This is a genomic window from Luteimonas sp. A534, assembly GCF_054072805.1.
The window spans coordinates 1-110979 of record NZ_JBSVRR010000005.1; the positions used below are offsets into that span (position 1 = coordinate 1).

107 protein-coding genes and 1 pseudogene (1 of these 108 only partly in view) are annotated in these 110979 nt (G+C 69.2%); 53 read left to right on the plus strand and 55 right to left on the minus strand.

Translation table 11 applies throughout. From position 1 onward, the window contains the following. Nucleotides 1-152: 152 nt before the first annotated feature. Nucleotides 153-446: a hypothetical protein gene (locus ACW5F0_RS11805; protein ID WP_456966202.1), complete on the plus strand. Its 294-nt coding sequence runs from the start codon at nt 153-155 to the stop codon at nt 444-446. A 95-nt stretch (nt 447-541) separates the two neighbouring features. Here ACW5F0_RS11805 and ACW5F0_RS11810 read toward each other — a convergent pair whose 3' ends face one another. Further along, entirely contained in the window at nt 542-1276 is a 735-nt protein-coding gene (locus ACW5F0_RS11810) for a transposase (protein WP_456999798.1), read from the minus strand. Nucleotides 1277-1822: 546 nt separating this feature from the next. Here ACW5F0_RS11810 and ACW5F0_RS11815 point away from each other — a divergent pair. Both ACW5F0_RS11815 and ACW5F0_RS11820 read left to right on the plus strand, forming a co-directional pair. After that, a complete protein-coding gene (locus ACW5F0_RS11815) occupies nt 1823-2095 on the plus strand; it encodes a DUF4844 domain-containing protein (protein WP_456999799.1) in 273 nt (90 codons plus the stop codon). A 76-nt stretch (nt 2096-2171) separates the two neighbouring features. Beyond that, nucleotides 2172-2594: an HIT family protein gene (locus tag ACW5F0_RS11820; protein ID WP_456999800.1), complete on the plus strand. Its 423-nt coding sequence runs from the start codon at nt 2172-2174 to the stop codon at nt 2592-2594. Between the two features lie 71 nt (nt 2595-2665). Here ACW5F0_RS11820 and ACW5F0_RS11825 read toward each other — a convergent pair whose 3' ends face one another. Beyond that, nucleotides 2666-3166, minus strand: coding sequence for a lactoylglutathione lyase family protein (locus tag ACW5F0_RS11825; RefSeq protein WP_456966196.1), 501 nt, complete (start codon nt 3164-3166; stop codon nt 2666-2668). Between the two features lie 94 nt (nt 3167-3260). Here ACW5F0_RS11825 and ACW5F0_RS11830 point away from each other — a divergent pair, with 94 nt between their 5' ends. The 6 genes from ACW5F0_RS11830 to ACW5F0_RS11855 all read left to right on the plus strand — a co-directional run bounded on the left by ACW5F0_RS11830 (nt 3261) and on the right by ACW5F0_RS11855 (nt 7985). Continuing rightward, complete coding sequence (locus ACW5F0_RS11830; protein ID WP_456966195.1) at nt 3261-4130, plus strand: LysR family transcriptional regulator; 870 nt, start codon at nt 3261-3263, stop codon at nt 4128-4130. 75 nt (nt 4131-4205) lie between these two features. Next, nucleotides 4206-4748 (plus strand): hypothetical protein, encoded by a 543-nt coding sequence (locus ACW5F0_RS11835; RefSeq protein WP_456999801.1) that lies wholly within the window; start codon nt 4206-4208, stop codon nt 4746-4748. 368 nt (nt 4749-5116) lie between these two features. Continuing rightward, the gene (locus tag ACW5F0_RS11840; protein WP_456999868.1) at nt 5117-5455 is read left to right on the plus strand and encodes a cell envelope integrity protein TolA; all 339 of its coding nucleotides are present in this window, start codon (nt 5117-5119) and stop codon (nt 5453-5455) included. Between the two features lie 845 nt (nt 5456-6300). Then, nucleotides 6301-6747, plus strand: a complete 447-nt coding sequence (locus tag ACW5F0_RS11845) for a hypothetical protein (protein ID WP_456966193.1) — start codon at nt 6301-6303, stop codon at nt 6745-6747. A gap of 352 nt (nt 6748-7099) precedes the next feature. Continuing rightward, nucleotides 7100-7447, plus strand: a complete 348-nt coding sequence (locus ACW5F0_RS11850) for a GFA family protein (protein ID WP_456999802.1) — start codon at nt 7100-7102, stop codon at nt 7445-7447. A 76-nt stretch (nt 7448-7523) separates the two neighbouring features. Further along, nucleotides 7524-7985, plus strand: a complete 462-nt coding sequence (locus tag ACW5F0_RS11855; protein ID WP_456966191.1) for a hypothetical protein — start codon at nt 7524-7526, stop codon at nt 7983-7985. A 118-nt stretch (nt 7986-8103) separates the two neighbouring features. On the opposite strand, the gene ACW5F0_RS11860 is transcribed toward ACW5F0_RS11855, so the two are convergent. Then, a complete protein-coding gene (locus ACW5F0_RS11860; protein ID WP_456966190.1) occupies nt 8104-10968 on the minus strand; it encodes a TonB-dependent receptor plug domain-containing protein in 2865 nt (954 codons plus the stop codon). A 111-nt stretch (nt 10969-11079) separates the two neighbouring features. Next, complete coding sequence (locus ACW5F0_RS11865) at nt 11080-11877, minus strand: sulfite exporter TauE/SafE family protein (protein ID WP_456999803.1); 798 nt, start codon at nt 11875-11877, stop codon at nt 11080-11082. A 49-nt stretch (nt 11878-11926) separates the two neighbouring features. Here ACW5F0_RS11865 and ACW5F0_RS11870 point away from each other — a divergent pair, with 49 nt between their 5' ends. Next, complete coding sequence (locus ACW5F0_RS11870; RefSeq protein WP_456966188.1) at nt 11927-13990, plus strand: transglycosylase SLT domain-containing protein; 2064 nt, start codon at nt 11927-11929, stop codon at nt 13988-13990. Between the two features lie 10 nt (nt 13991-14000). Next, entirely contained in the window at nt 14001-15281 is a 1281-nt protein-coding gene (locus ACW5F0_RS11875; RefSeq protein WP_456966187.1) for a multifunctional CCA addition/repair protein, read from the plus strand. Here ACW5F0_RS11875 and ACW5F0_RS11880 read toward each other — a convergent pair. Both ACW5F0_RS11880 and ACW5F0_RS11885 read right to left on the minus strand, forming a co-directional pair. Beyond that, nucleotides 15241-15663, minus strand: a complete 423-nt coding sequence (locus ACW5F0_RS11880; protein WP_456966186.1) for a VanZ family protein — start codon at nt 15661-15663, stop codon at nt 15241-15243. The two genes, ACW5F0_RS11875 and ACW5F0_RS11880, sit on opposite strands and share 41 nt — an antisense overlap. Then, nucleotides 15660-16844 (minus strand): class I SAM-dependent methyltransferase, encoded by a 1185-nt coding sequence (locus ACW5F0_RS11885; RefSeq protein ID WP_456999804.1) that lies wholly within the window; start codon nt 16842-16844, stop codon nt 15660-15662. The genes ACW5F0_RS11880 and ACW5F0_RS11885 overlap by 4 nt, the downstream gene beginning before the upstream one ends. A gap of 69 nt (nt 16845-16913) precedes the next feature. Between ACW5F0_RS11885 and ACW5F0_RS11890 the strand changes: the two genes are divergently transcribed. Further along, nucleotides 16914-17669 carry a pteridine reductase gene (locus ACW5F0_RS11890; RefSeq protein ID WP_456999805.1) on the plus strand — a complete coding sequence of 252 codons (756 nt, stop codon included), beginning with the start codon at nt 16914-16916 and terminating at the stop codon, nt 17667-17669. Nucleotides 17670-17688: 19 nt separating this feature from the next. On the opposite strand, the gene ACW5F0_RS11895 is transcribed toward ACW5F0_RS11890, so the two are convergent. The 5 genes from ACW5F0_RS11895 to tsaD form a co-directional block, all read right to left on the minus strand. Then, entirely contained in the window at nt 17689-18522 is an 834-nt protein-coding gene (locus ACW5F0_RS11895) for a DUF6159 family protein (protein ID WP_456966183.1), read from the minus strand. A gap of 127 nt (nt 18523-18649) precedes the next feature. Next, nucleotides 18650-19165 (minus strand): 2-amino-4-hydroxy-6-hydroxymethyldihydropteridine diphosphokinase, encoded by a 516-nt coding sequence (gene folK, locus ACW5F0_RS11900; RefSeq protein WP_456999806.1) that lies wholly within the window; start codon nt 19163-19165, stop codon nt 18650-18652. After that, nucleotides 19165-20454 (minus strand): mechanosensitive ion channel family protein, encoded by a 1290-nt coding sequence (locus ACW5F0_RS11905; RefSeq protein WP_456999807.1) that lies wholly within the window; start codon nt 20452-20454, stop codon nt 19165-19167. Before ACW5F0_RS11905 ends, folK begins: the two co-directional genes overlap by 1 nt. A 21-nt stretch (nt 20455-20475) precedes the next feature. Beyond that, the gene (gene folB, locus ACW5F0_RS11910) at nt 20476-20832 is read right to left on the minus strand and encodes a dihydroneopterin aldolase (protein ID WP_456966180.1); all 357 of its coding nucleotides are present in this window, start codon (nt 20830-20832) and stop codon (nt 20476-20478) included. A gap of 28 nt (nt 20833-20860) precedes the next feature. Then, complete coding sequence (tsaD, locus tag ACW5F0_RS11915) at nt 20861-21919, minus strand: tRNA (adenosine(37)-N6)-threonylcarbamoyltransferase complex transferase subunit TsaD (RefSeq protein ID WP_456999808.1); 1059 nt, start codon at nt 21917-21919, stop codon at nt 20861-20863. 146 nt (nt 21920-22065) lie between these two features. Here tsaD and rpsU point away from each other — a divergent pair, with 146 nt between their 5' ends. The 6 genes from rpsU to ACW5F0_RS11945 all read left to right on the plus strand — a co-directional run bounded on the left by rpsU (nt 22066) and on the right by ACW5F0_RS11945 (nt 27416). After that, a complete protein-coding gene (rpsU, locus tag ACW5F0_RS11920; RefSeq protein WP_132987039.1) occupies nt 22066-22281 on the plus strand; it encodes a 30S ribosomal protein S21 in 216 nt (71 codons plus the stop codon). Between the two features lie 105 nt (nt 22282-22386). Then, on the plus strand, nt 22387-22833 hold the full coding sequence (locus ACW5F0_RS11925) for a GatB/YqeY domain-containing protein (RefSeq protein WP_456966178.1): 447 nt from the start codon (nt 22387-22389) through the stop codon (nt 22831-22833). 102 nt (nt 22834-22935) lie between these two features. After that, nucleotides 22936-23874 (plus strand): YihY/virulence factor BrkB family protein, encoded by a 939-nt coding sequence (locus ACW5F0_RS11930; protein WP_456966177.1) that lies wholly within the window; start codon nt 22936-22938, stop codon nt 23872-23874. A 52-nt stretch (nt 23875-23926) separates the two neighbouring features. Next, a complete protein-coding gene (gene dnaG, locus ACW5F0_RS11935) occupies nt 23927-25666 on the plus strand; it encodes a DNA primase (RefSeq protein ID WP_456999809.1) in 1740 nt (579 codons plus the stop codon). Between the two features lie 84 nt (nt 25667-25750). Further along, nucleotides 25751-26998 (plus strand): DNA/RNA non-specific endonuclease, encoded by a 1248-nt coding sequence (locus ACW5F0_RS11940; protein WP_456999810.1) that lies wholly within the window; start codon nt 25751-25753, stop codon nt 26996-26998. 16 nt (nt 26999-27014) lie between these two features. Next, complete coding sequence (locus tag ACW5F0_RS11945; RefSeq protein ID WP_456966174.1) at nt 27015-27416, plus strand: hypothetical protein; 402 nt, start codon at nt 27015-27017, stop codon at nt 27414-27416. Between the two features lie 241 nt (nt 27417-27657). Here ACW5F0_RS11945 and cyoE read toward each other — a convergent pair whose 3' ends face one another. From cyoE to ACW5F0_RS11965, 4 genes are read right to left on the minus strand one after another with little or no spacing between them, the layout of a single operon-like run. Beyond that, nucleotides 27658-28578 (minus strand): heme o synthase, encoded by a 921-nt coding sequence (gene cyoE / locus ACW5F0_RS11950; protein WP_456966173.1) that lies wholly within the window; start codon nt 28576-28578, stop codon nt 27658-27660. Beyond that, nucleotides 28579-29757 (minus strand): COX15/CtaA family protein, encoded by a 1179-nt coding sequence (locus ACW5F0_RS11955; protein WP_456966171.1) that lies wholly within the window; start codon nt 29755-29757, stop codon nt 28579-28581. After that, nucleotides 29757-30344, minus strand: coding sequence for a hypothetical protein (locus ACW5F0_RS11960; protein ID WP_456966170.1), 588 nt, complete (start codon nt 30342-30344; stop codon nt 29757-29759). Before ACW5F0_RS11960 ends, ACW5F0_RS11955 begins: the two co-directional genes overlap by 1 nt. Continuing rightward, entirely contained in the window at nt 30341-31060 is a 720-nt protein-coding gene (locus tag ACW5F0_RS11965) for an SURF1 family protein (protein ID WP_456999869.1), read from the minus strand. Before ACW5F0_RS11965 ends, ACW5F0_RS11960 begins: the two co-directional genes overlap by 4 nt. A gap of 62 nt (nt 31061-31122) precedes the next feature. Here ACW5F0_RS11965 and ACW5F0_RS11970 point away from each other — a divergent pair, with 62 nt between their 5' ends. Then, nucleotides 31123-31341, plus strand: coding sequence for a twin transmembrane helix small protein (locus ACW5F0_RS11970; protein ID WP_456966169.1), 219 nt, complete (start codon nt 31123-31125; stop codon nt 31339-31341). 107 nt (nt 31342-31448) lie between these two features. On the opposite strand, the gene ACW5F0_RS11975 is transcribed toward ACW5F0_RS11970, so the two are convergent. The 5 genes from ACW5F0_RS11975 to coxB are packed head-to-tail and all read right to left on the minus strand — an operon-like array spanning nt 31449 to nt 35621. Continuing rightward, the gene (locus tag ACW5F0_RS11975) at nt 31449-32333 is read right to left on the minus strand and encodes a cytochrome c oxidase subunit 3 (protein WP_456966168.1); all 885 of its coding nucleotides are present in this window, start codon (nt 32331-32333) and stop codon (nt 31449-31451) included. 19 nt (nt 32334-32352) lie between these two features. Continuing rightward, complete coding sequence (locus tag ACW5F0_RS11980) at nt 32353-32946, minus strand: cytochrome c oxidase assembly protein (protein WP_456966167.1); 594 nt, start codon at nt 32944-32946, stop codon at nt 32353-32355. Continuing rightward, on the minus strand, nt 32943-33083 hold the full coding sequence (locus tag ACW5F0_RS11985) for a hypothetical protein (RefSeq protein WP_456966166.1): 141 nt from the start codon (nt 33081-33083) through the stop codon (nt 32943-32945). Before ACW5F0_RS11985 ends, ACW5F0_RS11980 begins: the two co-directional genes overlap by 4 nt. Beyond that, on the minus strand, nt 33067-34728 hold the full coding sequence (gene ctaD, locus ACW5F0_RS11990) for a cytochrome c oxidase subunit I (protein WP_456966165.1): 1662 nt from the start codon (nt 34726-34728) through the stop codon (nt 33067-33069). Before ctaD ends, ACW5F0_RS11985 begins: the two co-directional genes overlap by 17 nt. A gap of 29 nt (nt 34729-34757) precedes the next feature. Next, complete coding sequence (gene coxB / locus ACW5F0_RS11995; protein ID WP_456966164.1) at nt 34758-35621, minus strand: cytochrome c oxidase subunit II; 864 nt, start codon at nt 35619-35621, stop codon at nt 34758-34760. A 220-nt stretch (nt 35622-35841) separates the two neighbouring features. On the opposite strand from coxB, the gene putA reads away from it, so the two are divergent. Then, nucleotides 35842-39024 (plus strand): bifunctional proline dehydrogenase/L-glutamate gamma-semialdehyde dehydrogenase PutA, encoded by a 3183-nt coding sequence (gene putA, locus ACW5F0_RS12000; protein ID WP_456999870.1) that lies wholly within the window; start codon nt 35842-35844, stop codon nt 39022-39024. Between the two features lie 563 nt (nt 39025-39587). On the opposite strand, the gene ACW5F0_RS12005 is transcribed toward putA, so the two are convergent. Next, nucleotides 39588-40937, minus strand: a complete 1350-nt coding sequence (locus ACW5F0_RS12005; RefSeq protein ID WP_456966162.1) for an OmpP1/FadL family transporter — start codon at nt 40935-40937, stop codon at nt 39588-39590. A gap of 203 nt (nt 40938-41140) precedes the next feature. On the opposite strand from ACW5F0_RS12005, the gene ACW5F0_RS12010 reads away from it, so the two are divergent. Next, on the plus strand, nt 41141-41833 hold the full coding sequence (locus ACW5F0_RS12010; RefSeq protein WP_456966161.1) for a rhomboid family intramembrane serine protease: 693 nt from the start codon (nt 41141-41143) through the stop codon (nt 41831-41833). A 7-nt stretch (nt 41834-41840) separates the two neighbouring features. Here ACW5F0_RS12010 and ACW5F0_RS12015 read toward each other — a convergent pair whose 3' ends face one another. From ACW5F0_RS12015 to gpmI, 3 genes are all read right to left on the minus strand, one after another. Beyond that, the gene (locus tag ACW5F0_RS12015) at nt 41841-43313 is read right to left on the minus strand and encodes a S41 family peptidase (RefSeq protein WP_456966160.1); all 1473 of its coding nucleotides are present in this window, start codon (nt 43311-43313) and stop codon (nt 41841-41843) included. Between the two features lie 82 nt (nt 43314-43395). Then, nucleotides 43396-44655: a murein hydrolase activator EnvC family protein gene (locus ACW5F0_RS12020; RefSeq protein WP_456999811.1), complete on the minus strand. Its 1260-nt coding sequence runs from the start codon at nt 44653-44655 to the stop codon at nt 43396-43398. A 35-nt stretch (nt 44656-44690) separates the two neighbouring features. Next, nucleotides 44691-46235 (minus strand): 2,3-bisphosphoglycerate-independent phosphoglycerate mutase, encoded by a 1545-nt coding sequence (gpmI, locus tag ACW5F0_RS12025; protein ID WP_456999812.1) that lies wholly within the window; start codon nt 46233-46235, stop codon nt 44691-44693. 62 nt (nt 46236-46297) lie between these two features. Between gpmI and ACW5F0_RS12030 the strand changes: the two genes are divergently transcribed. The 3 genes from ACW5F0_RS12030 to ACW5F0_RS12040 all read left to right on the plus strand — a co-directional run bounded on the left by ACW5F0_RS12030 (nt 46298) and on the right by ACW5F0_RS12040 (nt 49324). Further along, nucleotides 46298-46984, plus strand: a complete 687-nt coding sequence (locus ACW5F0_RS12030) for a hypothetical protein (protein WP_456999813.1) — start codon at nt 46298-46300, stop codon at nt 46982-46984. A gap of 72 nt (nt 46985-47056) precedes the next feature. Further along, nucleotides 47057-48745: a M28 family metallopeptidase gene (locus ACW5F0_RS12035; protein WP_456999814.1), complete on the plus strand. Its 1689-nt coding sequence runs from the start codon at nt 47057-47059 to the stop codon at nt 48743-48745. Between the two features lie 183 nt (nt 48746-48928). Continuing rightward, nucleotides 48929-49324, plus strand: a complete 396-nt coding sequence (locus ACW5F0_RS12040; protein WP_456999815.1) for an MAPEG family protein — start codon at nt 48929-48931, stop codon at nt 49322-49324. 86 nt (nt 49325-49410) lie between these two features. On the opposite strand, the gene tyrS is transcribed toward ACW5F0_RS12040, so the two are convergent. Further along, nucleotides 49411-50640: a tyrosine--tRNA ligase gene (tyrS, locus tag ACW5F0_RS12045; protein WP_456999816.1), complete on the minus strand. Its 1230-nt coding sequence runs from the start codon at nt 50638-50640 to the stop codon at nt 49411-49413. Between the two features lie 198 nt (nt 50641-50838). Here tyrS and ACW5F0_RS12050 point away from each other — a divergent pair, with 198 nt between their 5' ends. Beyond that, a complete protein-coding gene (locus ACW5F0_RS12050) occupies nt 50839-52335 on the plus strand; it encodes a M23 family metallopeptidase (protein ID WP_456966153.1) in 1497 nt (498 codons plus the stop codon). Between the two features lie 41 nt (nt 52336-52376). After that, a complete protein-coding gene (locus ACW5F0_RS12055) occupies nt 52377-53507 on the plus strand; it encodes an anhydro-N-acetylmuramic acid kinase (protein ID WP_456999817.1) in 1131 nt (376 codons plus the stop codon). A gap of 4 nt (nt 53508-53511) precedes the next feature. On the opposite strand, the gene ACW5F0_RS12060 is transcribed toward ACW5F0_RS12055, so the two are convergent. The 4 genes from ACW5F0_RS12060 to ACW5F0_RS12075 form a co-directional block, all read right to left on the minus strand. After that, a complete protein-coding gene (locus tag ACW5F0_RS12060) occupies nt 53512-53772 on the minus strand; it encodes a hypothetical protein (protein WP_456966151.1) in 261 nt (86 codons plus the stop codon). Between the two features lie 85 nt (nt 53773-53857). After that, nucleotides 53858-55186 carry an AmpG family muropeptide MFS transporter gene (locus ACW5F0_RS12065; RefSeq protein ID WP_456966150.1) on the minus strand — a complete coding sequence of 443 codons (1329 nt, stop codon included), beginning with the start codon at nt 55184-55186 and terminating at the stop codon, nt 53858-53860. A gap of 31 nt (nt 55187-55217) precedes the next feature. Continuing rightward, complete coding sequence (locus ACW5F0_RS12070) at nt 55218-56045, minus strand: exodeoxyribonuclease III (protein WP_456966149.1); 828 nt, start codon at nt 56043-56045, stop codon at nt 55218-55220. Nucleotides 56046-56145: 100 nt separating this feature from the next. Then, complete coding sequence (locus ACW5F0_RS12075; RefSeq protein WP_456999818.1) at nt 56146-57333, minus strand: cytochrome-c peroxidase; 1188 nt, start codon at nt 57331-57333, stop codon at nt 56146-56148. A 152-nt stretch (nt 57334-57485) separates the two neighbouring features. Between ACW5F0_RS12075 and pyrE the strand changes: the two genes are divergently transcribed. Continuing rightward, complete coding sequence (pyrE, locus tag ACW5F0_RS12080; protein ID WP_456966147.1) at nt 57486-58148, plus strand: orotate phosphoribosyltransferase; 663 nt, start codon at nt 57486-57488, stop codon at nt 58146-58148. Nucleotides 58149-58183: 35 nt separating this feature from the next. Then, entirely contained in the window at nt 58184-58804 is a 621-nt protein-coding gene (locus tag ACW5F0_RS12085) for a hypothetical protein (RefSeq protein ID WP_456966146.1), read from the plus strand. Nucleotides 58805-58903: 99 nt separating this feature from the next. Here the strand turns inward: ACW5F0_RS12085 and ACW5F0_RS12090 are convergent, their stop codons facing one another. The 3 genes and pseudogenes from ACW5F0_RS12090 to coaBC all read right to left on the minus strand — a co-directional run bounded on the left by ACW5F0_RS12090 (nt 58904) and on the right by coaBC (nt 62946). Then, nucleotides 58904-61108 carry a phosphomannomutase/phosphoglucomutase gene (locus ACW5F0_RS12090; RefSeq protein WP_456966207.1) on the minus strand — a complete coding sequence of 735 codons (2205 nt, stop codon included), beginning with the start codon at nt 61106-61108 and terminating at the stop codon, nt 58904-58906. A 137-nt stretch (nt 61109-61245) separates the two neighbouring features. Next, the gene (gene dut / locus ACW5F0_RS12095; RefSeq protein WP_456966145.1) at nt 61246-61704 is read right to left on the minus strand and encodes a dUTP diphosphatase; all 459 of its coding nucleotides are present in this window, start codon (nt 61702-61704) and stop codon (nt 61246-61248) included. 25 nt (nt 61705-61729) lie between these two features. Then, nucleotides 61730-62946 (minus strand): annotated as a pseudogene (coaBC, locus tag ACW5F0_RS12100) (bifunctional phosphopantothenoylcysteine decarboxylase/phosphopantothenate--cysteine ligase CoaBC). 206 nt (nt 62947-63152) lie between these two features. On the opposite strand from coaBC, the gene radC reads away from it, so the two are divergent. The 6 genes from radC to ACW5F0_RS12130 all read left to right on the plus strand — a co-directional run bounded on the left by radC (nt 63153) and on the right by ACW5F0_RS12130 (nt 68152). Next, nucleotides 63153-63827: a RadC family protein gene (radC, locus tag ACW5F0_RS12105; RefSeq protein WP_456966144.1), complete on the plus strand. Its 675-nt coding sequence runs from the start codon at nt 63153-63155 to the stop codon at nt 63825-63827. 90 nt (nt 63828-63917) lie between these two features. After that, nucleotides 63918-65606 (plus strand): arginine--tRNA ligase, encoded by a 1689-nt coding sequence (gene argS, locus ACW5F0_RS12110; protein ID WP_456966143.1) that lies wholly within the window; start codon nt 63918-63920, stop codon nt 65604-65606. After that, on the plus strand, nt 65607-66392 hold the full coding sequence (locus tag ACW5F0_RS12115) for an SPOR domain-containing protein (RefSeq protein WP_456966142.1): 786 nt from the start codon (nt 65607-65609) through the stop codon (nt 66390-66392). 75 nt (nt 66393-66467) lie between these two features. Beyond that, nucleotides 66468-66869 (plus strand): hypothetical protein, encoded by a 402-nt coding sequence (locus ACW5F0_RS12120; RefSeq protein ID WP_456966141.1) that lies wholly within the window; start codon nt 66468-66470, stop codon nt 66867-66869. Nucleotides 66870-66876: 7 nt separating this feature from the next. Beyond that, nucleotides 66877-67635, plus strand: coding sequence for an SDR family NAD(P)-dependent oxidoreductase (locus ACW5F0_RS12125; protein ID WP_456999871.1), 759 nt, complete (start codon nt 66877-66879; stop codon nt 67633-67635). Between the two features lie 58 nt (nt 67636-67693). Further along, nucleotides 67694-68152, plus strand: a complete 459-nt coding sequence (locus tag ACW5F0_RS12130; RefSeq protein ID WP_456966139.1) for a DMT family transporter — start codon at nt 67694-67696, stop codon at nt 68150-68152. 65 nt (nt 68153-68217) lie between these two features. Here ACW5F0_RS12130 and ACW5F0_RS12135 read toward each other — a convergent pair whose 3' ends face one another. The 3 genes from ACW5F0_RS12135 to ACW5F0_RS12145 form a co-directional block, all read right to left on the minus strand. Beyond that, nucleotides 68218-68904 carry a MarC family NAAT transporter gene (locus ACW5F0_RS12135; protein ID WP_456966138.1) on the minus strand — a complete coding sequence of 229 codons (687 nt, stop codon included), beginning with the start codon at nt 68902-68904 and terminating at the stop codon, nt 68218-68220. A 79-nt stretch (nt 68905-68983) separates the two neighbouring features. Next, nucleotides 68984-70873, minus strand: coding sequence for an arginine decarboxylase (gene speA, locus ACW5F0_RS12140; protein WP_456966137.1), 1890 nt, complete (start codon nt 70871-70873; stop codon nt 68984-68986). A gap of 76 nt (nt 70874-70949) precedes the next feature. After that, on the minus strand, nt 70950-72803 hold the full coding sequence (locus ACW5F0_RS12145) for a M48 family metallopeptidase (protein ID WP_456966136.1): 1854 nt from the start codon (nt 72801-72803) through the stop codon (nt 70950-70952). Nucleotides 72804-72914: 111 nt separating this feature from the next. Here ACW5F0_RS12145 and speE point away from each other — a divergent pair, with 111 nt between their 5' ends. Then, nucleotides 72915-73763 (plus strand): polyamine aminopropyltransferase, encoded by an 849-nt coding sequence (speE, locus tag ACW5F0_RS12150; protein WP_456966135.1) that lies wholly within the window; start codon nt 72915-72917, stop codon nt 73761-73763. A 132-nt stretch (nt 73764-73895) separates the two neighbouring features. Here the strand turns inward: speE and ACW5F0_RS12155 are convergent, their stop codons facing one another. Beyond that, nucleotides 73896-74234, minus strand: a complete 339-nt coding sequence (locus ACW5F0_RS12155) for a P-II family nitrogen regulator (protein WP_132998728.1) — start codon at nt 74232-74234, stop codon at nt 73896-73898. A gap of 144 nt (nt 74235-74378) precedes the next feature. On the opposite strand from ACW5F0_RS12155, the gene ubiK reads away from it, so the two are divergent. From ubiK to ACW5F0_RS12175, 4 genes are all read left to right on the plus strand, one after another. Beyond that, nucleotides 74379-74675, plus strand: coding sequence for a ubiquinone biosynthesis accessory factor UbiK (gene ubiK / locus ACW5F0_RS12160; RefSeq protein ID WP_456999819.1), 297 nt, complete (start codon nt 74379-74381; stop codon nt 74673-74675). Between the two features lie 10 nt (nt 74676-74685). Continuing rightward, nucleotides 74686-76209, plus strand: a complete 1524-nt coding sequence (locus ACW5F0_RS12165; protein WP_456966133.1) for a YifB family Mg chelatase-like AAA ATPase — start codon at nt 74686-74688, stop codon at nt 76207-76209. 89 nt (nt 76210-76298) lie between these two features. Then, nucleotides 76299-76697: an MbcA/ParS/Xre antitoxin family protein gene (locus ACW5F0_RS12170; protein WP_456966132.1), complete on the plus strand. Its 399-nt coding sequence runs from the start codon at nt 76299-76301 to the stop codon at nt 76695-76697. Then, a complete protein-coding gene (locus tag ACW5F0_RS12175; RefSeq protein ID WP_456966131.1) occupies nt 76697-77371 on the plus strand; it encodes an RES family NAD+ phosphorylase in 675 nt (224 codons plus the stop codon). The genes ACW5F0_RS12170 and ACW5F0_RS12175 overlap by 1 nt, the downstream gene beginning before the upstream one ends. Before the next feature lie 36 nt (nt 77372-77407). Here the strand turns inward: ACW5F0_RS12175 and ACW5F0_RS12180 are convergent, their stop codons facing one another. The 3 genes from ACW5F0_RS12180 to aceB form a co-directional block, all read right to left on the minus strand. Continuing rightward, on the minus strand, nt 77408-78118 hold the full coding sequence (locus ACW5F0_RS12180) for a hypothetical protein (RefSeq protein ID WP_456966130.1): 711 nt from the start codon (nt 78116-78118) through the stop codon (nt 77408-77410). Nucleotides 78119-78450: 332 nt separating this feature from the next. After that, complete coding sequence (gene aceA / locus ACW5F0_RS12185; protein WP_456966129.1) at nt 78451-79743, minus strand: isocitrate lyase; 1293 nt, start codon at nt 79741-79743, stop codon at nt 78451-78453. 74 nt (nt 79744-79817) lie between these two features. Further along, nucleotides 79818-81431, minus strand: coding sequence for a malate synthase A (gene aceB / locus ACW5F0_RS12190; RefSeq protein ID WP_456966128.1), 1614 nt, complete (start codon nt 81429-81431; stop codon nt 79818-79820). Nucleotides 81432-81528: 97 nt separating this feature from the next. Between aceB and ACW5F0_RS12195 the strand changes: the two genes are divergently transcribed. Beyond that, nucleotides 81529-82509: a LysR family transcriptional regulator gene (locus tag ACW5F0_RS12195; protein WP_456966127.1), complete on the plus strand. Its 981-nt coding sequence runs from the start codon at nt 81529-81531 to the stop codon at nt 82507-82509. Nucleotides 82510-82542: 33 nt separating this feature from the next. On the opposite strand, the gene ACW5F0_RS12200 is transcribed toward ACW5F0_RS12195, so the two are convergent. Continuing rightward, the gene (locus ACW5F0_RS12200) at nt 82543-83583 is read right to left on the minus strand and encodes a LysR substrate-binding domain-containing protein (RefSeq protein WP_456966126.1); all 1041 of its coding nucleotides are present in this window, start codon (nt 83581-83583) and stop codon (nt 82543-82545) included. A 124-nt stretch (nt 83584-83707) separates the two neighbouring features. On the opposite strand from ACW5F0_RS12200, the gene ACW5F0_RS12205 reads away from it, so the two are divergent. From ACW5F0_RS12205 to ACW5F0_RS12225, 5 genes are all read left to right on the plus strand, one after another. Next, nucleotides 83708-83977, plus strand: a complete 270-nt coding sequence (locus ACW5F0_RS12205; RefSeq protein WP_456999820.1) for a hypothetical protein — start codon at nt 83708-83710, stop codon at nt 83975-83977. A gap of 54 nt (nt 83978-84031) precedes the next feature. Continuing rightward, nucleotides 84032-85240 carry an efflux RND transporter periplasmic adaptor subunit gene (locus tag ACW5F0_RS12210; RefSeq protein ID WP_456999821.1) on the plus strand — a complete coding sequence of 403 codons (1209 nt, stop codon included), beginning with the start codon at nt 84032-84034 and terminating at the stop codon, nt 85238-85240. A 169-nt stretch (nt 85241-85409) separates the two neighbouring features. Beyond that, complete coding sequence (locus ACW5F0_RS12215) at nt 85410-88586, plus strand: efflux RND transporter permease subunit (protein WP_456999822.1); 3177 nt, start codon at nt 85410-85412, stop codon at nt 88584-88586. Further along, on the plus strand, nt 88579-88713 hold the full coding sequence (locus ACW5F0_RS12220; protein ID WP_456966122.1) for a hypothetical protein: 135 nt from the start codon (nt 88579-88581) through the stop codon (nt 88711-88713). The genes ACW5F0_RS12215 and ACW5F0_RS12220 overlap by 8 nt, the downstream gene beginning before the upstream one ends. After that, complete coding sequence (locus ACW5F0_RS12225) at nt 88706-90217, plus strand: efflux transporter outer membrane subunit (protein WP_456999823.1); 1512 nt, start codon at nt 88706-88708, stop codon at nt 90215-90217. Before ACW5F0_RS12220 ends, ACW5F0_RS12225 begins: the two co-directional genes overlap by 8 nt. Nucleotides 90218-90229: 12 nt before the next feature. Here ACW5F0_RS12225 and ACW5F0_RS12230 read toward each other — a convergent pair whose 3' ends face one another. From ACW5F0_RS12230 to oleC, 9 genes are all read right to left on the minus strand, one after another. Further along, complete coding sequence (locus ACW5F0_RS12230; protein WP_456966120.1) at nt 90230-91342, minus strand: isoaspartyl peptidase/L-asparaginase family protein; 1113 nt, start codon at nt 91340-91342, stop codon at nt 90230-90232. Between the two features lie 37 nt (nt 91343-91379). Beyond that, nucleotides 91380-91985 (minus strand): lysophospholipid acyltransferase family protein, encoded by a 606-nt coding sequence (locus ACW5F0_RS12235; protein WP_456966119.1) that lies wholly within the window; start codon nt 91983-91985, stop codon nt 91380-91382. A 12-nt stretch (nt 91986-91997) separates the two neighbouring features. Then, a complete protein-coding gene (arfB, locus tag ACW5F0_RS12240) occupies nt 91998-92414 on the minus strand; it encodes an alternative ribosome rescue aminoacyl-tRNA hydrolase ArfB (protein WP_456999824.1) in 417 nt (138 codons plus the stop codon). 34 nt (nt 92415-92448) lie between these two features. Beyond that, complete coding sequence (locus ACW5F0_RS12245) at nt 92449-93132, minus strand: pseudouridine synthase (protein ID WP_456999872.1); 684 nt, start codon at nt 93130-93132, stop codon at nt 92449-92451. 227 nt (nt 93133-93359) lie between these two features. Further along, on the minus strand, nt 93360-95030 hold the full coding sequence (gene ubiB / locus ACW5F0_RS12250; RefSeq protein ID WP_456966117.1) for a ubiquinone biosynthesis regulatory protein kinase UbiB: 1671 nt from the start codon (nt 95028-95030) through the stop codon (nt 93360-93362). Next, on the minus strand, nt 95027-95683 hold the full coding sequence (locus ACW5F0_RS12255; protein WP_456999825.1) for a ubiquinone biosynthesis accessory factor UbiJ: 657 nt from the start codon (nt 95681-95683) through the stop codon (nt 95027-95029). The genes ubiB and ACW5F0_RS12255 overlap by 4 nt, the downstream gene beginning before the upstream one ends. Before the next feature lie 67 nt (nt 95684-95750). Beyond that, nucleotides 95751-95909, minus strand: a complete 159-nt coding sequence (locus tag ACW5F0_RS12260; RefSeq protein ID WP_456966115.1) for a DUF1328 domain-containing protein — start codon at nt 95907-95909, stop codon at nt 95751-95753. Between the two features lie 62 nt (nt 95910-95971). Then, nucleotides 95972-96976 (minus strand): 2-alkyl-3-oxoalkanoate reductase, encoded by a 1005-nt coding sequence (gene oleD / locus ACW5F0_RS12265; RefSeq protein WP_456966114.1) that lies wholly within the window; start codon nt 96974-96976, stop codon nt 95972-95974. A gap of 17 nt (nt 96977-96993) precedes the next feature. Then, nucleotides 96994-98685, minus strand: coding sequence for an olefin beta-lactone synthetase (oleC, locus tag ACW5F0_RS12270; RefSeq protein ID WP_456999826.1), 1692 nt, complete (start codon nt 98683-98685; stop codon nt 96994-96996). Between the two features lie 118 nt (nt 98686-98803). Here oleC and ACW5F0_RS12275 point away from each other — a divergent pair, with 118 nt between their 5' ends. Both ACW5F0_RS12275 and ACW5F0_RS12280 read left to right on the plus strand, forming a co-directional pair. Next, nucleotides 98804-99472 (plus strand): TenA family protein, encoded by a 669-nt coding sequence (locus ACW5F0_RS12275; protein WP_456999827.1) that lies wholly within the window; start codon nt 98804-98806, stop codon nt 99470-99472. An 84-nt stretch (nt 99473-99556) separates the two neighbouring features. Continuing rightward, entirely contained in the window at nt 99557-100012 is a 456-nt protein-coding gene (locus ACW5F0_RS12280; RefSeq protein ID WP_456966111.1) for a YkgJ family cysteine cluster protein, read from the plus strand. A gap of 99 nt (nt 100013-100111) precedes the next feature. On the opposite strand, the gene ACW5F0_RS12285 is transcribed toward ACW5F0_RS12280, so the two are convergent. After that, on the minus strand, nt 100112-101029 hold the full coding sequence (locus tag ACW5F0_RS12285; RefSeq protein ID WP_456966110.1) for an alpha/beta fold hydrolase: 918 nt from the start codon (nt 101027-101029) through the stop codon (nt 100112-100114). 154 nt (nt 101030-101183) lie between these two features. Between ACW5F0_RS12285 and ACW5F0_RS12290 the strand changes: the two genes are divergently transcribed. The 3 genes from ACW5F0_RS12290 to ACW5F0_RS12300 all read left to right on the plus strand — a co-directional run bounded on the left by ACW5F0_RS12290 (nt 101184) and on the right by ACW5F0_RS12300 (nt 102692). After that, on the plus strand, nt 101184-101510 hold the full coding sequence (locus ACW5F0_RS12290) for a hypothetical protein (RefSeq protein ID WP_456966211.1): 327 nt from the start codon (nt 101184-101186) through the stop codon (nt 101508-101510). A 108-nt stretch (nt 101511-101618) separates the two neighbouring features. Beyond that, the gene (locus ACW5F0_RS12295) at nt 101619-101888 is read left to right on the plus strand and encodes a hypothetical protein (protein ID WP_456966109.1); all 270 of its coding nucleotides are present in this window, start codon (nt 101619-101621) and stop codon (nt 101886-101888) included. 156 nt (nt 101889-102044) lie between these two features. Then, the gene (locus ACW5F0_RS12300) at nt 102045-102692 is read left to right on the plus strand and encodes a hypothetical protein (protein ID WP_456966205.1); all 648 of its coding nucleotides are present in this window, start codon (nt 102045-102047) and stop codon (nt 102690-102692) included. Here the strand turns inward: ACW5F0_RS12300 and ACW5F0_RS12305 are convergent. From ACW5F0_RS12305 to ACW5F0_RS12320, 4 genes are all read right to left on the minus strand, one after another. After that, complete coding sequence (locus tag ACW5F0_RS12305) at nt 102676-103464, minus strand: TSUP family transporter (protein ID WP_456966108.1); 789 nt, start codon at nt 103462-103464, stop codon at nt 102676-102678. The two genes, ACW5F0_RS12300 and ACW5F0_RS12305, sit on opposite strands and share 17 nt — an antisense overlap. Nucleotides 103465-103574: 110 nt before the next feature. Next, nucleotides 103575-104591: a 3-oxoacyl-ACP synthase III gene (locus ACW5F0_RS12310; protein WP_456966107.1), complete on the minus strand. Its 1017-nt coding sequence runs from the start codon at nt 104589-104591 to the stop codon at nt 103575-103577. Nucleotides 104592-104692: 101 nt separating this feature from the next. Beyond that, nucleotides 104693-105001, minus strand: coding sequence for a DUF4156 domain-containing protein (locus tag ACW5F0_RS12315; protein WP_456999828.1), 309 nt, complete (start codon nt 104999-105001; stop codon nt 104693-104695). 182 nt (nt 105002-105183) lie between these two features. Further along, a complete protein-coding gene (locus ACW5F0_RS12320) occupies nt 105184-108048 on the minus strand; it encodes a M16 family metallopeptidase (RefSeq protein WP_456999829.1) in 2865 nt (954 codons plus the stop codon). A 114-nt stretch (nt 108049-108162) separates the two neighbouring features. Here ACW5F0_RS12320 and ACW5F0_RS12325 point away from each other — a divergent pair, with 114 nt between their 5' ends. From ACW5F0_RS12325 to ACW5F0_RS12335, 3 genes are all read left to right on the plus strand, one after another. Then, entirely contained in the window at nt 108163-108876 is a 714-nt protein-coding gene (locus tag ACW5F0_RS12325; RefSeq protein WP_456999830.1) for an SDR family oxidoreductase, read from the plus strand. A gap of 60 nt (nt 108877-108936) precedes the next feature. Continuing rightward, on the plus strand, nt 108937-109401 hold the full coding sequence (locus ACW5F0_RS12330) for a tRNA (cytidine(34)-2'-O)-methyltransferase (RefSeq protein WP_456966103.1): 465 nt from the start codon (nt 108937-108939) through the stop codon (nt 109399-109401). 633 nt (nt 109402-110034) lie between these two features. Continuing rightward, complete coding sequence (locus tag ACW5F0_RS12335) at nt 110035-110601, plus strand: porin (RefSeq protein WP_456966102.1); 567 nt, start codon at nt 110035-110037, stop codon at nt 110599-110601. Between the two features lie 102 nt (nt 110602-110703). Here the strand turns inward: ACW5F0_RS12335 and ACW5F0_RS12340 are convergent, their stop codons facing one another. Beyond that, nucleotides 110704-110979, minus strand: partial view of a DUF481 domain-containing protein gene (locus tag ACW5F0_RS12340; RefSeq protein WP_456999831.1) — the 3' portion only. 513 nt of this gene lie beyond the right edge of the window; only the last 276 of its 789 coding nucleotides appear in the window; its start codon lies off the right edge, out of view — the gene reads right to left on this strand; it ends in the stop codon at nt 110704-110706.

Consider the following 110979-nt stretch of genomic DNA (forward strand, 5'->3'; position numbering starts at 1 on the left):
GCCGGATAAGAGTCCCTTCCAGTCTGCCAGCTCACCTCTCCTTTTCGGGGCGCTGGATTTGTCGCACTTAGTCTGGCAATTTCTGTTGCCTAACAATTCATTCAAGCCGATGCCGCTTCGCGGCACGGCTTAACTCAGGCGTTAGGGCGCACATGAAGTTCACTCTGGCTTACGCATCTGTTGCACTTGCCGTTGCCTCGCCCCTGACCTTCTTTGCGGGCGCGTCCGCTTTGGTCGTCACTTACGTACCGCAAGTTCCGGCTGAAGCAATTGCTAAAGCACGTGATCGTGGCTATCTGCTGATCCTTATCGGCATTCTTGGTTTTGTGGCCTCTTCTACATTGGCCGGCCACAATTTTCGCCAATCTCCAACGCCTGCAATTCTTGCCTTGTCAGCCATCGTGCTCAGTCTGCTGTTCCCGCTCGCCTTGGTGTTGTTTGCATGACTCAAAGGGTGCTAGAAGTGCGCCCTAACAATTCATTCAAGCCGACGCCGCTTCGCGGCGCGGCTTAATTCAGCAACTGTCTTGAAACGTGCCGTTCAAGCCAGTGCCAGGCCCTCGGCCCGCAGCTCGTCACGCCGCCTGGCATTGATGATCCCAAGCAGCTTGCGCATGCACGCCACCAGAGCCACCTTGCCCAGCTTCCCGCGCGCCCGAAGCTGCTGGTAGTGCGCCTTCATCGTGGGATCCCAACGCACGGCCGAGAGCGTGGCCATGTAGAGCGCAACACGAACGGGGGCACGACCGCCACGGATCCGTCGTTTGCCTTGGCCTTGTCCGCTGTCGCGGTTCATCGGGGCAACTCCGGTGAGCTTGGCGATCTGTCTGCGGTCGAGGTGTCCAAGCTCGGGCAGCAGCGCGAGGACGGTGGCCTGGAGCACGGGCCCCAGACCCTTGCTTGATCGCAACGCCGGGGTGGAGTGTTCGTTGATCAGGGCCTTCATCGTCTTCTCGACCGCGGCAAGCTCCCGGACCAGGGCGGCAATGGTGCGGGCTGCAAGCTTGCGGACGGAAGCAGGCGCCATCGCCGCCTGCTGCTTCTGGGCCTGGAGCAGGACCACCACCTGGCCGCGGCGGCGCAGCCAATCGCGCAGCTCGCGCTGCCAGGGCGGCGGTGCGACGTAGGGCCGCAGGCGGTCGGCGAACAGTCGGGCCATGAGCGCCAGGATACGGGCGTCGATGTCGTCGGTCTTGGCCAGCTCGCCGGCGGCATTGGCAAAGGCGCGAGCCTGCCGCGGGTTGACCCGGGCGATCCACAGGCCGCATCGCAGCATGCCTCGAGCAGTGGCTCTTCGTAGCCGCCGGTGGCTTCGACCACGATCCGCGTGGCCCCGAGTGCCCGCAGGCGCTTGACCAGCTTGGCAATGCCGGCACGGTTGTTGGTGAATCCAACCACGCTTGGCTTCCCGTCCACGGCCAGATCCAGACTGGCCTTGCATACATCGATCCCCGCTGCCGTCATCTCGGTTCTCCGCTACAGTTGGTTGGCCGAGAGCATCGCGCCTGAGGCCCACGCTTATCAGTTCGAGGGAAGCCTCGATCAACTGTTCGGGCGCAGGGCGCGAGATCCGGCGTGCGGCCCCTGCTGAATTACGGTGGTCTGACACCGAGGCGTTATCGGGCGCGCACGTCGGGCTCTCGGCACCTACGGTAGGGCAAACTCAAGACATAAGGCGTTAGGCCTCATGGAACTATCACGAGCTAGCAAGCTTCTCTTTGGCACCTTCCTCTTGTTCCTCACTGTGGGATGTATGGACGTGGTCGCTGGTTCATCTGATTCACTCCGCGATATGGTCGGGCGAGATCACTTGGCGGGAGGCTTGGGCACGACCGAGCCAGCGCTGAGGGCGAGGCTGAACTCCGATATCGATGCAGCGGCTGGGGCATTGGCGAGCATGGCCGCCAACGGCGCTAGCGACGCGGAGGTTCTTGAAGAGATCGGCACTCGAATCAACGCGATAGACCGCGATTCTCTGGATACGGAAGATGCGGAAAAGGTGGCATCAGCCTTCGAGGCTATGCTGGAGCCATTGGGCCTCCACAGCTCTGAGGGCATTCTCAATGCTTGGATGTATGGCTTTGATCCGGGGTAAGGCCTAACAATGCATTCAAGCCGACACCGCTTCGCGGCGCGGCTTAATTCAGGCGTTAGATCTGCGGGAGAGTTCTATGGCGGCCGGATGCATCTTCTGCGCCATTGCACAGGGCAAGGCGCCAGCCAGCGTCATCTGCGAGAACGAGTTGGCGTTGGCCATCGTAGATTTGCGGCAGTTCCATCCTGGCCACACGCTAGTCATTCCGCGGCAGCATCTTCAAGATGTGCGTGAGCTAGATGACGCTACAGGCGCTTCCCTCATGGCTATGGTGTCCCGTATCACTCGTGCAGTTGGTCGCGCCTTCCCGAATCAAGGGTTGAGCCTTTGGCACTCCATTGGCGAAGCGGCGTTCCAAGAGGTTCCGCACTTGCACATACATATCCATCCGCGCCTCATCGGAGATGATGTATTGCGTGTCTACCCGCAACTTCCAGCCAGTACGGAGCGCTCCACCCTTGACTCGTACGCCGAGGCTCTGCGTTCGCACTTGGACTAAGGTCGTGCGCATGTTAAATCCAGCGGGCTTCCCAACTTCGAGCGCCCGCTGGAACTCCACTTGCCAATGGCTCAATAGGCTCCCTCGCTATATACAAGCTCATAGCTATGGCTGTAGATCTCTACGATGTTTCCGAATGGATCTTCCATATAAATCATGCGGTAGGGTTTCTTGCCCGGATAGTAGTAGCGCGGTTTCTCCATGCGCCGTTTACCACCAGCAGCCACAATACGCTCGGCGAGCTCTTCAACATTTGGGTCTTGCACGCAGAAGTGGAAGACGCCAGTTTTCCAGTATTCAAAATTGTCTGCCGGGTTTGTTTGATTCTTGAACTGAAACAGCTCCACACCAATCCGGTCACCGGTGGATAGATGAGCGATTCGGAAGCTTCCCCACCCTGCTCCGAAGACTTCCGTGCACATCTCTCCGATTGCGCTGTCGTCCTCTTCGATCTCAGTTGGTTCCATGATCAGATACCAGCCCATTACCTCTGTGTAGAACTGGACGGCCTGCCCAAGGTCCGGTACGGAAATACCGATATGTGAGAAATTTCTTGGGTAAACGTTGCTCATTGCGTGTCCTCCTCTCCTAACATTGAGAATAGGTTACCCAGCACCTACAATTATGTGAAATTATCATTTGACGTCAGGGTGATCATCTACCGTAATGATAAATACTGTCTGGTTACGCAGCTTTTGTGCCCTCGTTGAAATTGGTCATTTCACCCGCACGGCCGAGCGCCTGCATATGACGCAGTCGGGGGTGAGTCAGCATGTGCGCAAGTTGGAAGAGCAACTCGGCACCGAGTTGCTCGTAAGGGAGGGCAAGAAATTCTTGCTCTCGGATGCAGGCGGAAGGCTGTACGCCGAAGCTCAGGACATTCTATTGGCATTGGCGAATCTCGAGCAAAAAGTCGGAGAAGATCCTCCTTATGAAGGAGTGGTTCGGGTGATGTCTCCGGGGAGCGTTGGGCTCAAGCTATACCCACATTTATTGGCGTTGCAGAGCAGGCACCCAAAACTCATCATCGATTATCGCTTTGCACCCAATTCCGACGTAGAGAGCGCAATCGCTGAATCCACCATGGATATCGGATTCATGACGTCGAAATCCGCCCTGCCGGACGTCAGTTGCACTCCTGTTGCGGAAGAGTCGCTATTGTTGGTGACGCCTTCGATGGTCGAAGACCCGGATTGGAAAACCTTGATGGCCCTAGGCTTTATTGACCACCCTGACGGAAGTCATCACGCCAACCTGTTGCTTGGCGCCAACTATCCGGAGTTCCAGCACAGCAACCTGTTTCCTAAAAGGGGATTCTCAAACCAGATCGGATTGATTTTGGAACCGGTCAGTATGGGGATGGGTTTTACAGTGTTACCGGCCTTTGCGGTTGAGGCGTTCAACAAGCCCGAGCAAATCAAAGTTCATGGGCTTTCCAATCCGGCAAGTGAAACGCTATACCTTTGCTACCGGCGTCACAGGGCGCTGCAGAAGAGACTGAAAACCGTCATTGTGGAAGCCAGGCGATGGCTCTGAACTCGATCGAGACTTAACAAATCATTTCAGCGGACAAGCCGTTGAATTTGGCGTTAGGCCTTTCAGGAGATCCTTGTGGCCAACTCGAAGGCAGTCTTTCCCGCCCGTTTCTATGCGCTGTTGTTCGTCACCGGCATTGCAAGCTTCCTCGTCCATGAACTCGCGCATTGGGCTACCGGCATCGCGCTCGGACACGAAATGGTCGCAACGCTTAATTCGGTATCGCCGAAAGGTGCGGTCAGCCTTAATGATCAGGTGCTTATCGTGGCTGCCGGCCCCATCCTTACCCTAGCCCAAGGCTTAGGTGGGTTCTGGTTAGTAAAGCAACGTAGCGCCCCGCTCGGCTTCGCGCTCCTATACATCGCATTCTTCATGCGCCTGCTAGCGGCCGGAATTGGTGCCTTCAACCCGAATGACGAAGCAAAAGTTGGCCAACTACTCGGTCTGGGTACTTGGACGCTTCCAGTGGCAGTTGTGGGCATCCTCCTCACGCTGGTTGTACTGGCAAGCCGTAAGCTAGAGCTACGGGTGCTGGACCAGTTGCTCTGCTATGCGGTTTCATCAGCCGTCATCACGCTTATCGTTGGCGCCGATATGGCTCTCTGGCCAAAGGCCTAACAATTCGTTCAAGCCGAACCTGCTTCGCTACACCAACAACATGGCGGGTAAAGCTTGCCATGTTGCCGGCTCCGCTACGCAGGTCGGCTTAGCTCAAGCGTTGGGCCTCATTCCAGAGACTCGCAACTGTGAAACCCGCAATCACTTTTCTCGCACTTGGGCTCTTGCTTATCTGCGGCACGTCAATCGCCAGCCAAAAGGATGGCGCCGCGCCAGCAAGCATCAAGACAGACGAGGCACTGCTGCACGAGCGCGCGCAGCTTCTAGAACAAATCAGACAAGCCCGGATTGACGCACTAGTACAAAAGAGAGACGCGGAACGGCGCCTCGCAGCCATACGTGCGGAGAGAGGAATCCAAGGCGAGGAAATGGCGCAGCCTTGGCCCAGGCAGATCATGATGGCGATAGAGGGCAATTGGATCCGCCCACCAATCGAGGAGACAGGCAGCACTGGCTGCACTGCTTCGATTGAACTTGCTGAAACAGGGGACGTTATGTCAATTCACGTCAAATCGCCATGTGCGCCAGAAAGACTTAGGGCCTCAATCGAGGCTGCCATCATAAAATCATCGCCGCTGCCGTTACCTCGCGACCCTGCAGTTTTTAGAAGCCGCATCATCCTTCACTTCACACCTAGAGATGAGGGGGGTGAATTAACACGCGAAGTGCAACACCCCGGGTTCGAGCAGAGAAGATGTCAGGGATGATTCAAGCGGAACCGATGCCAGGTGACAGGGCAGCAGAAGCAGGGGTCCAGAACTACACGCCTGGTACACCCCGTCGGCACGGCAATGGCTGGACGCGCTGGGGCGAGACCTGACCGACGCGGACTACGCGAACACGCACAGCGCGAATTTCCTGTTGCTGTCCTCCCTGCCGGAACGCACGGCAGCCCTGGTGCTGCGCAGCTGCGAGCAGGCATTGCGCGCCGTTCGCGGCAGGCTGGGAGCACTGGCTGCGGACGGGGGCTACGGCCCCTATGTTGTGATCGTGTTCGCCTCGCAGGACAGCTACTACGACTACCTGTCGCACTACCACGACGACGGCGGCGAGTACGCGATGTCCAGCGGCGTGTTCCTCAATGCCGGCTACGGCCACTTTGCCAGCTGGCACGACGCGCTGGATGACCTGGAGCCGGTGGTGGTGCACGAGTTGACGCATGCCCTGTTGACCCACCTGTCCCTGCCGGTGTGGCTCAACGAGGGGATCGCGGTGAACGTCGAGCGGGCCCTGCTGCCCCGGTTGGCCGACCCGCGCCTGCAGTTGCACAGCCCGGTCGAGATGCATGCCCGGCACTGCGGCTGGTGGACTGCCGAGACCATCCAGGCCTTCTGGTCGGGCGAGGCCTTCCATGTCGGCGAGGGTGTGGAGCTGGCCTACGACCTCGCCCGCACCATCACCGCGCTGGCGGCGCCTTCGCCTCCGCTTGAGGACGTAGTTGCGGATAAGGTCGTGGCCATTCGCGACGCCAAAGTCAACCGACTGAAGCATTGGGCGCCATACTCAGCCTGCTTTCGGCTAGCGGCCCCTCCTTGGGCCGCCAAGGAGCTACATGGCCAGTTCAACCAACAAGCTTCTGGCAGTCGGCGCCGCCCTCAGCGGGTTCGCGGCGCTGATGCATCTAGCGTGCCTGGTGGTGGGCGCTCCGCTGTTTCGTCTATTGGGGGCGGGAGAGCAGATGGCGCAGCTGCATCTTTCCGGTCATTGGTATCCCACCGTCGCCACTTTGGTCATTGCCAGCGTCCTCACCGTGTGGAGCGCCTACGCGCTCTCTGGAGCAGGCCTGATCCGCAAGCTGCCGTTGCTGCGTACGGTTCTGTCGGCGATCACAGCTGTCTACATTCTTCGCGGCGTCGCCTTCGTACCGGTCATGGCGTACTTTCCCGGCAACAGCATGACGTTCTGGGTTGTGAGCTCATCAATCTGCCTGCTCTTGGGTATCGTGCACCTGGCGGGGCTTCGCCAGTCATGGAGCCGGCTGTCGGGTGGCGCGGCTTGACTTGGGTGCCAGGCGCGCATGGAGCCAATCGCACTCGTGAAGATGCTTTCCGACGCCAATCGCCTACCGACCGTTGAGGCTACGCGGGACGAGCCGAGATCGGATTCGCACTCGCCCGGTCCGCCTTGGGCAAAGGATATTGGGCTTCGTGTATTCCCTCGTTACTCAAACGACGGGCTGCACGCGGGACAAAAGGTGCTCTACACATGCTGGTGATGGGCTGGTCACTGGCCCGCGATCCGGCGGCAAGGACAGGCCCACGGATCGCTTCGTTCGTGCTCGGGTTGGGTTGTCTCGTGGCCGCCCTTGCCGTCATTCTTGTCACTGCACACTAGCCCGGAGTACTGCGACGATGAAGTACAAAGGCAGCTGCCACTGCGGCCGGGTGGCGTTCGAAGTGGAAGGCACGCTTGACGACGCGATGGAGTGCAACTGTTCGCACTGCAGCCGCAAGGGTTACCTGCTGTGGTTCCTGCCGCGCTCGGCGCTGACGCTGAACTCCGGAGAAGCCGAGCTCGGCACGTATACGTTCAACAGGCACGTCATCAAGCATCACTTCTGCCGGACCTGCGGCTGCGCGCCCTTCGGGTTCGGGGAGGACGGCAAGGGCGTGGCCACGGCCGCGGTCAACGTGCGCTGCCTGGAAGGCGTGGACCTCGCGGCGCTGACGAAGGTGCAGGTGGACGGGCGGTCGTTCTAGCCGCCTCCACGAAGTACCATCCACACCGCGTCGCAACGCGGCCTGACCACAGCGGCAGGCCATCCAGGGGAAGTCCATGCATTTCGCAAAGCCTGTTTCCATCATCGTCCTGCTGCTCGCGAGCAATTTCGCGAACGCCGGGGAGTATTCCGATCGCCTGTCGCAGTGCCTGGTGGCATCCGTGACGGCGGAGGACAAGACCGCGCTGGTGCGGTGGATCTTTGGCGCCGTTGCCAGTCACCCGGAGGTGGCTGACATCGCGCAGCTGACGCCCGAATCCTGGCTTGAGATCTCGAAGAACAGCGCTTCGGTATTCGAGAAGCTGATTGCCGACAAGTGCGCGGGCGAGTCGCGCGAGGCGATCATCAACGAGGGCATGGCCGGGTACAAGAGTGCGTTCGAGACCTTGGGAGCCACCGCGGTGGGCGGGCTGATGGCGGACCCCTCGGTGACGGCGGCCATCGCTGGCCTGGACGCGCACCTGAGCGAAGAGAAGCTGATGAAGGCGCTGATGACCGGTGCACCCCAGGGTGAGTAAGGCCTGACGCTGGCTGCTGTCCCCGGCCCGGCTGTGGCAGCGGAACCCGGGCATCCTCGGCTAGAAAGCGGGCGCCCGGGGAAGCGCCAGGCCCGGGTCGGCCTGGCGCCGTTTTTGCTCAGAACTTCACGCCCACGCGCGCGTAGAAGAACCGCCCCGGCAGGTCGTAGGTGGACGCGTCATAGCCGTTGAGCGAGCAGCTCAGGCAGATCGGCGGATCCTCCCCCGTCAGGTTGTTCACGCCCAGCGACACCCGCATTCCGCGCATCCATGCATCACTGTTCCAGGAGAGCTGCAGGTCGTGGTAGGTGATGTCATCGAGCCTGTTGACGTCGTTGTCGCTGTCGTCGCAGATGTCGAAGCCGATGGCACCGCCGCAGGACTCGCGGAGCTCGTCGATGTAGCGCATCGTCCAGGCCACGGCCCAGGGGCCCCTGGTCCACTGCGTGGCCAGCGTCGAGCTCCACTCGGGGATCGCGCTGTTGTTGATCTGGACGCCGGGCGCCCGCGGCTCGGCTTGGCCCGACTCGTTGATCAGCTCGTACTTGCCCACGAAGGTGGCCTTCGCATCGAAGCGCAGCTGGCCCCAGCCCTGCTCGGGCAGCAGCCAGCCCATGCTCAGGTCCCAGCCGTCGGTGCGGATGGTGCCGAGGTTGTCGAGGATGTCGTCGAAGCGGATGATCTGGCCGCGTTCGCTGCGGTCGTACGACGCGCAGGAGAAGGGATCGGCGTCGAACACGCAGCGGTTGAGGATGGCCTGGGCATCGGGTGCCTGGATGGCGTCCTCGATGGTGTGCTTGTAGAAGGTCAGGCCGAGATCCATGCGCTCGGACCATGTGGCGTTGGACGCGAACAAGGGGCTCCACACCGCACCCAGCATCAGGCTGCGGCTGGTCTCGGGCTGCAGGTCGGCGTTGCCCGAGGTCACCACCGAGATCTGCGAGTTGGTCTGCACGTAGTCCGGCGGCACGCCCTGGGCCACGCACTCCGGGCGCACGGCGTTGGCCGCGCCCGAGCAGGGATCGACCAGGGTGGCGTCGAAGCGCGCCAGCGTGCCGTAGAGCTCGCCGATGGACGGCGCGCGGAAGCCCTGTGCGAACGAGCCGCGCAGCACGAACTCTTCCGCCACCTGCCAGCGCAGGCCGAGCTTGCCGGTGCTTTCGCCACCGAAGGTGGAGTAGTCGGAGTAGCGGCCGGCCAGGCTCATGTCGAGCGCGCTGCCGCGCTCGGGGTTGGACATCAGCGGGATCGCGACCTCCGCGTAGATCTCGTTGACGTTGTAGTCGCCGGCGGTGGGACCGGAGGGCACGCCGTTGTATTCACCGGCGACGGTGATCGGGTCGGGCTGGTAGCGGCCTTCGTACTTGCGGTACTCGTAGCCGGCGGCAAAGCCGAGCGGACCCGCAGGCAGCTGGGCGATCGCACCGGTGATGTTGGCCGAGGCCAGGGTCAGGTTGTTCTCGCTCTCGTCGCGCACCACCGGCTGGATGAAGCCGAGCATCTCCGGAGTGATGGTGCCGGCGCCGCCGAACACGTTGAGCGGCACGCAGCCGGCGATGGCGGCGCAGGCGGCAGGGTCGCCCAGGGCCTCGTTGATGCGGCGCAGGTTGTAGCTGCCGTAGTTGGTCTGCTCGGCGCTGCTCTCGCTGCGGACCAGGTTGACGTCCCAGCTCCAGGGGTTGTCGCGGAAGTCGAAGCCGCCATCCAGGCCCGCGGCCACGTACCAGGTCTCGACGTCCTGCTCGTAGCGGCGCGGCCCGCCCTCGACCGGGCGGCGGCCAAGCAGGAACAGGTTCGGGTTGGCGCCCATCGTGGTGAGGTCGAAGCCGAAGGGGTTGTAGGGGTTGGCCGCTGAAATCACCAGCCGGCTCTCGGCCCATTCGTTGTAGACGCCGGCGTCGGTGCCGAGGAAGAAGGGTTCGGGCGCGGCCTGGTTGGCCGACTGCCGATCGTTGTACAGCGCGCGGATGTAACCGCCGACGTTGTCGCTGAAGGCGAAGCGCGCCGAGGCGAACACGGTCTTGCGTTCGGATGGCGTCAGCAACAGGTTGTAGGGAGCGAAGTTGAAGCGGTCGGCACGCGCGAAGCAGTGGAAATCGTCGGTCCGCTCACAGCCTTGGCCCGGGATGAACGCCGGGTCGGTGACGCCGGTGTTCGTGGTGATGTCGTGCGTGGTGCCGGTGTTGGGATCCAGGAAGATGAAGCGGCCCTGCGGCGTCGCCGAACTGCCGTTGGCGAGCCCGGTGCCGGGCACCGGCACGCTGGCCGGCCCGTACTCGAGCGACGACACTTCCTCCTGCTTGAAGTACGACGCGCCCACGAACCACTGCAAACGGTCGGTGCCGCCGCCGTAGCCCATGTCGGCGCCCCAGGTGTCGCCGCCGAGGTCGTCGTAGGTGCCGTAGTGCAGTTCGATGTCGCCGCCCTGCACGTTCTTGCGGGTGATGATGTTGACCACGCCGGCGATGGCATCGGAGCCGTAGATCGACGAGGCGCCGTCTTCGAGCACTTCGATGCGTTCGACCAGCGCCAGCGGGATGGTGTTGAGGTCGACGGCGGAACCCACGCCCGAACCCGACGATTCGTTGACCCAGCGGATGCCGTCCACCAGCACCAGCACGCGCTTGGGACCCAGGTGCCGCAGGTCGACCGTGGCCGCGCCCGCGCCCACGCCGCCGCCATCAGGCGGGAAGCCGAAGTTGCCGCTGGAGTTGAACTTGGTGTTGAGCCCGGCGCCGCTGGCGGTCAGGTTCTGGACGATGTCGGCTACCGACCTCAGGCCGGTGCGGTCGATGTCCTCGCGGGTGAGGACCTGCACCGGCACGTGGGTCTCAAGCTCGGACTGCCTGATGCGCGAACCGGTGACGGTGACTGAATCGAGGGTGGTGGCGTCGGCGTCCTGCGCGGAGGCGGCGACCGGAAGGAGCAGGGGCAACGCGGCGCAGATGGCGACCGCGAGCAGGCGAGGCTGGGGGATGGCCATGGATCTCTCCTGGTGGCGTTGGCGCCGACCCGTTGCCCCCGTGCCGTCGGCAGCCCACTTGTAAACAAAACGTAAAACGTCGGCAAGCCCTAGGGTCGACCCTTGGTCGGCTCAACCGCCCAAGACGAGGCTCAGCCCCACGGCCACGAGGAACACCGCGAACACCCGCTTGAGCGCCGGGCCGCTGATCGCGTGCGCCAGGCGAGTGCCCCAGGGCGCGGCCAGCACCGAGGTCAGGGCGACGCCGATCGCGGCGGGAAGGTAGACGTAGCCGATCGCGCCTTCGGGCAGCCCGCCCGGCGGCGCATTCAGGGCGTAGCCCAGCACGCTGCCGATGGCGATCGCCACGCCACAGGCGGACGAGGTGCCGACCGCGCGCACCGGGCGCACGCCGCGCCACACCAGCAGCGGCACGGTCATGCTGCCGCCGCCAATGCCGACCACGGCCGAGAGCGCGCCGATGCCGCTGCCCGCCGCGGTCATCGGCAAGCCCGTGGGCACCACGTCGCTGCCTCCGTCCGGGCGGGTGCGGCCAAACGCCATCTGCGCGCCGGCGAGCAGGCAGTACCCGGCGACGATCCAGCGCAGCACGACACCGTCGATCCCCACCGCGAACCGGCTGCCCAGCCAGCCGCCCACCAGCAGGCCGGGCAGCATCCACCACACGGTGGGCCACAGCACGCCGCCGCGGCGGTGGTGCGCGCGCGCCGAGGACAGCGCGGTGAACACGATGCTGGCCATCGAGCTGGCCAGCGCCGCGTGCATCGCCATGTCCGCGGGCACGCCGTGCAACGGCAGCAGCCAGGCCAGCGCCGCCACCAGCACCAGGCCGCCGCCAATGCCCAGCAGGCCGGCCGAGACGCCGACCACGATGCCCAGCAGCGGAAACATCCAGAACCCTTCGATCACGTCGATTCCTTCAAGATGGGCGGCCGACCCATTCGCCATGGTTGCCTGCATGACGCCAGGAAAGCTCGCCATCCTACTGAGCGCGGTGCTCGCGCTGCCAGCCGCCCTGCTCCCGCAGGCGCGGGCGCAGGCGCTTCCCGACGACGAGCTCGCGCGGCGCGCGCTCACGGCCGCCGAGATCGGCCAGCCGATCCCGCCGCTGCGAGCGGACCACCCGCTGCAGGGCTGGATCGCGCATGCGCGCCTGAACCGTGACCGCGCCACCCTGACCCAGGCGCAGGCGCTGGACTTCCTGGACCGTCATCGCGGCCAGGCCGTGGCGTCCACCTTCCGCGCTGCCTGGCTGGGCGAACTGGCGCGCCGCAAGGACTGGGCGGGGTTCCGCGCCGCCTGGGAACCGGGCACCGGCTCCGCCACCCTGGCCTGCAATGCGCTCGAGGCGCGGCTGCGTACCGGCGCCGCGGATGCCAAGTGGACCGCCGAAGTGCAGGACCTGTGGCGCAAGGCCGGGCGCTCGCAGCCCGATGCCTGCGATCCCGTGTTCGAGGCGCTGGCCGCGCGCGGCGGCCTGGACGATGCGCTGCGCTGGGCACGCATCGAGGCCGCGATCGCCGAGGGCCAGCCCGGCGTGGTGCGCAGTGCGGCCCGCGGGCTGCCGGCCGATGCCCGCCGCCAGGCCGAGGCCTATGCCGCCTACCTGGGCGCTGCCGACGGCAGTGCCACCGCATGGCCGAAGACCGCGCGCAGCCGGCTCGCGGCATCGCACGGCCTGGCGACCCTCGCACGCTCCAACCCCGACGCGGCCGAAGCGCTGCTGCCGCAGGTGGCGCAGGCGCTGCAGTTCACCGATGCCGATCGCAGCCGCGTGCTGTACCAGGTCGCGCTGTGGACGGTGGCGTCCTACCACGATGGCGGCGCGCGGCGCCTGGCCGCGGTGCCCGATGCGGCCTATGACGAACGCCTGCACGAATGGCGCGTGCGCGAGGCGATGTCGCGATCGGACTGGCGCGCGGCGCTGGCGGCGATCGAACGCATGCCGCCGGCGCAGAGCAGTCAGTCGCGCTGGACCTACTTCGCCGCGCGCCTGCGCGAGCTCACCGGCGACCGCGCCGGCGCGCGCCCGCTGTACGCTGCCGCTGCACGCGATGCCGATTTCCACGGTTTCCTGGCCGCGGACCGCATCGACCAGCCCTATGCGCTGTGCCCGCTGGAGCACGGCGGCAGCGCCGCGGAGAAAGCCGCGGTGGCGGCGGACCCGGCGATGCAGCGCGCGATGGCACTGTTCCGGATCGGGCGTGCCGCCTGGGCCACGCGCGAATGGAGCGATGCGCTGTCGCGCTTCAGCGACCGCCAGCGCCAGATCGCAGTGGAGGTGGCGCAGGCCAACGGCTGGTTCGACCGCGGCGTGTTCGGCCTGGTCAACGCCGGTGGCGAGCGCAAACCCGATGAGCTGCGCCTCTACACGCTGCGCTTCCCGCTGCACCACGACGCCCTGATCCGCGCCGAAAGCGCGCGCAACAACCTGGACGCGGCCTGGGTGGCGGCGGAGATCCGCGCCGAGAGCGTGTTCAATCCGCGCGCGCGCTCGCCGGCCAACGCCCGTGGCCTGATGCAGGTGCTGCCCGAGACCGGTGCCGGCGTGGCGCGCCGCCTGGGCCTGCCCTGGTCGGGTGCGGAATCGCTGTTCGACCCGGCCACCAACATCCGCATCGGCACCGCCTACCTGCGCGAGATGAAGGACAAGTACACCCTGCCCTACGTCGCCATCGCCGCCTACAACGCCGGCCCCACGCCGACCGCGCGCTGGCAGTCGCAGCGCCCGGGCATGGATGCCGACTTCTGGATCGAGACCATCAGCTACAAGGAAACCCGCGACTACGTCGCCCGCGTGCTCGCCTTCAGCGTGATCTACGACTGGCGCCTGGGCAGCCAGGCGGTGCCGGTAAGCGATCGCATGCACGGCCGCGTGGGCGCGGCGCGGAAAACGTTCGCGTGCCCCGCGGCAGGAGTTCCCGTGGGAGTCCGGAATCCTGTGGGAGCGGCTATAGCCGCGATCGGTCCTGGCATAGCCATCGCGGCCATGGCCGCTCCCACAGTGGCTATCGAAGGCTGAGGGCGCGGACTTGGAGATCTATCTGGTCGGGGGGGCGGTACGAGACCGGCTGCTGGGACAGGCAGCAGGCGATCGTGACTGGGTGGTCGTGGGCTCCACGCCCGAGGCGATGCTGGCCGCCGGCTTCCGCGCGGTGGGCCGCGACTTCCCGGTGTTCCTGCATCCCGACACCGGCGAAGAGCACGCGCTGGCGCGCACCGAACGCAAATCGGCGCGCGGCCACCGCGGCTTCGTGGTCGACGCGGCGCCGACGGTGACGCTGGAAGAAGACCTCGGCCGCCGCGACTTCACCATCAACGCCATCGCCGAGCGCGATGACGGCCGCCTGGTCGATCCGTACGACGGGCAGCGCGACATCCAGGCGCGCGTGCTGCGCCATGTCGGGCCGGCCTTCGCCGAGGATCCGCTGCGCGTGCTGCGCGCGGCGCGCTTCATGGCGCGCTTCGCGCCGCTGGGGTTTTCCGTGGCGGACGAAACCAACGCGCTGATGCGCGACATGGTCGCCGGCGGCGAGCTTGCCGAGCTGGTGCCCGAACGCGTGTGGCAGGAGCTGGTGCGCGCGCTGCGATCGAAGAAGCCATCGGCCTTCCTGCGCACGCTCCGCGACTGCGGCGCGCTGGCGGCGGTGCTGCCCGAGGTCGATGCGCTCTACGGCGTGCCGCAGCGCCCCGAATACCATCCGGAAGTCGATACCGGCGTGCACATCGAACTGGTCTGCGACATGGCCGCGCAGCTGGCGCCGGGCGATGACGAGATCGGCTTCGCGGCGCTGGTGCACGACCTTGGCAAGGCGCTGACGCCGGCCGACGAACTGCCGCGCCACATCCAGCACGAACAGCGCGGCTTGGCCCCGGTGCGCGCGCTGTGCGAACGCCTGCGGGTGCCGGCCGCGAACCGCGACCTGGCCCTGGTCGCCTGCCGCGAGCACATCAACGTGCACCGGTTGGCGGAACTGCGCGACCAGACCGTGCACGACCTGCTCGCGCGCTGCGACGGCTTTCGCAAGCCCGAGCGCATCCGACGCCTGGCCACCGTGTGCGAGGCCGACAAGCGCGGCCGCGCCGGCCTGGGCGACGTGCCCTATCCGCAGGCCGATGAACTCGTGCACCTGCGCGATGCGGCCTCCGCGGTCACGGGTGCTGACATCGCCGGCGAAGGTCTTGAAGGGCCCGCCTTCGGCGCCGCGTTGCGCGATGCGCGTATCGCCGCGATCGCCTCTGCGCGCACGCTGCGCAGGGCCGGCGGCGCGGTCAGTCCTGAGTCCGGGGAAACAGGCGCGCCTCGACCCTGAGCAGCAGGTCGCCGAGCGGCGTCAGCCGCGTGGCCAGCCCCGCGATCACGCCCAGCGTATTGGCCAGCGCATCCATGCGATCGGCGAAGCGCGTGCCGGTCAGCGCGCCCTGCGCGTGCTCCAGGCCGATGCCCAGCAGCACCAGGCCCAGCGCGGCGCCCAGCAGCGCCGGCCAGCGTGCGAACAGCTGCACCGCCGACGCCGCGAGCAGGAAATACGCCAGGAAGTGATGCAGTTTGTCGCTGCCCGGCGGCGATGGCAGGTCGGGCGCCGGCATCATCGAACCCACCACCAGCGCGGCGATCCCCAGGCACCACAGCGTGCACCAGGCCAGTGGATAGCGCAGCGGCTTGAGCGAGCGCCCCGGCCTCAGTCGGCTCACAGACGGAAGCTCAGGTCGCCGCCCAGGAACGCGGCCTCGAAGGGCACGTCGCGCTCGAAGCCCATGGCCTGGAAGCGCTCGCCCATGCCGGTGGGCAGGGTCAGCTGCTGCACCTCCCGGCGCAGGGCGTAGCGCGCGGTGTCGTTCGCCGCGGCGGCTTCCTGCGCGGCCAGCCGCTGCTCCAGTCCGTTGCCGATCAGGAACATCGCCTGGTTGCAGTAGCCGGCGAAGTCGAAGCCTGCGCCGGTACCGGCCTCGGCCAGCGCGGTGAAGTCCACCGAGGCGGTGATGTCCTGCAGGCCCAGGCGCGCGAACACATCGTCGACCACGTGGTGGCGATGGAAGGCGCGCAGGGTGCCGCGGTCGCGCGTGGCGGAGTAGTACTCGCGGCGTGGGTAGCCGTAATCGATGAACAGCATCGCGCCGGCCTGCATGCGGCCCATCACCGCCTGCACCCAATAGGGCAGCTGCGGCAGCAGTTCGGAACGGTAGCCGTCGGGGAAGGTGCCTTCTTCGCGCTGGCGCTCGACGTGGCGCACGGCAGCAGTCATCAGCGCATCGGCCGGCACCTCGACGATGGTGAAGCCCCCATCACGCGCGCTGGCCACGCCCTCCTCCAGCACCTCGCCCTTGCGGATCACGAAGCGCGGCGTGGGCAGGGCGTCGATCACTTCGTTGGCGAACAGCGCGCCCTGCCAGGGTTCGTCGAGCGGACGGTCGAGCCACTCCACGCGCGCGGACAGCGCTTCGGGCAGGTGCTCCAGCAGCCGCTCGCGCTGGCGCTCGCGCAGGTCGGCGCTGGGCTCGAGGATGGCGTAGCGCGCGGGCATCGCATCGATCACCGCGAGGTGCCTGATCGCGGCTTCGGCGAAGGCGCCGCTGCCGCCGCCGATCTCGAGGAAGGTAGCGTCGTCGCCCAGCTGGCGCAGTGACGGCGCGAAGGCCTCGGCCACGCATTCGGCGAACAGGCTGCCCAGCTCCGGCGCGGTGACGAAATCGCCGGCGCGGCCGAACTTGGTGCTGCCGGCGCTGTAATAGCCCAGGCCGGGCGCGTACAGCGCCAGCTCCATGAAGCGGGAAAAGGGGATCGCGCCGCCGGCATCGGCGATCACGGCGTGCATCAGCTGGCGCAAGCGGTCGCTGTGCGCCTGTGCGTCGGGATCGAGCGGGGGAAGTGACATGGGGAATTCCGTTGCGTACGCGCGACAGGATACGGAAACGCACGCCGGCGGACGTTATGGTGTCGTCTGATGATCACGGAGCCAGCCATGCCGGGAGGCCATCCCGCCGCACTCGTCACCGGCGCCGCGCGCCGCCTGGGCGCGGCCATCGCGCGCCGCTTGCACGCCGCCGGCTACGACCTGGCGCTGCATTACCGCGGCTCCGCGGGCGAGGCCGCGGCACTGGCCGTGGAGCTGGAGGCGGCGCGCGCCGGCAGCGTGCTGCTGCTGCAGGCGGAGCTGTCCGAGTTCGACCGCCTGCCGGAGCTGGTGGCGCGAACGGTGGGCCGATTCGGCCGACTGGATGCGCTGGTCAACAACGCATCCGAATTCGTTCCCGACGCGTTCGGCGCCATTCATCCCGATCATTGGGACCGGATGATGGCGGTGAACGCGAAGGCGCCGTTTTTCCTCGCCCAGGCGGCCGCGCCGCACCTGCGCGCAGCGCGCGGCGCAGTCGTGAACCTCTCTGACATCTACGCCCGTGAGCCGCGCGAAGACCTGGTCGCCTATGCGATCAGCAAGGGCGCGCTGGAAGCCGCGACCCGCGCCCTGGCCGTGGCCATGGCGCCGGAGGTCCGCGTGAACGCGGTGGCTCCGGGCGCCATCCTCTGGCCCGACGAGGGCATCGATCCCACACTGCAGGCGCGGCTGCTGGCGATGACGCCACTCGGCAGGACCGGTACGCCGGAGGAGATCGCCGCCGCCGTGCTGTGGCTGCTGCGCGATGCCGGCTACACCACCGGCACCGTGCTGGCCGTGGACGGCGGCCGCGGGGCGCGCTGAGCCCGCGCCCCGCGCACCTTCAGCGCTTGGGCAGGAACGCGGTGGCGATGTCGGTGCCGCGGAACGCCTCGGGCACTTCATGCGAGACCGCATAGCGGTACAGCACCGCGGAGTAGATCCCGGTCAGCGCCGCCTGGTACACGCCCAGCAACAGCAGCCCCACCACGCACACCGCGCCGATCGCGATCGCCAGCGCCATCGAGGCCTGCGCGGCCAGAAGCACCAGGCCAACAGAGACCAGCACCGCAGCGCCGGTCAGCAAGCCGAACGCGGCGCCGATGCCGACCTGGCCCACGGCGTTCTCGCCCCAGGTGCGCTTGAGCAGGGTGACGCTCTGCTTGAGCGCATCCACCGGCCCGATGTCGCGACTGACCAGCACCGGCACCACCAGGAAGGTCGCCAGCGTCCAGGCCATCCCAAGGCCGCTGCCGACCAGGCGCACGATGAAGTTGTTGTCCTTGCCCTTCAGCGCCTGCAGCAGCACGCCGACGGTGGCGGCGATGGCGGCGTAGCCGAAGATCGCGCCAAGCCGCGAACGCGCAGCCGTGAACCCGTCCGACAGCGTCGGGTCACCACCCTCCAGGCGGATCATCGCCGCGCCGACCAGGGCGCAGTTGAAGAAGATCATCACGCTGTAAGTGCAGAAGTAGAAAGCAAAGCCGAGCAGCGCGCCGCCCACGCCGAAGCCGTTGCTGAACAGCTTGAGTGCGAGCGTCGGCAGCGCGAAGGTCGCCAGCACCAGCAGCGTGGCCAGGCCGGACAGCACCGGGAACAGCATCAGCTCGCGGTCCGAGCGCAGCACCGCGGCGCTCGCCTTCACCATGTCCCAGCTGCGCGAGAATTTATCGAACATCCCCTCTCCCTCCATCGTCACCGCGCCCCGCCGCGGCCGGTCGGCCACGTCGTCCAGCACATGGTTCCATGACGGCGCCGGCATCCCGAATGTGACCGGCGGTCCCGGCCGCGCAGCACCGTTGTCGTCAGCGGCGCCCGTCCGGGGCGGCGGACACGGCCGGAAGCGCGACTTCATGCATGGCCACGCCGCGCTCGCCCGAGGCCGCCCACAGCTCGACCAGCGTGCGTCCGCTGGACGGCTCCACGATGTCGGGCGCGATCTCTGCCAGCGGGCGCAGCACGAAGGCGTGGCGCAGTTCGCCGCGTGGCAGGCGCAGGTTGCCGGGGCCGCTGCAGACCAGGTCGTCGTACAGGACGATGTCGATGTCGAGCGTGCGGTCGCCGTAGCGCGGGCCGCTGCGGTCGCGGCCGTGCGCATCCTCGAGCGCGTGCAGCCAGTCGTTGAGCGCCTGTGGATCGAGGTCGCTGTCGATGACCGCGGCGGCGTTGACGAAGTCCGCGCCCTCGAAGCCCACCGCCGGCGTGCGATAGGCCACGGAGGCGAGGATGTCGCCGAAGCGCGCACGCAGCGCCGCGAATGCGATCACGATGTGCCGCTCGGGATCGACGTTGCTGCCCAGGCTGAGGCAGGCGCGGCCCATCAGGCGGGCTCCGTTCCCAGGCTGCCCTGCTCCGGCGCACGTTCGTCGCGGAGCCGCACTTCCACCGGCGCGTCGCTGTGCGCCTGGAACACGCGCAGGCCGAACTCGGGCAGGATCGCCAGCAGGTGGTCGAAGATGTCGGCCTGGATGCCTTCGTAGACGGCCCAGCGCACGTCGTTGGTGAAGCAGTAGATCTCCAGCGGCAGGCCGGCATCGGTCGGCTGCAGCTGGCGCACCATCAGGCTCATGTCCTGATGCACGCCCGGGTGGCTGCGCAGGTACTGCTCGACGTAGGCGCGGAAGGTGCCAAGGTTGGTGACGCGGCGGCGGTTGACGGGTTCGGCGCCGCGCTCGGCGAGTTTCGCGTTCCAGTCCTGCAGCTCGCTGGACTTGCCGTCGAGGTAGGCATCGAGCAGGCGGAAGCGACGGAAGCGCGCCACTTCATCGGCGTCGAGGAAGCGGGTCGAATGCTGGTCCAGGTAGATCGCGCGCTTGATGCGGCGGCCGCCGGACTCGGTCATGCCACGCCAGTTCTTGAACGAATCGCTGATCAGCTTGCGCGTGGGGACCGTGGTGATGGTCTTGTCCCAGTTCTGCACGGTGACCGTGTGCAGGGCGATGTCCATGACGTCGCCGTCGGCGTTCTGGCTGGGCATCTCGATCCAGTCGCCGATGCGCACGCGGCCGTCGCCGCTGATCTGCAGGCTGGCCGCGAACGACAGGATCGTGTCCTGGAAGATCAGCATCAACACGGCGCTGGCCGCGCCCAGGCCGGTGAGCACGTGCACCAGGTCGACGCCTGCCAGCAGCGCCACCGAGCCCAGCGCCGCCATCACCAGGACGATGATCTTGGCGACCTGCAGGTAGCCCTTGATCGGCTTGTTGCGCGCATCGGGACGGCGCTCGTAGACCTCGTTGGCGACGTCGAGCGCGTGGCCCACCACGAGCGCCACGGTGAAGATCACGAACACCTGGCACAGGCCGGAGACCAGCACCACCAGCCGCGGTGGCAGGTCGGGCACCAGCGCAATGCCCGAACCGATCACCAGCGCCGGCACCACGTTGGCCAGGCGCGAGACCACGCGCATGCGACTGATGGAGCCGCCGGCGTGGTGGCCGGTGAGCTCGGCGACGCGCGCGAGCACGTGGCGCAGGCCGCGCAACAGGACGCGCTTGGTAATGAAGTTGGCCAGCCACGCCACCAGCAGCAGCGCGGCGAGCATCAGCAGGGTGTAGGCCCAGGGATATGGCGCCAGCATTTCGCGCAGCGCCTCGAGTCGGACTTGCATGGAATCTCCGGTAGTTCGGGGTCAGTCGGCCCGGCCGCGTTCGATGACCACGCCCACGGCGCGCGCACCGCGCACGGCGCCGGGCTTGCTGAGCTTCAAGCGTAGCCGCTGCACGTTGAACTCCTGCAGCACGATCTCCGCGCAGCGCTCGGCCAGCGTCTCCACCAGGCCGAAGTCCGACTGCGAGACGTACTCGACCAGGCGCTTGCTGACCGCCTTGTAGTTGAGCGTGTCGCCGATGTCGTCGCTGGCCGCGGGCACGCGGTTGTCGAAGCCCATTTCAAGGTCGAACACCAGCGTCTGGCGGATGCGGCGCTCCCAGTCGTAGATGCCGATCAGGGCGTCGATCTCGAGCCCTTCGATGAAGACGTGGTCCATGGCGCGCGGTCCGGGCGGGCGGACCAGCTTAACGCGGCGCCGCGGGGGGTCCGTGCGCAGGCAGGACTTCGGGCAGGGTCGCCATGTCCCAGCGCGGGGTGACGTGCACGGCGTCAGGCGCGCGCTGGCCGGCCTCCAGGCGCAGCGCACCGGCGAAGGCGATCATCGCGCCGTTGTCGGTGCACAGCTCCGGGCGCGGGAAGCAGGCGCGGCCGCCGCGCTTTGCGGCCATGTCGTGCAGCCGCGCGCGCAGGCGCCGGTTGGCACCGACGCCGCCGGCCACCACCAGGGTGTCGCAGCCGGCCGCGTCCAGCGCGCGTTCGCACTTGATGGCCAGGGTGTCGACCACCGCGTCCTCGAAGGCACGGGCGATGTCGGCACGGGTGGTGTCGGACTGGTCGCTGTCGCGCCAGGCCAGCATCACCTGGGTCTTGAGGCCGCTGAAGCTGAAGTCCAGGCCGGGGCGGTTGGTCATCGGCCGCGGGAAGCGGAACCGACCCGGCGTGCCGGCCTCGGCCAGCGCCGCCAGCTGCGGCCCGCCCGGATAGGGCAGGCCCATGAGCTTGGCGGTCTTGTCGAAGGCTTCGCCGGCGGCGTCGTCCAGGGTCTCGCCGAGCAGGCGGTAGCGGCCGATGGCGTCCACCGCCACCAGCTGGGTGTGGCCGCCGGAGACCAGCAGGGCCACGAAGGGCGGCTCGGGCGGGTCGTCTTCCATGAGCGGCGCCAGCAGGTGGCCCTCCATGTGGTGCACGGCCACGGCTGGGAGCTCCAGCGCCCAGGCCAGCGAGCGCGCCACCCCGGCGCCGACCAGAAGCGCGCCGACCAGGCCCGGGCCGGCGGTGTAGGCCACGCCGTCGAGGTCGCCCACGCCCAGCCCGGCCTCGGCCAGGGTCTGGCGGATCAGGGGCAGCAGCTTGCGGACATGGTCGCGGCTGGCCAGCTCCGGCACCACGCCGCCGTATTCGGCGTGCAGGGCGATCTGGCTGTACACGGCGTGGGCGCGCAGCCCGGCCGCGCCGGTGCGGCCGGTGTCGTACACGGCGACGCCGGTCTCATCGCAGCTGGTTTCGATTCCGAGGACGATCATGGGGGGCCTGGGGGCGGGTCGGGGCGGCCGCGGCGGGCCGCCAGCCGGGGCCCGGTCCGGGCGGCATTTGCACCCGGCGGGGATCTGTCGGTATCATACGCGGCTCGCCGGCAGGATACCGGCGCATTCCCAGACCAGAGATTCCAATGCCCAGCGTCAAAGTCCGCGAAAACGAGCCTTTCGAGTTTGCCCTCCGCCGCTTCAAGCGCACCTGCGAAAAGGCCGGTGTCCTGGCCGAAACCCGCAAGCGCGAGTACTACGAGAAGCCGACCCAGGAGCGCAAGCGCAAGGCCGCCGCGGCGGTGAAGCGCCAGGCTCGCCGCACCTCGCGCGACGTCACCAAGCGCCAGCGCATGTACTGATCCGGCTTGCCGGCGCCCCGTGCGCCGCAGTCGGTATCGTCCCTTGAAGCCGGCACGCGCAAGCGTCGCCGGCTTCTCGTGTTTCATGCAACCGGAGAATACCCGATGAGCCTCAAGCAGCGCCTGACCGATGACATGAAGACCGCCATGAAGGCCGGCGACAAGGCCAGCCTGGGCGTGGTCCGCCTGATGCTCGCCGCGATCAAGCAGCGCGAGGTCGACGAGCGCGTCGAGCTCGACGATGCCCAGGTGCTGGCCGCGTTGGAGAAGATGGTCAAGCAGCGCAAGGATTCGGTCACCCAGTTCGAGGCCGCCAGCCGCGAGGACCTGGCTGCGATCGAGCGCGCCGAGATCGAGGTCATCCAGCGCTACCTGCCCGAGAAGATGGGCGAGGCCGAGGTCCAGGCCGCGATCGCCGCCGCCATCGCCGAGACCGGCGCCGCCGGCCCGGCCGACATCGGCAAGCTCATGGGCGTGCTCAAGCCGAAGCTGGCGGGACAGGCCGACATGGGCCAGGTCTCGGCGCTGGTGAAGAGGGCGCTGGCCGGCTGAGCCCGCGTTGCCCTTGCGCGAACCGCCCTTGTGGGAGCCGCTATAGCCGCACCCACACACACAGCACATCGCGTGCACGGGGCGGCCCGCATCCTCCGGGGCATGGCTGAACTCATCACCCGGCGCCTGAAGGCGCGCTTCGACCGGCTCCAGCAGTCGCTGCCCTACGCCATCGCGCAGCGCTTCGTCGAAGTCGACATCCTCACCCACGCGGCGTCGCTGACCTTCTTCGCACTGCTGTCGCTGGCACCGCTGCTGGTGCTGCTGCTGTGGCTCACGGCTTCGCTGTATCCGGAGGCGCAGGACGCGCTGCTGTTGCAGGTGCAGGGGATCGCCGGCAGCGGCGCCGGCCAGGTCGCCAGCACCGTGCTCCAGAACGCCCGCGCCGAGCCCGACGTCGGCTCGCTGGCCGGCCTGTGGAGCACCCTGCTGCTGTTCTTCGGCGCGACCGCGGTGTTCGCGCGCCTGCAGGGCACGCTCAACGCGATCTTCCACACCGACGGCGCGAAGCTCCGTGGCGGCCTGCGCGCCTGGCTGCGCAAGCGCGTGTTCTCGCTGGGCGTGGTGATCGCGCTTGGCTTCCTGCTGCTGGTGTCCGCTGCGCTGACCACGGCGCTCGAAATCGCCTTTGGCGGCTCGCCCACCCTGCCCGTGCTGGGTAACGTCGCGGCGCTGGCGCTGTATGCACTCGCGTTCGCGCTGATGTACCACTACCTGCCCGACCGTCGCGTGCGCTGGCGGCAGGCCTTCCTTGGCGGGCTGCTGACGGCGCTGCTGTTCGTGGTCGGGCGCTGGGGCATCGGCCTGTACATCGCCGAGGCCGCGCCCGGCAGCGCCTACGGCTCGATGGGCACCCTGGTGGTGCTGCTGGTGTGGCTGTACTACGCGGCGGTGGTGTTCTTCGTCGGCGCGATGATCACCGCGGTGATCGACGAGCGCTGGCGGCTGTCGGACGTGAGCCGGAGGCTGGAGGAGCGGGCCGCGCGGCGGCGTGAATCATCGCCCACCCGGGAACCGCTGCTGCGGCGATCGCGGCTGTAGCCGCTCCCACAGGGGTCGGGATCGGGGTACGCATGCGATCATGGCGGGAGCCATGGCACGCCTCTCAGACGCCTTCATCGACGACCTGCTCGCCCGGACGGACATCGTCGAGGTGATCGCCGCGCGCGTGCCGCTGAAGCGCCAGGGCCGCGAGTATTCGGCGCGCTGCCCCTTCCACGACGAACGCTCGCCCTCGTTCACGGTGTCGCCGAACAAGCAGTTCTACCACTGCTTCGGCTGCGGGGCGCACGGCACCGCGATCTCGTTCCTGATGAACTTCGACCGCCTCGAATTCCTCGACGCGGTGGACGAGCTTGCGCGCCGCGCCGGCATCGAGGTGCCGCGCGAAACGCGCCAGCACAACGAGAATCCCGACACCCGCGACATGTACACGGTGCTCGACGATGCCGCGCGCTTCTACCGCGGCGCGCTCGCGCCTGGCAGCGAGGCCGCGGCGTACCTCGACCGCCGCGGCGTGGACGCGTCGATCCGCGAGCAGTTCGGCATCGGCTACGCACCCGGCGGGTTCTCCGCGCTGCGCGACGCGCTCGGCACCGATCCGCGCCGGCTGTCGCTGCTCGAGCGCACCGGCATGCTGTCCAAGAACGACCGCGGCCATGTCTACGACAAGTTCCGCGACCGGGTGATGTTCCCGATCCACGACCGCCGCGGCCGCGCCATCGCCTTCGGTGGCCGCGTGCTGAAGGCCGAGGATTCGCCCAAGTACCTCAACTCGCCCGAGACGCCGCTGTTCCACAAGGGCCGCGAGCTCTACGGCCTGTGGCAGGTGCGCCAGGCGAACCAGAAGATCGAGCGCCTGGTCGTGGTCGAGGGCTACATGGACGTGGTGGCGCTGTTCCAGCACGGCATCACCCAGGCCGTGGCGACGCTGGGCACCGCGACCACGCCCGACCACGCCGAGCTGCTGTTCCGTAACGCACCCGATGTCTACTTCTGCTTCGACGGCGACGCCGCCGGCCGACGCGCCGCCACGCGCGCGATGGAATCGGTGCTGCCGCGAATGAAGGACGGCCGCCAGGCCTTCTTCCTGTTCCTGCCCGACGGCGAGGATCCGGACACGATCGTCCGCAACGAGGGCGCACCGGGCTTCGATGCGCGCCTTGCGGACGCGACGCCGCTGTCGCAGTTCCTGTTCGACAGCCTGGTCGAAGACGGCATCAACCTGGCCACGCTCGACGGCAAGGCGCGCCTGGCCGAGCACGCCAAGCCGATGCTTGCCCAGCTGCCCGACGGCGCCTTCGCCGACCTGATGCAGCAGCGGCTGACCGAACTGACCGGCGTCGGCGCACGCGGGTCCGCGCCCAACGTGCACGTGCCGGCCGCCCGCGCCCGCCGCGCACCCGCGGGCAACGCGCCCAAGCGCAGCATGGTCCGCGGTGCGATCACCCTGCTGCTGCAGCGCCCGCAGCTGGCGCTGGAACTGCAGCCGCCCTACCGCTTCGTGGCCCTGCGCCAGCCGGGCATCGACCTGCTGACCGAACTCGTGGCGATCGTCAGCGCGCGCCCCGACATCGGCACCGGCGCCCTGCTCGCCCAGTTCGAGGGCCGCGAGGAAGCCGGCGCGCTGCAGAAGCTGGCCAGCCTCGACGTGCCTGGCGACGAGGCCGGCTGGCGCCTGGAATTCATCGACGCCATCGGCCAGCTGGATCGCCAGACCCTGGGCCAGCGCGTGGACGAACTGCTGGCCAAGCAGCGCGACGGCGGCCTGGACGCGGTCGACAAGGCCGAGCTGCGCGAGCTGCTGCAGGCACGCGGCAACGCGGTGGGCTGACGCCACAGGGTTTTCCCCAATGGTGGTGCCAGCATGTGCCGGGTACTGTCGCCGGGACGGTGAATGCCGATTCCGACTGGCGCCATGTCGTTCGAAGCCCACAGCCTGCTCGCCCCGCTGCCGCCGCCCCAGCCCTGGCGCGATTTCGGCCATTTGCTGCGTTTGGACGCCGGCAAGGTGCCGGAACTCGATCCGACGCTGCTCGATGCGCCACCCGGCGACGTCGCCTTCGTGCTCGACCCATCCAGCGTGCGCACCAGCGACGAGAAGACCGGGCCGCACAACACCACCTACGAAGCCCGCGGCGATATGACCGTGCGCGGCCCCGACGGCGCCGCCACCGGCGTCCCGGTGCGCTACGAGGTCTCGCTGCGCAACGCCGAAGCCACGCCGGAGGCGATGCGCGCGGTCAATCCGTTCGACCCGGCGACCATCCCGCCACGCACGCGCATCGAGGTGCACGGCGCGGACTACGCCGGCACCGCGCTCGAACCCGCCTTCCGCGCGCTGGCCGACGCCAACGACCTTGCCTCCATCGCCGACCTGCGCCTCTCGCTGGAGATGACCGAGAAGAAGGGCCTGCGGGTGATGACCGGCTCCGAAGAGCTGTTCGACGCTCCGCGCGACGGCGGTCCGGGCTCTCCCGCGCTCGAGCGCGAAGACTTCACCCGCCACACCACCATGCTGTCCGATCCCGCGGGCGCCGACCTGCCGGCGTACAACCGCATGCTGCTCACCGGCCACGTGCCCGACGGCACCGTGGTGCTGGTCGAGGACGTGGAACCGGGCGAAGTGCGCGGCAGCGTGACCGAGGCGGGCTCCGGCGAAGTCAACGACATCACCTGGACGCTGGACGCCGAAGGCCGCCCCACCGGCGCCGAGGCCGTGCTGACCTGGGAGCCCTCGAGCCGCGGCCGCGACTCCGACCGCATCGAAGCCAACGCACAGAGCCGCTTCCGCACCGACAACGACATGAAGGGCAGCGGCGACGACGTCGGCCACCTCATGGCCTACCGCTTCGCGCAGGGACACGGCGAAGTAAACATGTTCCCGCAGTTCAGCAGCTTCAACCAGGGCGCCTACGCGAAGATGGAGCAGGAGTGGAGCGACTGGGTGGGCGCAGGCATGGAGGTCCGGATCGACATCGACCTCGTACGCCACGACTCGCACCGGCCCGACGAAGTGCACGTCGACTACGAAGTCACCGACCCGGTCACCGGCAACGTCGTCTACGATCCTTCGCTGATCGCGTTCGGCAACAGCGCGGGCCAGACCTTCGACGCCATCGCCTCGAAGCAGATGCCCGACATGATCGACAGGGCCGCCGCCTGACGGCAGACTGCCCCGCATGCACGCAGGCCCCGCGTCGGACAGGAATGAACTGATCGCCCGCATCGGCAAGCTGCTGGTCGCAGACCCCGCCGTGTCCGACGGCCTCTGGCACGGCTACGCGCTGATCGTCCGCTACAGCGACGGCGCCATCGCGCGTCGCATGACCGGCTTCCGCTACGACGCCGACGGCGGCCACCAGGGCGCGACGCCGTCCGACGACGCACTCGGCCCTGCCTTCGACGCGCTGCGCGACGCCACCCGCGTCCACGGCAAGGAACCCTGGGGCGCCTGCATCCTGCGACTGTGGCGCGACACCGGCCGCATGGCGGTGGACTTCGACTACGACACCCCGCAGCAGTGGGACATCACGCCTGCCACGCTCGCGGATGTCGCGGCGCGGGCGCGGCCGGGCGGGTAGCAGGAGGCAAGAGCTTTTTTTGCCACGGATTTACGCGGATTACGCGGATCTGACCGGGGCAAGATTGTTGCCGCGAAGCTATCAAGAAGAAATTTTGATATGCAGGGCGTGCTGTTCGCGCTCGCCTCGCACTGATCCGCGTAATCCGCGTAAATCCGTGGCCGAAAGCACTTCAGCTCTTTCTCTTCGCTCTATCCGTGTAAATCCGCGCCGTTTCCGCGTAATCCGTGGCAAATGCTCTTCAACCCACCCGCTGCAGCTCAAACAGCGGCCCCGGCTGCAGGTACGGCAGCAGCCAGTGGTCGACCAGCAGGAAGGCGAAGAGCGCCATCAGGTACACGACCGAATAGTTGAACACCCGCATCGCGAAGAACTCGTCCGGCGGGTCCATCAGCTTCCACGCGTACCAGAGGAACACGATCCCCAGCACCAGCGCGCCGCCCAGGTAGAACAGGCCGCTCATGCCTGCCACCCACGGCAGGACGGTCACCGCCACCAGCAGCACCGTGTACAGCAGGATCTGCCAGCGCGTGTACTGCACGCCGTGGGTCACCGGCAGCATCGGCACCAGCGCGCGGGCGTAGTCTTCGCGGCGGAAGATCGCCAGCGCCCAGAAGTGCGGCGGCGTCCACACGAAGATGATCAGCACGAGCAGCAGCGCGTGCGCCCAGTCCCACTCGTTCTGCATGCCGGTCACCGCCGACCAGCCCAGCAGCGGCGGCGCGGCGCCGGCGATGCCGCCGATGACGATGTTCTGCGGCGTCGCGCGCTTGAGGAAGCCGGTGTAGACCACGGCGTAGCCGATCAGCGAGGCGAAGGTCAGCAGCGCGGTGATCGGGTTCACCAGGGCGATCAGGATCGTCATCGACGCCGCGCCCAGGAACACCGCGAACGCCAGCACCTGCGCAGGCGCCAAAGTCCCGGTGGCCAGCGGGCGGTTGGCGGTGCGCACCATGACCTTGTCGATGCGCTGGTCGATGAGGTGGTTGATCGCCGCCGCCGAAGCCGCCGCCAGCCAGATGCCGATGAAGCCGGCCACGGCCTGGCGCAGCGGCGGCAGGCCCGGCACCGCCAGGAACATGCCCACCAGCGCGGTGAAGACGATCAGCGCCACCACCCGCGGCTTGGTCAGTTCCCAGTACTGGTCAAGTTGTGCGCGCACTCAGTCGACTCCCCGCAGGCGCGCCAGCAGCGACACCAGTACGAACACCAGCAGCGCGGCGCCGCCGTTGTGCAGCACCGCCACCGGCAGCGGCAACGACAGCTTCACGTTGAGGATGCCGAGCGTGACCTGGGCGACGGTGAGCAGCGCCAGCGTCCCGCCCCAGCCGCGCAGTCCGGGCGTGCGCAGCATGCGCACGGAAGCCCATAGCAACATCGCCGTCGCGGCCACCGCGCCGATGCGGTGCGCCATCTGGATCGCGATGCGCGCGGCGCCATCGAGCACGCCGCCCTCGTAGTCGACGCCGATGCCGCGCCAGAGCACGAAGCCTTCGCGGAAGTCGGTCGGCGGCAGCCACAGGCCGGCGCACTGCGGGAAGTTCTCGATCGACCAGCTGCCGGCGCCGCAGGACAGCGCGGCGTAGTTGGCGCTGACCCAGCCGCCCAGCGCGACCTGCAGTCCAAGCACCGCCAGCGCCGCCCAGAGCAGGCCGCGGAGCCGATCGGCATAGGCCAGCACGATCGGCCGGTGGGTCGCGCGCCAGGCCATCCATGTGATCAGCGAAAACGTCAGCAGGCCGCCCAGCAGGTGGGCCATCACCACCACAGGTTTCAGCAGCCAGGTCACCGTCCACATGCCCAGCAGGGCCTGGAAGATGATCACCGCGAGCGTGAGCGCGGATTCCCGCCCGAGGTCGGCCCCGCGCCAGCGCAGGGCCGCGGCCAGCAGGATGGCTTCGCCGGCCACGGCCAGCGCCGAGGCCGCGACGTGCGCCCCGGACATATAGGTCGGGATGGCGATCGCCACCAGCCCGGACGCGACCAACACCTGGGCGATGCCTTGGCGGCGCCGACGCGCGGCCAGGAGCGCCATGCCGAGCACCAGCAGCCCGAGGATCGCCGCGACGTGGCGGTGCACCTGCTCGCGCCAGGCCTTGTGGTCCTCGAACGGACGGATGGCGCTGGCGGCGTGGTCGACCGCGTGCTCGACGGCCTTCGGCCAGGTGGCGCGGCCGTAGCAGGTCGGCCAGTCCGGACAGCTCAGCCCGGCGTGCGACAGGCGCACGAAGGCGCCGAACACGATCACGCCCAGCGCCAGCGCGACCGCCAGCCAGGCGAGGCGGCGGAAGTGGCGGTGGATGTGGTGGACTCCGTGCTGGGAGGCGTGGCTGTGGGTCATCACTTCAGTTTCAGGAGGCGCGCCATGTCGGTGCGCAGGTGGCCCGCGTCGAAGCCGGGCGCATAGCGCAGGATGACGAAGCCGTTCGGGTCGACAACATACACCGGAGCGCCAGCGGGGCCACCTGCATCCAGGCCCGGGAACTGCGCCGTGAACTCCGCCGAGGGTTCGACGATGTTCCAGACGCGGTTCTGCAGCGCGCCCTCCGGCGGCGTGCCGACCCACAGGATGTGGACGTGATCGGCGTTGTGGCCGAACAGTCGCCAGACCTTGTCCAGGTCATGCGTCAGGGCCACGCAGGCGTCGGTGCAGTCGGCCGGCGGCGCGACCACGATCCGCCAGGTCCGTTCGACAGGATTCCACTCGTAGTCACCGCCTTCGACCAGTCGCGGCACCACGCCGCGCAGGTCACCGGGCGGCTGCAGCAACTCGCCGTGGTTTTTCATGCCCGCCGGGCGCCAGCCGGAGAAGCGCAGCGCGCCGGCGACCAGGGCGCTGCCGAAGAACACGACGACGATCAGGATCAGCAGGCCGCGGTTGCGGTTGCGCTGCTGCACGGGAATGGTCGGAACGGGGGATTCAGTCATGGACGGGGCCTGCGGAAAGTGAGGACCAGGGCAGTGGCAAGCACGGCGAGGGCCAGCGCGAACCACTGCACGGCATAGCCGAGGTGGCGCTCGGGCGGCAGTGTGTTGGGAAGCACGTCGAGGTCGCGGGCGTAGCCGATGCCGTCCTCCGGATCGAGCTTGAGCACGCGCGGGGCGAGCCCGGGCAGGCGCAGCGTGGCGGCCAGTGCCGCCGGATCCAGGCCGATGGCGAGGAGCGTGCCGTCGTCCTGCGCGGCGCTGCCGGCTGGACCGATGCCGTGCGACGGCGGCGGCGCCAGCAGCCCGGCCACCTCGCGCTGGCCGGGCGGACGTTCCACCACCGGAAGCGTGCGGTCGCCGGGCAGCGGCAGCCAGCCGAGTTCGACCAGCAGCGGTTGCCCCGCGGCACCCGGCACGAAGACGCGATAGGCCCGGACACCCGCGCGGCCACCGCGCTGCTGGTTGTCGAGCAGCACCGCCGGCGCCTCCGCGAAGTGGCCCGCACCGGCGGCCCAGTCGTAGCCGCGCAGCCGCGCCGGGTCGGCGGCGGCGGCCAGCGGAACGGGCACACGCACGGCAATGGTGCTTGCGACCGCGTCGAGCATGGCCTGCTTTTCATCCTGCCGGCCCAGCTGCCAGGAGCCGAGCGCACAGAAGGCGGCGACCAGTGCCAGGGCCGCGGCCCAGCCGACCAGCAGGGTGGCATTGCGGCCCATCTCAGCCACGCACGCAGGTGCGATAATCGCGCGATCGCACCGGCCTTGTGGAGGCCAACCGCATGAGTGATTCGCTCAAAACCCTGCTCATCATCGCGTTCCTGATCCTGATCGTATGGAACCTCGGTGCCGGCCTGTATTACATGCTGGTCGACAAGGGCACCACCAAGCGCACCGTGAATGCGCTCACCCGGCGCATCGCGCTGTCCGTGGTCCTGATCCTGATCGTGCTCCTGTCGATCTGGATGGGCTGGATCACGCCCCACGGCGTCCAGGGCTGACCGCTCTCGCACGGAGCGGCCGGCACATGGCGCTCCGCAGACACGAAGGCCGGCAATCGCCGGCCTTCGTCATTCCATGACGGTCGCCCTCTGACGGGCGCCCTGCCTCAGACCACGTAGACGAACAGGAACAACATCAGCCACACCACGTCCACGAAATGCCAGTACCAGGCCACGGCTTCGAACGCGAAGTGGTTGTCGCGGGTGAAGTGGCCCTTGAAGCAGCGCAGCCAGATGATCGCCAGCATGATCGTGCCCAGCGTCACGTGCGCGCCGTGGAAGCCGGTGAGCATGAAGAAGGTCGAACCGTAGATACCCGAACCCATGGTCAGGTTGAGGTCGCGGTAGGCGTGGATGTATTCCTCGACCTGGAAGAACAGGAACAGGCAGCCCAGCAGCACCGTCAGGCCCAGCCAGACCAGCAGCTGGCGGCGATTGTCGGCCTTCAGCGCGTGGTGGGCGATGGTGAGCGTCACACCCGAGGTCAGCAGGATCAGGGTGTTGAGGAGCGGCAGGCCCCAGGCCGGAATGGTCTGGAAGACGCCGCCCACTTCGCCGGGGCCGGCCGACGGCCAGGCCGTGCTGTAGCCCTCCCACAGCAGCGCGTTGGTCATCACGCCGTCGCCGGTACCGCCCAGCCACGGCAGCGAGAGCTGGCGTGCGTAGAACAGCGCGCCGAAGAAGGCAGCGAAGAACATCACTTCCGAGAAGATGAACCACACCATGCCCATCCGGAAGGAGCCGTCGACCTGGCGGTTGTGGTAGCCCGAGACCGACTCCAGGATCACGTCGGCAAACCACTTGAACAGGATCAGGATCAGGCCCGCGGCGCCGACGAAGAACATCGGCCGGCCCCAGGACACCTCGTTGAACCAGGTCGCCAGCCCGAAGAAGAGGACGAACAGCGCCACCGACGCGAACAGCGGCCACTTGCTGTCGTGGGGGACGAAGTAGACGTTCGGGTCTCGGTGATCGGCTTGGGCCTGTGCCATGTCGGTATCCGTTGCTGGGTCAGGGTGCCGCGTGCGGCACGGTCGACGGCGCCGCGACCAGTGCGGCGGCTTGCTCGCGCTCGGTCAGGACGTCGTTCTTGAAGAAAGTGTAGGACAGGGTGATCGTCTTTACGTCCGCGGGCAGGGACGGATCGATGATGAAGCGCACCGGCATGTCGCGGGTCTCGCCCGCGGTCAGGGTCTGCGCGGTGAAGCAGAAGCATTCGGTCTTGGCGAAGTAGCCCGACGCGCGCGCCGGCGCCACCGAGGGTGTTGCCGTGCCAACGATCGGCTGGTCACTATCGTTGTGCGCGTAATAGGTGGTTTCGTACTGTTCGCCCACGCGCACCTGCATGCGCGCCTGGTTCGGCCGGAACGACCACGGCAACGACGAGTTGACGCCGCCGTCGAACTCCACCGTGACCATGCGCGCCTCGGCCGACGCGCCCGACAGCGTGCTGGCGTCGACCGCGGTGTTGTCCAGGCGGATGCCGAAGACCTTCTCGCAGGCGATCCGGTACAGCGGCACCAGCGAGAAGGTGAACGCGAACGCGACCGCCGCGGCGAGCACCATCTTGCCGATGCCGGCGGTGTTGGAGACCTTGCCACTCACGACGCGAGCACTCCCGACAGGATGAAGGCGACATAGATCGCCAGCGCCACGGCGCCCAGGATCAGCGCAAGGCGCAGCGCGCGCCGCCGCTGCGCGGCAACGCGATCAGGATCGTGCTGGTCAGGCGCGGCTGGCATCGCTGGCAGGCTCGAACTCATGGCCTTCCGGATCCAGGTCGCCATGGGCGAGGTCGCCCGGGCCGATCACCGGCGGCGTGGTGAAGGTGTGGTGCGGCGCCGGCGAGGGCACGGTCCACTCCAGGCCACGCGCGCCTTCCCACGGACGCTGCGGCGCCAGGGCGCCCTTCTTCAGCGAGTGGTACAGGATGCCGAACATCATGAAGGGCGTGACGAACATGCCGAACGCGCCGATCGAGCTGATCAGGTTCCAGTCGGCAAACACCACGTTGTAGTCCGGGATGCGGCGCGGCATGCCGGCCAGGCCCAGGAAGTGCTGCGGGAAGAACAGCAGGTTGACGAAGACCATCGTCCACCAGAACTGGAACTTGCCCCAGGCCTCGTTGTACATGCGGCCGGTCCACTTGGGCCACCAGTAGTAGACCGCGGCGATCAGCGCCAGCACCGAGCCCGTCACCAGCACGTAGTGGAAGTGCGCCACCACGAAGTAGGTGTCGTGGTACTGGAAGTCGGCGGGCACGATCGCGAGCATCAGGCCGGAGAAACCGCCGATCGAGAACAGGATCACGAAGGCGATCGAGAACAGCATGGGCGTCTCGAACGTCAGCGAGCCGCGCCACATCGTGCTGACCCAGTTGAAGATCTTCACGCCCGTGGGCACGGAGATCAGCATGGTCGCGTACATGAAGTAGATTTCGCCGCCCAGGGGCATGCCCGCCGTGAACATGTGGTGCGCCCACACGATGAACGACAGGAAGGCGATCGCGGCGGTCGCGTACACCATGGCCTGGTAGCCGAACAGCGGCTTGCGGCTGAAGGTCGGGATGATCTCCGAGACCACGCCGAAGGCCGGCAGGATCATGATGTAGACCTCCGGGTGCCCGAAGAACCAGAAGATGTGCTGGTACATCACCGGGTCGCCGCCGCCGGCGGCATTGAAGAAGCTGGTGCCGAAGAACTTGTCGGTCAGCAGCATCGTCACCGCACCCGCCAGCACCGGCATCACCGCGATCAGCAGGAACGCGGTGATAAGCCAGGTCCACGGGAAGATCGGCATCTTCAGCAGGTCGACGCCCGGCGCGCGCATGTTGAGCACGGTGGCGATGACGTTGATCGCGCCCATGATCGAGCTGATGCCCATCATGTGGATGGCGAAGATCGCGAAGGCCATGCTGGAGCCGCCCTGCAGCGACAGCGGCGGGTACATCGTCCAGCCGCCGGCTGGCGCGCCACCCGGGAGGAACAGGGTCAGCAACAGCATCGCGAAGGCGAACGGCAGGATCCAGAACGACCAGTTGTTCATGCGCGGCAGCGCCATGTCCGGCGCGCCGATCTGCAGCGGGATCAGCCAGTTGGCCAGGCCCACGAAAGCGGGCATGACGCCGCCGAAGATCATCACCAGCGCGTGCATCGACGTCATCTGGTTGAAGAAGTGCGGGCTGACGTGCTGCAGGCCCGGCACGGCCAGCTCGAGGCGGATGATCACGCTCATCGCCGCGCCGATGATGAACATCGTGAAGCTGAAGAGCAGGTACAGCGTGCCGATGTCCTTGTGGTTCGTGGAGAAGAACCAGCGTTCGACGAAGCCCTGCTTGTGGGCGTGGTGGTCGTCGTGGACGGCGACGGTAGCGGTATCGGTGGCCATGGAGATGCCTTGCCTCTTGGTTCGTTCGATCAGCCGGCCGCGGGCGCGGCGACGGCGGAAGCGGCCTGCGCGGCCACGGGTGCTGCCTTGGCCTTCTCGGCCTGCAACCACTGTTCGTATTCGGGGATCGGCAGCGCGCGTATCACGATCGGCATGAACGCGTGGTCCTTGCCGCAGAGTTCGGCGCACTGGCCACGGTAGACGCCCGGCTCGCGGATCTCGGTCCAGTGCTCGTTGACGATGCCCGGCACCGCGTCCTGCTTCCAGCCCAGCGCCGGCACCCACCAGGAGTGGATGACGTCGTCGGCGGTGATCACGAAGCGGATCTTGGTATCGACCGGCAGCACCAGTTCGTTGTCGACATCAAGCAGGTAGTGGGGATTGGCGGCCAGGCTGGGGCGCTCGCCGGACTGGCGGATGCGGTCGCTCTCGCGGTCCATGCGGCTGACGATGGAGACGTCTTCGCCGAGGTAGTCGTACTTCCACATCCACTGGTAGCCGGTGACCTTGACGGTCATGGCGGACTCGCGGGTGTCGTACATCGCGATCAGCTTGGTGGTGGCCGGCCAGGCCATGATCACCAGCAGGATCACGGGGATCACCGTCCAGGCGATCTCGGCGTTGAGGTTGTGGCTCCACTTCGCCGCCACCGCGCCCTTGGACTTGCGGAAGGCGAAGATCGCATAGGCCATCGCGCCGAACACGATCACGCTGATGCCGACGCAGATCCACAGCACCAGCATGTGCGCGTCGTAGGCGTTCTGCGACGAGGAGGTCACGCCGGGCGTCATGTTCAGCTGCCATCGCACCGGGTCGGCGGACTGCGCCATGGCCGCCACGGGCACCGCGGCGATGGCCGCCAGAATCCACCGCAAGAATCGCGCCTGCATCATGCTGCAACCCCAAATGTCGTCGATCGCGGCCGGCTGGCCGCTTGCTGGAACGGTTGTGGGCGAGCCTTTCCGGTTGGCGCTCGCCCCTGGAAAGACCGACCGCACCCCACCTGGGGCGCTCGATCCACGTGATGGTAGCGGTCCCGCCACCGCACCGGCAAGCACGCGCGACGCGTGACCGCTCGCGCAGAGCGCCCTTTCGCCCGGTCCGGCGGCTAGAATTTGCGCTCCCCTCTCCGTTGCGAAGACCGTGACCGACCTGTCCCTTGGCGAACCGACATCGCCCGATCCGCTGCGCGCGGCCATCACCCGACACTGGCTCGCGGACGAGACGACCCGGGTCGGCGCCCTGCTTGGCGAAGCCCGCCAGACGCCTGCCGACGCCGCCCCGATCGCCGCCACCGCCAGCGACCTGGTGCGCCGGGTGCGCGCACGGGCGCGCGACCAGGGCGTGGTGGAGTCCTTCATGCGCCAGTACGACCTCGGCAGCGAGGAAGGCGTGCTGCTGATGTGCGTGGCCGAGGCGCTGCTGCGCATCCCGGACGCGGACACCACCGACAAACTGATTCGCGACAAGCTCGGCGATGCCGACTGGAAGCGGCACATGGGCCAGTCGGAGTCGGTGCTCGTGAATGCGTCCACCTGGGGACTGATGCTCACCGGCCAGCTGGTCGATCTTGCCGACGACACCAGGCGCGATGCCCACGGCGCATTCAAGCGGCTGGCCGGCCGCGTGGGCGAGCCCGTGATCCGGCTGGCGGTGCGCCAGGCGATGAAGATCATGGGCCACCAGTTCGTGATGGGCCGGACCATCGCCGAAGCCCTGTCGCGCGCGCGCAAGGGCCGCAACGCCCACTACCGCTACTCCTACGACATGCTCGGCGAGGCCGCGCTCACGCAGCAGGATGCCGACCGTTACCTGGAGGCCTACCGCAGCGCGATCGACGCCATCGGCCGCGGCGCCGGCCAGTCCGCCGACGAGATCGTCGCGCCGTCGATCTCGGTCAAGCTGTCCGCGCTGCACCCGCGCTACGAACACGCCAAGCGCCAGCGGGTGCTCGCCGAGCTGGCGCCGCGCGTGCTGGACCTGGCGCAGCGTGCAAAGAGCCACGGCATCGGCCTGACCGTCGACGCCGAGGAAGCCGACCGCCTGGAACTGTCGCTGGACGTGATCGAGGCTGCGTGGTCGGACCCGTCGCTGGCCGGGTGGGACGGCTTCGGGATCGTGGTCCAGGCCTACCAGAAGCGTGCGCCGTTCGTGATCGACTGGATCGCCAGCCTCGCCCGTCGCGGCGGCCGCCAGATCCCGGTGCGCCTGGTCAAGGGCGCCTACTGGGACGCCGAGATCAAGCGCGCCCAGGTGGATGGTTACCCGGGCTACCCGGTATTCACGCGCAAGCCCAACACCGACGTCAGCTACCTCGCCTGCGCCCGCCGCCTGCTCGATGCCGGCACCGCGGTGTACCCGATGTTCGCCACCCACAACGCACAGACCATCGCCGCCGTGCACCGCCTGGCCGATGGCCGGCCGTTCGAGTTCCAGAAGCTGCACGGCATGGGCGACGACCTCTACGACGAAGTGATCCCGGCCGACCGCCTGGGCGTGCCTTGCCGCGTGTATGCGCCGGTGGGCAGCCACGAGGACCTGCTGCCCTACCTGGTGCGCCGCCTGCTCGAGAACGGCGCCAACTCCAGCTTCGTCAACCGCATCACCGACGAAGACGTACCGATCGACGACCTGGTCCGCGACCCGGTCGAGGTCGTGGCCGCGTTCGATCCGATCCCGCACCCCCGCATTCCGCTGCCGGCCGACATGCTCCGCAGCCAAGGCACCGACAGGACCAATTCCATGGGCATCAACCTCGCCAACGACGACGACCTGCGCACCCTGGCCGCGGCAATGGCCGCCGAACCCGGCGAATGGCAGGCCGTGCCGCTGGTGCCGGGCGCGACGAACACCGGCGCGTGGATCGATGTCACCAGCCCCGCCGATCGCCGCCGGCGCGTCGGCCGCTGGCAGGCCGCCGATGCCGCCACCGTCGAGCGCGCGATGACGAATGCCGTCGCAGCGCAGCCGGCCTGGGACGCCACGCCCGTCGCCAGCCGTGCCGCCTTGCTCGAACATGCCGCCGACCTGCTGGAGCAGCGGATGCCGCGCTTCATGGCGCTGTGCACGCTCGAGGCCGGCAAGACCATCCCCGATGGCGTGGCCGAAGTGCGCGAGGCGGTCGACTTCCTCCGCTACTACGCCGGCCAGGCACGCAACCTGTCGGCCTCCGAAGCGCTGCCCGGCCCGACCGGCGAAACCAACACCCTGCAGCTCGCCGGGCGCGGCGTGTTCGCCTGCATTTCGCCATGGAACTTCCCGCTGGCGATCTTCCTCGGCCAGGTCGCCGCGGCGCTCGTCACCGGCAACAGCGTGCTGGCCAAGCCCGCCGAGCAGACGACACTGGTCGGCTTCGAGGCCGTGAAGCTGCTCCACGAGGCCGGCGTGCCGGAGATGGTGCTGCAACTCGTGCCCGGCGATGGCGCCAGCGTGGGCGCGGCGCTGACCGGCGACCCGCGCATCGCCGGCGTGGTGTTTACCGGCTCCAACGGCACCGCGCTCGCGATCAACCGCGCGCTGGCCGCGCGCGACGGCGCGATCGGCACCCTGATCGCCGAGACCGGCGGCCAGAACGCCCTCATCGCCGACTCCTCCGCGCTGCCCGAGCAGCTGGTCAAGGACGTGATGGCCTCGGCCTTCACCTCCGCCGGCCAGCGCTGCTCGGCCGCGCGCGTGCTGTTCGTGCAGGACGACATCGCCGACAAGGTCATCGCCATGCTCGCCGGCGCCATGGCCGAGCTGAAGGTCGGGGATCCGGGCCTGCTGTCGACCGACGTCGGCCCGGTGATCGACGCCGATGCGCTGGGGATGCTCGACCGCCATGCGGAGCGCATGCAGGACGAGGCCCGGCTGATCGCGCAGGTCGCCCTGGGCGAGGACACGGCGCACGGCACGTTCTTCGCGCCGCACGCCTGGGAGCTGAAGTCGCTCTCGCAGCTCGACCGCGAGAACTTCGGGCCGGCGCTGCACGTGATCCGCTGGAAGGGCAGCGAGCTCGACCAGGTGATCGACGCCATCAACACCACCGGCTACGGCCTCACCTTGGGCATCCATTCGCGGATCGACGACACCGTCGAATTGATCGCCGCGCGGGCCAAGGTCGGCAACGTCTACGTCAACCGCAACCAGGTCGGAGCGGTGGTCGGGACGCAGCCCTTCGGCGGGCAGCGGCTGTCCGGCACCGGCCCCAAGGCCGGCGGCCCGCACTACCTGCCGCGCTTCACCACCGAGAAGGTGGTCACCATCAACACCACCGCCGCCGGCGGCAATGCCTCGCTGCTGACGCTGGACGATTGAAGGCGGTCCCCGCCACAGCGGAGGCTGCCTGGTGGGCTGGCAGATGGCCGCCCTGCTGGCGTCACCGCAGGTCTCGGCACGAGGGGACCACCTGAAACACGAAAGGGCCCCTCAAAGGGGCCCTTCGTGCGTCACATGAACGCTGCGATCAGATGCCGACAGGTTGGCGTCTCCGTCGTCTGGACCCGTGACGGTGCTGCCATCGCTGCTGTAGGCGGCCTTAGGGTCCGCGCCATCTGCGTGCCAAGTGGCACCGATTCAACGGCGAGCAAATCTACCTGGTGAAATCCACCACCATGGCGGCGGGACAAGAGTCGCAGATATGGTGGGACAACAGCGGCACCCAACCCACCGGCGACTTCATCTACTTGAGCTGCAGCCTGCCCCCGGGCACGGGCACGGGCATAGGCAAAATCATCACCTATGGCGCGTCCGTAACGCTGAGACCGGAGATGTAGCGGCTGCCCCGGCATGAAAAAGCCCCGCTTACGCGGGGCTTTTTCTGGACCCGGAACGCCGGGCCTGGACAGCCGGAGCCCCTGGGGCGGGCCCCCGGCGACTGGTCAGAAGCGGTACTGCGCCGAGACGCCGAACAGGTTGGCGTCGCCGTCGTACGGACCGGTGATGGTGCTGCCGCCCGAGCTGAAGTCGACCTTCGGATCCTTCGGCTTCAGGTGGGTGAACGCGAAGTCCACGTCCATCGCGTCGCTGACCTTCCAGGTGGCGCCGATCGAGTACCAGCGACGGTCGTCGTCGGGCAGGCGCGGGGTGCGGTGCTCGATGCTGGTCGGGGTCTCGTCGTGCGCGACGCCGCCGCGCAGGGTCCAGGTTTCGTTGAGCTTGTACTCGGCGCCCAGCGACACGAAGGTGGAGTCCTCCCACTCGAAGGGCTCGACCGAGTCCGGATCCGGACGGTCGAACTCGACGCGCACTTCGCGCAGCGACGACCAGCCGGTCTCGGTCCAGTTCGCCATCATCGCGAAGCGGTCGGTGAAGTCGTAGCGCGCGACGACGGCCAGCGTGGACGGCGTGGTCAGCTTCGCGCCAACAGCGCCGTTGACGAACAGTTGGCTGGTCACGGCGCTGTTGGGGTTGTTGTCGAAGAACGCGCGCACGTCGCCCGGCACGGTCCACTCGGCGGTGCCGCGCAGCTCGTAATCGATCTCGGACTGGTAGCTCAGGCCGACCGTGAGGCTGTCAGTCGGACGCACGGTCACGCCGGCGATCCAGCCGAAGCCGGTGTCGTCGCCCTCGATCTCGGCGTGGCCGTCACGCGCCTGCGGGATCGCGAAGGGCAGCGGACGGGTGGCCGGGTTCGAGTACAGCAGGGTGCCGAAGTCGACCGCCTTCGACAGGGTCACGTCGGCCTTGGAATACACCGCGCCGATGCCGACCGACACGTGGTCGTTGATGTCCAGCGCCGCCGACAGGGTCAGGTTCACGATCTGCATGTCGGAGGTGTCGGCGAAATAGCGACCCTGCCAGTCGGGCTCGTATTCGGTCTTCAGGCCGAACGGCGCGCTGACCATGGCGCCCAGCGCCAGGCCGTTGTCGAGCTTGTGGATCACGGAGAACGCCGGGATCGGGGTCACGTCACCGGCATCGCCGCCGTTGCCACCGGTGAGGGGGCGGCCGAAGGCGTCGGTGCCCGAGCCTTCGAAGGTGTAGCTCAGGTCGATGACCGACAGGTCGGCCTGGACCGTGGTGCCTTCGAAGCGGGTCATCGAGGCCGGGTTGTTCACGACGACCGAAGCATCGCCTTCATTGACGCCCGAGCCGGCAAACGCCGCGCCGAGGCCCTTGACGCTGTTTTCCTTGAGCTGGAAGCCCGACGCGTGGGCCGGGGCCAGGGCCAGCGCGCCGGCGATGCCGAGCGCAAGGACCGAAGCCTGGAGAAGAGGGGAGGTACGCATTGCTGGTGAACTCCTGACAAGTGGCTTGCTGTGGATGCGCCTGGCCGGGCGGTGTTTCCCGCCCTGGCCCCACGTGCCGGAAGACTCCCTCCCGACCCTGGCGCCGGCGCACTATACCGTGGCGGATGGTGATGCACAGGTGCCCCGCGTCACGGTCGGCACCGGTTATCTTGGGGTTCCGCCACCCAGGCCCGACGCCACGCATGTTCGTCTCCATCCCGACGCGCTCACGCCCGGCGCTGCGCTGGGCCACCCCGTTGCTGTGCGCGACCCTGTGGGCGGTGTACCTGTGGGCGAGCACGCGTCCGGAGACCGTCGAGCAGGCCTTGATGGCGCGCTGGGGCGCATTGACCGGAGGCCTCGCGCCGGGTGACCTGCTGGCTTCGTGGGCGGATGGCGAACGCGGCCTGCGCCTTCTCACCGCCCTGTTCGTGCATGCCGACTGGGCGCACCTGCTCGGCAACCTGGTGTTCCTGCTGATCTTCGGCCTGCCGGCGGAGCGCGTGATGGGGCCGCTGCGGCTGCTGACCCTGTTCATGGTCGGCGGCGCGGTCGCCAACCTCGCCACCGTGCTCGTGATCGACACGCCCGACCGCCTGGTGATCGGTGCCAGCGGCGCGGTGTCGGCGCTGATCGGCGCCTATCTCGCGCTGTTCCCCCGCGCCCACCTGGGCGTGGTGCTGCCGTTGGGCCTGTTCCTCGAATTCGTGCGCGCGCCGGCCTCGCTGCTGATCGGGATCTGGGCCCTGCTGCAGGTGGTGTTCGCCTATATCGGCCCGGCCTTCGGGGCCGTGGCGTGGTCGGCGCACGCGGTGGGCTTCGCCTTCGGCGCTCTGTTCGCCCTGCTTTCGCGGCGCGCCATCGCGCGCCGCCTGCGCCGCCAGAAGGGTTACTGAGTCAGGCTCACGACACGGGCTCCGGTTCCGGCTGCGGTTGCGGCACCGGCCCCGTCGCCGGTGGGGCGCATGAGCCGCCTTCGGCGAGTCTGCGCAGCACGGCCATGGCCGCCTTGATCGGCTCCTCGCCGTCGAGCACCTCGCCTGGACCACTGTCCTCGCCACCGTCCGCCGCGAGGTGTCCGGGCAGCGCGGCTTCGCCGAAAACGCCGACAGCTTCGCCCTTGCCATCGATCACCACGTCGGGCTCGATGCCGCGGGCCTGGATGGAGGTGCCATCGGGCGTGTAGTAGCGCGCGGTGGTGAGCTTGACCGCATCGCCGTTGTCGAGCGGCATCACCGTCTGCACGGAACCCTTGCCGAAGGTGCGGCTGCCGACGATGCAGGCGCGGCCGTTGTCGCCCAGCGCCCCGGCCAGGACCTCGGAGGCGCTGGCGGAACCGGCATCGACCAGGACCACCACCGGGCGCCCACCCATGCGGTCGCCCGGGGTGGCGCTGAACGCGGTATCGCCAATCTGGATGCGGCCGCGGGTGCTGACGATGTCGCCGGTCTCGAGCAGGTCGTCGGCAATCTGCACCGCCGACGTGAGCAGCCCGCCCGGGTTGCTGCGCAAGTCGACCAGGAGCCCGCGCAGGCCGGCGCCACCGGCCTCGCCGTTGAGCCTGTCCACGGTCTCGCCGAAGTCCGAGGCGGTATCGACCTGGAACCCGGCAATGCGGATGTAGCCGAAACCCGGCTCGCGGATGCTGCCGCGCACGCTGGGCGTGCGGATCACCGCGCGCGCCACCCGCAGCTCCAGCGGCTCGGCCTCGCCTTCGCGGACGATGGTGACTCCGACCTCGGTGCCCGGCGGCCCCCGCAGCGGCCCGCTGCCCTCGTGGCTCTCGAGCGACAGCGCTTCGCCGTCCACGGCGATGATCAGGTCGCCGGAACGGATGCCGGCGCGCTGGGCCGGGCTGTCGTCCATCGCCGCCACCACGCGCATGCGGCCGTCGGGAAGCTGCATCACCTCCACACCGATGCCTTCGTAGGCACCGCTGGCGCCCTCCTCGAAGGCCTCGGCGTCGCTGCGCTGCAGGTAGGCGCTGTGCGGGTCGAGATCCAGCAGCAGGCCACGGATTGCCGCCTGCATCAGCTCGTGGTCGTCGACCTTGTCGACGTGGCCGGCACGCACGGCGTTGAACACCAGCACGAAGCGGCTGATCTCATCCAGCGGCACCGTGCTGGCGGGGGATGCCTCGGACTCCCGGCGGACCGCTTCGCTCGGGTCGCCTGGATCGGCGGCTTCGGCCGGATCAGCCGGATCGGCGTCATCCGCGGGCTCGTCGGGGTCGGCCGGAGCGGCGTCATCCACCGACTCCCCGGCATCCTGCGTGGCGGGTGGCGCTTCGCGCGGCGGCTCGGATGGCAGCTCCTGCGCAATGGCGGGCAGGGCCAGCAGGCTGGCGAGGGCGAGCGTCAACAGGCTGGCACGCATGCGGAACTCCGGTCGGGACAGGGATGGGACAGCGCGCCGGGGCGCGCGTTCCGATTATGCCGCCGGCGCGCGATGGCGCCGTTCAGCGCTTCTGCAGCCAGGCCCCGGGATCGACCGGCTTGCCGTCGCGGCGCAGCTCGAAGTACAGGGCCGCGCGGCCCTGGCCACCCGATGTGCCGACGGTGGACACGGCATCGCCCCGGCGGACGCGATCGCCGGGACCCTTGAGCAGGCTGTCGTTGTGCGCGTACAGGCTCATGTAGCCGTTGCCGTGGTCGATGATCAGGATCAGGCCGTAGCCGGTCATCCATTCCGCGAACACCACCGTGCCCTCGGCCACGGCGGTGACCGGGCTGCCCGCCGCGGCGCCGACCAGCACGCCCGAACTGCGGCGGCCGTCGGGCATGCGTGCGCCATAGCCCGCCAGCAGGCTGCCGGTGAGCGGCCACGAGAGTCCACCGACCTGCACCGGTGCCGTGCGCGCCACGGCGACGCGCGGCGCATCGGGCACCGGGCTGCCCGGTGACGTACCGGTGCCCGCGGTCGGCGTACCGGTGTCGCGGCGGGCCGCGGCCGCGCGGCGGGCCGCCTCGGCCCTGCGCTCGGCCTCGGCCTTGCGCGCCGCTTCGCGCAGGCGCGCGAGCAGCGATTCAAGCGATTTCGCGTCGGCGCCCAGTGCCTTTTCGCGGTCGCTGCGATCCTTGTAGCGGGCATCGAGCGCCGCCACCGCCTTGGCACGCTCGCCGCGCTCGCGCTCCAGCGCCGCGGCCTGCGCACGCTGGCGCGCGCCGGCTTCGGCCAGTGCCGCGCGCTCGTCGGCGATGGACTGCTCCATCGCCTCCAGTCCGGCCAGTTCGTTCGACAGCTCGGTGATGCGGGCGCTGCGTCCGCGCTGCAGATAGCCGTGGTAGGCCAGGCTGCGGTTGGCGCCGGCGACGTCGTCCTGCGCCAGCAGCAGCTTCAGGGGCGCGGCGCCGCCGACGGTATAGGCCGCGCGCAGCAGCGCCGCGAGTTCGGCGCGCTGCGCCGACATGCTGTCGGCCAGGACGTCGCGCCGGGCCTGCAGCTCGGCCAGCGCCTGCTGCTGGCGCGCGATCGCGGCCTCGGTATCGGCCAGCTCGCGCGCGTTGCGGGCCACGCGCTCGTCGGCATCGCGCAGCGCGCGGCTGGCGTCGCCGCGCTGGCCTTCGATGCGGCGGCGCTCGCGACCGACCTGGTTGAGTTCGCGCTTGACGGTGTCGAGCCGGCGCTGCGCGTCGCGGCTGTCCTGCGCCGCCAGCGGACCGGCCGGAAACAGCAGCAGCGCCAGCAGCAGGGCGGACGCCGCGGACGCCACCTGCATGCGGAAAGAGCGGCTCGCGCTAGCCGCTTCGATGCTCACGCCAGCAGGCTGCTGCCGGTCATCTCCGCCGGCTTCGCCACGCCCAGCAGGTCGAGCATGGTCGGCGCGAGGTCACGCAGGGCGCCGCCCTCGCGCACCCGCACGCCGGCGCGGTTGCCGACGTAGATCAGGTCCACCGGGCCGACGGTGTGCGAGGTGTGCGGCTGGCCGGTGACCGGGTCGCGCATCATCTCGACGTTGCCGTGGTCGGCGGTGACCAGCAGCTCGCCGCCCCGTGCGGCCACCGCGGCGGCGACCTCGCCCAGGGCCTCGTCCACCGCTTCCACGGCCTTGATCGCGGCCTGCAGGTCGCCGGTGTGGCCGACCATGTCGGGATTGGCGAAGTTGCAGACCACGGCGTCGAAGCGACCGGAGTCGATCGCGGCCACCAGCTTCGCGGTGACTTCGGGACAGCTCATTTCAGGCTGCAGGTCGTAGGTGGCGACCTTCGGGCTCGGCACCAGGATGCGCTCCTCGCCGGCGAACGGCGCTTCGCGGCCGCCGTTGAAGAAGAAGGTGACGTGCGCGTACTTCTCGGTCTCGGCGATGCGCAGCTGGGTGAGGCCGTTTGCGCCCAGCACTTCGCCGAGCGTGTTGCGAAGGTCGTCGGGCGGGAATGCCAGCGGCGCCGGCAGCGTGGCGTCGTATTCGGTCAGGCAGGTGAAGCGCGCCAACGCCGGACGGCGTGTCTGGAAACCGTCGAAATCCGGCGCCACGAACGCGGCGGTGAGCTGGCGCGCGCGGTCGGCACGGAAATTCATGAACACCACGACGTCGCCATCGCGCACCGGGCCGGCGCCTGCGATGGCGGTAGGCGCGACGAACTCGTCGTTCTCGCCGCGCGCGTAGGCGGCTTCGAGCGCGGCCATGGCGTCGGGCGCGTGCTGGCCGGACGTCGCTTCCACGATCGCGTTCCAGGCGCGCTGCACCCGGTCCCAGCGCCTGTCGCGGTCCATGGCGTAGTAGCGTCCGCTGACGCTTGCGATGCGCGCGTTGCCCGCGGTGGCGCAGGCCTCGGCCAGCGCGCGCAGGCTGGGCGCGGCCGAACGCGGCGGCATGTCGCGGCCGTCGGTGAAGGCGTGGACGGCCACGCGCGCCACGCCCTCGCGCTTCGCCAGTTCGAGCATCGCGAACAGGTGCGCCTCGTGGCTGTGCACGCCGCCCGGCGACAGCAGGCCCATCACGTGCAGGGTGCCGCCGCTGGCATTCACCGCGGCGCAGGCCGCACGCAGTTCGTCGTTGCCGAAGAAGCTGGCGTCGGCGATCGCAGCGTCGATGCGCGTGAGGTCCTGGTAGACCACGCGCCCGGCACCGATGTTCATGTGCCCGACCTCGGAGTTGCCCATCTGGCCGTCGGGCAGGCCGACGTGCGTGCCCTCGGTGTGCACCAGGGCGTGCGGATGGGCGGCGAACAGGCGGCGCCAGTTGGGGATGTCGGCGAGCGCCAGGGCGTTGTCGCGGGGATCGTCGCGGTGCCCCCAGCCGTCGAGGATCAGCAGCACCACCGGCGTCTGGCGGCGGACGGAGACAGGTTCAGGCACGACGTTCGACCCTGTGACGATGGACAGATGCATTGTACCGCCGGCGGGTCCAGACTCGCCGCATGACCAGCATCCGCACCTCCTGTTTCGTCCTCGCGCTCACCGCCTTCGTGACTGCCGGATCGGCGTGGGCGGCGGAAGATATCGTGCGCACCAACGGCGCCGTCGCCACTACTGCCGGCGGCGAGTACGGCCGCCTGGCGACCACCAACGGCAGCATCCGCATGGCCGACGGCGTCACCGCCGGGCCGGCGTCGACCACCAACGGCAGCATCAGCACCGGCAACGACGTCACCGCGGAAAGCCTGTCCACGGTCAACGGCAGCATCCGCGTCGGCGAACGCGCGCGTATCACCGAGAGCGTCGAAACCGTGAACGGCAGCGTGCTGATCGATCGCGGCAGCAAGGTCGGCGGCAACGTCGGCAACGCCAACGGCGCCATCGGCCTGATCGCGACCGAGGTCCGTGGCGACGTCGAGATGTCCAACGGCGACCTCACCATCGGCATCGGCTCGCACGTCCACGGCGGCGTGCGCGTGCGCAAGGCGGGCAGCAACTGGATGCCGATCCGCGTCAGCACGCGGCGCCAGCGCGTGATCATCGGCCCGGGCGCGGTGGTCGATGGTCCGCTGGAATTCGAGCGCGAGGTGGTGCTGTACGTGCACGACACCGCGCGCATCGGCGCGGTCACCGGCGCCGAACCCGTCCGCTACTCCACGCCCACCGCCCCGCCCCGCGGCGACGACTGAAACGGCCCCCCGCCCCCCCGCGGGCGCCGAGCGCATAGAATCGGGGGTTCCTTACACGCAGGACCCGAACGAATGCGACCAACCCACCTCGTGCTCAGCCTCGCCGTCACCGCGGTGCTGGCCGCATGCAGCGGCGAGCCCGCTCCCGCCACCGGAGACACCGCGGCCACGGCTGCCTCCAGCCACGCGTTCAACCCCGAACTGGACAAGGGCGACTTCGCCGAGATGGTGCGGACGATGTCCTCCGACGCCTTCGAGGGCCGCGCGCCGGGTTCCGCCGGCGGCGAGATGACCGTCGAGTACATCAAGGCGCAGTACGAGCGCATCGGCCTCGAGCCCGGCGGCGACGACGGCACCTTCTTCCAGACCGTGCCCATGGTCGAGACCACCGCCGACGAATCCACCGTCCTGCGCATGGACGTGGCGGGCAAGGCCGGAGAGCTCAAGTTCGGCACCGACATGGTGATCGGCACCCGCACCGGCGAAGCCGAGATCAAGGTGGCCGACAGCGAACTGGTGTTCGTCGGCTACGGCGTGGACGCGCCGGAGCTGGGCTGGAACGACTACGCCGGCATCGACGTAAAGGGCAAGACCGTGGTCATCCTGGTCAACGACCCCGGCTTCCACGCCAACGACGAGACGCTGTTCGAAGGCGAGCGCATGACCTATTACGGGCGCTGGACCTACAAGTTCGAAGAGGCCGCGCGCAAGGGTGCCGCCGCCGCGCTGATCATCCACGACACCGCCGGCGCCTCCTACGGCTGGGACGTGGTGAAGAACTCCTGGTCCGGGCCGCAGTTCGACCTGCGCGCATCCGACGATCCGGAACCGCGCCTGCCGGCACAGGGCTGGCTGAGCGCCGACGCCGCGAAGCAGCTCTTCGCCGACGCCGGACAGGACCTGGACGCGTTGTACACCGCCGCCAACACCCGCGGCTTCACCGCCGTTCCGCTCGATGCGCGCGTCTCGTTCGACCTCGCCAGCACCACCCGCGAGAGCTCCTCGCGCAACGTGGTCGGCATCCTGCGGGGCAGCGAGGCGCCTGACGAAGCGATCGCCTACATCGCCCACTGGGACCACCTCGGCAAGCACGAGGGCGAGGGCGACACGATCTACAACGGCGCCATCGACAACGCCACCGGCGTCGCCGGCATCATCGAGATCGCGGAGAAGTTCAAGGCCGACGGCCAGCCGAAGCGCTCGATCGCCTTCATCGCCGTGACCCTTGAGGAGTCGGGCCTGCTCGGCTCGAAGTACCAGGTCGCGCACCCGGCGTTCCCGCTCGACAAGACCGTGGCGGTGGTGAACCTCGACGCCATGAGCGTGGCCGGTCCGTCGCGCGACATGGTCGTGGTCGGCCAGGGCAACTCGGAGCTCGAGGACGTGCTCAAGACCTTCACCGATGCCCAGGACCGCACCATCGTGGCCGAAGGCAATCCGGCGGGCGGCTTCTTCTTCCGCTCCGACCACTTCAACTACGCCAAGGCCGGCGTGCCTGCGCTGTACGCGAAGGGCGGCGACGACCTGCTCGAGGGCGGTCCGGAAGCCGGTGCCGAGTACGCGCGCGCCTACACCGAAGTTGCGTACCACAAGCCTGCGGACGAGTTCGACCCGGCCTGGAACCTCGACGGCGTAGTCCAGGATCTTGAAGTGCTCTACGGCGTGGGCCGCACCCTGGCCGACGACGGCAGCTGGCCGAACTGGTACGACGGCAACGCCTTCAAGGCCGCGCGCGACGCGATGCGGGCCGACGCCGAGTAACCACGCGACCCGAGGCCAGGCATGGCCACACGGAACGGCGCCGAAAGGCGCCGTTTCCGTTTCTGTTTCTGTTTCTGTTTCCGCCACCGCGATCCCGGACCCGGATGCGCGACGGCCGGCGCGGCCATGGCGTCCGGCCCCCGCAAGCTGCTCTACTCCAGGGACCTTCCGGGAGACCTCGCCATGACCCTCGCCATCGCCTACTGGTGCATCCTGATCGCCGCGCTGCTTCCCTATGCCTTGGCCATCATCGCCAAGACCTCCGCGCCCGGTTTCAACAACCGCAATCCGGGCGCCTGGCTGGCGAAGCAGGACAACTACCGGGTGCAGCGCGCAAACGCTGCCCACCTCAACGCCTTCGAAGCCTTCGCACCGTTCGCGGCCGCGGTGCTGATGGCGCAGCTGGCCGGGGTCGACCATGGCCGCATCGCGCTGCTCGCGCTCGTCTTCGTGGCCATGCGCATCGCGCACGGCGTGTTCTACGTCGCCGACGTGCAGCTGGTGCGCAGCCTGTCCTGGCTGGTCGGCTTTGCCTGCGTGGCGGCGCTGATGGTGATGGCGGCGCTAAGCGCCGCCTGAGTGATGCGTCCGGGCCTCGACCGGGCGCAGATCCCCTCTCTGTATCGCCGACCGGCAGGTAGGGGCGGCCATGTGTCCGTGGGCCGTTACAGGCCCGCCACCACCAGACGCACACGCGCGAAGTTGCGCTTGCCCACCTGCAATACGCCCTCAAAGCCGGGCCCCAACGCGGCACCGGGATCCTCGACCACGTTGCCATCCACTTTGACGGCGCGCTCCTTCAGCTTGCGGTTCGCCTCCGAATTGGACGGCGTGATCCCGGCCGCGGTGAGCAGCGCGGCGATGCGCAGGCCTTCCGCCGGCACCACCACGTCCTGCAGCGGCAGCAGCGAGGTGTCGCCCTGCCCGGTCACCGCCGCGCGCCAGCCGGCGATCGCGGTCTCGGCCGCGGCGGCATCGTGGAAGCGCGTGGCCAGTTCGCGCGCAAGGCGCAGCTTCACTTCGCGCGGGTTGAGCGTGCCTGCGGCGACGTCGGCCTTGAGCTTCGACGCCTCCGCGATGCCGATCTCGAAGCTCAGCAAGTCGATCCAGTCCCACATCAGGTCGTCGCCGACCTTCATGGTCTTGTTGACGAAGTCGATCGCCGGATCGGTCACGCCGATGTAGTTGCCCAGCGACTTGGACATCTTGTTGACGCCGTCCAGCCCCACCAGCAGCGGCATGGTCAGCACCACCTGGGGCTTCTGCCCGTGATGCTCCTGCAGGCCGCGACCCATCAGCAGGTTGAACTTCTGGTCGGTGCCACCGAGCTCGACGTCGGCCTCGAGCGCGACCGAGTCATAGCCCTGCACCAGCGGGTAGAGGAATTCGTGGATCGCGATCGACTGCTGCGCGGCGTAGCGTTTTGCAAAGTCGTCGCGCTCGAGCATGCGCGCCACCGTGAGCTGGCCGGCGAGGCGGATCATGTCGGCCGCGCCCATCTTCCCGAACCACTCCGAGTTGAAGCGGACCTCGGTGCGCTCGCGGTCGAGCACCTTGAACACCTGGTCCTCGTAGGTCTTCGCGTTGGCGAGCACGTCGTCGCGGGTCAGCGGCTTGCGGGTGGCGCTCTTGCCCGAGGGGTCGCCGATCATCCCGGTGAAGTCGCCGATCAGGAACACCACGGTGTGCCCGAGGTCCTGGAACTGCCGCATCTTGTTGAGCAGCACCGTGTGGCCCAGGTGCAGGTCGGGCGCCGTGGGGTCGAAACCGGCCTTGACCCGGAGCGGGCGCCCGGACGCCAGGCGGGCCTCGAGCTCTTCGCGCTTGAGGAGCTCGTCGGCACCACGGGCGATGAGTTCGATGGCGGCGGACGCGGGGGCGGGCGGGGGAGACATCTGTGACAAGGCCTTGAATCCTGTGTGCACCGCAACACGGAAAGTGTGACGCGGTTCTAAGTGGTTGTTATCACGAAGTTAAAATATTAACCCGGCGGAAACTTCATTGGCGTCAATCGTTTGACGCATGATCTTCGCGTGATTATGGTGGCGTCGTGACGTGCCCGTCACGCACGGGCCGGGAGTCCGATCCACACCATGACGACGCCTGAATCGCCCCAGTCACCGGACGCGCAGCACACCAGCCGCGCCCGCCTCGACAACCTGCGCGAACTCGAGCGCCAGGCCGCCGCCAACCAGCAACACGTCGACACCGCGGACCTAACCGCCGGCAACCGCCGCTGGTCGCGGCGACAGTGGGCCCATGCCAGCCTCGCGGCCACCGCAGGCGCGCTGTTGCTCGCCATCGTGCCCGGTTTCAATACCGCCGTCGACGTTCCGCACAGCAGCCGCCTGACCACGCTGTCGCTGTCGCTGCCTGCGCAGCCAGTGGTGGCCGCGCAGGCGCTTCCGGCCAACGAGTGGATGCCGGTGACGGTGGAGAAGGGCCAGACGCTGGGGGCGATCTTCGCCGACCTGGACATCCCCGCCAGCACCATGCACACCCTGCTCGCGCACCCCGGCGCGCGCGACGCCCTGACCCGGCTACGCCCCGGCGTCCAGCTCGGCTTCGCGTTCGACCCGCCGGCGGCCGACGACAAGCGTGCCGGCCTGCGCGCGCTGCGCTACGACCGCAACGAGACCCAGCGCGTGGAACTCGCACTGGCCGGCGACGACGTCGTTGAAACCGTAATCGAGCGCCCCATCGAGATCCGCACCACCGTGGTCAGCGGCAAGGTCGGCCGCTCGCTGTTCCACTCCGCGCGCAAGCTCGGCCTGTCGGGATCCAGCATCAACATGCTGACCGACGAGATCTTCCAGTACGACATCGACTTCAACACCGACGTCACCCAGAACGACCGCTTCAGCGTGGTCGTCGAGCAGGTCTACCGCGAGGGTGAGCTGCTGCGGACCGGCAACGTGCTGGCGGCGGTGTTCACCGCCAAGAACAAGCCCTTCACCGCCTTCCGCTTCGAGCACGAGGGCAAGGCCCAGTACTACAACGAAGAAGGCCGGCCGCTGAAGAAGAGCTTCATCCGCATGCCGATCCAGTACGCACGCCTGAGCTCGCGCTTCGGCTCGCGCCGGCACCCGGTGAGCGGCAACGTGCGCCAGCACAAGGGCGTGGACTACGCCGCGCGCACCGGCACCCCGATCATGGCCGCCGGCGACGCCCGCGTGCAGTTCAAGGGCTGGCGCGGCGGCTACGGCAACACCGTGATCCTCGACCACGGGCGCGGCTACACCACGCTGTACGCGCACATGTCCGGCTTCGGCAACATCCGCCAGGGCCAGCGCGTCAGCCAGGGCACGGTGATCGGCCGCGTCGGCACCACCGGCCTGTCCACCGGCCCGCACCTGCACTACGAGTTCCGCATCAACGGCGTGCACCGCAACCCGCTGCAGCACACGATGCCCGAGCCCGAGCCGCTCAAGGGCACCGCGCTGATCGCGTTCAAGGCCCAGACCGGGCCGGCGCTGGCGCGCATCCGCACGGTCGAAGACGTCATCTACGCCCAGGTGCCGGCCGCGGACGACGACACGCGCGTCGCCGCCGCCGACCGCGACACCACCGCGGCCCGCGGCCGGGGCTGATCGCCCCTGCGCCGCGCCAAGCCATCGACGGGCTTGCACGCATGGCCGGTCCGCGCCGCTTCCTTGGACTGATCTCCGGTACCAGCGCCGACGGCATCGACGCCGCGCTGGTCGACTTCGACGGCGACGATGCAGCTGCCCGGCCGTCGCTCCGCTTCGCCCGCACCTATCCCTGGGATCCCGCGCTGCGCGCACGACTGGTCGCGCTCGGCCAGCAGGGCGCATCTCTCACCCTGGACGACGTCGGCGAACTCGACGTGGCCATCGGCCGCGCCTTTGCGGCGGCCGCGCTGGCAGCGCTCGACGACGCCGGCACCGCGGCGGCGGACATCACCGCGATCGGCTCCCACGGCCAGACCCTGCGCCACCGCCCGCATGGCGTCCTGCCCTTCAGCCTGCAGCTGGGATGCGCGGCGAGCATCGCCGAACGTACCGGCATCACCACCGTCGCCGGATTCCGTGCCCGTGACGTCGCCGCCGGTGGCCATGGCGCACCGCTGGTGCCGGCGCTGCACGCCGCCCTGCTGCACGAACCGGGCGAGTCGCGCGCCGTGCTCAACCTCGGCGGCATCGCCAACTTCACCCTGCTGCCGGCCGAAGGCCCGGTGCGCGGCTTCGACACCGGTCCGGCCAACGGCCTGATGGATGCGTGGTGCCTGCACCACCGCGGCGAAGCCTATGACCGCGGCGGCGCCTTCGCGGCCAGCGGCCACGTGGACAAAACGCTGCTGGCGCGCCTGCTGGACGAACCGTGGTTCGCGCTGCCGCCCCCGAAATCCACCGGCCGCGACCAGTTCCACCTCGGCTGGGTGGAGTCGCGGCTGGCCGGCACGGAGTCGCCCGCCGATGTTCAGGCCACGCTGCTGGCGCTGACCGCCCATACCGTGGCCGACGCGCTGCGCGCCACCCAGCCCGGCACCGCGCGCGTGATCGCCTGCGGCGGCGGCGTGCACAACGCGGCGCTGATGGCGGCGCTGGCCGGTGAACTGCCGGGCATGGTGGTGGAATCCAGCGCAGCGCATGGCCTGGATCCGGACGCGATCGAGGCGATGGCCTTTGCCTGGCTGGCGCGGGAAACGCTGGCGGGCCGGCCGGGCAACCTGGCCACGGTCACCGGCGCAGCCGGGCCACGCGTGCTCGGCGCCATCCACCCCGCAACCCCGCTCTTGTAGGCGGTCAGGGCGTCTTGTCGTCGGGAACCTGGCCGATCATCGAAAAGACGCCGTCCGGGACGCCTTCCAGCGCGGCGATCGCCGCCTGCAGCACGTCGGCCTCGGAGTTGTCGAAGCCGAGCTTGCCGTCGCCCTCGATCGCGTACAGGCCCTGCTCCAGCAAGTGCAGCAGGGCGTGCGACAGCGCCCAGCCGCGGCGCTCGGCCACGCGCTTGATGCGCTCGAGCAGCACTTCGTCGATGTCCTTGAGAACGATGTCGGTCACGGCCGGCGTCCAGTGGGCGCTCACGAGCGGGGCACCCTGTCATTGATACGACGACGCGGCCCCGGCGGCAAGCACCTCCCCCTGCTCACGCGCCATCCCCGGTCGTCGCGGGGACCACGTCATCCCCGCCGGCGCGCACCCGCGGCTTCAGCCAGAAGAACAGCAGCACCGCCGGCACCGCCACCACCGCGGTGATCAGGAAGTAGGTGGCATAGCCGCCGGTACTGGTCTCGACGATGGCACCCGAGAAGAAGCCCAGCACCTTGCCCGGCAGCATGATCAGCGATGAGAACAGCGCGTACTGCGTGGCCGTGTAGCGCGTGTTGACCAGTGCCGACAGGTACGCGACCGCGGTGGTGCCGAGGAAGCCCTGGGCCAGGTTCTCGCCCGAGATCACCAGGGTCAGCAGGCCGATGTCGCCGTTGGCGCCGATCAGGACCAGGTACAGCAGGTTGCTCGCCGCGCCCAGGATGATCGCCGCCAGCAGCGGCCAGTGGATGCCCCAGCGCGCCACCGCCACGCCGCCGAGGAAGACCCCGGCGATGCCGACCCAGATGCCGTAGACCTTGGTCACCGCGGCGATCTCGGTCTTGCTGAAGCCCTGGTCGAGATAGAACGGGCCGATGATGCCGCCGACCAGCGCCTGGTCGGAGATCTTGATCGACAGGATGAAGAGCAGCACCACCAGGCCGACGCCGCCGCCGAAGCGGCGGAAGAAGTCGGCGAACGGCTCGACCACGCCCTCGCGCAGGCCCGCCGCCCAGCCCGCGGTGCGCACGCGCATTACTTCGGGCTCGGTCGCCACCAGGCAGGCCACCAGCGGCACCAGCATGCAGGCGGCCATCAGGCGGTACACGTTCGGCCAGGCGGCGTGGTCGGCCAGCACCAGGGCCAGCGCGCCGGACACGATCAGCGCGATCCGGTAACCCAGCGAGTAGGTCGCCACCAGTGCGCCCTGTGCGGACGGCGGCGCGATTTCGACGCGATAGGCGTCCACGGCGATATCGAGCGTGGCGCCGGAGAAGGCCACGAACAGCGTCAGCGCGACGAAGACCGTCAGCCGCTCCGGCGTCAGCGCCGACATCGCCAGCAGGCCGACCATCACGCAGGCCATCGCCAGCAGCAGCCAGCCGCGACGCTGCCCGAAGCGGCCCAGCAGCGGCAGCCGCCAGCGGTCCACCAGCGGCGCCCACACGAACTTGAAGGAGTACGCCATGCCCGCGCTCGCGATCATGGTGATTTCCCGGAGCTCGATCCCGCCCTCGCGCAGCCAGTACGCCAGCGTGCCGGCCACCAGCAGGAACGGCAGCCCCGAGGCGAAGCCGAAGAAGAACATCGTCCACGCCGCGGGCTGCGCGAACGCACGCCACGCGGAGGGCTTCGGCGGCGCATCGGCGCCGGCGGCGGTACTCATGCGCGGGGACCTGCGAACCGCTTGCCGGCGCTCATTCGCGGTAATCCACGATCAAAGGCGCGTGGTCGGAGAAGCGCGGCTCGCCGTGCACGGCGCAGGCGTCCACGCGCCCGGCCAGCGCCGGGGTCACGAACTGGTAGTCGATGCGCCAGCCCACGTTCTTCGCGCGCGCGGCGCCGCGATTGCTCCACCAGGTGTATTCGTCGGCGACGTCCGGACGCAGCACGCGCAGCGCGTCGCTCCAGCCGTGCGTCGGCGCGTCGCACAGGCCGTCGCCGCAGGCGTCGGCGATCATGCCGTTGAGCCAGGCGCGCTCGGGCGGCAGGCAGCCGGAGTTCTTCTGGTTGCCGGTCCAGTTCTTGATGTCGTTGCGCGACCGCACGATGTTCCAGTCGCCGCACAGCACGTAGTCGCGACCGCTGGCGAGCCAGCCGTCGAGGATGGGCTTGAGCCAGTCCATGACCTCGAACTTGAAGCCCTGGCGCAGGTCGCCCGACGAGCCCGAAGGGATGTAGAACGACACCACGGACAGGTTGCCGAAGCGCGCCTCGATATAGCGGCCTTCGTCGTCGAACGGCGCCCAGCCCAGCGCCGTGCGCACCTCGTCGGGCTCGCGGCGGCTGTAGATCGCCACGCCGCTGTAGCCCTTCTTGGTCGTGGCATCGCGGAACCAGGCCTTGTAGCCCTCGGGCAGGTAGTCCGGATGCAGCCCTTCACCGTCTGCCGCGACGAGCTGGTGTTCCTGGGCCTTGGTTTCCTGGACGCAGAGGATGTCGACGTCCTGGGCCCGGAACCAGTCGAAGAAGCCTTTTTTGGCGGCCGAACGGATGCCGTTGGCGTTGAAGCTGATGATGCGCATGGAGTGCCGGTGCAATGACGGAAGCGGCGGGCACAGGCCCGCCGCTGTCCAAGGTTAACGCACCGCCGACCCTGTTGCCGACGGCCGCTCCGGCCCTGCGTTACAGCGTCGGCTTGGGCGTGCGCTCGGTGCTCGGCGGCAGGATCGGATACTCCACCGTCGGCTGGCGCCCGGTCAGGGTGCGCAGGAAGGCGGCGATCGCGCTGGCTTCCTCCGCATTCAGCTCGCGCCCCAGCTGGGCGTTGCCCATGATCGCCACCGCCTGCTCGAGGTCCCAGACCTGGCCGCTATGGAAATACGGCGCGGTCAGCTCGACGTTGCGCAGCGGCGAGGCGCGGAACACGTACTCGTCGGTGGCGGTGGCGGTGACCTCGAAGCGACCCTTGTCGCCCTCGGGCAGGATGTCCGCGCCCGGGCGCTCGATCACGCCGAAGGGGAAATAGGCCTGGCCGCCGAAGTTGCGGCCGTTGTGGCAGGACGCGCAGCCGCTGGACACGAACAGCTCCAGGCCCTTGCGCTCGGTGGCGTCGATGGCGGCGTCATCGCCCAGCACCCAGCGATCGAAGCGCGAGTGCGGCGTCACCAGGGTGGCTTCGAAGGCCTCCAGCGCCAGCGCCATGTTGTCGAAGCTCACCGCGTCCGCCTGGCCCGGGAACGCGGTGCCGAACCGCTCGACGTACTGCGGGATGCTCTGCAGCGTCTCGACCACGAGCTCCGGGGTGCTGTTCATTTCGACGCTGGCCTGCACCGGGCCCTTGGCCTGTTCGGCGAGGTCGGCGGCGCGACCGTCCCAGAACTGGGCGGCGTTGAACACGGCGTTGAGCACGGTCGGCGAGTTGCGCGGGCCGCGCTGCCAGCCGTGGCCGATCGACGCCGGCACGTTGTCGGCGCCGCCGGTGCCCATGCTGTGGCAGGTGTTGCAGGTGATCAGGTGGCTGCGCGAGAGGCGCGGGTCGAAGAACAGCATGCGGCCGAGTTCGACCTGGTCGTCGGACAGCGGCTGTCCGCGAAGTTCCTCGACGACCTCGGGGATGGTCCCGAACATCGCCGCCGCGGTGGTCCGCAGCGTATCGGCAGACGCGCCCGCGGCATCGGTCGGGTCGGCCGCCTCGGCGGTCTGCGCCGTGCCGGGCACGCCGGAGGTCGCCACCGGTGCATCGGCCGCCGGGGCTGCGGTCGCGGCCGCCGCATCTGCCGGAGCGGTTCCGTCTGCAGGCACGCCCGCGCGGTCGGGCGCGTTGTTTCCGCAGCCGGCGGCAAGCGCCACGGCCATCGCCAGCGTCGTCACGATTCCAAGCCTCGTCCGCATCCGCATCACCCGTCTCCAACCGGCGCCAGTCCACGTTCACCATAAGCCGGGGACGGTGGTCATGGCCTTGACCCCGGTCAATGCCGTCGGATTGCTACCATGGCGCCCCCGCCGCGGCCGCACTGCAACCCATGCCCGACCACCGCTCACGTTTCCTGCAGCTGGCGCTCGAGGCCGAGGCCCTGCGCTTCGGCGGGTTCACGCTGAAGTCCGGCCGCACCAGCCCGTATTTCTTCAACGCCGGGCGCTTCGACTCCGGCGCCGCGCTCGCCACGCTGGCCGCCTGCTACGCCGACGCCATCGATGCCGCCGGACTGGTGTTCGACCTGCTGTTCGGCCCGGCCTACAAGGGCATCCCGCTGGCCACAGCGCTCGCCTGCGAGTACGCGCGCCGCGGCCGCGACCTGCCGCTGGCCTACAACCGCAAGGAAGCCAAGGCCCACGGCGAAGGCGGCACGCTGGTCGGCGCGGCGCTGGTGGGCCGCCGCGTGCTGGTGGTCGACGACGTGCTCACCGCGGGTACCGCCGTGCGCGAAGCCCTGGGCCTGATTCGCGCCGGCGGTGGCATTCCCGCCGGCGTGGTGATCGCGCTGGACCGCCAGGAGATCCTCGACGAGGCATCCGGCGACCGCCGATCGGCCGCGGCACAAGTGGCGGCCAACGAAGGCGTGCCTGTGGTGGCCATTGCCGGTTTCGACGACCTGCTTGCGTTCACCGATGGAAACGCGACACTGTCAGCCGAGCGCGAGCACCTGCTCGCGTACCGCGCGCGCTTCGGCAGCGCGGCCACCTGATTCGGCCGACCGGGGGGACGGATACGATGAAGACCATGAACTGCATAGCCGGCATCGTGCTTGCCGCGCTGCCGCTGGCGGCCGTGGCGCAGAAGGCGCCGACCGACAAGAAACTTTATTGCTGGGATGAGAACGGCGTCCAGGTCTGCGGCGATACGCTGCCGGCCAGCGCGCTTGACCGCGCCCGCACCGAGATCAGCGCCCAGAGCGGCGCGCGCACCGGACAGGTGCCGCGCGCACTCACCGACGACGAACGCGGCGCCGCGGCCATCGCCGCCCGCGCCGCGGCCGATGCCGAACTGGCCGAGGCCGAGCGCTACCGCCGCGACCTGGCCATGGTCGAGTCATACGCCACCGAAGACGACCTGCGCCGTGCCTACGGCGAGCGCATCACCCTGGTGGAAGAGTCGCTGAAGACCTCCGAGCTCAGCCTCGCCAACCTGCGCCAGAGCCTGCTGTCACTGCTGCGCCAAGCGGCCGAGCGTGAGCTGCTCGAGCAGCCCGTGGGCAAGACCCTGGCCGAGGGCATCCAGTCGCAGCATGGCGACCTGGTCCGCCAGCAGGCGATCATGCAGCGGCAGCTGGCGGATCATGCGTCGCTGGGTAGCGATCTGGAGGGGGCGCTGGAGCGCTATCGGAACATGAAGTCCGGCTAGGGGCGGTCGGCCTGCAGCTATAGCTGTGGGAGCCGCCATGGCCGCAATCGCGGCTATCGCCGCTCCCACAGCTATTGGCTGCTCCCACAACAGTCGGGGCTAGAACGGGAGCGGCAGATCCGGGTCGATCGCCAGCAGCTGCTCGCGGAACTGGCCGCGGATGCGGTCCAGGGCCTCTTCGCTGTCGGCGTCGAAGCGCAGCACCAGCACCGGCGTGGTGTTGGAGGCACGCACCAGGCCCCAGCCGTCCGGGAAGTCCACGCGCAGGCCGTCGATGGTCGAGGGGCGCGCATTGCCTTCGAACGTCGCCTGCGCAACGAAGCGTTCGACGAAGGCGTGCGGATCGCCACCCGGGGCATCGACCTTGATCTCGGGCGTAGCGATGCCGGTGGGCAGCGCGGACAGCACCTCGCTGGGTGATTCCGGGCGCGACGCCAGGATTTCCAGGAGGCGGGCGGCGGCATAGATGCCGTCGTCGAAGCCGTACCAGCGCTCGCCGAAGAAGAAGTGGCCGCTCATCTCGCCGGCAAGCTCGGCCTCGGTCTCGCGCATCTTCGCCTTGATCAGCGAATGCCCGGTCTTCCACATCAGCGGGCTGCCGCCGTGGCGCAGGATGTGGCCCTGCAGGCGGCCGGTGCACTTCACGTCGTAGACAATCACGGCACCCGGGTTGCGCTCCAGCACGTCGGCCGCGAACAGCATCAGCAGGCGGTCGGGATAGATGTTCTCGCCGTCCTTCGTGACCACGCCCAGGCGGTCGCCGTCGCCGTCGAAGGCGATGCCGAGGTCGGCGTCGAAGCGCTTCACCATGTCGATCAGGTCGACCAGGTTGTGCGGCTCGCTCGGATCCGGATGGTGGTTGGGGAAGGTGCCGTCGATCTCGCAGAACAGCGGCTCGACGTTGGCGCCGATCGCGGCCAGCACGCGCGGGCCGATCTCGCCGGCCACGCCGTTGCCGGCATCCACCACGACCTTCAGCGCGCGGTCGACCTGGACGTCGGAGGCGATGCGCTCGACATAGTCGTCGGCGATGTCGCGCTCGGTCACGCCGCCCGGCGTGGGCGCGATGTGGAGCCGATCCTCGGCGATGCGCGCGTACAGGTCGGTCACCGCGGCACCCGACAGCGTCTCGCCGCCGACCACGATCTTGAAGCCGTTGTAGTCGGGCGGATTGTGGCTGCCAGTCACCGACACGCAGCAACCCGTGCGCAGGTGGTAGGCGCCGAAATACACCACCGGGGTCGGGACCATGCCGATGTCGATGACGTCGCGGCCGGCCTTGCGCAGGCCGGCGGTGAGGCCGGCGACCATGTCCGGACCGGAGAGGCGGCCGTCGCGGCCGATCACGATGTCCTTCAGCCCCTGTTCGTGCATCAGCGAGCCGATGGCGTGGCCGATCAGCTCGGCGACGCCGATGTCCAGCGTCTGCCCCACGATGCCGCGGATGTCGTAGGCGCGGAAGATGCCCGGGTCGATCGCCACCGCTGCCTTGACTGCCTCCGCGCGCACCGGTGCGGCTGCGGACCCGTCGGTTCCGTCCACGCCGTCTTCGGGTTCCAGCTCCAGCGCCTGCTCGAGCGTGGGCGCGTCACCGGTCTCCTCGTGCTCCGGCTTGCCGACAAGCGACGGCAGGCGTGACAGCAGGTAGCCGAGCAGCAGCAGGATGGCGGCCACCACGAACGACGGCATCGCACCAAGTCCGAACAGCGCCGCCGGCCGCGGCGGCAGGCCGGCCGCCACGCGCAGGCCGGTCCCGGCCACGGGCACGGCCATGCGCTCGGCGGACACGGCGTATTTTTCGTCGCCGCGCGCGGCCAGGGTGAAGCCGCCCTGGCGCAGCGCCAGGTAGGTGGAACCCGGCACGTCGACGGCGTCCAGGCTCGAGGTCGCGCGCGCAAGCGGCAGGCGTACGTAGGCCACGCCGACAAGGGCGCCGTCGACGCGCGCCGGCGCCGCCAGGGCCAGGCGCGGGCCGCCGCCGTCGCGCACCACGCCCATTACCGGCTTGCCCTCGATGATCGCGGCCTCGGCCACGGCGATGCGGCCATAGCCGGCCTCCTCGACCGCGCCGTAGGCCTCGGCCAGGTCCAGGGCGTGGATCGCCGCATGCTCGATGTTCGGCCAGTCCAGGGCCAGCGCCTTTGCCGCGGCGTCAAAGTCCCCCGCAGCCAGGGCCTCGCGCACCGGGGCCGAGTCCACGCGCTCGGCCATCCGCTCGAGTTCGTTGCCCAGCGAACGCGCGGCCGACTGTGCCAGCGCGTCGCGATTGACCGACAGCTGGTCACGCCGGGTGCCGTCCTGCATCTGCCGCCAGCCGGTCCAGGCCAGCCAGAGCGCCAGCAGCACCGCGGCCGCGGCAAGCAGCAGCAGCCAGGGCCGCCCGTGCACAACGAGTTGCCGGGTCGTGTTCGAAGCCTTCAGATCCATCCGGTGTATCCCCCTCAGCGCGTGCCGGTGTGGCCAAAGCCACCCGCGCCCCGCGTGCTTTGTTCGAAAGTATCCACTACCCGCAGCCCCGCGCGCACGACCGGCGTGAGCACCAGCTGCGCGATGCGGTCGCCCGGCTGGACCACGTAGGCCTCGCGCGAGCGGTTCCAGAGGCTGACCATGAGCGGGCCCTGGTAGTCGGCGTCGATCAGGCCGGTGCCGTTGCCCAGCACCAGGCCATGGCGGTGCCCGAGTCCCGAGCGCGGCAGCACCATTGCACACAGGCCCGGATCGGCGATGTGGATCGCGATGCCGCTGGGCACCAGCGCGGTGTCGCCGCCGGCGAGTTCCAGCGGCGCGTCGATCGCGGCGCGCAGGTCCAGGCCGGCGCTGCCATCGGTGGCATAGGCAGGAAGTGGCCACTCAGCGCCGATGCGCGGATCGAGGATCTTCAGGTCGAGCGTGTGCTGCATGGGCGGCTGGCGTCCTGGTGCGGGTTCATTGCAACTGTGCGGCGACGAGATCGAGCAGCGCCTCGGCAAGTTCGGTCTTGGGCGACGGGCCAAGCACCTGCCCGCGGTCGGCGCTGAAGACATGGAGCGTATTGTCATCGGACTCGAAGCCGCTGCCCGGGACACCCACCCGGTTGGCAGCGATCAGGTCGATGCGCTTGCGGCGCAGCTTGTCGCGCGCATTGTCCTCGAGGTCACCGGTTTCGGCGGCGAAGCCGACCACCAGCCGCGGACGCAGTGCGTGCGATGCGACCCCGGCGAGGATGTCGGCGGTACGCACCAGTTCCAGCACCAGGCCATCGCCGCCTGGCTGCTTCTTGATCTTGCCTTCGGCCACGGCGGCCGGGGTGAAGTCGGCGACCGCGGCGGCGCCGATGTAGATGTCGGCCGGCAGCGCGGCGAGCACGGCGGCGTGCATCTGCGCGGCCGAGCGTACATCCCGGCGGTCGACGCCTGCGGGCGTGTCGAGCGCCACCGGACCGGCGACCAGCACCGTGTCCGCGCCGCGGCGCGCAGCGGCCGCGGCGATCGCGAAACCCATTTTGCCGCTGCTGCGGTTGCCGATGAAGCGCACCGGATCGATGTCCTCGTAGGTCGGGCCGGCGCTGACCAGCACGCGCAGGCCGGCCAGCGTGCCGCGGCTCATGGCGTCGCGGCCGCCAGCGCGGCGACGATGTCCAGCGGCTCGGCCATGCGCCCGGGCCCGGACTCGCCCTCGGCCAGCGGACCGTCGACCGGCCCCGTGACCAGGGCGCCACGTGCGCGCAGCAGCGCCATGTTGGCCTGAGTGGCCGGGTGCAGCCACATGCGGTGGTTCATCGCCGGCGCCAGCGCCAGCGGCGCGGTGGTGGCCAGGCACAGCGTGGTGACCAGGTTGTCCGCAAAGCCGTGGGCGAGCTTGGCCAAGGTGTTGGCGGTGGCCGGCGCGACCAGCACGCAGGTCGCCCAGCGCGCGAGTTCGATATGGCCCATCGCGGCCTCGGCGGCCGGATCCCAGAGCGACGTGCGCACGGTCTCGCCCGACAGCGCCTGGAAGGTGGTGGCGCCGACGAAGTGCGTCGCACCCTCGGTCATCGCCACTTTCACCTGCGCACCAGCGTCGCGCAGGCGGCGCACGAGGTCGGCGGACTTGTACGCGGCGATGCCGCCGCACACGCACAGCAGGATGCGCTCGCCTTCGAGTTGGCTGTCGGTCTTGGCCATGTGCGCTCGGAGTGTCCTGACCCGGCAGGGGTCGGACAGCTTACCCGAACGTCCATGACCGCCCGGCGGCGCCGCGACGCCTGATCGCGTGCAATGGCCCCACGTCGGCTGCCGGCGCAGGCACCCCCCTTTCAGACCCGCCGCGCGGTTCCATCCCCTGCCGCGATGCGTCGGCGGCCGACGACCACCCACTCCGAGGATCGCCCATGCACATCCGCGACTGGCCCACCGGCGAACGCCCGCGCGAGAAGCTGCTCGCCCGCGGCGCGGCCGTCCTGTCGGACGCGGAGCTGCTGGCCCTGTTCCTGGGTTCCGGCGTACGCGGGCTCGACGCGGTCGCCACGGCACGCCGTTTGCTGGCCGACCACGGCCCGCTGCGGCGCCTGCTCGATCGCCCCCCCGCCGAGCTGGTGACGCTGCCGGGCCTCGGACCGGCCAGCGCCTGCCAGCTGTCCGCAGCGCTGGAGCTCGCCAGCCGCCACCTGGCGGCCGCCCTGGAGCGCGGCGAAGCCCTGACCGATCCGCACGCCGCCGGACGCTATTTCTCCCAGCGCCTGCGCGGGCATCCCAGCGAGGTCTTCGCCGCGCTGTTCCTCGACACCCGCCACCGTGCGCTGGCCTTCGAAGAGTTGTTCCGGGGCACCGTCGACGGCGCCGAAGTGCACCCGCGGGAGGTGGTGCGCCGGGCGCTGGGGCACAACGCGGCGGCGGTGATCGTCGGCCACAACCACCCCAGCGGCAGCAGCGAACCCAGCGCGGCCGACCGCGCGGTCACCGCCAGGCTCAAACAGGCCCTGCACCTGGTCGACGTCCGCCTGCTCGACCATTTCGTGGTCGGCGACGGTGCGCCGGTGTCGCTCGCCGCGCGCGGCTGGGTCTAAGCCGGACGCCGCAGGGCCGGTTCAGGCGCCAGCCCGGGCGCGGGCGGGCGCTCGCGTACAATGGGCAGCCGTGTTCCTGCGCGAATCCCCGTGAAATCAACGCTCAAGGCCCTGGTCGAACAGGGCATCGCCACGCTCCGCGACCAAGGCACCCTGCCCTCCGACCTCGTGACGCCCGATTTCGTGATCGAGCGCCCGAAGGAGCGCGCGCACGGTGACTTCTCCAGCAACGCAGCGTTGCTGCTGGCGAAGCCGGCGCGCAGCAATCCGCGCGTGGTGGCGCAGGCGCTGGCCGCGGCGATTTCGGTCGGCGGCGACATCGCCGCGGTCGAGATCGCCGGCCCGGGCTTCCTGAATTTCCGCCTGTCGCCCGCCGCATGGCAGCGCCAGCTGCGCGACGTGCACGCGCAGGGCCCGGCCTATGGCCGCAACGCCAGCGGCGCCGGGCGCGTGGCCGGCGTCGAGTACGTCTCGGCCAATCCCACCGGTCCGCTGCACGTCGGCCATGGTCGCGCGGCCGTGATCGGCGACTGCATCGCGCGCGTGCTCGATGCCAACGGCTGGGACGTGAAGCGCGAGTACTACTACAACGACGCCGGGGTGCAGATCGAGAACCTGGCGAAGTCGGTGCAGGCGCGCGCGCGCGGCATCCGCCCCGACGACGCCGGCTGGCCCGAGGACGGCTACCGCGGCGACTACATCGCCGACGTGGCCCGCGCCTTCCTCGACCGCGGCAGCGTCGAGGTGGAAGGCCAGGTGGTGACCGGCAACGGCGACGCCGACGACATCGATGCGATCCGCCGCTTCGCGGTGGCCTGGCTGCGCAACGAGCAGAACGGCGACCTCGCCGCCTTCGGCGTGTCCTTCGACGTGTATTTCCTCGAGTCCTCGCTGTACAGCGAGGGCAAGGTGGAGGACACCGTGCGCCAGCTCGACGAACGCGGCCACGCCTATGAAGAGGGCGGCGCGTTGTGGCTGCGCACCACCGACTTCGGCGACGACAAGGACCGCGTGATGCGCAAGTCCGACGGCACCTACACCTATTTCGTGCCCGACGTCGCCTATCACCTGTCGAAGTGGGAGCGCGGCTATGAGCGCGCGATCACCGAACTCGGCGCCGACCACCACGGCTCGCTGGCGCGGGTGAAGGCCGGCCTGCAGGCGCTCGACAAGGGCATTCCGCAGGGCTATCCCGAGTACGTGCTGCACCAGATGGTCACCGTGATGCGCGGCGGCGAGGAAGTGAAGCTCAGCAAGCGCGCAGGCAGCTACCTCACCCTGCGCGACCTGATCGACGAAGCCGGCCGCGACGCCACCCGCTGGTTCCTGGTTGCGCGCAAACCCGACTCGCAGCTGGTGTTCGACATCGACCTGGCGCGCAGCCAGTCGCTCGACAACCCGGTCTACTACGTGCAGCTCTCGCACGCCCGGATCTGCGGCCTGCTGCGGCAGATGGACGAACGCAGCCTGGCATTCGACCGCGACAACGGCCTGGCGCAGCCGCTGGACCTGGACAGCGCCGCCACGCTCGAGCTGGTGACTTCGATCAGCCGCTGGCCGGAACTGCTGGCCACGGCCGGACAGCTGCTCGAACCGCACCTCGTGGCGCAGTACCTGCTGGAGCTGGCACAGGCGTTCCAGTCGTATTACAACGATCACCAGTTCCTGGTCGACGACGCCGACCTGCGCGACGGCCGCCTGGCGCTCGCGCTCGCGACGCGGCAGGTGCTGGCAAACGGACTTGGTGTATTGGGCGTGCAGGCCCCGGAGGCGATGTAAGTGGCAGTGAAGCGCGGCAAGTCCCAGGCCCGTCGCAACAGCGGCAGCAGTGCGCCGCTGCCGGGCTGGGCGTGGATGATCATCGGCGTGCTGCTGACGATCGTGGTGGTGATGGCGGTGCCGAAGCTGCTCAAGTCCGATGGCGAGCAGGGCTTCTTCCGCCCGACGCCGAACCCGGACGCGCGCCCGGCCGCCGCCGCCAACGCAGGCGAAGAAAGCGTGGCCGAGGACGCTCCCGCCCCGTCGCGCACGGCCGCGACGCCGCGCGAAGGAGGCCCGCCGGAAACCCGCTACGAGTTCTACGACCTGCTCCCCGGCCAGGAAGTGGCGATGACCGACGCTGAACTGGCAGCCAGCGCGAGCGCCGAGCAGACGCGACAGCGTGAACTGCTGGACCGCGAGCGTGCAGCGCAGCAGCGCGAGCGCGACGCCGACGCTGCGGACCTGGCCGATACCGCCACGCCCGCAGCCACCGCGGCGCCTGCGGCCACACCACAGCCCGCGCCCGCGCGGCCGGCGTCGCCGACCGCGTCCGCCGCCCCTGCTGCCGACGGCGCGCGCTACATCCTCCAGGCCGGCTCGTTCGCCAGCAATGGCGATGCCGAAGCGCTCAAGGCACGCATCGCCATGCTCGGCCTGGTCGCCCGCGTGGAGTCGGCCGACATCGACGGCCGCACCATGCACCGCGTACGCATGGGGCCTTACGGCACCGCGTCCGAACTGGCCGAAGCCAAGCAGAAGCTCGGCAACGGCGGCCTGGAAGCGCTGGCGATCCGCGCCCGCTGAGGCCGCCCGCCCCGGCGGTCGCGGCCGCTGCGACCGCCGCCCCGTAGCCTCTCCTTCCCAGGAGGAGAGCCCGCGATGGCGATCGAAGCCGCACTCATCAAGCCGGTCGTGGACGCGCTGCTGGCGCTGTTCCGCGAAGGCAGCGAACTCAGGCTCAAGCACGACGCAGAGGCCGCGCTGCGCGGGGCCATCCGCGAGCTGCTGATGGCCAATCCCGACGAGAACCGTGCGGCAACGCGGATCGCGGTCGCGCGCGCCGCCGGCATCCTGTCCGAGGACATCGTGCTGGCCGAGGACATGCTGCAGAAGCACCGGGCCACCAAGGCGCGGACGGCGGGCAAGGCCGCCACCGGGCGCAAGCGCAGGCCGGCGGCCGCGCTGGCAGTGAACACCACGGCGTGCAAGCCAGGCAGGAGCGTCGCCACGCCCGCCGCGCGGAAGCCTCCGGCGAAAAAGAAACTCTCCGCGCCGGCGTAGAATCGCGATCATGAAGACCCTCCTCGTCACCGGCGCCACTGCCGGCTTCGGCGCCGCGATCGTGGAGCGCTTCGTGTCCTCCGGCTGGCGCGCCGTCGCCACCGGGCGCCGCCAGGACCGGCTCGATGCCCTGGCCGCGCGCCTGGGGCCGGACCGCATCCACACCGCCTGCTTCGACATCCGCGATGCCGACGCCATGGCCGCCGCGCTGGACGCGATTCCCGAACCGTTTCGCGGCGTCGACCTCCTGGTCAACAACGCCGGGCTCGCCCTGGGCACCGCGCCGGCGCAGGCCAGCGACCTCGCCCAGTGGCGGCAGATGATCGACACCAACGTCACCGCCCTGGTCACGATGACCCACCGCATGCTTCCGACGCTGATCGAGCGCCGCGGCGCGATCGTCAATATCGGCTCGATCGCCGGCGTGTATCCGTATCCCGGCGGCAACGTCTATGGCGCGACCAAGGCCTTCGTCGAGCAGTTCTCGCTCAACCTGCGCTCCGACCTGCACGGCACCGGCGTGCGCGTGAGCGTTATCGAGCCCGGCCTGGCGGAAACCGAGTTCACCCTCGTGCGCACCGGTGGCGACAGTGCCGCGTCGGATGCGCTGTACGCGGGAACGCAGCCGATCACCGCCAGCGACATCGCCGAATCCACGTGGTGGGTCGCCAACCTGCCGCCGCACCTCAACATCAATCGCCTGGAAGTGATGCCGGTGAGCCAGTCGCTGGCGGGACTGCAGATCCACCGGATGCCGGCGGAATGAAGCGGGCCGTGCCTGCGGCTGCAGGAAGACCGCAGGTGGCAGCGGACGGACGCAGCGCATGAATCCCTGGCTGGCCATGCTCGCGATCGTGGCCATCGGCGCCATGCTGCCGCTGCAGGGCCTGGTCAACGCGCGCTTGGCGACGGCGCTACACGGGCCGGTGATGGCGGCCTTCGCATCGTTCCTGGTCGGCACCGTGGTGCTGGGCACCTGGCTGCTGGCGGCGCGAACGCCCTGGGGCGCCGCAGCGGACGCGCGCTTCCCGGCCTGGATCTGGATCGGCGGCGTGCTGGGCGCGGTCTACGTGGCGGTGTTCACGCTGCTGATCCCGCGCGTCGGCGCGGCCGCGGCGATCTGCCTGGCGGTGTTCGGACAACTGGTGGCATCGCTGCTGCTGGATCATTACGGCGTGCTGCAGGCACCGCGGCACGCGGACTGGATACGCGTGACCGGTGCGATGCTGGTGCTGCTGGGCGTGCTGCTGGTGGCAGCGCCCTGGCGCTCACCGGCAGCGTAGCCGCCGCAGCGCATCCAACCCCCACCGCCCAAAGAGGGTCAAGGGACATCCGGCTCCAGCCGGGTCTACAGGGCGGATTGCGCCAGCATGTGCAGGTCTTTGAAGATCTCGTAAACGCCGTTGATCACGAACTGGACGCCCAGGCACACCAGCAGGAAGCCCATCAGCCGCGAGAACGCCTCCACGCCACTCTGGCCAAGGAAACGCATGATGCGGCCGGCACTGCGCAGGCACAGCAGCAGGATCACGCTGGCGATGAAGAAGGTCAGCACCGGCGCCACGTTCAGCACCCACCCCGACCAGGGAAGGTCGTCCTGCATCGCCGCAGCGGTGCTGATGATCAGCGCGATCGTGCCCGGCCCGGCGGTGCTGGGCATGGCCAACGGAATGAAGGCGATGTCCTCGGTGCGGTGCTGGCGCAGTTCCTCGGCACGCCGCTCCACTTCCGGCGTCTCCTCCAGCTTCTGCTGCGGGAACAGCATGCGGAAGCCGATGAAGGCCACGATCAAGCCGCCGGCGATGCGCAGGCCGGTGATCGAGATGCCGAACACGTTCATCACCAGCTGGCCGGCGTAGAACGACGCCACCATGATCGTGAACACGTAGCAGGACGCCTTGAACGCCTGCCGGTCGCGCTCGGCCTCGCTCATGCCGCGCGACAGGCCCATCATCAGCGCCACGGTCGTCAACGGATTGGCCAGCGGCAGCAGCATCGCCAGCCCGACTCCCACCGCCATCAACAGTTCCAGCACGGTCCGCTCCCGGTTTCCGCGCGATTCTCGCGCAATCCAGCCCTTCGTGCAGCCGGCGGGCCATGCGCCGCGTCACGCTTCAGCCCAGCGGCGTGTCGTCGAGGTAGGTGTAACCGGTCAGGCCGGCTTCCAGGTCCGCGGCCAGGCCCGCGGCCTCGTCGGCAGGCAGGCCCGCGGCTGCGACCTTGTCGGCATAGCTCTGGCGCAGGTCCTCGAGCCGGTAGCCGACGTAATCGAGCATCACGTCGGTGGTGTCGCCGCGGCGCTGCTGGGCGATCGCGTAGCCGTCACCGTCCACCTTCACCGCGATGACGTCGGTGTCGCCGAACAGGTTGTGGATGTCGCCCAGGATCTCCTGGTAGGCCCCCACGAGGAAGAAGCCCAGGCGGTAGCTTTCACCGGCGCGCAGTGCGTGCAGCGGCAGCGAGCTGTCCAGGTCCTCGTTCTCGACGTAGGTGTCGATCTTGCCGTCGGAGTCGCAGGTGAGGTCCGCGATGGTGCCGCGACGCGTCGGCGCCTCGTCCAGGCGCTCGATCGGCACGATCGGGAACACCTGGTCGATCGCCCAGACGTCGGGCATCGACTCGAACACGCTGAAGTTGACGAAGTACTTGTCGACCAGGCGCTCGCTGAGTTCGTCGAGCACCGGGCGGTGGCTCTTCTCGTCATACGTCAGGCGCGCCTTCACCGCGTGGGCGATGGCGTAGAACAGGTCGTCGATGCGCGCGCGGTGCACGAGGTCCAACTGCCCCAGCGCGTACAGGCTCAGGCCCTCGGCATAGTGGTGCTGGGCCTCGTGGAACAGCTCAACCGCCGGGCGCTCATCGAGTTCGGAATGGATCTCGCGCAGGTGGCGGATCACCGCGGGCTCGTCGTCGTGCTCGTCGGGCACGCGGCCCTCGGGCGCGGCCTCGACCTCGGACACGTTGGCCACCAGCACCGCGTGGTGCGCGGTCATCGCGCGCCCGCACTCGGTGACGATGCGTGGCTGGCGCAGGCCGGCCTCGGCACAGGCGTCGGCCAGCGGCTGCACGATGTTCGACGCGTACTGCGCCATGCCGTAGTTGACCGAGTTGTAGCTACGCGAGCGCGTGCCTTCGTAGTCGATGCCGAGGCCGCCGCCCACGTCGACATAGTCGATCGACGCGCCCAGCTGCGACAGTTCCACGAAGTAGCGCGTGGCCTCGCGCATGCCGCGCGCGATGTCGCGCACGTTGGAAATCTGCGAGCCCATGTGGAAGTGCAGCAGCTTGAGCGCATCTCCCATGCCGGCATCGCGCAGCGACTTCCACAGGTCCAGCAGCTGCCGCGGACTGAGGCCGAACTTGGCCTTGTCGCCGCCGGAGTTCTGCCATTTGCCCGCGCCGAGCGTGGCCAAGCGCATGCGCACGCCAAGCACCGGCTCCACGCCCAGCGCCTTGGACTCCTCCATCACCAGCCGCAGTTCGGAGGGCTTCTCCACCACGATGAAGACGTCCATGCCCAGCTTGCGACCGATCAGCGCCAGGCGGATGTACTCGCGGTCCTTGTAGCCGTTGCAGATCACCAGGCCGCCCGGGCGCGACAGCGCCAGCACCGCCATCAGCTCCGGCTTGCTGCCGGCCTCCAGGCCAAAGCCTTCGCCCGCGTGCGAGGCCAGCGTCCCTGCCACCCCGCGATGCTGGTTGACCTTGATCGGATAGACCGCCGTGTAGCCGCCGGTGTACTCCCAGTCCGCCTGCGCCTGCGCGAACGCCGCCTGCAGCGCGCCCAGGCGGTCGCCCAGCACGTCGGGGAAGCGCACCAGCATCGGCAGGTTCGCGCCCTGTTCGCGCGCACGATCCACGACCTCGGGCAGCGCGATCGCCGGTCCGCCGGCGCCACGCGGACGCACCACGACGCGGCCGGCCGCATCGACGTCGAAATAGCCCGAGGACCAGTGCGGGATCGAGTAGGTCTTGCGGGCTTGGTCGATGGACCAGGCGGTCATGGGCAGCAATCCGGGAGCGTGGGGGGAGGCGCGCATTCTAGCCCCGCGCGCCGGCACCCCATGCACGCAGCGGCGCTCAGTGCCTGCCGCGCTGGTAGGTCGGCGCTCCCGCGGCCTTGCGCACGCGGTACGCGACGCGACGGCCGTGCTCGGCGGTGAAGACCATCACGGTCCCGGGCAGGCGCAGGCCCCGGGCCACCCGACCGATGACCTCTTCCTGGCTCCGTATCAGCCCGCCCAGGCGGATGCGCACGACGAAGTGCGGCATGGCGCGCGGATCGCCCTCCAGCACCTTGCGCACGATCCAGGCCTTCGCAACGCCCTTGGCCCTGCCCAGCACGGCGCGGGCATCGCGCAGCGCCTCGTCGTCCAGCCCGTGCCCGACGAAGACATCGCGCCCCCGGAGTTCGTTGCGCGCGCGGTCGGCCCGGGCCGCGCGGGCGCGCAGATCGTCGAACTCGGCCTGCAGCGCGGCAATCGCCGCATCGTCGCCCTGCCGCTGGTGGAACGCAGCCAGCTCGCGCAGCACGACCTCTTCGCTGCCCGCTTCCAGCGCGATCACGCGCCGCATCTCGTCGATACCGGAGCGGTCGTCGCGAGCCAGCAGCAGCAGGGCCAGGCGGAACCGGGCGAAGGCATCCTCGGGCGCCGCGGCCACCGCGCGGCGGTAAAGCGGCAGGGCGTCCACCTGCGGGTGGAGCTCCTCGACCAGTCGTGCGTGCTCGACCATCTCGTCCGGCAGCAGCACCTCCCCGGCTTCGAGTTCGCCGAGCCGCTCAAGGTTGGCACCGTGCTGCATGTAGCGCTCGCGCCAGTGCCCTTCGATGCGTGCCCGCCATTCGGCGCTGAACGATTCCTCAAGCTGCGGTAGCAGCGCACCCAGCAAGGCCTCGGCCGCACTCTCCACGGGCGGTGGCGGTTCGACCGCTTCCACGCCCAGCGCCTCCAGCCGCTGCGCCAGGGTGGGATGGGTATCGTCCACGCCAGGGCTCTCCGCCAGGCGCAAGGCGATGCGTTGGCCGTCGTCGGCATGGCCGTGGCGGAGGGCGGCGGCCATGTCCCGGAACAGCATGGACGGCGGCGCAGCTTCGCGCAGGTTCGCGTCGGACACGGCGGGCCAGAAGTCCTGCGCCAGGCGCGCCGAACCCACGTGTAGCCGCACCAGCGCCTGCCCGATCACCTCGCCGCCGGCGATGCGTGCAGCGGTCGCATCGGCCTGGTATTCGTTGTCGCGCGCGAGCACGAAGCTCCAGGCGTCGAACCAGGGCGCGTACCAGTCGAAGAAGCGGGCGAATACACGCCCGGCGCGGCTGCCGCGTTCGTGGAGCTCGACAAGCAGTCGATACCAACTGCCGCGGACGCGATGGATCCAGCCCGCGAATCGCGAATGTCCGCCGCCGAAATGCCCGAACTCGTGCGCGATCACGGCGGCGAACTGGTCGCGGTCCAGCAGCTGCATCAGCGGCAGCCCCAGCACCAGCCAGTGCTGGTGGCCCAGCAGGCCCATGGCCCGCGGCAGACTGACCGCGGCGGCGTTGAGCTCCTGGTCGATCACGATGCCGGCCAGCCGGGACGCGCCGGCGGCACGACGCAGGCGCTCGACCTCGGCTTCCAGCTCCGGCGCCTCGCCCCGCCGCAGGCGGAAGCCGGACGGGCGCTTGAAGCGCATGCACAGCGCCCGCAGCACCAGCAGCCCGAAGCCGATCGGGATCCACACCACGTTCGCCAGCTTCAGCAGCAGCACCGGGCTGATCGCGAGCAGCACCAGCACGAGCCCGGCCGACATGCCCAGCGCGATCAGCACGGCGCCGCCCAGCACCGCGAAGCCCAAGCAGGCCAGCAGCGCGAGCTTGAACCGGTAGGCACGCGGCGATCGGCGCGCGGCCTGCTCCAGGCGCGCGACCAGCGCGCGCCGCTCCTCATTGGTCATCCCGTCCCCTCCCCACAGGCGCCCCCTGCGCCCGACCCGTCACCAATGCTAAGTCGGCCACGACCGGTCCGCTACAATCCGCGGCCTTCATCCCCGCTTCCGGATGCCCCCATGAGCACCCCGCACTGGTTGTACGAGAACTTCGATCCCGCCGGCTCCGCCATCGGCTACCGCGTCACGCGCAAGCTCGACGAGGTGCAGTCGCCGTTCCAGAAGATCGAGATCCATGAGTCGACCGACTGGGGCAACGTCATGCTCATCGATGGCGCGATGATGGTCACCACGCGCGACAACTTCCTCTACCACGAGATGATGACGCACCCCGCGCTGTTCACCCACATCGACCCGAAGCAGGTGGTGATCATCGGCGGCGGTGACTGCGGCACGCTGCGCGAAGTGCTGAAGCATCCGGGCGTCGAAAAGGCCGTGCAGTGCGACATCGACGAGCAGGTCACGCGCATGGCGGAGAAGTACTTCCCCGAGCTGTGCGAATCCAATGGCGATCCGCGCGCCGAGGTGATGTTCGACGACGGCATCGCCTACATGGCGAACTGCGCGCCGGGCAGCTTGGACGTGGTGATCGTGGACTCGACCGACCCGGTGGGTCCGGCCGAAGGACTGTTCAACAAGAGCTTCTTCGAAAGCTGCTTCCGCGCGCTGAAGGACGACGGCATCCTGGTGCAGCAGTCGGAGTCTCCCCTGGTGTTGCTCGAGCTGATCCAGGCCATGCGCGCGGAGATGGGCAAGGCCGGTTTCGACAGCTTCCAGACCCTGCCCTTCCCACAGCCCTGCTACCCGACCGGCTGGTGGAGCTGCACGCTGGCGCGCAAGGATGGCCGCGGGTTCGGCTTCCGCGAAGACGACGCGCGCGCGAAGGCCTTTGCGACGAAGTACTACAGCACCGACATCCACAAGGCCGCGCAGGTGCTGCCGCCATTCGTGGCCGAAGCGCTGGGCTGAAGCGGGGCACTGCTAGCTGCTGCTGCGGGAGGGACTTCTGCGGGAGCAGCTTTCGTGGGAGCGGCTATAGCCGCGATTCGGGCCAATCGCGGCTATAGCCGCCCCCACAGCTGACTTCTTCCTGCGGAGACCTCAGAGGGCGTCGGCGTCGAGCTCGCCGGTACGGATGCGCACCGCGCGCTCGAGGTCGTAGACGAAGACCTTGCCGTCGCCGATCTTGCCGGTGGACGCGGCCTTCAGGATCGCCTCGGTGACCAGTTCCGCCTGGTCGTCGGTGACCGCGACCTCGAGCTTGATCTTGGGCAGGAAGTCGATGACGTACTCGGCGCCCCGATAAAGCTCGGTGTGGCCCTTCTGGCGACCGAACCCCTTCACCTCGGTGACGGTGATCCCGGCCACGCCGGCTTCCGACAGCGCCTCGCGGACGTCGTCGAGCTTGAACGGCTTGATGATCGCCATGATCATCTTCATCACGCAGCCTCCGCTTGCAGTGCGCGCAGCATAACGCGGCCCGGCACGGGCGACGGGCTTTTTCCCACCCGCACGCACGCACCGGGCCGATGGCGCGGGACCCGCGTGGCGACCACGCTGACTGCAACACCGGAGGACACCCCCATGATCGACCTCGGCCACATCGACGACCTCGCCCGCCGCCTCAGCAGCCTGGTGCCCCCCGGCCTGCGCGAGGGCCGCGAGGAGCTGCAGGAAAACTTCAAGTCCGTGCTGCAGGCGGGGCTGGCACGCCTGGACCTGGTGACCCGCGAGGAGTTCGACGTCCAGCAGGCGGTACTGTTGCGCACGCGCGAGAAGCTCGAGGCGCTGCAGGCCCAGGTCACCCAGCTCGAGGCCCAGCTTGCCGGCGGCAACGGCGGTAGCACGGCTGCGCCACCGGCGCCGCAACAACCCCACTGAGGTTCCTGCCATGGCGGGTCTTGCGATCGTGCACGGCCGTGCACGCGCCGGCGTACGCGCGCCGGAAGTGACGGTCGAGGTCTACATGAGCGGCGGCCTGCCGCGGATGTCGATGGTCGGCCTGCCGGAGGCCGCGGTCCGCGAGTCCAAGGACCGCGTGCGCGCGGCCATCCGCTGCGCCCAGTACGAGTTCCCGCCACGGGTCACCACGGTGAACCTGGCCCCGGCCGACCTGCCCAAGGGCGGTGGTCGCTTCGACCTGCCGATTGCGCTCGGGATCCTTGCGGCCAGTGGGCAGCTGCCGCGCACGGCCCTGGCGGGACACGAGTTCCTGGGCGAGCTGGGCCTGAGCGGCGAACTGCGTGCAGTCGATGGCGTGCTGCCGGCGGCGCTGGCCTGCGGCGAGGCCGGCCGGGTGCTGGTGGTGCCGGCCGACAACGGCGCCGAGGCCGCCCTGGCCGCAGGCGTGGACGTGCGCGTGGCGCGCACGCTGTCGGAAGTCTGCGCCCACCTGACCGGGCAGCGGCCGCTGCCGAAGGCCGAGGCCCGGCCCGTCGACACGGGCCCCGCAGCCGGCGTTCCCGACCTCGCCGACGTCCGGGGGCAATTGCGGGCACGGCGCGCGCTTGAGATCGCCGCGGCCGGCGGCCATCACCTGTTGCTCTCGGGCAGCCCGGGCTGCGGCAAGACCCTGCTCGCGTCGCGGCTGCCGGGCATCCTGCCCCCCGCCAGCGAGGCCGAAGCCCTGGAGACCGCGGCCATCGCCTCGGTCAGCGGCCGCGGCATCGATCCTGCGCGCTGGCTGCAGCGGCCGTTCCGCGCGCCGCACCACACCGCCAGCGCCATCGCCCTGGCCGGCGGCGGAAGCGAGCCGCGGCCCGGAGAAATATCCTTGGCGCACCACGGCGTGCTGTTTTTGGACGAATTGCCGGAGTGGAGCCGCCATGTCCTTGAAGTGCTGCGCCAGCCCCTGGAATCGGGCACGGTCACCGTGTCGCGCGCAGCCCGGCAGAGCGAGTTCCCCGCGCGCTTCCAGCTCGTCGCCGCCATGAATCCGTGCCCCTGTGGCTGGGCAGGCGATGCGTCGGGCCGCTGCCAGTGCGGCGTCGATGCCGTGCAGCGCTATCGCATGCGGGTGTCGGGGCCGCTGCTGGACCGCATCGACCTGCATGTGGACGTGCCGCGGGTGTCATCCACCGAACTGCGGCTGGATGCGGCGCCGGGGGAATCCAGCGCCGCCGTCCGCGCACGCGTCGAGGCCGCGCGCGAGCGCCAAACCGCGCGGGCAGGCGTGCTCAACGCCCACCTCGACCAGGCTGGTACCGCGGCGCACTGCCGCCTGGGCGCTGCGGACCAGGCCCTGCTCGAACGCGCCATCGACAGCCTGCAACTGTCGGCCCGGGCGATGCACCGGATCCTGCGCGTGGCGCGGACGATCGCGGATCTCGCCGGCAGCGAGTCCATCGGCAGCGCGCACCTGGCGGAAGCACTGGGATACAGGGGCATCGACCCGCGGAGCCAGGTCGCCGCTTGAAACACGGTCTTGACGCCGGATCGCGCGAACTGGAATAAAGTCTCTTTTGGGACTATACTGCCTGCACAGTCCACTAAAGGACATTAGCCATGGCGCAGCTCCACGCAGTCAATGCACCCGCCCGCCGCGAACTCGCCGGCCCCGCGCTCCGCGCATTCTTCAGCATCACCGAACGCTGGGGCCTCAGCGCCGAGCAGGAACGCGTGCTGCTGGGCAGCCCCGGCCGGTCCACGTTTTTCCGCTGGAAGCGGGACCGCAGCGGCCAGCTTCCGCATGACGCCCTCGAGCGCGTCAGCTACGTCCTGGGTATCTACAAAGCGCTGCACCTGATCTTCAGCAACGAACGCCAGGCCGACGAATGGGTCCGCCGCCCCAACGCGACACCGCTGCTGGGCGGCCGACCGGCGCTGGACCGGATGCTCGGCGGCCAGGTCGCCGACCTCTTCGTCGTGCGCCAGTACCTGGACGCGCAGCGGGGCTGGGGCTGATGCCGGTCCCCGTGACGCGGGTGCGGTTCCGGTCGACATACCGCATCGTGTCGAGCCGCTTCCCGCCCGTGGGCGTGTTCGATGCGATCGCCGACCCGGCCGACATCGACGCCCTGCACGAACTCGAGTCGATGACCAACCCGCGGATGCGCGAAGAATTCGGCGCGATCGAACTGGTGCCCCCGCGCCGGCGCGTCGCAGGCCCGGGCACCACGCCGATCATGGCGGCCTTCACCCATCGAAACCCCGAGGGCTCGCGCTTTACCCCCGGTTGGTACGGCGTCTATTACTGCGCCCGCGAACAGCAGACCGCGGTGCGGGAGACGGTCTTCCACAGGGAGCGCTTCCTGAGCAGCACGAACGAGCCCGCCTGCGTCCTGGACATGCGCTGCTACGTCGGCGACATCGACACCCGCCTGCACGACATCCGCGGCGCGTACCCCGGACTCCACGACCCCGACAGCTACGTCGCCAGCCAGCGCTTCGCGGTCGAGCTGCGGGCGGAAGGCAGCAACGGCATCGTCTATGACAGCGTGCGCGCGCCGGGTGGCACCTGCGTGGCCGCGCTCTACCCGGACGTGTTGAAGCCGGTGCACCAGGGTCCGCATCTGCAGTACCACTGGAATGGGGAACGGATCGCGCACGTCACCGAGGCGAGGGCGGTACCGCTCTGATTCGCATCGGCGCGTTCTTTCCAGGTGCCGCCGATGTCACTGGACCTTGGGCAACGATGGCGTCACGGGACCCAGGCACAGCGTGGCGCGGCGCCGATGGACGTCGCGTTCTTCGTACGCACCAGGCACATCCCCTCCCACGCCGCATTCCCCGCGCGGCGCGTCCGACACACCGCAGCGTCCGAAGCGGCACACCCAGCTCGCACCTCCGGTCGGCATGAGCTCCACGGAAAGCGTTGCGATGCCATGCGAGGCGAGATCCTCGGAAATACTGTGTCCGCCCCCGTGGAAGTCGGAATGGCCGCGACCGGTCAAGAGGAGGATCTTGCGTGCGTCTTCGCCGGCCGGGGAAAGCACCCGCCGCAGATGCATGCCCGAGGTGGTCCCGAACGGTTCGCGGCCAGTGACACGCATGTCGATTCCGAGCAGCTGGATGCGTCCGGCTGCCTCGATGTGCACGAGCCATTCGACGAGGTCGAACATGGCGACGCTTGTGCGGCCGTCGTGGGCCCTGGACCAGAACTCCGAACCGGTCGCTGCCGCGGAGGACATCGCCTCGCCGACCTGCGCACGCACCACGTCGACGGCGGACTCAGGCAGCTCGAGCCCGACCAGAGCCCTGTCCGCACTCGCCAAGGTCGCACACACCATCCGCTTGAACGCTGCCGGTGACTCGGCATTGCCATGCAGCTCGCCAAAGACGAGCACGTCGGTGTCTTCCAGTACCGACGCCATCCAGGTGGCCAAGGCCGGCTCAACAGTGCATGGACTCTCGTCAGCCGCTGGACCACGAACGCACGAAGGGCAAAGGGCAACAAGCAGGACGAGGATCAACGCACGAAGCACGGTCGGCTCACTCCTTCACTTGGTGCTTCGTGGAAGCCCGTGCTGCAGCCCTTCCCCAGGATCCCCATCCATTCGTCCACGCTCCATGCCTGCTGCCATCCTGCGCAGCCAGAGCCTAGGACAAAAACGGGCAGGCCGCTGTGCCACGGCTCCTTCAGTCACTGGTGAGGACGGGTCGGTGCATCCCGGCCGTGCGCCCTGCCCCCTCCGCAGGTAGGGGAGGGGCGTCGAAATCAGGCCACCGCCACCTTGAACTGCTCCTCCTCCGTCGAACCCGTCAGCGCCGTCGTCGACGACTGCCCCTGCTGGATCGCCTGGGTCACCGCGTCGAAGTAGCCGGTGCCGACCTCACGCTGGTGCTTGACCGCGGTGAAACCCTTGTCGGCGGCCGCGAACTCCGACTCCTGCAGCTCCACAAAGGCGCTCATCTGCCGGCGCGCATAGCCGTGGGCCAGGTTGAACATCGAGTAGTTCAGCGCGTGGAAGCCGGCGAGCGTGATGAACTGGAACCTGTAGCCGTAGGTGGCGATCTCGTCCTGGAACTTCGCAATCGTCGCGTCGTCGAGGTTCTTCTTCCAGTTGAAGCTCGGCGAGCAGTTGTAGGCCAGCATCTTGCCCGGGTATTTCTCGTGGATGGCCTCGGCAAACGCGCGGGCGAAGCCGAGGTCAGGCTTGCCGGTCTCGCACCACACCAGGTCCGCGTACGGCGCGTAGGCCAGGCCGCGGCTGATCGCCTGGTCGAGGCCGTTGCGGGTCTTGTAGAAGCCTTCGACGGTGCGCTCGCCGGTGGTGAAGGGGCGATCGTTGTCGTCGACGTCGCTGGTCAGCAGGTCTGCGGCCTCGGCATCGGTGCGCGCAACCAGCAGCGTCGGCACGCCGCAGACGTCGGCGGCCAGGCGGGCGGCGTTGAGCTTCTCCACGGCCTCGCGCGTGGGCACCAGGACCTTGCCGCCCATGTGGCCGCACTTCTTGACGCTGGCCAGCTGGTCTTCGAAATGCACGCCGGCGGCGCCGGCCTCGATCATCGCCTTCATCAGTTCGAAGGCATTGAGCACGCCGCCGAAGCCGGCCTCTGCGTCGGCCACGATCGGCTGCAGGAAGTCGATGGAGTCGTCGCCCTCGGCATGGTGCAGCTGGTCGGCGCGCAGCAGGGCGTTGTTGATTCGCTTGACCACCGACGGCACCGAGTCGGCCGGGTACAGCGACTGGTCGGGATACATCTGCCCGGCGAGGTTGGCATCCGCCGCCACCTGCCAGCCGCTGAGGTAGATCGCCTTCAGGCCGGCCTTGACCTGCTGCATGGCCTGGTTGCCGGTCAGCGCGCCCAGCGCGTTGACGTAGGGGCGCTGATGCAGCGACGTCCACAGCTTCTCCGCACCCAGGCGTGCAAGGGAATGCTCGACGTGCACGGTGCCGCGCAGGCGCACCACGTCCTCGGCCGCGTAGTTGCGGGTGATGCCGGCCCAGCGTGGGTTGGTGGCCCAGTCGTTGCGGATGGCGTCGGCGTTCGGAAGCTTCGTGCTCATGCGGGATCTCCGGTGGGATTCTGCAGCGCGCCCTTGTGGCAGCGGCTTTTTTTGTGGGAGGGGGGGTGGAACGCTCAGGCCAATCGTTCGTATGCCGGCAAGGTCAGGAATTCCTCCAGCGCCTGGCCGCGCGTCAGCTCCTCGAGCATCCCGATCGCTTCGGCCACGCGCGCCGCGCCCGGCATCGGCCCCTCGGCGGCCAGCCGCGAAGGCAGGTTCAGCAGGGCCTGTTCGAACAGACAATCGTCGATCACCGTGCCGTCGGCCAGGTGCAGCGGCTCGCCACCGTCGGCCGCATGCAGCCACTGCCACAGCTGCGTGCGCGCGATCTCGGCGGTGGCGGCGTCCTCCATCAGCCAGTGGATCGGCACGCAGCCGTTGCCGTCGAGCCAGGCGGCGAGGTAGCGCACGCAGACTTCGACGTTGCCCTCGAAACCGGCGCGGGTGATGGTTCCCACTGGCGGCGCGATCAGCACATCGCGATCGGCCACGACGTCCTGGCGCGCCACAACGTGCTGATGCGGCCCCGGCATCGCCTCGTCGAAGATCGCCTTGGCGATCGGCACCAGTGCGGGATGCGCCACCCAGGTGCCGTCATGCCCGGCGCCGGCTTCGCGCAACTTGTCGGCGCGCACCCGCGCCAGCGCAGCGTCGTTGGCCTCCGGGTCGCCCGAGATCGGGATCTGTGCCGCCATGCCGCCCATCGCATGCGCACCGCGGCGGTGGCAGGTGCGCACCAGCAGTTCCGAGTACGCCTTGAGGAACGGCTGCGTCATCGTCACCTGGCCGCGCTCGGGCAGCACGCGATCGCGGTGCGCGCGGAAGGTCTTGATGTACGAAAAGATGTAGTCCCAGCGCCCGCAGTTGAGCCCGGCGATGCGGCCGCGCAGCGCGTGCAGGATCTCGTCCATCTCGAACACCGCGGGCAGCGTTTCCACCAGCACGGTGACCTTGATGCAGCCCTCGGGCAGGCGCAACACCTCTTCGATATGGGCCAGCACGTCGTCCCACAGTGCGGCCTCTTCCATCGACTGCAGCTTGGGCAGGTAGAGATAGGGGCCGCGGCCCTTCGCCGCGAGCGCTGTGGCGTTCTCCAGGCAGAACAGGCCGGCGTCGAACAGGCTCGCGGAGATGCGTTCCCCGTCGACCAGCAGGTGTTTTTCGTCCAGGTGCCAGCCGCGCGGGCGCACGATCAGCACCGCGCGCTCGCCTTCCGGCTTCAGGCGGTAGGACTTCCCGCCCGGCGCATCGAAGGCCAGCGTGCCGGCAACCGCTTCGCACAGCGCGCGCTGGCCGGTGAGCAGGGCATCCCAGGTCGGCGCGGTCGAATCCTCGAAGTCGGCCATGTAGCAGCTGGCACCGGAATTGAGCGCGTTGATGACCATCTTCGGGTCGACCGGGCCGGTGATCTCGACGCGGCGGTCGAGGAGTGCCTCGGGCAGCGGCGCCACGCGCCAGTCGCCCTCACGGATGGCGCGGGTGTCGGCGCGGAAGTCCGGCAGGCCGCCGCCATCGAACACCGCCTGGCGCGCGCGACGTGCGGCGAGCAGGTCGCGGCGCGTGGACTCGAAGCGCTGGTGCAGGCCGGCCAGGAACCCCAGGGCGCGGTCGTCCAGCAGGTCGGCCGCAGCGGCAGCGCCCGGAGCGACGCGGGCCTCGGCGACGGTGGCATGGGGGACTGCGGACATGGCGGCTCCGGCACGTGGTTCGGGCCCTCACCATCCCCGGGGCGTAAGTATTTGACAAAACAGATATAACAATGCGATTGATAATTTCTACTTATAAATGAGGCGGAACGCGGCCTTGGACCCTGTCCGGACCCCCAGATTCGCCTACAAGGGCGATCGCCTGAAGCCGCTCCGGGCCTTTTGCCAGGTCGCGCGCCTGGGATCGGTGTCGCGCGCCGCCGAGGCGCTGTACGTCAGCCAGCCCGCTGTCAGCCAGCAGCTGCAGGCGCTGGAGCGCGAAATGGGCGCGAAGCTGTTCGAACGCAGCGGCCGCCGCCTGCTCCCTACGCCAGAGGGCGAAGCGCTGTACGAACTGGCACGCCCGCTGGTCGACGGCATCGACGCCCTGCCGGCGGCCTTCCGCCGCCAGCTGGCCGGCATGGACGCCGGCGAGCTCGAGATCGCCGCGAACAGCTCGACGATCCTCTACCTGCTGCCGCGAATCGTGGAGGCCTACCGCGCCCAGCGCCCGGAGGTCCGGCTGCGCCTGCACAACACCATCAGCGCCGATGGCACCGACCTGCTGCGCGCGGACACCGTGGAGCTGGTGGTCGGCTCGATGCTCGACGTGCCCGCCGACCTCAGCTACGTGCCGGTGTACTCGTTCACCCCGATGCTGATCACGCCGCGCGACCACCCACTGGCGCACACCCCGCGACTGACGCTGGAAGACATTTCGCGCCACGGCCTGATCCTGCCGCCGCAGCGGCAGGTGACCTGGCGCCTGGTCGACCTGGTGTTCCAGCAGGCGCGGGTGCCCTACACCGTGTCGCTGGAAGTCGGCGGCTGGGAGGTGATCAAGCAGTACGTGGCGATGGGCCTGGGGATCTCGATCGTGAGTTCGATCTGCCTGGACGACACCGACAGCGAGCGTCTGGCGATCCGCCCGCTGGATGCCTGGTTCCCGGCGCGCAGCTACGGCGTGGTGGTGCGCAAGGGCAAGGTGCTGTCACCGCAGGCACGGGCCTTCATCGACCTGATCAAGCCGGACCTGTTCGTGCGCCGCGGCCACGAGGACAGCGGACACTCGGAGCGCTAGCGCGCCGAGTGTGCCGCCACGCGGCTGCGGGGATCACGCGGCCTCTTCGACGTCCCGCTTCCTGCGCTTGCCGCCCTGGGCCGCGGCCTCCGGCTGCCGCGCCACCCGGTCGAGTTCGGCGGCGACGTCGCCTTGCTCGGTGCAGCGCGTGTTCGGGCACAGGGTGTGCATGTAGTCGGCGTCGAAGTTCAGGCGTTCGGCCAGGAAGTCGACGAAGGCGCGGACCTTGGGCGAGGTGACGTGCCCCCGCGGGAACACCGCGTTGAAGTCGAGGTTGGGCCCGGTCCACCCGGCCAGCACGTGCTGCACGGCGCCCTGCTCGGCAAAGGATTTGACGGTCACGTCGCTGGCCAGCATCAGGCCCTCGCCGCAGAGCAGCGCACCCGTAAGGGCGGCGGGATCGCTGGCGACCAGGATCGGATCGATGCGGTACTCCGCGCTTTTCTCGCTGTCGCGCAGCGGCCAGTAGTAATTTCCGTTGCGACGCGACTTCTGCATCGCCAGCGTGCGGTGGTGCTGCAGGTCGTCGGGGTGCTGCGGCGCGCCGTGGCGCGCGATGTACGACGGGCTTGCGTAGACCTGCGTGCGGAACACCGCCAGCCGGCGTGCGACCAGGTTGGAATCGGGCAGGGTGCCGATGCGCAGCGCGAGGTCGTTCTCGCCGTCGATCAGGTCGACCTGTTCGTTGCTGAGCGACATCTCCACGCGCACTTCGGGATGCAGGGCATGGAACTGGCCGAGCAGCGGCGCGATCCAGGCGATGCCGACCGAATACGGTGCGCTGAAGCGCAGCCAGCCACGCGGACCGCCCTGCAGCTGGCCGACAGCGCTCTCGGCTTCCTCGAGTCCACGCGCGATGCGCTGGCAGTGTTCGTAGTAGACGCTGCCGGCCTCGGACAGGCCGAGCTTGCGCGTGGTGCGATGGAGCAGCTGCGCGCCCAGGCGCGCCTCGAGTTCCTGCACCTTGCGGCTGACGGTGGTCTTGGGCAGGCGCAAGGCCTTGGCCGCGGCGATGAAGCTGCCGAGCTCGACCACTTTGACGAAGATCAGCGTGTCGTTCAGATCGTGGCTCACGGGGGCACTCCGGGGCAGCGGCGACATTGGACCAGCAGGGGGACAATTATTCCCCGAACTGACGGCTAATCAAGTGCCGTGCATCGGCTTATCGTGGCCGCCATCCCGCCCATGGCCGATCCCGATGACCCGTCCCGCGCGCCGCGCCCTGCTTCGCACCATCTTCTCCACGCTGATCGCGCTGGACGGGATCGGCCTGGCTGCGCTCGTTTTAAATCAATGGCTTGTTGAAGAAACAGGCCGCTCCTGGAGCATCGCCGTCGTGCTCTTCGTGCCGCTGTTCCTACTGGCGCGGCCGCTGTCTGACGCCCTGCTCTCCATGGCCGACCGCTATGCCGGCATCCCGAATGCGGGAGAGCAAATCCCGTTGTCGGGACAATCCCGGAACGTTTGATCGTCCCGGCGCTGCCGGCTCCTGCCTTCCCCTCGCGTCAAAGGACATCCCGCCATGAACATCCGCAACGTCATCGTGCATTCCACCGTCCGCCTGTCCCTGCTGGCGACCGGCCTGGCGGCGGCCATCGTGCTGGCCGGTTCGGGCTGCAGCAGCGACGCGGTGGCCAACCCGGAGGCGCCGCCGGCGCCGGGTGTCGGTGTCGCCACCGTGGTCGCCACGCCGGTGCGGCAGTGGGACGAGTTCAGCGGCCGCGTTGCCGCGGTGGAATCGGTGGAACTGCGGCCGCGCGTCAGCGGCTACGTGCAGCGCGTCGCCTACGACGAGGGCAGCGAAGTCGCCAAGGGCGACCTGCTGTTCGTGATCGACCAGCGCCCGTATCGCGCCGCGCTCGACCAGGCCCAGGCCCAGCTCGAGCGCGCACGCGCCGAAGCAAGGCTGAGCCGCAGCCAGCACGAGCGGGCGCAGTCGATGGTCGAGGCGCGCGCGATCTCGCGCGAGGAATTCGAGACCCGGCGCGCCGCGTCCGCCGAGGGCGCGGCCGGCGTCCGCGCCGCCGAGGCCGCGGTGGCCGCGGCGCGCCTGGACCTGCAGTTCACCGAGGTCCGCGCCCCGGTCGCCGGACGCGCCGGTCGCGCCCTGATCACCGTGGGCAATCTCGCCCAGGCCGATGCCACCCTGCTCACCACGGTGGTGTCGCAGGATCCGGTGCACGTCCATTTCGATGCCGATGAGCGCGCCTTCCTGCGCTACCAGGCGCTGTCGCGCAGCGGCGCGCGCGACGCGACCAGCAACCCGGTGCGCGTGGGCCTGGCCGACGAGCAGGGCCACCCGCACGCCGGCATCGTGGACTTCATCGACAACCAGGTCGACAGCACCACCGGCACCGTGCACGCGCGCGCCGTGCTGCCCAACCCCGACCGCGTGTTCACGCCCGGGCTCTTCGCCCGCGTGCAGCTCGAGGGCAGCGCCGAGTTCGACGCACTGCTGATCGACGACAAGGCGGTGCTCACCGACCAGGACCGCAAGTACGTCTACGTGCTCGGCGAAGACAACACCGCGCAGCGTCGCGACGTGACCCTGGGCCGCGTGGTCGACGGCCTGCGCGTGGTCGAGTCGGGACTCGAATCCGGCGACCAGGTCATCGTCGCCGGTGTGCAGAAGGTGTTCTTCCCCGGGATGCCGGTCGCACCGGAACAGGTGGCGATGGCACCGGCACGCGGATCGGACGCCGGCCCAGTGGCCGCTGCGGGCACGCGATGAGCTGACACCCGACCCTCCGCGCCGCCCGGCGACGCGAACGGTTTTCCTCCGCCGGCGTTCGATCCGTCCACCCTCCCCTCCCCCGGGTCGGGTCGATGCCGGCATCTCTCTCCCCTGTCCCGCCTGCGCGGGGCAGGGTCCACGCGGCCACGCCGCGAAGGGATGCGACATGGACTTCTCCAGGTTCTTCATCGACCGCCCGATCTTCGCCGCGGTGCTCTCGATCGTGATCTTCGCCGCCGGCCTGATCTCGATCCCCCTGCTGCCGATCGGCGAGTACCCCAACGTGGTGCCGCCCTCGGTGGTGGTGCGCACCGTGTACCCCGGCGCCAACCCGAAGGTGATCGCCGAAACCGTGTCCACGCCGCTTGAGGAGGCGATCAACGGCGTCGAGGACATGATGTACCTGAAGTCCGTGGCGGGCTCCGACGGCGTGCTGCAGATGACGGTGACCTTCGAACCCGGCACGGATCCCGACGAGGCCACCGTGCGCGTGCAGAACCGCGTCAGCCAGGCGCTGGCGCGGCTGCCCGAGGACGTGCGGCGGCAGGGCGTGACCACGCAGAAGCAGTCGCCGGTGTTCCTGATGGTGGTGCACCTGACCTCGCCCGACGGCCGCTACGACACCCTGTACCTGCGCAACTACGCGCGCCTGCACGTGAAGGACGCGCTGGCGCGGATCAGCGGCGTGGGCGATGCGCAGGTCTTCGGCGGCGGCGACTATGCGATGCGCGCCTGGCTCGACCCGGAGAAGATCGCGTCACGCGGGCTCACCGCAAGCGACGTACTGCGCGCTATGCGCGAACAGAACGTGCAGGTGTCCGCCGGCCAGCTCGGCGCCGAGCCGATGCCCGACAGCGACTTCCTCACCCTGATCAACGCCCGCGGCCGCCTGGAAACCGAACAGGAATTCGGCGACATCGTGCTCAAGGCCGGCACCAACGGCGAGATCGTGCGCCTGTCCGACGTCGCGCGCATCGAACTGGGTGCCGGCGACTACACCCTGCGCTCGCAGCTCGACGGCAAGGACGCGGTCGGCATCGGCATCTTCCAGGCGCCGGGCGCGAACGCGCTCGAGATCCGTGACGCCGTGATCGCGAGCATGGACGAGGTCTCGCAGCGTTTTCCCGAAGGCGTCGAGTACGAGGCCGTCTACGACACCACCATCTTCGTGCGCGACTCGATCAAGGCCGTGGTCACCACGCTGCTGGAAGCAGTGCTGCTGGTGGTGCTGGTGGTGATCCTGTTCCTGCAGACCTGGCGCGCCTCGATCATCCCGTTGCTGGCGGTACCGGTGTCGATCGTCGGCACCTTCGCGGCACTGTACCTGCTGGGGTTTTCGATCAACACGCTCAGCCTGTTCGGGCTGGTGCTGTCGATCGGCATCGTGGTCGACGACGCGATCGTGGTGGTGGAGAACGTCGAGCGCAACATCGAGCAGGGACTGACGCCGCGCGAAGCAGCGCACCAGGCGATGCGCGAGGTGTCCGGACCGATCATCGCCATCGCGCTGGTGCTGTGCGCGGTGTTCGTGCCGATGGCTTTCCTGTCCGGCGTGACCGGGCAGTTCTACAAGCAGTTCGCGGTCACCATCGCGATCTCGACGGTGATCTCGGCGATCAACTCGCTGACCCTGTCGCCGGCCCTGGCCGCGCGCCTGCTGAAGCCGCACGACGCGCCGAAGGACGCGCCGACGCGCGTGATCGACCGCCTGTTCGGATGGGTGTTCCGTCCGTTCAACCGCTTCTTCGGCGCCAGCTCGGAGCGCTACCAGGGCGCGGTGGCGCGCACGCTCGGCCGCCGCGGCATGGTGTTCCTGGTCTATGCCGTGCTGTTGGCAGGCACCGGCCTGATGTTCAAGGCGGTGCCGCCGGGCTTCATCCCGGTGCAGGACAAGCTGTACCTCGTCGCCGGCGTGAAGCTTCCCGAAGGCGCCTCGATCTCGCGCACCGACGCACTGTTGTCCAAGGTCAGCGAGATCGCGATGGAGACCGATGGCGTCGCGCACTCGATCGCGTTCCCCGGGCTCAACGCGGTGCAGTTCACCAACACGCCCAACACCGGCGTGGTGTTCCTGCCGCTGGAGCCGTTCTCCGAACGCGGGCGCAGCGCGCTGGAGATCAATGCCGAGGTCAACCAGAAGATCGCGGGGCTGCAGGAGGGCTTCACCTTCTCGGTGATGCCGCCGCCGATCCTCGGACTCGGCAACGGCGCCGGCTACCAGCTCTTCATCGAAGACCGCGGCAACCTCGGCTACGGCGCGCTGCAGGACGCCACCAGCGCCATGCAGGGCGCGCTGATGCAGACGCCGGGCATGGGCTTCGCCAACACCACCTACCAGGCCAACGTGCCGCAGCTCGACGCCGAGGTCGACCGGGTCAAGGCCAAGTCGCAGGGCGTGCCGCTGACCGAACTGTTCGACACCCTGCAGACCTACCTCGGCTCGGCCTACGTCAACGACTTCAACCGCTTCGGCCGCACCTGGCAGGTGATCGCGCAGGCGGATGCGCCCTTCCGCGACAGCGTCGAGGACATCGCCAACCTGCGCACGCGCAACGACCGCGGCGAGATGGTGCCGATCGGTTCGATGGTGGAGATCCGCCAGACCTACGGCCCGGATCCCGTGCTGCGCTACAACGGCTATCCGGCCGCGGACCTCGCCGGCGACGTCGACCCGCGGGTGATGTCGTCCACCGAGGGCATGGCCAAGGTCACGGAGCTGGCCGCGGGCATCCTGCCCAACGGCATGGCGATCGAGTGGACCGACCTCAGCTGGCAGCAGGCCACCCAGGGCAATGCGGCGCTGGTGGTGTTCCCGCTGGCGATCCTGCTCGCCTTCCTGGTGCTGGCTGCGCTGTACGAAAGCTGGACCCTGCCGCTGGCAGTGATCCTGATCGTGCCGATGTGCATGCTCTCGGCGCTGCTGGGCGTGTGGCTGACCGGCGGTGACAACAACGTCTTCGTGCAGGTCGGCCTGGTGGTGCTGATGGGCCTGGCGTGCAAGAACGCGATCCTGATCGTGGAGTTCGCGCGCGAGCTCGAACTGCAGGGCTTGGGCATCGTGGAGGCGGCGCTCGAAGCCTGCCGCCTGCGCCTGCGCCCGATCGTCATGACCTCGATCGCCTTCATCGCCGGCACCGTGCCGCTGGTACTGTCGTCGGGTGCGGGCGCCGAAGTGCGCTCGGCCACCGGCATCACGGTGTTCGCGGGCATGGTTGGCGTGACCCTGTTCGGCCTGTTCCTGACGCCGGTGTTCTACGTCGCGCTGCGCAAGCTGGTGACGCGGCCGGTGGCGGCATCCGGGCCTGCGCAACCCGACGCGTCGACGGAGGTGGTCCGTGCCTGAGCGCCTGCTCGAAATCCCATCGCTCGACGAGATCCGCCGCATCTTCGGCCACGACGACGACGCCCGTGCAGCGACCAACGCGCCGGACGCACGGCCCGACGACACCTTGGAGAACGACGATGACTGACATCCAACGCGCCGCGACGCCGGTGCTTACCGCCACGGTGCTGGCACTCGCCCTGGCCGCCTGCAGCGTCGGACCCGACTACGTGCGGCCGGAGCTGCCCGCGCTGGCCGTGTTCCAAGGCGCGCCAGCAGCGACCGCGCCGGGACCCGCTGAAGCCGCCGTCGGGACCGCCGCCGCTGCGGAAGCCGGCACACCCACCCCTGCCACGGCGGACGACCGCTTCTGGCGCGGCTTTGGCGATCCCCTGCTGGTGGATCTGGTCGAAGACGCGCTGGCCGCCAACCACGACCTGCGCATCGCGCTCGCCCGCTACGACCGCGCCAACGCACTGCTGCGCGGTGCGAAGTTCGATCGCTTCCCCACGCTCACCGCCGGTGCCGAAGCCGCCACGTCACGCACCAGCGCCGACCAGGCGCCGGGCGTCGCGCGGGCGGACCGCGACGGCGACAGCTACAGCGCCGGCATCGCCGCGGCCTGGGAACTCGACCTGTTCGGACGCATCCGCCGCGGCATCGAGGCGGGCCGCGCCGAGGCGCTCGCCGGCTACGCCGACCTGCAGGCCGCCCAGGTGGCCATCGCCGGCGAGGTCGCACACGCTTATCTCGAACTGCGCGGCGCCCAGGAGCGCCTGCGCGTGGCCCGCGGCAACGCCGACAACCAGCGCGAGACCGTCGAACTGGTTCAGGCGCGTTTCGATGCCGGCCGCGACAGCGAGTTCGACACCGCGCGCGCCGGCGCCCAACTGGAGGCGACGCTGAGCCGCATCCCCGCGCTCGAGGCCCAGGTCGCCTTCGCCATCCATCGCCTGGGCGTGCTGACCGGGCGCACGCCCGACGCGCTGGCCACGGTGCTTGGCACTGCCTCGCCGCTGCCCGAGCTGCCGGGCGCGATCGATCCCGGCACGCCGGGCGAGCTGCTGCGCAGACGTCCGGACATCGCCGCGGCCGAAGCGCGGCTGCACGCGGCAACCGCACGCATCGGCGTCGCCACGGCCGACCTCTTCCCACGCTTCACGCTGGGCGGCCTGATCGGAAGCCAGGCCATCGATGCCGGCGCGCTGTTCGAACGCGGCAGCGAAACGCGGCTGGTCGCGCTCGGGATCGACTGGTCCTTCCTCGACGTCGGCCGCGTGCGCGCGCGCATCGCCGCCGCCGATGCCGATGCCGCCGGCGAACTCGCGCGCTACCAGCAGTCCGTGCTGCTGGCCCTGGAAGACACCGAGAACGCGCTGGTGCGCCTGGACCGCGCGCGCGCCGAAGATGTCCATCTCGAACGCGCCGCCCGCGACAGCGCACGCGCCGCCGAGCTCGCCCGCATCCGCTTCGACGCCGGCGCCATCGGCCTGCTGGAAGTGCTCGACGCCGAGCGCACCCGCCTGCAGGCCGAAGACGCGTTTGCCGCCGGCCGCACCCGCAGCGCGACCGGCGCGGTGGCGCTGTACCGCGCGCTGGCGGGCGGCTGGCCGCATGCGCTGGCGCTGCAGGAGGGCGTCAGCCGGCGCTGACGTCCGTCGCCGTCATTCCGCGGGCAGCGGCAGCACCTCGTCCGCGAACACCGCCACGTGCGGCACCCCGTCGGCTCCGATCCAGCCGCGGTACATGCCTTCGGTGTTGAAGGGGAAGGCGATATTGCCGGCGGCGTCCAGCGCGATCGCACCGCCGTCGCCGCCCGCGCGCACGACCTCGCCGTTGATCACGGCCTCGGCGGCGGTCGCGATGCCGTCGCCGCGATGGTGCACGCGTGCGCAGATCTCATGCGCCGCGGCCGTGCGGATGTAGAACTCGCCCCAGCCGGTGCCCGACACCGCGCAGCGGGCGTCGGCCCAGGTGCCGGCGCCGATGATCGGCGCGTCGCCGACCCGCCCCCAGCGCTTGTTGGTCATGCCGCCGGTCGATGTGCCTGCTGCAAGGTGGCCCTCGACATCCAGCGCTACTGCGCCGACGGTGCCGAAGTACTTCAGGCCGCCGCGTCCCGCGTCCTCCCCGGCACCGGCTTCGGCACCCTCTGCGGCTTCTGCACGCAGCGCACGCTGCAGCTGCTCCCAGCGCCGTTCGGTGCGGAAGTAGGACGGGTCGACCAGCTCGATGCCCTGTCCCTGGGCGAACGCTTCCGCGCCGCTGCCGCTCAGCATCACGTGCGGGGAATGCTCCATCACCGCGCGCGCCAGCAGGATCGGGTTGCGCACCCGCTGCACCCCGGCCACCGCGCCCGCACGACGGTCGCGGCCATCCATGAGCGATGCATCGAGTTCGTTGCGGCCTTCATGCGTGAACACCGCGCCGCGCGCAGCGTTGAAGGCGGGATCGTCCTCGAGCACGGTGATCGCGGCGGTCACGGCATCGAGCGCCGATGCGCCGGCCCGCAGCCTGGCGTGGCCCGCCAGCAGCGCGCGCTCGAGCCCCGCGCGTGCAGCCACCTCATCCTCGGGCGAGAGGCCCGCGCGCACCACGCCGGCACCGCCGTGGATCGCGAGCACGGGCTTCGTGGGCGCCACCTGGCGCGAGGCCCCGGGCGCCTCGCCCGCCTCGCTCCGGGTTTCCTGGGCAGCCGCGGCCACGGACAGCAATGCCGCCAGCATCCCGCACGCAAGCGCCGCCCCGATGGCATCCATTCGACGATGTGGCTTCATGTACTTTTCCTCGGAATCTCCGCCTGCCGACAGCGCATTACACCGTACCGCGATTGCGCCCCTGCCACGGCCGGTACCACTCGCGGATGCGGCGCATGTCCTCGTCCGCGTCTTCGCCGGCGTGAAACAGCGGGCCGACGCCGATCACCTTGTCCGGGTAATGGAAATACACCCGCAGCACCGGCACGTCGGCGGCGCGGGCGATCTTCAGGAAGCCGCTCTTCCAGTGCTCGACCGGCTTGCGCGTACCCTCGGGCGCCAGCCCGAACCAGAGGCGGTCGGCGCCGCGGATCCTCTCCGCCACCTGCTCCACCACTCCCGCCGAGCGGCCGCGATCGACCGCGATCACGCCCAGCGCGTGCAGCAGCCGCGACAGCGGCCACCAGAACAGTTCGCGCTTGCCCAGGATCTTGATGTCCAGGCCCAGGCCGAGCTTCACGGCAAAGCCCCAGACCCCATCCCAGTTGGACGAGTGCGGCGCGGCGATCAGCACCAGGCGCGGCACGTCCGGGAATTCACCGACCACGCGCCAGCCGCCCAGCCGCAGGATGCTGCGGCCGAACCAGCGCGCGAACCGGTTCGGCCGCAGGCGCGGTACGTTGGGCGGCAGCGCCGGAAGGATGTCCTCGCGTGGTCCCCTCATGTCCCCTGCCGGTCAGTCCCAATCGCGCACGGTGCGCCCGCGCTTGATCGTACTGCGCTCGCGCTTGGCATCAAGGCGCCGGGCCTTGGCGGCGCGGCTGGGCTTGGTTGCCACGCGCTTCTTCGGCGCCTGGCGGCCGGACTCGATGAACGCCGCCAGCCGCTCGCGCGCGTCCTGGCGGTTGCGGTCCTGGGTGCGGAAGCGCTGTGCGTTGAGCACCAGCACGCCGTCGTCGGTAAGGCGGCGATCGCGCTTGGCGAGCAGCCGCTCGCGCACGGCATCAGGGAGCGAGGGCGAGTTGGCGATGTCGAAGCGCAGCTCCACCGCGGTCGCGACCTTGTTGACGTTCTGTCCGCCCGGCCCCGACGCGCGCACGAAGCGCTCGATGAGTTCGTCCTCGGGAATCGCGATGGGCGGGAGGCTGGTCATGGCGGTCCGATCATCGCGCGCATCCGGCGTGCCGTCACTGCTGGAAGAATGCCAGCGCGCGCGCGAACTCCGCGTCGGGCGGCACGGTGACCTGCACGCGCGTCGCCGGATCATGCGGATGCGGAAACGAAAGTTGCTCCGCGTGCAACAGCATGCGGTGGATGCCCATCATCCGGAAGCTCCGGTTGTGGCGGCCGTCGCCGTGGCTGGTGTCGCCGATGAGGTGATGCGACAGGTGCTTGAGGTGGCGGCGGATCTGGCGGAAGCGGCCGGTCACCGGCCAGGCACGCAGCAGCGCGTAGCGCGAGGTCTCGAAGCCGCTGGACGGCACCGGCAGTTCCGCCATCGCCAGGCATTCGAAACGCGTCACGGCAGGCTTCTTCTGTGGCTTGCCGGGACCGCCATCCAGTGGATGGTCGACCACGAATTCCGCCTCCGCCGGCCACCCGCGGCAGACCGCAAGATAGGCCTTGTCGACGTCGCCGGCCATCAGCGACTTGCCCAGCGCGGATGCGGTCTCACGGTCGAAGGCCAGCAGCAGGCAGCCGCTGGTGGCGCGGTCGAGGCGATGCACCAGGAAGATCGGCTTGCCGAACTGCGCGCGCAGGCGGTCGGCAGCGAAGTCGCTCTCGCCGCGCGCAAGCTTGCTGTCGTGGACCATCAGCCCCGCGGGCTTGTCGACCACCGCGAAGGTGTCTTCCAGATGCAGGACCGGCAGGGCTGAGGGGGGAGATGCCGTGGTGCGTTCTGCGGCTGTGGAAGAAGCTGCAGTTGAGGGGAGACTTCCAGCTGTGGGGGGACCTTCAGCTGTGGGGGGCCTTTCAGCTGTGGAAGCACCTGCAGTTGTGGGAGCGGCTATAGCCGCGATTGCTCTCCCATCGCGGCTATAGCCGCTCCCACAAGAACTGTTGCTCCCGCTGGAGGGGGTGCTGCCGCTGGGGTACATCACCGCGGGCGGGCGGCAGTGATGGCCCAGAGGCCGCCGATGCCCGCGACCCAGGCGGCGACCGGCACCGACCACAGCCGCGGTCCGCCGGCGTCGAGGCCATGCAGCACCGCCGCCGCCACCAGCAGGCCGACGCCGAGGATCGCCGCCACCGTGCGGCGCTGCATCGCGCGCATCACCTGCACCAGTTCGGCCATCTCCGTGGACTGCATCTCCAGCCGATGCCGCCCCTCCACCTGCTGCGTCAGCCAGGCATGCAGCAGGCCCGGCATTTCCGGCGCGCGCGTGGCGAGCTCCGGCAGGCGGCGGCGGAACTCGGCGCCCAGGCGCTGCGGGCTGTAGCGCTCGGCGAGGATGCGTTCCAGCACCGGCCGCGCGACCGCCCAGATGTCGATGGTCGGGTCCAGGTGGCGGCTCACGCCCTCGACATTGAGCAGCGTCTTCTGCAGCAGGATCAGCTGCGGCTGCAAAGTGAGCTGGAAGCGCTGCGCCGTTCGGAACAGCTTCAGCAGCACCTCGCCCAGCGAGAACTCCGACAGCGGCCGCGTGAAGTAGGGCTCGCAAACGCCGCGCACCGCGGCCTCGAGTTCGTCCAGGCGCAGCGTCGACGGCATCCAGCCCGCCTGCACGTGCAGCTCGGCGATGCGCCGGTAGTCCTTGTTGAAGATCGCCATGAAGTTCTCGGCGAGGTAGTACTGGTCGTCGCCCGAGAGCTGGCCGACGATGCCGAAGTCCAGCGCAATGAAGCGCGGGTTCACGCGCCGCGACGGATCGTCGTCCACCCAGATGTTGCCGGCGTGGGCATCGGCGTGAAAGAAGTTGTCGCGGAACACCTGGGTGTAGAACACACGCACGGCCTTGGCGGCGAGCAGCTTGCGGTCCATGCCGGCGGCTTCGATCGCGGCGATGTCGTCGCTGGGGATGCCGCTCACGCGCTCCAGCGTCAGGATGTGCTCGGTGCTGTGCGACCACACCGGCGCCGGCACGTAGAGGTCGGTCGAGTTCTCCCAGTTGCGGCGCAGCACCGACGCATTCGCGCCTTCGCGCTGCAGGTCGAGCTCGGCGGCCAGCGTGCTGGCGACTTCGTCCACCACTTCACGCGGGCGGATCTTGCCGGCATTGGGATGGGTGCGCTCGACGAAAGCGGCGATGCGTTCAAGCAGCCGGATGTCGGCGGCGATGCGCGCGGCGATCCCCGGGCGCAGCACCTTCACCACCACCTCGCGCGGCGGCTGGCCGTCGACGCCCGGCAGCCGCGCCGCGTGCACCTGCGCGACGGACGCGGACGCCAACGGCACGGTGTCGAAGGCGACGAAGGCGTCGGTCACGGGACGCTCAAGCTCGCGCTCGACGATGGCGCGCGCGACCTCGCCGTCGAACGGCGCCACCTGGTCCTGCAGCAGCACCAGCTCGTCGGCGACGTCGGCCGGCACCAGGTCGCGACGGGTCGACAGCACCTGGCCGAACTTGACGAAGATCGGACCCAGCTCCTGCAGCGCCAGGCGCACGCGCGCGCCGCGCGGCAGGTCGGTGATCTCGCGCGAGGCGCGCGGCACGAAGGGCCGCAGCAGCCACAGCCAGCGCCCGGCCGGCGTGCCCTCGAACAGGGTGTGCAGGCGATAGCGGAGCAGGACGCGCCCGATCTTCAGGGCGTGCAGGGCGGACCTCACCGGACGCCCCCGACGGCCGAGGCCAGGCGCGAAACGCGCGCGGCGATGCGCTCGACGTCATCGCGCAGGGTGTCCACGTCGTCATGGAAGGCATCGAGCTCGTGGCGGCCAACGACGTCGCGTGACTCCTCGACCACGTACTCGGCCGCGGTCGCGGCGAAGCCCTCGCCCGCGCGGCGCGCGCCCTTCAGCGCGGACGCCGCGGCGTTCGCGACCTGCACGCCAACGACGTCCCCGAACGCAGCCACGAACGGTCGCTGCCAGTCCGGATCGAAGCGCTGCGCCAACCGCTGCAGCGCGCGGGCCAGCTCGGCATCGCCTTCGATCCGAAGCCGGCCGCTGGGCGTGGCGTGTTCGTCGGTGGCGCCCAGCATCCCCTGCAGCTGGCCCAGCAGGCCGCCGAGCGTGGTGCGCACCGAGAGGTCGGGCGCGGCATCGGCATCCACCGGTCCAACCCGCAGCGCTTCACCGTCCACGCGGATCGACATCGCCAGCGGCGGCGACGCGAGATGCAAGGCCACATGGCGGCCATCCAGCCTGGACAGGGCCTGGCGGGTGTCGTCGTCAAGGGCGAGCGCACGGTTGAGCGCTGACTCCAGCGCGCGACCGGCCAACGGCTTCAAGCCGGACAGCGGGGATGGGGAACGGGCCATGGCGCGCATTGTAGCGGCCAGCCCAGGGCCGCCGGCGCGCTGCGTGAGCGGCGGCCGGCGGCGTGGATCAGACCTTTCGACCGCGGAAGAACGAGATCGCGGCCAGCACCAGGAACACGATGAAGAGGATCCAGGCGATGTTGCTGGCGGCACCCGCGATGCCGCTGAAACCCAGCACGGCGGCGATCAGGGCGATGACGAGGAAGATGACGGCGTAGCTCAGCATGGCGGTTCTCCAGTCCGTCACGACGCGGACGGCATGGAGCCATGTTCAGGTGGCCGGGGTCGTCAGGAAGTGATGGCGCCCCGGCGTGCCACGGCCATCCGCTCGAGGCCTTCGGCGATCGACACCCGGGGCACGTAGCCGAAGTCGCGGGTGGCCGGCGCCATGTCGTACCAGTGGGTGGTGCTGAGCTGCTCGGCCAGGAAGCGGGTCATCGGCGGTTCCGAGCGCAGGCGCAGCAGTGGCCAAAGGGTTTCGCAGGCCGCGCCGATTGCATAGGCGACGCCGAACGGAATCGAACCCTCGACCTCGGGCGCGCCAGAAGCTCGCAGCAGCGCGTTGACGATCTCGCGCACCGCCATCGGCTCGCCGTTGCTGATGAAGTAGGCGCGGCCGGCGCAGGCGGCACCGATGTCCAGGTGCTCGAGCGCATCGAAATGCGCCTGGGCGGCGTTGTCGATGAAGGTGGTGTCGATCCGGTTCATGCCGCCGCCGACGAAGCGCAGGCGCCCCGCACGGGCGCGCTCAGCCAGGCGCGGCACCAGCTGGTTGTCGCCCGGGCCCCAGATCAGCCGCGGGCGCAGCGCGACCGTGGCCAGGGTCTCGTCATTCGCGGCGAGCACGCACTTCTCGGCGATCAGCTTGGTGGCCGGGTACGGCGCCTTCAGGTCCCCGCCATAGGGCACGGTGTCGGCGGTGCCGCCTTCCACCGGATGCGTCGCACGGTGGGTCACGCTGGGCGAGGAGGTGTAAACCAGGCGCGTGATGCCGTGTTCGCGGCAGCCGGCCAGCACGTTGCCGGTGCCCATGACGTTGGCGCGGTGGTAGCTGTCGTAGCTGCCCCAGGCGCCGGCCTTGGCGGCGTTGTGCAACACCGCGTCCATGCCGGCGCAGGCGTCGATGACGGCGTGGCGGTCGGCGAGGTCGCCGCGCAGCTGGCGCACGCCGAGCACGTCGAGTTCGGGGTAATGCCCGCGGTTGAAGCTGGTGACATCGTGTCCCCGTTCAACCAGGCCACGGCAGAGCGCCTGGCCGAGGAATCCGCCACCGCCGGTCACCAGTACCCGCACTTCAATCCTCCATCACGTCAATCAGGGCTGGCCGCCGGTTCGAACGCCCTGCCGGCGCGGAGTTCGCGCGTGGCCCAGGCAGCCAGTTTCTCGCGGCCGATTTTCGCATTGTGGCGGATGTCGACCGGAAATGCGGGGTGGAAGGCGAAGGTGTCGACGTGCGCGGTGTGCACGAAGCCCTCGCCGAGGTGGCGCAGTTCGTCGGCGATGCGGGCGTGTTCCGCTTTCGCGATCCCGGGCCGCACTTCCACGCAGAGCAGCGGGCGCTGCGCGCCACGTTCCCCGATGCCGACCAGGGCGGTGCGGCGGACGTCTGGATGCGTGTCGAAGACGGGTTCGACCTGGTCCGTGCACAGGCTGCGGTCCCGGGTGACCACGCGGTGGGACTTGCGGCCGCAGAACCAGAGCCTGCCTTCAGCGTCGAAATAGCCGAGGTCGCCCATGCGGTGGACGATGCGGGACTCTCCCGCGGGCAAGCCTGCGGAAGAGCGGCCTGCCTCACGGATCTTCGCCAGCCGCGTCTGCGCCTCCCGATTGAAGTACGTATCAGTGGTGCTGGGGCCAGCGACGGTGATTTCACCGACCTGGCCTGGCTTCACCACGAGATCGTCGGACCACTCCGGAATGGACTCGTCGGTGACGCGGATGATGCGGACCTCGTTCGGCGACACCGGGCGACCGACGCAGGTGCCGGCGCCCGTTTCGGTGCGCTCGCGCAGCGTCATCAGCTCGCGGCCCTCGATCACCGCCACCGGCAGGCATTCGGTGGCGCCGTAGGGCGTCCAGAACTGCGCATCGGCGGGCAGCAGTTCGCGCATCTTCGCCACCACATCCGCGGGCACCGGCGCGCCGGCGGAAGTCACGCGCGTCACGGTGGGCAACGGCTCACCATGGTCTGCAAGCACGCGCATGAGCGCCGGTGAGCCGAACAGCTGGGTCACGCCGAAGCGCTTGATCGCGGCGTGCAGCTTGCGCGGGTCCGCGCTGCCGGGGCGCGTGGGGTCCATGTCCGGGATGATCGAGGTCAGGCCAAGCGCGGGATCGAACAGCGCGAACGGCGGAAAGGTCGGCAGGTCGACGCCACCGGGCGCAATGCCGAAGGCGTCGCGCAGCATGTCGACCTGGGCCACGAAATGGCGGTGCCGGTACACCACGCCCTTGGGCACGCCGGTCGAGCCGCTGGTGAACAGGATGCCCGCCACGTCGTCAGGCTGCGTGGCGGTCAGCTGCGGCCCGGCGCCGGCGCCCTCGCGTTCGACCTGGGCCAGCGTCGCGTCGGCCAGCAGCGGGCGGGCGCCGGTGGTGATGCGCACGCGCGTCGACTTCGCCCAGCCCAGCAGCATGCGCGCGAACATCGCCAGCGGAACGCCGATGAACGCATCGGCCCGGGCTTCGTCCAGGCACTGTTTCAGCGCACGCTTGTCGATGCCCGGGTCCACCAGCACCGGCACCGCGCCGGCCTTGAACAGCGCAAACATCAGCAGGAAGAACTCCGGGGTGGGCCGCACCATCACCACCGTGCGACTGCCGCGCGCGATGCCGCGCCCGGCGAGGCCCGCGGCGATGGCGTCGCTGCGCCGGTCCAGCTCGCCGTAGCCGAGGGCGATGTCGTAGCGGCCGCCGCGGCCGGCGCAGCGCATGGCGATGCGGTCCGGCGCTTCGGCGGCAAGCCGCGGGAGCGCCGCGGCGATGTTGCAAGTGGCGGTCATCGGGTGATTATCGCCCGCCGGTGGGCGGCGTCCACGGCGTCGAATGGACCCCGCCGAGCCCGATGGCTGACAATCCCACGTCCTTCGCAGCGGCCACGGCCGCGGAGAACGATCGACCATGTCGCTGCTTGAACGCCTCAAATCCGCCGCCGCCGACGACTGGAACGCCTACGTCGACCACGCCTTCGTGCGCGGCCTTGGTGACGGCAGCCTGCCCCAGGCCGCGTTCCGGAACTACCTGGTGCAGGACTACCTGTTCCTGATCCAGTTCGCGCGCGCCCACGCGCTGGCCGCGTACAAGAGCCGCACCATGGCCGACATGCGCACCGCCAGGGGCGGGCTGGCGGCGATCATCGACGAAATGGGCCTGCACCTGCGCGTGTGCGAGCGCTGGGGCCTGGGCGCTGCCGACGTCGAGGCCACCGAGGAGCAGCAGGCGACCGTGGCCTACACCCGCTTCGTGCTGGACGTGGGCATGTCCGGCGACCTGCTGGACCTGCAGGTGGCGCTGATTCCCTGCACACTGGGGTATGCCGAGATCGGCCGCCGCCTGGCGCCCCGCGGCATCGACGCCATTCCCGCCGACCACCCCTATCGCGACTGGATTGCCGAGTACTCCGGCGATGCCTTCCAGCAGGCCGGCGCCGCCGCGCACGCATGGCTGGACGACCTGGGCCGCCGCTACGCCAGCGAGAACCGCTTCAGCGAACTCGTCGGCATCTTTGCCAAGGCGGCGCGCCTGGAAGCGGACTTCTGGCAGCAAGGGCTGGACGCGGCGCAGGACTGAGCCGCGCGGCGCAGCCACGTGCCCCTTGCGCGGCGCCCCGGGACGGAGAAAAATTCCGCTTCGCCCCAACCCGGCCACCCGCCGATGCCGCACCCCTGCCTGAGCTGCGGCGCCTGCTGCGCCCACTACCGCGTGAGCTTCCACTGGTCCGAAGCAGAGCCCGCGCTTGGAGGCACGGTGCCGCCGGAGCTGACCGTGCCGCTGCGCACCCACGAGCGCGCCATGCGCGGCACCGAGGGCGGCGGCGTGCCGCGCTGCGTGGCACTGGATGCCGACATCGGTCGCTATTCCCGCTGCAGCATCCATCCCGTGCGCCCGCAGGCCTGCCGCGACGTCCCCGCGTCATTGGAATTCGGCGAACCGAGCCGGCAGTGCGACAACGCCCGCATCGCCTACGGCCTGCCACCGCTGACCGCGGCCGACTGGGTCTGGCGCGAAGCCGCGGCGAACGACCGCGATGGCAACCCCGACGACAACGATGCGCCGAACGACGGCGGCACGCCCACGCCGCCTGCCCTGCCTCCCCCGATCGCGGCCTGAACCCGCGGATGCCGTCGGAGCGGCTATAACCCGCGGGCGTTGTGGGAGCGGCTATAGCCGCGATCGGTCGCCCACGGCCTTGTCAGGGGTCGCGGGCAATCAGAGTGGATTGCGCTCCAGGAAGTCGCGGATCGCCGGCACCAGCACCTCGTGCTTGTCTTCCAGCACGTAATGCCCTGCATCGTCGAACGCCATCACTTCGGCGCCCGGAAGTTCGGCCTGGAAGCGCTCCAGGAAGTGGCGGTCGAACACGAAATCCTTCAGCCCCCAGCCGATGAACACCGGCACGCCCGCGTACTCGTGCAGGCGCCGGCCCGCCGCGTCGAGCATCGGCCAGGCACGGTCCTTGGGCGACAGCGGGATGTCCTGCATGAAGCGGATAGTGGAGATGCGGTTCTTCCAGCTGTCGTAGGGCGCCACGTAGGCGCGGCGCACCTCGGCCGGCATCCGCCGCTCCACGCCCAGCCGGGACGCGCCGGCCGAGAACGCATTGAAGCCGCGGATCACGATCTCGCCCACGTTGTAGTCGCGGCCCAGCGCGATCTGCCATGGCATGGCCTTCGCTTCGGGCATCGGGAACGCCGCGGTGTTGAGGATCACCAGCCGCTTCACCTGCGCCTGGTGCGACAACGCCCAGCCGAAACCGATCATCCCGCCCCAGTCGTGCACCGCCAGCGTCACCGGGCCATCGATGCCGAGATGGTCGAGCAGGGTCGCCAGGTCCTCGACCCTCGACTGCAGCGTGTAGTCATACCGCGGCACGGCATTACGGCCGTCGTCAGGCTTGTCCGACAGGCCCATGCCGACATGGTCAGGCACGATGCAGCGGTAGCCCTTGCCGGAAGCGGTGTCGGACAGCCCCGCGACCAGCGTGCGCCAGTAATAGCTCCATGACGGATTGCCGTGGACCATGACCACGACTTCGCCGTCGCGCGGACCTTCATCGAGGTAACTCAGCTCGATACCCGGGCGAACCTGGAGGCGGTGGCGGGTGGCGGGATAACCGGGAAATTCCATCCGCTGATTGTATCCCGCGGCCCCGCGCCCCCCCCCGGTTGGCGAACTGATTCATTACCCTTGTGGTCCCGGAACTGCCATATCCATGTAGACCACCAACCTGCTGTGGGAGATCAACGGCACCGAGGGCGAGGCGACGGAACTCACCGAACTCATGCCGCCCGCCGAGGCCTATGCAGGCTGGCCGGACAATCCGGTGGCGCGCAACGTGGCGCATGTATGCGCTGGTGGCGATCGAGCGCTCGCAGGCCTGCTTGGCATGGCCGACATGGCGGCCGCGTCCGAGGACGAGGACATCGTCTACGGCCCGCGACTCGAAGGCTTCGACTATCCGCACCCCGTTCGCACGCACGCGTTCGAGTCGCAGCGCCAGCAGGACGAAATGATCTATCTGGATGAGGGCAACCGGTGGTGTACGAAACGGCCCCTGCTGCGTGTTCCGACCACGTTTATGAATTGGGGAAGCCGCAATTCCCACTGACTGCCACATCTTCACACTCCATGCACGCACTCCAACGTCAGCTGAAGACGGGTCATGGACCCGGCAAAAAGGCCGCTATATTCCGATACCCAGACGAAGGAGAACGACATGTTCCTGAACAAGCAACATCTGGTGATGGCGCGTACGCTCGGCGTGGCGATCGTCGCTACCGTGGGCCTTTCCGCCTGCGCCACGTATGACGACGAGTTTGCCGGGATCAACTCGCGCCTCGATCAACTCGACACGAGGGTGCAGGGCGCGGCCCAGAGCGCCGAATCCGCCAATCAGTCCGCGACGCAGGCCAACCAACGACTGGATCAAATGGAAAGCCGCGTCCAGCAGCTCGAAGCGGCGCCGCGCCGCGTGCCGCGCGGTTAGTCGCTCCTGCACGAATCGCGACGAACGGCCTGAGCCGGGACCCGGTGGTCTTTACTGGCCACCGGTCTCCTGGCTTTACCCAGTCTTCGTTCCAAGGAACCGTTTATCCGTACGTACACACACCCCGCGATCCGGTCCGTTCATGCAGCGCTGGCACTGGCGTTGGCGTTCGCGAGCTTCGGCGTGGCCAGCGCCGAGGATGCCGCCGCGCAACCGGTCGCCACTGTCGACCAGCTTCCGCGAGGCCAGGATGTGTCCGCCACGGTAATCGAGCTGGCGGGCTGGGTTGTCGCCGCCAATGACAACCAGGGCTATCCGTTCGCGATCATCGACAAGGCCGCCGCACAGGTCCTGGTGTTCGGCGGCGACGGCCGACTTCGCGGCGCCGCACCTGGGCTCTTTGGCTCCGCGGTCGGCGATCACACGGCCCCCGGCATCGCCGGCCTCGCGCTTCGCGAGATTCCTGGCCGCGATCGCACCACGCCCGCGGGCCGCTTCGTGGGCGGTTACGGTCCGTCGATCGACGCCGGGCGCGTGCTGTGGGTGGACTACGATTCCGCAGTCTCCATCCACCCGACCGCGACAGGCGTCCCGGCCGAGAAACGCGCCGAACGCCTTGCATCGCCTACGCCGGACGACAACCGCGTCACCCACGGCTGCATCAATGTCTCGCCCGAGTTCTACGAGGGGATCATCCGCCCTACGTTCGAGCGGGGCGGTGTGTTTTACGTCTTGCCGGATGCGGCGCCGATAGCGGAAACCTTCCCGGAGTTCGCGCAAAGTCGCGTCACGGCACACCCCTGACCCACGCCACCAGCGGATTCCCCGGCTCCATCAGCAGTTTCACCGTCAGTGCCAGCGACATCACCACCAGCAGCGGCCGGATCACCCGCGCGCCCGCCTTGCCAAGCGCCAGGTGCGCACCCAGCTGGCCGCCGGCAATGCTCGCCACCGCCATCACCAGCCCCACCACCCACAACACCTGGCCGCCGATGACCAGGGTGGCCAGCGCAGCGACGTTGCTCGCGAGATTCAGCAACTTGGTGTGCGCGGTGGCCGAGACCAGCCCCATGCCGAACAGCGCCACCAGCACGGTCGCCATGAACGAGCCGGTGCCGGGCCCGAAGAAGCCGTCGTAGAAGCCGATCGCGAACATGATCGTGACCAGGGCGGCGTCGCCCAGGCGGGCGTGGCGCTCGGCTTCGCTGGCTTTGGGCCCGAGCAGGAAGTAGGCCGCCATCGCCACCAGCAGCACGGGCACCAGGCCGGCGAGGAAGGACGGATCCACCAGCTGGATCGCGATCGCGCCGCCCACCGAGCCGGCGAACGCCCCCACCGCCGGCCACAGGAAGCGCCGGAAGTCGATCCGTCCCTGGCGCGCGAACGCGAGCACGGCGCCGGCGGTGCCGAAGCTGGACTGCAGCTTGTTCGTCGCGATCGCCTGCACAGGCGGAATGCCGGCGGCCATCAGTGCCGGGATGGTGATCAGGCCGCCGCCGCCCGCGAGCGCGTCGATGGTGCCGGCGACGAAGGCCGCCAGCGCCAGCAGGGCCAGGACTTCAAGCCCGAATTCCATGGACATCCTCCATCACCCGGCCGCGGCCGCGGCATCGCCCGGGATTGCCGGGATCCACATACGACGAGGGCCGGACAAGCCGGCCCCCGAGCGCCTGTATCAGCCGGCGCTTACCACTCCACCTCGGCCATCGAGCAGTTCAGGCCCGAGCCGATGCCCAGCAGCGCCACGCGGTCGCCCTTCTTCAGGCGGCCCATCTCGCGCAGCTTGCTGAGCACGATCGGCACCGAAGCCGGGCCGATGTTGCCGTGCTCGCCGAAGATGGTCATGACCTTCTTCGGGTCGATGCCCATGGCCTTGGTGAAGGCCGCGGTGTGCACCTTGCTGACCTGGTGGATCACGAACTCGTCGAGTTCGGCGGCCACCCAGCCCAGTTTGTGCTTGGCGACCTCGAAGGTCTTGGTCGCCAGCTTGATGCCTTCGATCAGCAGCGTGCGGGTATCGGTGACCATGCCGTCGAGGTTGCCGCGGCAGAGCTTGTTCCACTCGGTGGCCGCGCGGGTCACGCCGCCCTTGTAGCGCGGGGCGCCGGGGGCGAGTTCGGCGCGGGCCAGCACCATGGCGGCGGCACCGGAGCCGAGCGTGAGCGTGGCGAGCTCGTTGCGGAAGTCCTCGTCGGTGACGTCGGCGCGCGTGAGGCGCTCGATCGTCTTCTCGTAGGCGAGGTCGGCGGTTTCGCCGTCCACCACGAGTGCGTACTCGATCTCGCCGCGCTCGATCATGCGGCTGGCGATGTCCATGCCGTTGATGAAGGCCAGGCAGGCGTTGGCGACGTCGAAGTTCTGGCAGGTGTCGGGCAGCCCGAGGTTGCCGCTGACGATGCTGGCCGTGGACGGCTCGAGGTAGTCGCGGCTGACCGAAGTGTTGACCAGCAGGCCCACGCGCGCGGGGTCGATGCCGGCGTCGGCCAGCGCCTTCACGCCGGCAAGCGTCGCGGCGTCGGAGGCCAGCATGTCGCCATCCCACAGGCGCCGGGCGTGGATGCCGGCGATGTCCTTCAGGACGTCGGTCTTGATGCCGAGGCGGTCGAGCGTCGGCTTGAGGCGGGCGTTGATCTCGTCGGAAGACAGTCGACGCGGGGCGTCGATGTGCGCGAGACCCGCAATGGCTACGTGCTGGAACAACATGGGCTGGCCGCCGTGGGGAACAGGAACAAAGATTTCCTAGGGTACCGGCTTCCGGCCCCACGCGCACTTGCGGCCACCCGGCCCCGTTCAGCGCTCGGCGCTCAACCGCCGCAGCGCCAGACCGCCCAGCGCTGTGCGCCGCGCACGGGATCGGATAGCGGGTTGATGGTGTCGGCACCCAGCCCGGGGGCCTCGTTGCGGGCCAGGGTTTCCAGCTCCTCGCGCACCCGCAGGGCATTGCGGTCGATGAATGCGATGCTGTGTTTCACCGCGACCTCGACCTCGCCGCGCTTCTCGCAGCCCGCCGGCGGCGAGGCGGCGATGCGCACCGAAGAAGCGCCCGGCGCCATATGCACCCAGGTGCACGCGGATAGTGCGGCCAGGAGGGGGAAAAGCAGCAGTTGGCGCATGGAATGACTCCGTGTCGGAACCGGTGGATTGTGCCCCGCCGGCTGTGGGAGCGGCTATAACCGCGATTGTCGGAATACCGCGATCGCGGCTATAGCCGCTCCCACAGAGGCAGGCCCGTCGCTCCTGCAGGAGCGCTGGTGGAAGCCGGCCCGGCGGGAGCCGGCTCCAGAGAAAGACGGCTTCAGCGCGCGACGGGGTTTCCGTCGGCGTCGAGCACCGTCACTTCACCGAGTTCCAGCGCGCGCACCGGGGCCTCGATCTGCGACAGGTCGCCCACCACCACCCAGGTCAGGGTGCCGGCATCGATGGTCTTCGCGGCCTCCGCCACCTGCGCAGGGGTCATCGCTTCGATCTCGGCCTTGCGGCGCACGACATAGTCGTCGGGACGGCCGTACATGACGTTGCCGGCGATGGTCGAGGCCACCGACGACGCAGTCTCGTACGCGCCCGGCAGGCTCAGGGTGTTGATGGCGCGGATGCGCTCGACCTCTTCCACCGTCGGCGGCATGTCGCCGCTGGCGTAGCCGGCGATCTCGCGCTGCATCTCGGCCATGGCCTCGGCGGTCTTGTCGATCTGCACCGGCGCGGAGGCCAGCCACGGACGCTGGCCAAGGGCCCCGGAGGCACCGCTGCGGGCGCCGTAGGACCAGTGCTTGTCCTCGCGCAGGTTCATGTTCAGGCGCGCGGTGAAGTCGCCGCCGATCACGCCGTTGGCGATGTCGAAGCGCACCGCGCCATCGTCCATGGTCGAAGGCACCACCTGGCCGGCATAGATGTTGGCCTGCACCGCGCCGGGCTGGTCGATCAGGAACACCCGCGCCGCCGACGGGCGGGCGACGGCCGGAATCTCGGCGGCCGCGGCACGCGCCTCGCCGCTGCCCGACCAGTCGCCCAGGTGCTTCTCGAGCACGGGCACGATCTCGGCCAGGGTGGTGTCGCCGACCACGATCAGGGTCGCGCCCTCGGGCTGCAGCTGGGTGCGGTGGAAGGCCACCAGGTCGTCGCGGTCGAGCGAAGCGATCGAGGCCTCGGTGCCGCTGCCGGTGAACGGCATCGCATACGGATGGCCTTCGCCATAGAGCAGGGGCGGCAGCACGCGCAGCGCCGCGGTCTGCGGGCTCGCCTTTTCCTGGGCGATGTTGGCGATCCAGGTGGCGCGCACGCGCTCGATCTCGGCCGCGGTGAAGTCGGGCCTGCGCAGCATGTCGGCGAACAGCGCCACCGACGCATCAAGGTTGCCCTTCAGCGCCGACAACCAGGCGGTGCCGGCGTCCAGCCCGGAGCTCGCGCCGAGCTGCGCACCGAGCGCCTCGGCGCGATCGGCGAATTCCAGCGCGGGCAGGCCGGCGGCGCCTTCGTCGAGCATGGCCATGGCGAAACTCGCCGTGCCCATCTTCTTGCCGGCGTCGGCGGTGTAGCCGGCGCCCGGGAACTGGTAGCGCATCTGCACCACCGGCACGCCGGTACGGCGCGCGAGCACCACCGTGCTGCCGTTGCCGAGCGTGGCGCGCTCGACCTCGGGGAACTTCAGCTCCGGGAATTCCTCGGGCATCGGCACGCCCAGGCTGCGATCGACCGTGGCCGGCTGCACGCTGTAGCGGCTGTCCACCTCCGGAAGATCCCAGGGCTGCGGGGTGCCGGCCGGCGCCTCGACCAGCGCGGTGCGCTCGCCGGGCAGGATCACCAGGGTGTGGTCGCCCTGCGCCAGCCACTCGCGGCCGGCCGCCTGCACCTGCTCGCCGGTGCTGGTCTCGATGATTTGCAGCGACTCGCGGAAGCAACCCGGGTCATCGGCATAGACCGCGCACTCGGCCAGCGCGTCGGCCTTGCCGCCGAAGCCGCCGATGCGCTCGATGCCGCGGACGAAGCCGGCGCGGAACACGGTGCGCGCGCGCTCCAGCTCATCGGCGGTCGGGCCTTCGGCCAGCAGGCGTTCGATCTCCTCGTCGATCACCGCTTCCACTTTCGCCGGGTCCACGCCCTGCTTGACGTTGGCCATGACGATGAAGTTCGAGCCCAGCTGCTTGGCATAGGTGCCGGCGCTGATGCTGTCGACCAGCTGGTCGCGGTGGAGCAGGCGCGCATCCAGGCGCGAGGAGCGGCTGCCGCCGAGCACCTGGCCCAGCAGCTGCAGGCGATCGAGATCGGCGTCGCCCACCTCGGCCACGTTCCAGACCCGGTAGATGCGGGCCTGCGGGACCTTGTCGTGCATCGTTTCGCGCGTGGACTGCGTGCGCCGCGCGATGTCCACCGCGGGCTGCGCCATGTCCGGGCCGGCCGGGATGTGGCCGAAGTACTTCGCGACCTTTTCCTTCGCGGTGGCGACGTCGATGTCACCGGCCAGCACCAGCACCGCGTTGTTCGGGCCGTACCAGGCGCGGAACCAGGCGTGCACGTCCTCGAGCGCGGCGGCATCAAGGTCGTTCATCGAGCCGATGACGGTGTGGTTGTAGGGGTGGCCGGCCGGGTACAGGGCCTGCATCAGCTTGGTCCAGGCCTGGCCGTAGGGCTGGTTCTCGCCCTGGCGCTTTTCGTTCTGGACCACACCGCGCTGCTCGTCGAGCGCCGCCTGGTCGACCGCGCCCAGCAGGTGGCCCATGCGGTCGGACTCCATCCACAGCGCGGTATCGAGCGCGGTGGTGGGCACGTTCTGGAAGTAGTTGGTGCGGTCGGTGTTGGTGGTGCCGTTCTGGTTGGTCACGCCGATCTGCGTGTAGGGCGCGAAGTACTCGCCCTGGTGGTTCTCCGAGGACTGGAACATCAAGTGCTCGAACAGGTGGGCGAAGCCGCTGCGCCCCGAGGGTTCGTCCTTGCTGCCGACGTGGTACCAGATGTTCACCGCCACGATCGGCGCCTTGCGGTCGGTGTGCACCACCACGCGCAGGCCGTTGGGCAGGGTGAACTGCTCATAGGGGATGTCGACGCCGGCCTTGGCCGCGACCGGCGGCGATTCCGCCCAGGCCAGGGGCGCGGCCGTTCCGAGGGCGGCGGCGAGCGCGATGGCGAGCAGGGTGCCGCGGCGCGGCGAGGTCTTGAGCGTCGGCATGGGATCTTCCTTGTCGGGTCAGCCCCCATGGTAAGCCGCCTTCCGGCGCGGGTGACCGGGTCATAGGTCCCGATGGCCTCGGCGTCGCGACCCCGGCTGGTGCATGCTCGCGACATGGATACTCGATCGCGCACGTCCCTGGTCACCGGCGCCAACCGCGGCCTGGGCCTGGAATTCATCCAACGCCTGCTGGCCCGCGGCGACCATGCCATCGCCGCCTGCCGGGAGCCGGGGCGGGCTTCGGCGCTCAATGCGCTGGCCGGCGAGCATCCCGGGCGCCTGCACGTGCTGCCGCTGGACGTCGCCGACGCGCGCTCCCGTGCGGCACTCGCCGCCGAACTGCCGCTGGTGCTCGGCGACGGCGGCCGCATCGACCTGCTGGTCAACAATGCCGGCGTGCTGCACTCCGGCGAGCGCTTCGGAAGGCTTGGCGAGGCCAACCTGGAGCACAGCTTCCGGGTCAACGCCGCGGGGCCACTGCTGCTTACCCAGGCCTTGGCCCCGCTGCTGGCGGACGGCGCCAAAGTGGCCAACCTGTCATCGCAGCTGGGCTCGATCGCCGGCTGCAGGCGCTTCGGCACGCCCAGCTACAACATCAGCAAGGCCGCGCAGAACATGGTCACGGCGCTGCTGGCGCAGGCGCTGGCGGAGCGCGGCATCCTGGTGGTCGCGCTGCATCCGGGCTGGGTGCAGACGGAGATGGGCGGCGAGCAGGCCACGGAGTCGGTGGGCGAATCGGCCGCCGGCCTGCTGGGCGTCATCGATGGATTGGGCGCCGCAGACAGCGGCCACTTCCTCGACTGGCGCGGCGAGGCGATCGCCTGGTAGCCGGCCACGGCGGGTATCCTGCCGCGCCCTGCCACGGCCCCGTGCCACGCGCCGACACCGATGTTCGAGATCATCCTCCACCAGCCCGAGATCCCGCCCAACACCGGCAACGTGATCCGCCTGTGCGCCAACACCGGCGCCCGGCTGCACCTGGTGCGGCCCCTGGGCTTCGACATGGATGACCGGCAGCTCAGGCGCGCGGGCCTGGACTACCACGAGTACGCGCGGGTGGCGGTGCACGACAGCCTTGAAGCGGCCCTGGCGGCCATCGCGCCGCCGCGGCTGTTCGCACTCAGTTCGCGTGGGCAGGTGCGCTACGACGCCCCTCGGTATGCCGCCGGTGATGCGTTCCTGTTCGGCTGCGAGACCCGCGGGCTGCCTGACACGGTGCTCGAAGCCGTTCCTGACGCACACCGCCTGCTGCTGCCGATGCGCCCCGGCAACCGCAGCCTCAACCTCTCGAACGCGGTGGCGGTGGTGTCGTACGAGGCGTGGCGGCAATCGGAGTTCGCGGGCGCCGGCTGAGAGGTTCATCTGCAAGCGTACCGCGCCGACGCGCGCGTGGACGCGCACGCCGGGCGGTCGATGACTTCCGTTGGAATCTCCCCTTGATGCCAATCTAAAGCGCTTGCCGAAGCCCTCAAGCAAATGATTCGCCCCTGACCAAGCCCTTCCCTGATGGCCGTTGACGAGACCAGCGTCACATCTGAACGGACGTCGAACCTCCGATGCCGCTCGCGCCAGACAGGCAGGAAACGTCATGCTCGAACGAGTCTGCATCTACGCCATACGCGACGTAGTGAACCGTTGAAAGCATCACAACTTTCGGCTCTTCGCCACTTGCGGATAAACCACCAACGCCTGCTGGAGCCGATCGGAATCAGCCCACCGACTGAAGCCGAGGCAGCCTGCTATCAGCAGACCCGTGAGCTCGTCTCCGCGAAAGCCGGGCCGGTGGCGTGGCGCAGATGACACACAGCATCCCGGAAAGTTCCTGCACTCTCGGGTTCATTATTCAGGTGAGGTTGCCTTCGCTTGGCCAGAATGCGTCTCACCGGCCACGGGCGGTATCCGATTTCCCCGATCGGTTCTCTCCCTCCCCTGCCCCCGTGGCCGGTCCTCTCCCTAAAGCAAAAACGAAATAGAGGACTCCCCCCGATGAAGCGTTCCCTGATCGCCATTGCACTGGCGGCATCGCTGCCGTTCGCCGCGAACGCGGCCGAAGGCATCTCCTACAACTACCTCGAGGCCGGCTACCTGGCGTCCAACGGCGACATCGACGCCGACGGCTATGCCGCCAACGGTTCGTTCGCCTTCCACGACAATTTCCACGTCTTCGGCGGCTTCAACAGCCAGGAGATCGACAACACCCGCATCGACGTCGACCAGTACCGCATCGGCCTCGGCTACAACCTCGGCATCTCGCAGCGCACCGACCTGCTGGCCCGCGTCGCGTACCAGAAGCTCGACGCCGGCCGCGTGCTTGGCAACGACCTCGAATTCGACGGCTGGAGCACCGAAGTCGGCGCGCGCAGCCTGCTCGCCAACAACTTCGACGGCTACGCGCTGGTCGGTTACGAGGACTACGACGGCGGCATCGACGGCGACTTCTATGGCCGCCTGGGCGCCAACGTCCGCTTCAGCCCGAACTGGGGCATCAACGGCGACGTCAAGTTCAACGGCGACGTGACCGAATGGTTCGTCGGCCCGCGCTTCACCTGGTAAATCCCGTGGCACCCGTGTGACTTCGCGGCGCGACTCTCTCCCCGCTCCGCGATGCATGACCCCGGCCGCAAGGTCGGGGTCTTTTTTTGCGCGCTCCGCCGATTACAGGAAGCTGTAAACCAGGTTGATCGTGGTCAGGGTGTCGGTCTTCTTCGTCCCCGTACCGACATCGGTGTTGTGCCGCAGCTGCAGCCCGGCCTTCAGCGCGAAGGCCTCGTTCATCGCCACCGCCACGCCCAGGTCGTTCTGCGCGAAGGTGTTGTCGCTGCCGGCTTCGATCAGCAATTTGTTGCCGAGCACGGTGTTCTCGGTGAGCCGGTGCGAGAAGTCGACCAGGCTGCGCACGATGGCCCGGGTCTCCACCGAGCCCGTTTCGGC

Bases quoted from the DNA above. Each gene is read 5' to 3' on its own strand.
- ACW5F0_RS11805 (WP_456966202.1), top strand. From the start codon at position 153: ATGAAGTTCACTCTGGCTTACGCATCTGTTGCACTTGCCGTTGCCTCG.
- ACW5F0_RS12225 (WP_456999823.1), top strand. From the start codon at position 88,706: ATGACTGACATCCAACGCGCCGCGACGCCGGTGCTTACCGCCACGGTG.
- aceA (WP_456966129.1), bottom strand. From the start codon at position 79,743: ATGAGCACGAAGCTTCCGAACGCCGACGCCATCCGCAACGACTGGGCC.
- ACW5F0_RS12290 (WP_456966211.1), top strand. From the start codon at position 101,184: ATGCCGCCCGCCGAGGCCTATGCAGGCTGGCCGGACAATCCGGTGGCG.
- ACW5F0_RS11870 (WP_456966188.1), top strand. From the start codon at position 11,927: ATGACGCCAGGAAAGCTCGCCATCCTACTGAGCGCGGTGCTCGCGCTG.
- dut (WP_456966145.1), bottom strand. From the start codon at position 61,704: ATGCAGCACACGCTCGACCTGAAGATCCTCGATCCGCGCATCGGCGCT.
- ACW5F0_RS12260 (WP_456966115.1), bottom strand. From the start codon at position 95,909: ATGCTGAGCTACGCCGTCATCTTCCTCGTCATCGCCCTGATCGCCGCC.
- ACW5F0_RS11810 (WP_456999798.1), bottom strand. From the start codon at position 1,276: ATGCTGCGATGCGGCCTGTGGATCGCCCGGGTCAACCCGCGGCAGGCT.
- ACW5F0_RS12280 (WP_456966111.1), top strand. From the start codon at position 99,557: ATGCCGCACCCCTGCCTGAGCTGCGGCGCCTGCTGCGCCCACTACCGC.
- radC (WP_456966144.1), top strand. From the start codon at position 63,153: ATGCACATCCGCGACTGGCCCACCGGCGAACGCCCGCGCGAGAAGCTG.
- ACW5F0_RS11820 (WP_456999800.1), top strand. From the start codon at position 2,172: ATGGCGGCCGGATGCATCTTCTGCGCCATTGCACAGGGCAAGGCGCCA.
- ACW5F0_RS12285 (WP_456966110.1), bottom strand. From the start codon at position 101,029: ATGGAATTTCCCGGTTATCCCGCCACCCGCCACCGCCTCCAGGTTCGC.
- folK (WP_456999806.1), bottom strand. From the start codon at position 19,165: ATGGGCCGCGCCTGCCTCAGCCTGGGCAGCAACGTCGATCCCGAGCGG.
- ACW5F0_RS11965 (WP_456999869.1), bottom strand. From the start codon at position 31,060: ATGGGCCGCAATGCCACCCTGCTGGTCGGCTGGGCCGCGGCCCTGGCA.
- ACW5F0_RS12315 (WP_456999828.1), bottom strand. From the start codon at position 105,001: ATGCGCCAACTGCTGCTTTTCCCCCTCCTGGCCGCACTATCCGCGTGC.
- ACW5F0_RS12215 (WP_456999822.1), top strand. From the start codon at position 85,410: ATGGACTTCTCCAGGTTCTTCATCGACCGCCCGATCTTCGCCGCGGTG.
- rpsU (WP_132987039.1), top strand. From the start codon at position 22,066: ATGCCCAGCGTCAAAGTCCGCGAAAACGAGCCTTTCGAGTTTGCCCTC.
- speA (WP_456966137.1), bottom strand. From the start codon at position 70,873: ATGACCGCCTGGTCCATCGACCAAGCCCGCAAGACCTACTCGATCCCG.
- ACW5F0_RS12035 (WP_456999814.1), top strand. From the start codon at position 47,057: ATGCGACCAACCCACCTCGTGCTCAGCCTCGCCGTCACCGCGGTGCTG.
- ACW5F0_RS12210 (WP_456999821.1), top strand. From the start codon at position 84,032: ATGAACATCCGCAACGTCATCGTGCATTCCACCGTCCGCCTGTCCCTG.
- ACW5F0_RS12330 (WP_456966103.1), top strand. From the start codon at position 108,937: ATGTTCGAGATCATCCTCCACCAGCCCGAGATCCCGCCCAACACCGGC.
- ACW5F0_RS12030 (WP_456999813.1), top strand. From the start codon at position 46,298: ATGACCAGCATCCGCACCTCCTGTTTCGTCCTCGCGCTCACCGCCTTC.
- ACW5F0_RS12255 (WP_456999825.1), bottom strand. From the start codon at position 95,683: ATGGCCCGTTCCCCATCCCCGCTGTCCGGCTTGAAGCCGTTGGCCGGT.
- ACW5F0_RS12175 (WP_456966131.1), top strand. From the start codon at position 76,697: ATGCCGGTCCCCGTGACGCGGGTGCGGTTCCGGTCGACATACCGCATC.
- ACW5F0_RS12320 (WP_456999829.1), bottom strand. From the start codon at position 108,048: ATGCCGACGCTCAAGACCTCGCCGCGCCGCGGCACCCTGCTCGCCATC.
- ACW5F0_RS11985 (WP_456966166.1), bottom strand. From the start codon at position 33,083: ATGCCAGCCGCGCCTGACCAGCACGATCCTGATCGCGTTGCCGCGCAG.
- ACW5F0_RS11840 (WP_456999868.1), top strand. From the start codon at position 5,117: ATGGCGCAGCCTTGGCCCAGGCAGATCATGATGGCGATAGAGGGCAAT.
- ACW5F0_RS12120 (WP_456966141.1), top strand. From the start codon at position 66,468: ATGGCGATCGAAGCCGCACTCATCAAGCCGGTCGTGGACGCGCTGCTG.
- pyrE (WP_456966147.1), top strand. From the start codon at position 57,486: ATGCCCGACCACCGCTCACGTTTCCTGCAGCTGGCGCTCGAGGCCGAG.
- ACW5F0_RS12005 (WP_456966162.1), bottom strand. From the start codon at position 40,937: ATGCGTACCTCCCCTCTTCTCCAGGCTTCGGTCCTTGCGCTCGGCATC.
- arfB (WP_456999824.1), bottom strand. From the start codon at position 92,414: ATGACCAGCCTCCCGCCCATCGCGATTCCCGAGGACGAACTCATCGAG.
- ACW5F0_RS12235 (WP_456966119.1), bottom strand. From the start codon at position 91,985: ATGAGGGGACCACGCGAGGACATCCTTCCGGCGCTGCCGCCCAACGTA.
- aceB (WP_456966128.1), bottom strand. From the start codon at position 81,431: ATGTCCGCAGTCCCCCATGCCACCGTCGCCGAGGCCCGCGTCGCTCCG.
- ACW5F0_RS12325 (WP_456999830.1), top strand. From the start codon at position 108,163: ATGGATACTCGATCGCGCACGTCCCTGGTCACCGGCGCCAACCGCGGC.
- ACW5F0_RS11955 (WP_456966171.1), bottom strand. From the start codon at position 29,757: ATGACCCACAGCCACGCCTCCCAGCACGGAGTCCACCACATCCACCGC.
- ACW5F0_RS11850 (WP_456999802.1), top strand. From the start codon at position 7,100: ATGAAGTACAAAGGCAGCTGCCACTGCGGCCGGGTGGCGTTCGAAGTG.
- ACW5F0_RS12205 (WP_456999820.1), top strand. From the start codon at position 83,708: ATGACCCGTCCCGCGCGCCGCGCCCTGCTTCGCACCATCTTCTCCACG.
- ACW5F0_RS12295 (WP_456966109.1), top strand. From the start codon at position 101,619: ATGTTCCTGAACAAGCAACATCTGGTGATGGCGCGTACGCTCGGCGTG.
- ACW5F0_RS11860 (WP_456966190.1), bottom strand. From the start codon at position 10,968: ATGGCCATCCCCCAGCCTCGCCTGCTCGCGGTCGCCATCTGCGCCGCG.
- ACW5F0_RS11890 (WP_456999805.1), top strand. From the start codon at position 16,914: ATGATCACGGAGCCAGCCATGCCGGGAGGCCATCCCGCCGCACTCGTC.
- oleC (WP_456999826.1), bottom strand. From the start codon at position 98,685: ATGACCGCCACTTGCAACATCGCCGCGGCGCTCCCGCGGCTTGCCGCC.
- ACW5F0_RS12145 (WP_456966136.1), bottom strand. From the start codon at position 72,803: ATGACCAATGAGGAGCGGCGCGCGCTGGTCGCGCGCCTGGAGCAGGCC.
- ACW5F0_RS12065 (WP_456966150.1), bottom strand. From the start codon at position 55,186: ATGAGTACCGCCGCCGGCGCCGATGCGCCGCCGAAGCCCTCCGCGTGG.
- ACW5F0_RS12130 (WP_456966139.1), top strand. From the start codon at position 67,694: ATGAATCCCTGGCTGGCCATGCTCGCGATCGTGGCCATCGGCGCCATG.
- ACW5F0_RS11895 (WP_456966183.1), bottom strand. From the start codon at position 18,522: ATGTTCGATAAATTCTCGCGCAGCTGGGACATGGTGAAGGCGAGCGCC.
- ACW5F0_RS11905 (WP_456999807.1), bottom strand. From the start codon at position 20,454: ATGCAAGTCCGACTCGAGGCGCTGCGCGAAATGCTGGCGCCATATCCC.
- ACW5F0_RS11925 (WP_456966178.1), top strand. From the start codon at position 22,387: ATGAGCCTCAAGCAGCGCCTGACCGATGACATGAAGACCGCCATGAAG.
- ctaD (WP_456966165.1), bottom strand. From the start codon at position 34,728: ATGGCCACCGATACCGCTACCGTCGCCGTCCACGACGACCACCACGCC.
- ACW5F0_RS11825 (WP_456966196.1), bottom strand. From the start codon at position 3,166: ATGAGCAACGTTTACCCAAGAAATTTCTCACATATCGGTATTTCCGTA.
- ACW5F0_RS12310 (WP_456966107.1), bottom strand. From the start codon at position 104,591: ATGTTGTTCCAGCACGTAGCCATTGCGGGTCTCGCGCACATCGACGCC.
- ACW5F0_RS12020 (WP_456999811.1), bottom strand. From the start codon at position 44,655: ATGCAGGTGGCGTCCGCGGCGTCCGCCCTGCTGCTGGCGCTGCTGCTG.
- ACW5F0_RS11845 (WP_456966193.1), top strand. From the start codon at position 6,301: ATGGCCAGTTCAACCAACAAGCTTCTGGCAGTCGGCGCCGCCCTCAGC.
- ACW5F0_RS12070 (WP_456966149.1), bottom strand. From the start codon at position 56,045: ATGCGCATCATCAGCTTCAACGCCAACGGCATCCGTTCGGCCGCCAAA.
- ACW5F0_RS11940 (WP_456999810.1), top strand. From the start codon at position 25,751: ATGTCGTTCGAAGCCCACAGCCTGCTCGCCCCGCTGCCGCCGCCCCAG.
- ACW5F0_RS11885 (WP_456999804.1), bottom strand. From the start codon at position 16,844: ATGTCACTTCCCCCGCTCGATCCCGACGCACAGGCGCACAGCGACCGC.
- folB (WP_456966180.1), bottom strand. From the start codon at position 20,832: ATGGACCACGTCTTCATCGAAGGGCTCGAGATCGACGCCCTGATCGGC.
- ACW5F0_RS11930 (WP_456966177.1), top strand. From the start codon at position 22,936: ATGGCTGAACTCATCACCCGGCGCCTGAAGGCGCGCTTCGACCGGCTC.
- ACW5F0_RS12230 (WP_456966120.1), bottom strand. From the start codon at position 91,342: ATGAAGCCACATCGTCGAATGGATGCCATCGGGGCGGCGCTTGCGTGC.
- ACW5F0_RS12305 (WP_456966108.1), bottom strand. From the start codon at position 103,464: ATGGAATTCGGGCTTGAAGTCCTGGCCCTGCTGGCGCTGGCGGCCTTC.
- ACW5F0_RS12010 (WP_456966161.1), top strand. From the start codon at position 41,141: ATGTTCGTCTCCATCCCGACGCGCTCACGCCCGGCGCTGCGCTGGGCC.
- ACW5F0_RS12170 (WP_456966132.1), top strand. From the start codon at position 76,299: ATGGCGCAGCTCCACGCAGTCAATGCACCCGCCCGCCGCGAACTCGCC.
- ACW5F0_RS12085 (WP_456966146.1), top strand. From the start codon at position 58,184: ATGAACTGCATAGCCGGCATCGTGCTTGCCGCGCTGCCGCTGGCGGCC.
- ACW5F0_RS12275 (WP_456999827.1), top strand. From the start codon at position 98,804: ATGTCGCTGCTTGAACGCCTCAAATCCGCCGCCGCCGACGACTGGAAC.
- ACW5F0_RS12050 (WP_456966153.1), top strand. From the start codon at position 50,839: ATGACGACGCCTGAATCGCCCCAGTCACCGGACGCGCAGCACACCAGC.
- ACW5F0_RS12195 (WP_456966127.1), top strand. From the start codon at position 81,529: ATGAGGCGGAACGCGGCCTTGGACCCTGTCCGGACCCCCAGATTCGCC.
- ACW5F0_RS12155 (WP_132998728.1), bottom strand. From the start codon at position 74,234: ATGAAGATGATCATGGCGATCATCAAGCCGTTCAAGCTCGACGACGTC.
- ACW5F0_RS12040 (WP_456999815.1), top strand. From the start codon at position 48,929: ATGACCCTCGCCATCGCCTACTGGTGCATCCTGATCGCCGCGCTGCTT.
- ACW5F0_RS12015 (WP_456966160.1), bottom strand. From the start codon at position 43,313: ATGCGTGCCAGCCTGTTGACGCTCGCCCTCGCCAGCCTGCTGGCCCTG.
- ACW5F0_RS11960 (WP_456966170.1), bottom strand. From the start codon at position 30,344: ATGACTGAATCCCCCGTTCCGACCATTCCCGTGCAGCAGCGCAACCGC.
- ACW5F0_RS12090 (WP_456966207.1), bottom strand. From the start codon at position 61,108: ATGCAGGACGGCACCCGGCGTGACCAGCTGTCGGTCAATCGCGACGCG.
- tsaD (WP_456999808.1), bottom strand. From the start codon at position 21,919: ATGATCGTCCTCGGAATCGAAACCAGCTGCGATGAGACCGGCGTCGCC.
- ACW5F0_RS11830 (WP_456966195.1), top strand. From the start codon at position 3,261: ATGATAAATACTGTCTGGTTACGCAGCTTTTGTGCCCTCGTTGAAATT.
- ACW5F0_RS11855 (WP_456966191.1), top strand. From the start codon at position 7,524: ATGCATTTCGCAAAGCCTGTTTCCATCATCGTCCTGCTGCTCGCGAGC.
- ACW5F0_RS12335 (WP_456966102.1), top strand. From the start codon at position 110,035: ATGAAGCGTTCCCTGATCGCCATTGCACTGGCGGCATCGCTGCCGTTC.
- ACW5F0_RS11945 (WP_456966174.1), top strand. From the start codon at position 27,015: ATGCACGCAGGCCCCGCGTCGGACAGGAATGAACTGATCGCCCGCATC.
- ACW5F0_RS11975 (WP_456966168.1), bottom strand. From the start codon at position 32,333: ATGGCACAGGCCCAAGCCGATCACCGAGACCCGAACGTCTACTTCGTC.
- tyrS (WP_456999816.1), bottom strand. From the start codon at position 50,640: ATGTCTCCCCCGCCCGCCCCCGCGTCCGCCGCCATCGAACTCATCGCC.
- speE (WP_456966135.1), top strand. From the start codon at position 72,915: ATGAGCACCCCGCACTGGTTGTACGAGAACTTCGATCCCGCCGGCTCC.
- dnaG (WP_456999809.1), top strand. From the start codon at position 23,927: ATGGCACGCCTCTCAGACGCCTTCATCGACGACCTGCTCGCCCGGACG.
- ACW5F0_RS12165 (WP_456966133.1), top strand. From the start codon at position 74,686: ATGGCGGGTCTTGCGATCGTGCACGGCCGTGCACGCGCCGGCGTACGC.
- ACW5F0_RS11970 (WP_456966169.1), top strand. From the start codon at position 31,123: ATGAGTGATTCGCTCAAAACCCTGCTCATCATCGCGTTCCTGATCCTG.
- ubiK (WP_456999819.1), top strand. From the start codon at position 74,379: ATGATCGACCTCGGCCACATCGACGACCTCGCCCGCCGCCTCAGCAGC.
- coxB (WP_456966164.1), bottom strand. From the start codon at position 35,621: ATGATGCAGGCGCGATTCTTGCGGTGGATTCTGGCGGCCATCGCCGCG.
- ACW5F0_RS12055 (WP_456999817.1), top strand. From the start codon at position 52,377: ATGGCCGGTCCGCGCCGCTTCCTTGGACTGATCTCCGGTACCAGCGCC.